Here is a 115,343-nt window from a genome sequence, read left to right as displayed (position 1 = left end):
CAGTGCCGTCCCCAAGACGACCCCCAGGTTTTGCGCAAAGTAGAGCATGTTAAAGATGTAGCGTCCGTCGCGGCTATGGATCGTCGTTCCCAGCGAATTGACCATGGTCAGCGTCCAGCCCGATGCCAGCCCCAAAAAGATCAACGAGATGGGAAACGCCGGCCAGCCGTGATGCCAGATCAAGCTCCCCAACGTCACCAGTGAGGTCGTGACCCCACCCACCGTCAGGTAAAAGGGATTGTAGCGGTCAAACAACCGACCGCCGATGACGCTGCCCACCACGTTGGCCGAAGAGTACAACAGGAGAATGATCCCGACTTCGGTCAGCGAGGCCCCCAATCGGTTATGCATGTAAATCGTGGTCAAGGGCCAAATAAAACTCATGCCGATACTACTGAACAAGGCGCCCAACAGTAACCAGCGGAGTCGAATTTCGCGCATAAGCCGCCTTCTCTCTATGATTAGAATTCAATTAGATTCAGCTTACCATATTTCCCTAGGCCAGCACTACCCCGGCGGCGAGTTAATTGCTTTTTTGTGGGGGAATCCGTACACTAAGTGCGAAAGGAGCCCTACCCATGACCATTTTATTTATCAATGGCAGTCCCCGGCAGCACGGCAATACCGCGACGCTGGGCGAACGCTTTTTACATAACCTGCCCCACACCACCATCCAGCTGGCCGCCCACGATTTACACTTCGTTCAGGACCACCGTGACACCGACTTGCCTCAACAGGACCTCACAGACGACTACGAACAGGTGATGGCCAGCTTCGCCCAGGCGGACGACATCGTCTTGGGCACCCCGGTCTACTGGTACGGCATGACCGGCCAGCTCAAGGTCTTCATGGACCGCTGGTTTGATAGTTACACCAACGGCTTTGCTTTCGCGGGCAAACGCGTCTATTTGCTGGTCGTCGGTGCCGATGCGCCCCAGACCAAGGCTTTGGGCATCACCCAAGCCGTTCAGCACTCGTGTGAATGGCTGAAAATGACCTTCCAAGGTACGGCCACGGTCACGGCGGACGGTCCGAACGACGTCGCAGCCATGACCGACCTGCCGGCCAGCTACTGGCAGCTCGGTGCCAAGCTGCACGCCCAAAATTAAGCTGTTTCACGTGAAAGAGTTTGGGAAAAACTCCCAACTCACATAAAAAGGGACCATCCCAGAAATTGTCTAATTTCTGGGATGGTCCTTTCGTGTTCAGTTTAATTGACCGAAACGTGGCCATTAGGTGGCCGGTTGCGCCCACTTTTTAAACGGTATAATCTTCATCCATGATCAGCACGGGTTTGATGACTTCCCCACTGGTGGAAGCTCGGTCCGCCTCGTTGATGTCGGCGAACTTGAAGGTCTTTTCGAGCTTATCGAATGGGTAAAGTCCCTTTTGCCAGAAAGAGATCAACTTCTTGATTTCAATTTGGGGTACCGCGTTGCCCATTAGGACACCCACCACGGATTTTTGCGTGGCGACCAGGTCATTGAATGGCACCAGGTCCAGTTCCTTTTGGGAAACGGCCAGCGGTGCGAAGACCCCGTTAATGCCCATGGCATCGACCGCTTGTTTCATCACGGCAGATAATCCGGTCGTATCAACTGCGTAGTCAACCCCTTTGCCCCCGGTGAGTTCCTTGATGGCCGCAACGGCATCGACTTCCTTGGAGTTAACGGTCGCCGTGGCGCCAATTTCCTTGGACATGGCCAGGCGTTCGGGTACAATATCGACGGAAATAATTTGCGCACAGCCGGAAATCTTAGCGGCCATTAAGGCGGCGGAACCGACCGCACCGGTACCGAAGATGGCCATCGTGGAGTTCGGTTCTGGCTTCAAGGTGTTGAAGACCGTGCCGGACCCGGTGACGAAACCGCAGCCCAGTGGCCCGACCTTCCGCAAGTCAACGTCTTTGCCCACGACCGTGACGTTGCTTTCTTGAACCAACGTGGTCGTACTGAAGGACGCCTGGTTGAACATGCTGCCCAGGCCCTGGGTGGTATCATCCTTGTCCGTGAAGACGGGTTGGCCATTCGGTCGCTTGCCACTGCCCATGTTCAACGGCACCCACTGTTCACACGAGGCTGGCTGCCCGGCCAAACAGTTATCACAGGTACCATCGTAGGCGTAGGACAGAACCACGTGATCGCCCACGGCCACGCCACTCACGGCTGAACCGACCTTTTCCACGATACCGGCCCCTTCATGGCCCAATACGATGGGTAACGGTAAGTCGCCGGCATCGCCGACCCGAACGGCTTCATCACTATGACAAATTCCGCTCGCAACAATGTGCACCAAAACCTCCTTCGGCCCTGGTTGGTCGTCTACCAACACATTTTTCACAACGAATGGATCGTTTCGTCTCTCAACAACTGCTGCTTGCACTTCTTTTGCCATTTGTTCGCCACTCCTTTTTACTTTTGGTAACGCTTACATCATAACGGATTTTGTGAACAAACGTCAAGCATTATTTTTTACATATGTCCAAATGAGGCCACAAAAAAAACCACCGCTCGGGGAAAGCGATGGTCATCGGAGTAGGGGTAACGTCATTATATAAGAATGACGTTAACTATTTTTTCATTATTCCAGGGGAGGAGGAGTACATGAAAAAAGATTGTTAATCTTTGGTAGAAGCAACCGATTGGTTAACTTCTATGCTTCATATACTAATGGGAAAATATGATGAAACTGTGAACTTTCTGGCACACTCTTATGAATTTTGAATATGTTTATTATTGAATTCGTTATATCCTTAGTGGCCCAAGGGTTTTGGCCCGCAATCAATTTCTCATGACCCACCCATTTTTTCTAAAATCAGACACTAATTTTGACGTTTATACAGCCGAAAGCGGTTTATTCAAAATTTTATACAAAAAAGCCTGGACCAAATTTGTCCAAGCTCTGATGCAGCCATTTTGACTGGCCAAGATATGTGCTATTGTCCCGGTGTATAGGCCACCGAGGAGAACTTGTTAAACGACTTCACAAATAGCAATTTGACCGTTCCCCGCGGACCCGACCGGTTTTTCTCAATAATGACTTCGACTTCCCCGACGTCTTGATCGCCCTCTTCGCGCGGATCACTGTCGTTGTCGCCGCCACCATCTTCGTCGCCTTCGCGCTCGTAGTAGTCATCCCGATACAGGAAGGACACGATATCAGCATCTTGTTCGATCGATCCGGATTCTCGAATATCGGACAGGACTGGCCGCTTGTCTTGCCGCTGTTCCACGCCCCGTGAGAGCTGGGACAACGCAATGACCGGCACGTGCAATTCCTTGGCCAACTTCTTTAATTGCCGCGAAATATCGGACACTTCTTGTTGCCGACTTTCGTGGTTGGTCCCTTCGATCAGCTGCAGGTAATCGATCACGATCAGCCCGAGGTTACCTTTTTCCTTGGCTAACCGCCGACATTTGGCCCGAATCTCGGTAATCTTGTTACCGGCCGTGTCATCGATGTAAATGCTGGCCTTGGCCAGGCTCCCCATCGCCACGATCAGGTTTTGCCATTCTTCTTCCGACAACTGCCCGGTTCGCAGGTGATTGGCATCGATGGAGCCCTCCGCACACAGCATCCGGTTGACCAACGACTCGGCACTCATTTCCAAACTAAAAATAGCCACGGTCTTGTCCGTCTTGGTGCCCACATTTTGGGCAATGTTTAAGGCAAAGGCGGTCTTCCCGACAGCTGGCCGGGCGGCTAAAATCATCAGCTCGTCATCGTGCAGCCCGGTCGTCATCTTGTCGAGTTCCGCGTACCCGGTCGATAACCCGGTAATCACGTCGCCCTGTTCCGACAATTTATTAATTTCTTCAAAGGAACTGTTCAAGACGTCACGGATGGGTTTGAACCCCGACTGGTTACGGGTCTCCGCTACCCCCATGATGTCGCGTTCCGCGTTGTCCAGGAGGTCCGCCACGTCGCCATCTTGTTCGTAACCCTGCGTGGCAATGTTGGTGGCCGTTTGGATCAGTCGCCGCAAAATGGCCTTCTCCTGCACGATCTTGGCGTAGTAGGTCGCGTTGGCCGCCGTGGGCACGGACCCCGCCAGTTCGGCAATATAGGTGACCCCACCGACGTCATCCAACTCGTTTTTCGACGTCAAGCGATCGGTGATGGTGACCACATCGATGGCCTCATCCCGATCGTTTAAATCAATCATCGCTTGGAAAATAATCTGGTGTTCCCGGCGGTAAAAGTCCTCTGGGGCCAGGTATTCCAGCGCATCCACCAACGCGTCGGTACTCAAAAAGATCGCCCCTAAGACGGCCTTTTCGGCGCTGAGGCTCTGTGGTGGTGTGTGATCTGTTAGAACGTTATTATCCATGCTGTTTGATTACCTCTTTAGAAAAATCACCGACAGAAACTAGACTTCCATTTTACCATGGAATGGGGTCATGAGCGAATCTGAGGCTCGGCTTTTTTGTCCAACTGTGAGGGCCCAGCTGTTTCGCCCCTGGCGCGAACTGGTTGACACGAAGGCCTCCGAGCAGTCAGCTGAAGGTTGAAAGTGAAAATCAGCTGGAATTACTGTTAACATACGGTTCATGGTGTCAAAAATAGTCGTTTACAGCCACATAAGACGAACTGGCCGCCTACCGTTCGCCAAATATGGGTTGGAACGCTGGGGCGGACGGGTCGAGCCAAAAAGCGGTCTCGACGCCTCGCTTTGAGCCGCAGAACACGTCTCAAAGACGCCAGTTCCCTAAGCGACATGAACCACGTCACTAAGGGAACTCCCACGGCTGAACCCATATTTGGCGAACTCTCGGCTACGGTAGTGCTTGCCAGTAACAATCGTCTTAACCCTAGATAGTAGTTACATTGATGACTGTTTTTTCATTAACACAATGTCACTGATAGCCGTCACCCTTGCCGGAGACAGCCAGGATGGCCTCATCTGGATCGGTGGTGTTGGCTGAGGTCTTGTCTCAGCCTACAGCGCGGGACGACTTGAGAGACTGGCGGGTTTTTCCAGGCTTTCAAGCGAACCGGAAGCCCGCTTTTCAAGCTGAAGGTGTTCCCCAGAGCAGGCCCCACCCTAGCCTGATGCAGGCGCCTGGTTTTACCAATTTTAGATGTCGGAACACCGTCGTTACAGCAATCAGCGCGTTAATTTTAGGTTCAACCTTCAGCAGTCAGTTCCACTCATGCAAAAAGGCCGCCCCAGCGGACGACCTTTCCTAACTTTATTTTTGTTTAGCGACCACGTGGACGCGAATCTTAGCGGTCACGTCGCTGTGTAGCTTGACCGGTACGTTGGTGAAGCCCAGCGTCCGGATTGGTTCAGGGAGTTCAACCTTGCGCTTATCAATCTTTAAATCGAATTGCTTTTGTAAGGCTTGAACGATTTGCTTGCTCGGAATTGACCCAAACAACCGGTCGTCTTCCCCAGCCTTAGCCACGATTTCAACCACCGTCTTGTCGGCTTCCAAATGCTTTTGTAATTCCTTAGCTTCAGCCAATTCTTCAGCTTCGCGGCGTTGTTCCGCTTTACGTTCGGCATTCAACTGACTCATGGCGGATTGGTTGGCTTCCTTAGCCAAGCCCCGCTTGATCAGGAAATTTTGGGCGTAGCCATCGGGAACATTCTTGATTTCTCCGCGCTTACCCTTACCGCGAACGTCTTTCACAAAAATAACTTTCACGTCGTTCACTCCTCACTTATTCCATATCTAATCTTATCCTACGCCACCTCACGCCCAGAAGCAATTAACTATGTGGTCGCCGGCTCAGGCTCAGCCGTGTGGTTGAGGATATCCAATAATGCTTGTTTGACCTCAGCGACTGTCTTGTCACTGATCTGCGTGGCCGCATTGGAGAGGTGCCCGCCGCCGCCCATGGCTTCCATGGTCAGCTGCACGTTGATCTCACCCAACGACCGCGCGGAAATGCCGACCCGACCGTCCGCCCGTCGCGTAATCACAAACGAGGCGTCCACGCCTGACATGTTCAAGAGGTCATCGGCCGCCTGGGCCGCGGTGACAGGATCGTAGGTCTGGTCCTCTTCACCCGTGATCAGGGCCATGTCTTCGTTGACAAACTCAACCATTTCAATCAAATGATTGCGTTGCAAATAACTGTCGACGTTTTCCTTCATATACTGCTGCATCTCAACGGCATCGGCCCCGGCTGACCGCAAATAACTGGCGGCGTCAAAGGTCCGCGTCCCGGTCCGCAACGAGAAGTGTTTGGTATCCACGAAGATCCCGGTCAACATCGCCGTGGCTTCCAGCTTGTTGATGGGTTCGCCCTCTTGGGACTGGTACTCAAACATTTCGGTGATCAGCTCACACGTCGAGCTGGCGTACGGTTCAATGTAGACCAGCAGCGGATTTTCAGGGAACTCTTCGCCGCGCCGGTGGTGGTCAATGATCATCACCCGATTTTCCAGGCGTTGATAGAGTTCGGCCGAAATTGAAATGGACGGCTTCGAGTGGTCGACCATCAAGAGCATGCTCTGGTCGGTCGCCTTTTCCAAGGCCTCGGCTGGCGAAATGATGGCTGCATCCACGTCGGGATAGGCCTTCAAATTATCCAATAACCGTTGCACATCGGAATGGACGGTCTCCTTGTCGAGCACGATCCAGCAAGTCTTGTTGTTCATCTTGGCGATCCGGCGAATCCCCAGGCAGGCACCCAGCGAATCCATATCCGGTTGGGTATGCCCCTGCACGAAGATCTGGTCGGATTCGCTCATCAGCTCTTGGAGGGCTTGGGAAATCATCCGCGCCCGGACCCGCGTCCGTTTCTCCATCGGGTTGGTCTTCCCGCCGTAGTAGCGGGCCTCTTGGTCGGCCGCCTTAACGACGACTTGGTCGCCGCCCCGACCCAGAGCCAGATCCAGGTTACTCTGCGCTTGGTCGGCCAGCTTATTCAGGTTCGCATCGCCGTACGCGATTCCCATACTGAGCGTCAAAGGGAAGTTTTGCTTCGACGTGCTCTCCCGAATCGTGTCGAGAATCTTGAACTTATCCGCCTCGATGGCCGCCAACGACTTGGCGTAGGCCAACACGAAGTAGTGGTCATCATCCAGCTGCTTTAGGTACATATCAAATTGCTGAACCCAAGCAGACAGCTCGTTGGTCACATAATTGCGCAGGTTCGAAATATCTTGGTCGGTCATCGACTGCGTAATTTCATCGTAGTTATCCAAGAAAATTTGGCCAATCGCAATCTTTTCGTCGTCATACTGTTCTTGAATCAGCTGGTAATGGGTGATGTCATACAGGTAAACCGCGTGGAAATCCGGCTGGACGTACAGGGTGAAGCGGTAGTCGCGCCAGCTCACGGTCGTCATGGTCTGCGGTTTGGTCGTGGCCACCAATTTGGCCAGGTCCGCGTCCACGTCACTGAGCGACCGATTCAACACGTCGGTATCACCGAAGTAGTGCTGCAAATACGGGTTGACCCACTCAATCTGATCGGTATCGCCCAAGATCATGACACCAGGCGGCATGCGAATCAACGCCTCCTGCTCACCTTGTTGGATGCGAAACGACAGGTCGGAAATGTACTGCGTGGTGTCGGCCCCAATCTCGGCCATGGTATTAAAGACCAGTAACATTGAGATGCCGACTAGCACCAAAATGACGAGTCCAAAGATCCAGTTCAATAGAAACGACAGCACGATACCTAGAATTGCCAGCAGTGCCATGAGCACCGCAATTCCCCGCAGCCGCCGATTCTGTAAGAACTCGGGTACATTGGCTCGTGAAAATATTTTATTCATACTTGCTCCTCATCTGTTTCATCAAAAAAGTTATGGTTACCCGGGCACTTGCCGTCGGGTCAGAAAGTTACAAATAATACCTATATTTTAGCACACTTCGGGGTCAGGACAAAACGTTGGTCCCGGTTAAAAACCGCGTCACGACGGGCCTGCCGTGAAATTTCGGGTCACCCTAATTTTACGCGAACAGCCCTTGACCTTGACGCTACGACAACCCTTATAGTAGGTTGTAAGCAAGACAGGAGGTGGTCACCTTGACCTACAGCATTCAAGCACTCGCTAAGCTCGCCGGCGTGAGTCCGCGGACGCTGCGTTACTACGACCAGATTGGACTACTGCCGGCCGACCGGGATCCGCATAACGGTTACCGGATGTATCCGGCCGCAGCCGTGGATCGCCTGCAGCTGATTCGCTACTTTCAGCTGTTCGGCTTCACCCTGACTCAGATTCACTCACTGCTGGCCCAATCGCCGGCAGCCCAAACGGCCGCGCTCCAGGAACAGCGCACCCATTTGGTTAAGCAACGTGACCAACTCACGGCCTTGCTGACGACTTTAGACCGCACCCTAGCGGCCAGAAATGGAGGTCACCCCATGACCGATTCAGAAAAATTTGCCGCATTCAAACAAGACCAGCTCACGGCCAACGCCCAAAAATTTGGTGCGGAGGTCCGGCAACGCTACGGTGACACAACCTTTACTGCCAGTCAGGCAAAATTTGCCAACTTAAGTGAGGCAGACTACCAGCGCATGCAAGCCACCGAGCAGCAGCTCTTTGACGCCCTAAGAGACGTGTGCCACAGTGGCGACCTCACCAGTCCGGTAGCCCAACACATCTATGCCTTGCATCGTGACTGGCTATGTTTCACGTGGAACAATTATTCAATTGCTGCTCATCGTGGCTTAGCTCAGTTATATCAAAGCGATGCCCGCTTTGCCCAATATTACAATGACCGTGTTGGCTCTCCGCAAGCCACTTCATTCCTGGTTGCGGCCATCTTACAAGCAACTGAAGGTTGAAAGGCGGAAATCAACTGAAACCATTGTGATCATGCGACTTATGACATCAAAAATAGTCATTTACAGCCTCACAATCCGAACTGGCCACCTACCGTTCGCCGTGGCACGCCCCTGGTCTCCGAAAACCACTGTACCTGATCCCCCGTTAAAATTTGTCATTGACATTCTGAAAATTCCTGCTAAACTAGCAATCATTAACAATTGATTAGAAAATTAAAAAGTAATGACGAAGACCAGTAACGTTGTCGGTCATTGTTAGCGAGCCCGGTTAAGTGCAAGCGGGTCAAGGCTAACAACGCGAACTCCCTTCCGAACTGTCAGCTGAACGCCAGTAAGCCCGACCGGTCGCACCCGTTATCTGTGCAGTGAATCGCACCCGACTGAGCAGTTGGACCTAGCCAACGCCCCTCAGTCTCTAGGAGGGATTGCCGTTCACATTCGAGTTAAAAACAAGGTGGTACCGTGCGACAGCACCCTTACGGAAACGATTTCCGTAAGGGTGCTTTTTTGTTTTTCCCACCCGTCTAATCAATTGCCACTAGGAGGTTGTTTCACATGAAACATTTTATGCGTTTGGTTCCCCTATCACTACTCATGCTCGTCACCCTCAGCGCCTGCGGGACTGCCGCGGGAAAGTCGCAGCACAATCGGACTTTAAATGTCACCTTAGCTGATGAACCTGCGACGGTCGATCCCAATAAAGACACCGATACCAACAGCGCGAGTGTCATTTTTCAAACGATGGAAGGACTCTACACCTACAGCAAATCGCACAAGATTGTCGCGGGCGTGGCCACCAAGGTCGTCCAGCCCACCAATCACGGTAAAACCTACACGTTCACCCTCAAGGCCAACGCCAAATGGGCCAACGGTCAAGCCGTTACGGCCCAAGACTTTGTCACCTCACTACGGCGAATGGCCGATCCGCGAACGAAGGCCCAGTACGCCAGTGTACTTGCTGCGGTCAAAAACTACAGTGCCATTCAACACAGCCGCTTAGCTCCCAGCAAGCTGGGGGTCACGGCTCTGAGCAAGACTAAGCTTCGCATCAACTTAACACGGGCAGTGCCCTACTTTAACGACCTGTTGCCAGCAAATATTACCCGCTCAATACCGCTGCCGTCAAAAAATACGGTAGTCGCTACGGGACCAGCGCCGCTACGGCAGTTGCCAACGGCCCGTACAAACTCGTTGGCTGGACTGGCAGCAACGCCACTTGGCATTACGTCAAGAATCGCCACTACTGGAATGCTGATAAGGTCAACATCAACCGCATCAAGGTCGCCGTCACGAAGGATCAATCGACTGCCGTCAATTTGTTTAAGGCGGGGAAGATTCAAGAAACGACCGTCAGTGGCGAATACGTCCGGGCCAATCGCAATGACTCGCAGCTCAAGACCCACCTCTTGGGACGCATGAACTTTCTTTACTTTAATCACCAAAAGCAAGTCACCGACTCTGAAAATCTCCGTCAAGCCGTTTCCTTTGTCATCGACCGTCAGCAATTGACCAGTCAGGTCCTTCAGGATGGCTCAAAACCCGCCCTCAGTGCCATTCCTCGCGGAGACCAAACCAATCCGCAGACTGGTGGCGACATGGCCCAAGAAACTGGCAACCTGTTGCCCCACAATATCGCCAAGGCCAAACGCTACTGGCAAAAATATCTGCGTGAAACTGGCCAGCAAGCCGTCACTCTGGATATTTTGACCGACGATAGTGATGACGATAAAAAGATTGGGACCTATCTGCAATCCGTGATGGAAAAATACTTTAAGGGACTGACCGTTAAGACCACCGCATTACCCCACGCCCAACACGTGGCCCGTGACTTTTCCGGTGATTTTGAAATCAATCTGATCGGCTGGTCGACCAATTGGCTGGACGCATCGGACTATCTCGACCTGGCTGCCAAGAATAATTCCGTTAACTTCACCCATTGGAACGACCCCACGTACAACCGCCTATTGACTCAGGCCGAAGCGCAAACCGGACAAACCCGCTATAACGGCTTGGTTCGTGCCAACAAATACCTGATGGCCGTCAAAGGCTACGTCCCACTTTACCAGCCAGCCGAAGCCAAGCTGATCAGCAAGCAAGTCGGCGGTCTGACTTACGACTTGCTAAATGATGCCCAATACCAATACGCCTACTGGAAATAGGCGGCACACATTTAAAGGGGGTGACCCGTTTTTCCGTAATTAATCACACGACCAAAATCCATCAAGGAGGAACTTGCTTATGACGAAAAAAACATTCTTTAATTGCACCCTATTTGACGGGGCGACGGACCACAACGAACCAAACGCTTGGTTCACCGTTGACACGACCACTGGTAAATTGACTGCACGGGGCACCGGCCAACCGGACCCGGCTGACCAACAGATCGACTTACACGGACAGTATGTCATGCCCGGCTTCATCAATGTCCATACCCACATCACCAGCAATCCCGAATCCTTTAGCGGTAGCTTTGGTGCCTCAGAATCAGAATCGGCCGTCTTTGGCTACGAGAACTTGCAAAAATTGCTTCGCTCCGGGGTGACTTACATCCGTCAATGTGGGTCAACTTACGATGTCGATATCAAGCTCAAGCGCCTACAACGGGCCGGTCGCCTGCCTAAAACACCGCACATCATGGCGTCCGGTCGGGCATTTTCCATGACTGGTGGCCACGGTGACGGCCGCAATTCGGCCTACTTGGTCGACTCGCCTGACGAAATGCGGAAAGGCGTCCGTCAAGCGTTCAAAGCCGGCGCTGAATGTATCAAGGTCATGGCAACCGGTGGCGTCATGACGCCCAATGATTTCATGGAAGACCCCCAACTCTCCGTGCCAGAGATGCGCGTGGCCGTTGAGGAAGCTCACCATAAGCGGCGCATTGTTGCGGCCCACGCAGAAGGTAACCCAGGAATTCAAAATGCCCTGGACGCCGGCGTTGATTCGATTGAACACGGGTTCTACGTCAATGAAGCGGAAGCCCAACAGATGATTGCGCAACGGACCTATCTGACCCCCACGCTCATCGCCGAATGGGTCATCCCTGAAAAGGGTGTCGGCGTGCTTCCTGACTGGGAAGTCAAAAAGGCCGCGGATGCGATCGATGACACCTACCGTAACCTCAAGCGGGCCTTTGAACTAGGCGTGAAATTCACGTGTGGGACGGATGCCGGAACCCCCTTTAACGGTTTCGACCGCACCCCCGACGAGTTTGGCCTCCTCACCAAGATTGGGATGACCCCGGCTCAAGCCTACCAGTGCTCTAGCATCAACTCTGCCCAACTTTTAGGCATCGCCGATAGCTACGGTACCCTAGAGATTGGCAAGCACGCCGATTTTCAAGTCCTAACAGCTGACCCCTTAGCCGATACTCAGGCCGTCAAACAATCAGACAAACACGTTTACATCGACGGTCAGCAGCAATTTTAAAAATCAAGCCAATTTAAGTGCAAAAAGAGACCAACCACATTCCTGTAGTTGGTCTCTCTTTAGTTGAAGGACTAGCCTTCATCACTGACGAAAGGCATTAAGCCCATAATCCGTGAACGCTTGATAGCGATAGTTAACTTACGTTGGTTCTTGGCACTAGTACCAGTCACCCGGCGAGGTAAGATCTTACCCCGTTCGGAGATGAACCGACGCAATAAGTCAGTATCTTTGTAATCAATGTATTCGATGTGGTTGGCTGCAATAAAGTCAACCTTACGACGGCGACGGCCGCCACGACGTTGTCCTGCCATAGGAAATTCCCTCCTCGTATTTAGAAATTAGAACGGTAAATCATCATCGGAAATGTCAATGGAATCACCGGAATTGGCAAACGGATCGGCTGCGTTATTGTTCCCAGCGTTCCCCTGATTGTTGTTTCCAGGATTTGGCGTCGTATTTTGAGCTGGACCAGACTGAGCTGGATTCCCACTCGTGTACGGGTTGGCATTTTGATTCTGATTCTGCTGAGGAGCATTATTATTCATGGAACCGCCATTGTAGTTACCCCCGGCGTTGTTGTTCGCGTTGCGAGAACGCGGTTCAAGGAACGAAAAGTCCTCGACAACAACTTCGGTAACGTAAACACGTTGGCCTTGTTGATTTTCGTAATTCCGGGTCTGGATGCGCCCTTCAATTCCGACAAGGGACCCCTTGTGGAAAAAGTTAGCAAAGTTTTCCGCAGATTTGCGCCAAATGACACAACTTACGAAATCAGCTTCCCGTTCACCAGATTTGTTGGTGAACCGCCGATCAACGGCCAGCGTGAAGGTGGCAACAGCAGCACCGCCTTGGGTGTAGCGTAAGTCAACATCCCGTGTCAGTCGGCCAGTAAGTACTACTCGGTTGATCATTGCTGAATAACTCCTCTCAAAAATTAAAGTTTAAATTAGTCTTCGCGCTTAACGATCATGTGACGTAAGATGCTGTCATTGATCTTGGATAAACGGTCGAATTCGTTTAAGGCTTCGTCATTAGTTGCGTTTAACGTGATAACGTGGTAGATACCTTCGTTAAAGCCACCAATTTCGTATGCGAACCGACGCTTTGACCAGTCTTTCGAGTTGATCAATTCTGCACCGTTGTCAGTCAGTAACTTGTCGAAGCGTTCAACCAAAGCGGTCTTAGCGGCATCGTCAAGGTCTGGACGAATGATGTAGGTGATTTCGTATTTAGTAGTTTCCATGAATGTTACACCTCCTTATGGACTTCAGGCCCCCGCTGCAATGCGGAAGCAAGGAGAGACACTAGCGTAAGCCAGATACTCACAAGCTAGTAGTATAGCATAGATTTAATTCTGAAGCAAATCGGGGCCGACCGATGGGTTGCTTACTTACGTTACACCCATCAACTCCGTAAAAAATCGCCAAATATTTTTGAATCTCGCAACTTCTTTAAAATTTTTCGGGCTGATCGGCAAGATGAAAGAATGCCGCCCGTTCCGGTTGCGTCATTTTCAACGCCAGCGCAAGCAAGAGATAACAATCCGGCAAGAGATAGGTCGTCTGGTGCTGCACATCCCAGGCGATGGCCTCGCGTAACAAGGTAATCGCTGCTTGCGGCCGGTTTAAGTTCAGCTGTGCTTGGGCATATTGGTAAAAAACCAACGTCAAATTTTCCGGCGCATCTCTTACCCGGCCCTCCCGGATGACCGTCACCGCCCGGTCAAAACCCGACAGATCCGGTTCGGGCGTTGTGAGGTCCCTAACGCTATTTTCCGCCGCCAGTAACAAGAGGTCTAGCGAGCGGTAGACTTGCGGGGATTGGGGGGTCATAAACATCAGGCCCGCGCGTAAATGTAACTGGGCGGCCTCCACATCCCCGATTGCCGCCAGCGAGCGGCCATAGTAATACAGGATGGCCTGGCGATCCGTGTCAGTGGTCAACTGGCGCAGCACGTCACCAGCGGCCACATTGGCCACCAGTTGACCGTATGCCTGCTTTTGCCACCAAGATTGCAGTCGCCGGTCAAACACGGGGAGACGCCGAATGGGATAGCTCTGCGGCAAGGGCCGGTTGCGTACGATTCCCAGTTGTTGGTACAGTTGGGTCAACTGGGCCACGCTGGGGGAGCGCTGCCCCTGTTCAATTGCCGCCAAAACGTCCAGTGGACACACGCGCGTTGCTAAGGCAGTCAACGCCACCCCTCGTTGTTGGCGGCACTGCTGCAAATAACGACCGACCGATTCTCCCGTCATCGTCCCTTCTCCCCTCTGATTGAGTTGTTACTGCTAAGATACCAAATCGGTGCAATAAAGTAAACAGATTAAATCATATACAATTATTTAAATATTTTAAATAATTTTGATTATAACAAGCTTAGTTAGCCGCCATCAGCTTCAAATAAATTGCTCACTTCAGTATCTAATCCGGCAAAACAATTAGTAGTTGTATAAATCACACCTATGATTACCGCTTACGCCACCAACACCAACCCAATCCGCCTAACAATAGACTTCCCCAAATCAGCGCTACCCGGGACAACTGCTCCCCCGTCGCGGGTAATTGTTGGTTGGCTGGTTGCGCGGCAGCCGGTGATTGTCTTGACTGCATTGACTGTTTTGCTGGCTGTTGTCCCCGCTGGCGTTGCGCTGACCGTGACTCAGCTGGCCGGTTTTCTGGCATAATCAGATCACCAGAATTTCCCGTCTGTACCGGCTGGTCGGGTTGCGGGGTGACTTGGTCGGCCGCATCCCCAGATTCAATGGGCTGGACTGGTTGCGGTTGCGGCGTGGGGGCCGGTGTTAATCCTGGATTCGGCGTTGGTGTTGGATTTGGGCTTGGGTTGGGGCCTGGGTTCGGGTCTGGCGCCGGATCAGGGTTCGGTTCAGGGTTGGGATTCGGCTCAGGCGTCGGCTCTGGATTGGGATTTGGATTAGGATTGGGCTCCGGACTGGGCCCTGGATCAGGCGTCGGATTTGGGTCTGGCGTCGGTTCCGGGTTGGGTTCCGGGTTGGGTTCCGGGTTGGGTTCCGGGTTGGGCTCCGGATCAGGATCGGGGTCTGGCGTTGGTTCCGGATTGGGTTCCGGGTCTGGCTTAGGATCAGGATCTGGGTCCGGATCAGGTCCCGGGTCCGGCTTCACTGCCATCCGGCGATAGTACAGCTGGACCGCCACCGGATCTTCCATAAAGTCACCGAACAGACTATCGGTACTACTCCGGACAAATTCATAGCCCGGAATCAGCAAAGGCGTCAGCGTATACATTGACCCCAGAAGCCCCTGTTGAGTTTGCGACGGCGCCAGTTTCTGATGCGTGTCAATATCCTGGTAGTCGATTCGCAGGTCACGCAACTTGGGGACCCGTACGTAGGTATCGGCCATCGCCGACGTGTAGTGGTGCTCCAGTTCAGCAACGCTCAGCAACTGGCCCTGCGGATGCGCCACCGTTCCTGTCCCCACGGCCTGCCATTGACTATCTTTTTGCTCGTCCATGTTCGTCAGTCCCAGACCGACCGTGTAGCCGTGCGCATCCAGCAGCAAGTTCTTCGGTCCCAGCCGCACCGTCTTCAATGCCGGCATATACGCCAGCATGTCCTCGACGCGCCCATCCGTCCAAAAGACATCATTGGGGCGATAGTCCAAATGGGTCATGTCAAATCCCGACAGGTCCAAATTTTTCACGAGCGCATAAATAAACATCTTTTGCATACTGGCCGCCCGTGCCGTTTGCCAGCCACTCACATCGAGCGTCTTTATCCGCGCCCGGCCAAACATTTGCTCGAAATTTTCCACGTGGCGGACGTCCCAGTGAGCCAGGTCTAACGCCGGCACCCCCACGTCACGAAACATCTGCGTCATCGACGTCACGTGACTGACATCCCAGTCCGAAACCGCCAGCGTGGTGGCCGGAACGCCCTGAAACATCCGGTCCATATTCGTGACTCGTCCCGTTTGCCAGCCGGCGACGTCCAGGTGAGTCAACCGCTCACAGAGCCGAAACATCTCGTCCATGTCCGTCACGTGGCTGACGTCCCAGTGATGCAGATCCAGCCACCGCACCCCACTGTCGATAAACATATCGTCCATGCGAGTCACCTGATGCGTGTCCCACTCCTGGATATCCGGACCGCTTAACCGGGGCGTTTCCGCAAACATCCACCCCATGTTGGTCACCTGGCCCGTTTGCCAATCATCGATAGCCAAGTACTGCAGGTACGGCATCTCATCAAACATCGAGCCCATATCGGTAACGTGGCTCACGTCCCAATCATCGAGGTCCAGGCCACTCAGCGCCGTCTTGGCAAACATTCCATTCATGTTCGTTAAACTCGGTGTCCGCCAGCCCGTGAGTTTGAGTGTGCTGAGGCTATCGTCATCCCAAAACATCATCCACATCGACGTCACGTGGCTCACGTCCCAGTGACTCAAATCCAGCGTCCTTAACAGTTCGACATTTTGAAACATCCGCGCCATATTGGTGACCCGACTGGTATCCAACTGTGTGAAACCACTGACTTGCTGGAGCTGCGTGAAATCCGCAAATAGGCCGGCACTATTGGCGGGTAATTGTACCGGTCCTAGGACTTGGATCTCTTGCACCTCGCTGGCGTACTGCTGCCACGTTGGATTCCGCGCCAATTGGCCGGCTTCCAGGCGCAACACCCCATTGTGCAGCGTCCACTTAGACGTCCCCGACTGGCCAGAGGCCGTGGTCCCCCACGCGCTTCTGGTGGTCGCTACGACGCGGTTCGCTGCGGCTGGGACCGGTTGGAAGCTACGCCACTCCCAGCCACCCAACGCCACACTGACAACGACCCCTACCTTCAAGATAAAGTTGACTTCATGGACTTGTGTCCGCCAATTGCTTGTCATCATGTCCTCCTCCACATCCCCAAGGGACGCAATTTTCTAAAATTAACAGTTTTCATTCCTTTTGCCGGATTAGCAGTTAAGCCCCTTAATCCCGCAATCCCCATTTGGCTCAATCGGTTCACTTCAAATCGTCGCCAGCCTCAACCCCCTGGTGGTCGACGCCAACTGTCGTTTTCATGGTCTAGACCGAGTATAGTCACTTCCCCGAAAAATTGCCAGTAGAAACGTTTATTATTTAAACTATAGCCGATGGGCACAATTAAATTGTCCATCAGCTAACCGGGCTCGCCCCAGCAAAAAGAGCCTAGGATAAAACCTTCCTAGGCTCTTTCGCATTCCCTTATCTAGCTGAAGCGTGCGTCCAAAGGCAGCCAGTTTCACTCTCTTTTCTGGTCCTTAATGGCTGCCGAGATAAACCTTCCGATCCAATTTTGGTGCTTGAACCGGCGTCCCCGCTGCCGTCATATCCTTGATGTAATTGACAAAAGTATCCGTATCCGTCCCCACTGACGCCACGATCTTGGTGTCCTTAAAGGCCGCGAAGTTATCGCCACCACCATGCAAGAAATCATTGATGACGACGTTGTAGGTCGCATTCATCTCCAATGGATCGCCGTTGGCCTTGGTGATATCAGCCACCTGGTAAGGCGTGTCGACGCCACCAGCCGGATTGTCTGTGTAGGTGTAATGCAGCCCGGCAATCTGCAGGTAGTAGGCCTGTTTCTCATCATACTGCTGGTTCAACGCATCTTTGATCTGCTGACCCGTCATCTCGACGACTTGCAGGATGTTGCCAAATGGCTGAACGGCCGTGGCCGCGCCCCAGGTGATCGACTTGTCCGGTTTGACTGCCAGATCAGCCCGCACACCGCCATTGTTGGTCATCGCAAAGTCGGCCTTAGTGCCTAATTTATTGGCTTCATACAACTGCCCGTCGACGACCAGTTCCCCAGCCGCATTTTCCATGGTCTTAGAGTTGTTGAGACGCCCCGTAATTGTGGTGGCGGTAGCGGCTTGACCGATCACCGCATTGACCTGCGGAGCGACCCGCTTGTTGGCATCCGCCACGATGGCCGATACCTTAGCATTGTCCTTGACCTTCGGCGCCTGACTCTTCGGCAGAACCGGATAGACGTGTGACACTAAGCGCATGAATTTCCCAGTCTTAGGACTGATGTACCCTTGGGTGTTGTTGTAGGCCTTCCCCGTGTACACCGCCTGCACGACGCGCGTCTTCCCCACCGTCGCGTTGGCGTATTGATGGGAATGGCCGGCCACGTACAGGCCCACGTTATTCTTAGGATCCGTTTGGTTGACCTTCTTTAAAATGTCGACGGCCGACCCACTGGTTTGCTTACCGTAAGTCGAGACCCCGGTATGGGCCAGGACGACGACTGCCTTGACGCCCTTCTTGTTTAAAATGCGGTCATACTTCTTAATAGTCTGCGCTTCATCCAAGATTTGATAATCCTGGTAGTTTTGCAGGAGCGTCAAACTAGGCAGATCAGTCGTTTCAATCCCGATGAAGCCCACCTTTGCCTTTTTACCGTGGGCCTTGACCGTTTTGATGACGTAAGGCTGGTAGCCGTAAGGGCGCTTATGATTGCTCTTCTTGACCACGTTGGCAACCACGAGTTTGATCTTCGAATTTTGATGCGGATACTTTTGAATCAGCGAAGATGCCGTGGTGGCTGGCTTTTTCCCGGTCAGGATTCGGTTGAACTCGCCCAGGCCGTGATCGAATTCGTGATTTCCCAGCGTCCCCACCTGAAATTTCATGGCTGTTAACGCGTGCATCGTGGATTCATGCGCCAGCAGCGTTGAATTCGCCGGTGAGGCCCCGACCATATCGCCCGCCTCTACCCGAAAGGTATTCTTAGAGTGTTGGACTTTTTTAAAGTGGTTTTGGGCTTGATCCAAGCCAGCCGCTAGCCGCGTGACCGTCCCGACCCCCTCGTAGGTCTTCGTCCCGATATTGACGGAGCCCGTAGTCTCCAGCCCCCCATGCAGGTCATTGATACCTAAAATTTGAATGGGAATGGACCGCTTGTATTTCTTCGGCACCGTCTTGTACCCCGGTTGTGCGGTCGGTGCAGCGTAGCGGTCCGTCTTGGTCGTGACCTTTACAGTCTTGGCATTCGCCGTGATCGTCGAGAACTCACCACTCCCCGCGATCAATGCTGGAACCAAGAGTGTGCCCATTAAGACATGTTGCCAATGATGTTTACCCATAACAAAACCCTCCCTGAAAAATAATGGCTTGCAAATAGCCGTGTCTCCAGCGTATCAATGAAAATTCTTACAAACAATTCCTTTTTAAATTAAAATCAGGTGGTGACTTTAAGCTGGCAACGCGTGGGGTTGGTTGTTATGAAACACCAATCGGCCTATGAGAAAACATAAGCTACGAATGGCTACTATTCAGGCTTTCAGCCAGTTCGAGTTCCATTGGGTTAATCGTTTTACTTTCAGTGTTTACGTCTACAAGTAGACTTGTGGACAAAAGATTCCTCCCCGCAACCATCCGGTAGGAATTTTGATGCTACGCAAAAAAAATCAGCGCCGTACCCAATCGTCTAACGACTCAAAGGTACCACGCTGATTTTTATGACTATATTGATCTTTTAATTAAGCTTCCGGCGCATCCGAATCCGGCGTCGTTGCGGCGTTGTCTGGTGCAGCAGCCGGTGCCGTCTCACTAGCGGCACTGTTGTCTGCATCGGCATCATCGTCAGCGCTGTCGTCTTCTTTGTCGACCTTGGCCATGGTAGCGACCGTGGTGTCGTCTGCCAAACGAATCAGGTGTACCCCTAAGGTAGCCCGACCCGTTTCGGAAACGTCACTGCCGCTAAAGCGGATCATGACCCCTTTATCGGTGACCAACATGATATCTTCGTCACCGTCTAAGGTAGTCAGCCCGGCCAACGGTCCGTTCTTGGTCGTCACGTTGACCGTCTTGATTCCTTTACCACCACGTCCCTTGATTGGGTATTCACTGGCGGCCGTTTGCTTCCCATAACCCTTTTCGGAAATGACAAACACGCGACTGTCGGGCTTCAAGACGCTGGCGCCAATCACGTAGTCGTGGTCACGCAGGCGAATCCCGCGCACACCAGTGGCCGAGCGACCCATCGAGCGCACGTCTTGGGCCGCAAAGCTCACGGCGTACCCCAAGTGGGTCCCGATGATCATGTTGGCGTCGGCATTGATGATGGCAACATCGATCAGTTCGTCGTCTTCCTTCAGGTTGATGGCTTTCAGACCATTGCTGCGGATATTGGCAAACTCATCGACTGGCGTCCGCTTGACCGTGCCTTGGACCGTGGTGAAGAACAGATCACGCTGTTCGTTTTCACCCGGATTAGCAACGTTGATGACGGCTTGCACGTGCTCGTTGTTGTTGATCCCCAGCAGGTTGATCACGGGGATTCCCTTGGCGGTCCGGCCGTATTCAGGGATTTCGTAGCCCTTCATGCGGTAGACCTTCCCAGTGTTGGTGAAGAACAACAACATGTCGTGCGTGGAGGTCGCCACGAGGTGTTCGATGAAGTCATCATCGTGCACGCCCATGCCTTGAACCCCTTTACCACCGCGGTTTTGTGCCTTGAATTCAGACGTTGGCAAGCGCTTGATGTAGCCGTTGTGCGTCAAGGAAACCACGACGTCTTCTTCGGCGATCAAGTCTTCGTCTTCCAAGCTGAGGACTTCGCCGACCATCAATTCGGTCCGCCGGGCATCCCCAAACTTGTTTTGAATGTCTAACAATTCTTGGTAAATGATGTCTTGTTGGCGGTCCTTGGAGGCCAAGATTTCCTTGTAGTCCTTGATGTTCGCCATGACATCGTTGTATTCCTTTTCGACCTTTTCGCGTTCCAAACCGGTCAGGCGAACCAACCGCATGTCCAAAATGGCTTGCGATTGCTTGTCTGACAGGCTGTAGCGTGTCATCAATTCATTTTTAGCGACTTCCGCCGTTTGCGACTGGCGAATGATCGTGATGATGGCATCGATGTGGTCTAAGGCGATTCGCAACCCTTCCAGGATGTGGGCCCGCGCTTCAGCCTTGCGCAATTCGAAGGCCGTCCGGCGCTTGATGACCTGCAGCTGGAATTCCAGGTAGTACTGTAAGATGGCCTTTAAGCCCAGTACTTTCGGGGCTCCGTTGACGATAGCCAGCATGTTGATCCCAAATGAGGTCTGCATCAAGGTCATCTTGTACAGGTTGTTTAAAATGACTTCGGCACTGGCATCGCGGCGGACATCGATGACGATCCGCATCCCGGTCCGGTCGGTTTCATCGTTGACATCGGTAATGCCTTCGATCCGCTTGTCCCGGGCCAATTCAGCGATCCGTTCGATCAGCTTGGCCTTGTTGACCATGTACGGAATTTCCGTGGCCACGATCCGTTGCTTGCCGTTCTTTTCTTCTTCGATATCGACCTTAGCCCGCAAGGTAATGGTACCCTTCCCGGTCTCGTAAGCCCGGCGAATGGCGGCCTTCCCCATGACGATCCCACCGGTTGGGAAGTCGGGCCCTGGTAAGGCCTCCATTAACTCAGCCAGACTGGCATCGGGGTTTTTCATCAAGATGTGCAGTGCACTGATCACTTCCGTCAAGTTGTGCGGCGGAATGTTGGTGGCCATCCCCACGGCGATCCCGGAAGCCCCGTTGACTAACAGGTTCGGGAACCGTGATGGCAAGACGACGGGTTCGCGTTCGGACCCATCATAGTTGTCTTGAAAATCGATCGTATCCTTGTTGATGTCCCGCAGCATTTCCATGGCAATCTTACTCAACCGCGCTTCGGTATACCGCATGGCGGCGGCCCCGTCACCATCGACGGACCCGAAGTTCCCGTGACCGTCGACTAACATGTAACGGTACGAGAAGTCTTGGGCCATCCGCACCATGGATTCGTACACGGCGGAATCCCCATGTGGGTGATATTTCCCGAGGACATCCCCGACCATCCGGGCTGATTTCCGGAATGGCTTATCGGGGGTAATCCCCAGTTCATGCATATCGTACAAGATCCGGCGGTGGACTGGCTTCAAGCCATCCCGCACGTCCGGTAACGCCCGTTGAACAATCACACTCATTGCGTAATCCAAGAAGGATGAGCGCATCGTTTGTGACAGGTCAACGTCGGTAATCCGACTTAAATAATTTTGATCATCAGCCAAATTTTTACCCTCCGTTCTTCCCTAACACTCACTAAACATCCAACTCGGCAAAGGTGGCATTGTCCTCGATGAATTCGCGCCGGGGAGCCACTTTATCGCCCATCAACATGCTAAACACTTGGTCGGCATTGATGGCGTCATCCGCATCGACCCGCAATAAGCGCCGGTTTTCCGGATTCATGGTGGTGTCCCAGAGCTGTTCGGCATCCATTTCCCCTAACCCTTTGTATCGTTGGATCTGTGGCTTAGGTGCTGGTGGCAATTGGCCGAGTAAGTCTTTCAATTCGTCGTCGCTGTCTAAGTACCGTTGCATCTTGCCTTGACGCACCCGATACAGCGGTGGACAAGCGATGTACACGTACCCAGCATCCAACAACGGCCGCATGTAGCGGTAGACCAACGTTAACAACAGGGTCCGAATGTGGGCGCCATCGACATCGGCATCGGTCATGATGATGAGCTTGTGGTAGTTGGCCTTGGCCACGTCAAAATCGTTACCAAAGCCCGTGCCCATGGCGGTAAACAGCGAACGAATTTCTTCGTTGGCCAAGATCCGGTCCATGGAGGCCTTTTCGACGTTCAAAATCTTCCCCCGAATTGGCAGGATGGCTTGCGTCAACCGCGAACGGCCCTGCTTGGCAGAGCCACCGGCGGAGTCCCCTTCGACGATGAACAGTTCGGAAATCTCGGGATCCTTGGACGTGTTATCGGCCAATTTACCAGGCAGGTTAGAAATTTCTAGCCCACTCTTCTTCCGGGTGACTTCCCGGGCCCGTTTAGCGGCAACCCGCGCCTTAGACGCCAGGTTCCCCTTGTCGACAATCTTCTTGGCCACATCCGGATGTTCCATCAAGAAGCGCATGAAGTGGTCGGCAAACGTATGATCCACGGCGGTCCGGGCATCCGAGTTACCTAACTTGGTCTTAGTCTGCCCTTCGAATTGGGGATCCGGGTGCTTGACGGACACGACGGCCGTTAACCCTTCGCGGACGTCATCCCCGGTCAGGTTAGCCTCGTTATCCTTCATCAGCTTGTTTTGACGCGCGTAGTCGTTCACGACCCGCGTCAAGGCCCGCTTGAACCCTTCTTCGTGGGTCCCCCCTTCGTAGGTGTGAATGTTGTTGGTAAACGTCAACAGGTTGTTGTGGTAGTCGTCAGTGTACTGTAAGGCCACTTCCACCGTAATGCCGTTTTCCTGCCCTTCCACGTAAATTGGGGGTTCGAACAGGGTTTCTTTGTTTTCGTTTAAATAATCAACGTAGTGGCGAATCCCGCCTTCGTAGAGGAAATCGTCTTCCGTTGGTGTTTCTGGGCGTTCGTCACGGATCGTGATCCGCAAGCCCTTGTTTAAGAAGGCCAGTTCCCGGATCCGGGTGGTCAACGTCTTGATGTCAAACGTCGTCGTGTCCCGGAAAATGTCTGGGTCCGGCAAGAAGTGCACGATGGTGCCGTGTTGGTCTTCGGGCAAGCCCTCTTCAACTACACGCATCGGTGTGACCACGTGACCACGGTTAAAGGTGATCCCGTACTTTTTGCCACCCCGGATGACTTGGGCGTCCAGTTCGGTCGACAGCGCGTTGACCACGGACGCACCAACCCCGTGCAGCCCACCAGAGACCTTGTAGCCGCCACCGCCGAATTTACCCCCGGCGTGCAGGATGGTGAAGACCGTTTCCAAAGCGGGTTTCCCCGTCTTCTTTTGGATATCGATTGGGATCCCCCGCCCGTTATCTGTCACGGTTACACTGTTGTCCTTATTGACGGTCACGTGAATCTCGTCGGCAAAGCCCGCCAAGGCTTCGTCGATCCCGTTATCCACAATTTCCCAGACCAAGTGGTGCAGGCCTTGGGCACTCGTCGAGCCAATGTACATCCCGGGCCGTTTCCGGACCGCTTCCAAGCCCTCTAAGACTTGAATCTGGCTGGCATCGTATTCCCGTGCCTGTTCTGCTTTGGTTTCGTGTTCGTAATCAGCCACTGCCTAATCCTCCTTTGTTGCTGCGTCGTTTGCCGACGCGTCAGCCACCACGGTGCCCGCTGCCACGTGAAAAATGGTCGGGTCCTTGATCAGCTGGCGGGTGATCCCGCTCAAGCTGGTGGTGGTAATAAACGTTTGGACTTTATCCTGAATTGCCGTCAGCAGATGGGTCTGCCGGGCATCATCGAGTTCGGAGAGCACGTCGTCTAGCAATAAGACGGGGTACTCGCCGGTCTCTTCTTTCATCAAATCAATCTCGGCCAACTTTACGCTGAGCGCCGTGGTCCGTTGCTGGCCCTGCGACCCGAACGTCTGCACGTTTTTGCCGTTGACCTGAAAATGCAGGTCGTCGCGATGGGGGCCCACCAGCGTCGTGCCCTGGTAGAGCTCCTTATCGCGCTGCTTGGCGTACAGTGCCGTTAACGCCGCACAGATGGTCTTGGCGTCCGTTAACTGGTCGTCAGGGACCTGGGTGGCGTAATGAAACGTCAATTCCTCGCGTTGTTGCGAGATCTCGGCGTGAATTGCCTGGGCCCAGTGCTCCAGCTTCTTGAGCATGTTCAACCGTTGCGCAATGATCTCCGCCCCGTATGCCGCCAGTTGATCGGATAACACCGACAAAAAAAGGAGGTCCTTTTTTTGCTTGTGCTGGAGATCCTTCAAGTAGCGGTTGCGTTGCTTCAACAGCGTGCGGTACTGGCTCAAGTTGTAGAGGTAGCGCGGATTCATCTGGCCAAACTCCATGTCCATGAACCGCCGCCGCACGGACGGGGCCCCTTTGACGATGGCAAGATCTTCTGGCGCAAATAAAATCACGTTGAGCTGCCCCACGTACTGTGACAGCCGCGCCTGTTCCAGGTGATTGACCTTGGCGCGTTTGCCCTGACGCGAAAATGTCAGCTCTAACGGCACGGTCCCGGCACTCTTGACCACCTTGCCACTGATCTTAGCCGTTTTGGCCTCCCAATTGACCAGGTCATGGTCGTTTGCCGTCCGGTGACTGCGCGTTAACGCCAACACGTAAATGGCCTCTAATAGATTGGTTTTCCCCTGCGCATTTTCGCCTAATAAGACGTTGATGCCCTTACCCAGCTGCAGATCAGCGGCCGGATAATTGCGAAAATGCTGCAGCTGCAACTCCTGCAAATACATTATTCACCCTGCTTTGAGCGTATAAAAAATAATCCTACCTCAGGTACGGCGACCGTATCTCCAGGATACAACTTGCGGCCGCGCCGATTATCCGGCTCGTCATTGACATCCACGGTGTTTTCCCGCAAATACCACTTGGCTTGACCGCCCGTACTGATGACGGATTCTTCTTTAAGTAACTGGCCTAAAGTGATGTAGGGCGTTTCAATGAAAACTTCTTTTTTCACAATTTCACCCCTTATTTTTCTTCTCTTATATTATACCGCTTTTTACAGCAAAGGTACAGTTGAACTACCTTATTTTTCGCCTCTCAGCCGATTTATGCCGTTCTTGATATTTTTGCCAAAAAGCCAGTAAATTTGCTCAGAACCAAAAATAGCCCGGTTACGGCGGAAATCGTCAAAATTTAGCTGGATTTTTGATAAAAATTGTTATATTAGCCGCTCTTGCCCCTAACAGCAGGTCATTAACGCCCCCAATCACCGTGAATTGGCGGGAAACTAACCGCCACAGCCTGTGGTCACATCCCCATTTGGCCGGCTACGTTTCAGATTCGGAGGGGAACACTGAGCTGGGCGCGATGAGTCACGGGTTGGCCTTGACGTTCCCTTCGCTAACCGCCAACCTGCCGAAAAGTGTGCCACCAGGCAACTGGGTCCGCTTAACGGTGCTAGTTAAGCGCCTGTTGGCCCACTCTCAATAAAAAAAGCACCACCCGCTGATGCGTGGCAGTGCTTGTGAATTCGCTTGTGAAATGACTTGTGAAATTTTCTAGAACGTCCGTACCGGCGTGATCAGTTGAATGAAGTTGCTGGTGTCTTCGGTCGGAACCAGGGTGAATGGCCGCAACGCTGAGGTAAAGGCCACCCGGATCGTGCTTTGGCCGAAGGAACGGAGCGCATCCTTCATGTAATCTGGGTTAAACGAGATCTCGAGGTCTTCGCCATCCAGTTCCTTGGGGGCCAAGTCTTCTTCAACGTTCCCGACGTCTGGGGAGTTACTGAAGATGGTGACTTGGTTTTCGGCCGGCGTTAAGGTCAGCTTGACCACGTTGTTCCGCGATTCATGGGACAACAGTGAGGCCCGTTCGACGGCAGCCAACAGTTCTGGCGCTTCGAATTCGACCGTGGTCGAGGCTTCCTTAGGGATCAACCGCGACGTGTCGGGGTAGTTGCCTTCCAGCAGCCGGGAGTAAAACGACGTATCACCCAAGAGGAACAACACTTGGTTTTCGGAGAATTGCATCTTCACGTCAGCATCGTCATCCCCGATCATCCGGGACAATTCCGTCAGACTCTTCCCGGGGATAATAACGTCAAACGTTGCGTCACTAGGTGTTGGCAATTCAATTTGCCGTTGGCTCAGCCGGTGACTATCCGTGGCGACCGCCAAGAATTGGTTGTTGGACAAGACAAAATGAACCCCGGTCAAGATCGGCCGGCTTTCCTGGTTGGAGACCGCAATGACGGTTTGGCCAATCAGTTCTTTGAAAACCGCACCAGATAAGACGACGGAATCGGCCGCGTCGATCTCTGGTAAATGCGGATAGTTGTTGGCGTCTTGGCCGTTGATGTTAAAGGCCGCCGCACCGGAAGTGATTTCGGTTTGGAACCCGTCTTTAACGGTGACGGTCATTTCCTTTTCTGGCAAGCGTTTAACGATTTCGCTGAAGAACCGCGCCGTTAAGACGATGGCTCCCGGTTCGTCAATGGACAAGCCCAGGTCGGGATCATCGGCGCGAATCAAAGTTTCAATAGAAATATCGGCGTTGGACCCGGTTAAGAGTAACCCAGCGTCACTGGCCACGATTTTTAATCCCGTCAAAATGGGAATCGTCGTCTTTGAAGAGATGGCCCGGGAGACGTTGTTCAGTTCCTTGACGAACGCGGCCCGGTTGATGGTGAATTTCATAAACTGACACTCCTTTTCATGGTGCGGGTGGTTTAACTTAATTAAAAGATAAAAAACAGTAGCCGTAGTAGAGCGGTGTATTCTGTGGATAACTTTGAGAAACAGCCGGTTACATGCCGTTTTCCACCTGTGGATAACTTGTGGAAAACTTTAGGTGTTTGTCAATTTTATCCACACGCGCTGTGGTCACCTGCTTCTATCATACCGCAAGTGGTCACAAAAAGACCGCCGCGAGTCCGCCGATGACTGGTGACCAGCGACGATCAGGTTAACGCTGCTCAAGCACTAACGCGTTGGTAAACGCACGGCAACCAGTGCGCCGCGGTTTACCGCCTTAATTCATCTTTCAAGCTGTCGATGTCCTTTTGTAGCTGGGCATCGGTCTTTAAAATCTCGGTGATCTTATCATAGGCGTGAATCACCGTAGTATGGTCTTTCCCGCCGAATTCGTTGCCGATGCGCGGCAGTGAGGCTTCGGTGAGTTCACGCGACAGGTACATGGCAATCTGGCGCGGCATGACGATCGCCTTTTTGCGTTTCTTCCCCTTCAGATCCTTGAGTGACACGTTGAAGTAGTTGGCCACCCGGTCTTGGATCACGGGAATCGTGACGGCATCGCTGGCGTTGGCCAGGTTGAGGCTCTTCAAGGCTTCGGCGGCCAGGTCCGTGGTGATCGGTTGGTGCATCAGCTGCGAGTAAGCTTGTACCCGCGCTAAGGCGCCCTCCAATTCCCGGACGTTGGAGTCGATCTGCCCGGCGATGTAGCTGAGCGTGTCGTCGGGGATGTCGATCTGATCAGCATCGGCCTTGTTGCGCAAGATGGCGATCCGCGTTTCGAGGTCCGGGGGCGTAATGTCCACAGATAATCCCCAGGCAAACCGCGAGACTAAGCGGTCTTGGAGCTTGGGAATTTCGTTAGGCAGCCGGTCGGACGTCAAGACGATTTGCTTGCCGTCGTCGTAGAGGGCATTAAAGGTATGGAAGAACTCTTCTTGCGTTCCTTCCTTATTAGCGAAGAACTGAATATCATCAACTAGCAGTAAGTCAACGTTGCGGTACTCCTGACGAAACTGCTCCTGCGTACGGGTTTGAATCGCATTGATAAAGTCATTCGTGAAGGCCTCGCTGGTCACGTATTTGACCTTGGTGTCTGGGCGATCTTCTAGCATTTTATTGCCAATCGCGTGCATCAAGTGGGTCTTGCCCAACCCCACGCCACCGTAAAAGAACAGCGGATTGTACATCACGCCGGGTTCTTCAGAGACGACCAAGGCCGCTGCGTGGGCCATTTGGTTGCCTTTACCGATGACGAAAGTGTCAAACGTATAGCGAGAATTAAGCGCCGTTTCCTTCATAAAGGTCGGCGTCGGTTCAGTCGTCACCTTTTCTCCGGGGGTGGCCGTCTTGGCCTTGAGCGTCGCTTGTTGCTGGCGTTCCCCCTCTAAGATGAGCACGGGCTGAATATCTTCGTGAGCGGCTTGGTATGCGTATTCTACCAATTGCTGGTCCAGATGTTGATGGGTCCAGTAATCACGATGCAGGGGTGATGGGAGTTCCAACGTTAATTTGTTGCCATTCAAGGCAATCGGCTTGGCGGTTTCGATCCAAGTCGCGTAGGCTGTCTTCGAGTTGTTTTCCTCAAACAACGCTTTGATATCAGTCCACAAAGTTAACATATCTGGCACTGAGGTATCCCCCTATTTTAGTTTAGAAAGCTCATTGAACTTTTGGACGGACTCCGCCCAAAAGAAAACGTAAGTCCAGTGTAGCATGAAGAAAAAAAGTTTTCCACAGGGTATTTGGAGCTGTGCATAATTGTTTCACAGGAAGTGGATTGAGTTATCCACAGGGGTGTGAGAATCTGTGAATAACTTTTTGACGAAATGGTTATGCACAGGATCGTGTGAACTACAAAAGTGATAGTATCAAGTGTTTCACAAGTTATCCACAGAAATCACAATTCCTAAATTTAAAAAATAAACAGGCTGTGGAATGGTGGATAACTCGGTTGGCAACTCCCGGATAACTTTTTCTGAAATAGCAACTTATCCACAAGCAAAGTGCATGAAACAAATTTTTGTCCCCACAATTTTTTCGTGAAATCCGCAAGTTTAGGTTTCATTCTTGGGATTTTTATGCTAATATGTTCAGGAAATGCATTTAGTATTTGTCTGGGTTTCCAGATAAAAAATAAATAGTCATAGTTAAGAGAGGAGATTTTACGATGAAGCGCACTTTCCAACCAAAGAAACGTCACCGTTCACGTGTCCACGGCTTCCGCAAGCGGATGAGCACTAGCAATGGCCGTCAAGTATTAGCACGTCGCCGTCAAAAGGGACGTAAAGTATTGTCTGCATAGGCCGCTGAAGGTTCAGTGGTCTTTTTATTTTATCTGCGGGGAGACTGGATCACCAATCCCGCGCGGACTGCAAAATCGAGAACTTTGGAGATGCACATGCGAAAATCTTACCGCATTAAGAAAGAAGCGGAATTTCAGCAGGTCTTTGAAACCAGGAATTCGGTTGCAAACCGGCAATTCGTGGTCTACTCAATGGCTAAGCCTGACCAGAAACACTTCCGGGTCGGCATTTCCGTCGGTAAAAAGATTGGTAACGCCGTTCACCGCAATTGGGTGAAGCGCCGGATCCGTCAGAGCCTTCTTGAGTTGAAGCCATACCTGAAACAAGATGTGGATTTCCTCGTGATTGCTCGGCCCCGCGCTGACGGCATTAGCATGGCCGATGCGAAAAGCAGTATGGTCCACGTGTTGAAGTTAGCGAAACTGTTGGATTCCAATTATAGCGAGGAATAAACGTGAAAAACGTGAAAAAGTACAAACGTACCCTACTCATGCTGGGCATTGTCAGTCTGGTGTTTATCCTCTCCGCTTGTAGCAACAAACCAATCACCAATCAAAGTACCGGGATTTGGGACGGCCTGATCGTCTTAAACTTCTCGCGGGCGATTATCTGGTTGGCCAACTTGTTCGGCGGCAGTTACGGTGTCGGTATCATCGTGTTCACCATTATCATTCGGGTGATCTTGATGCCACTGATGATCTTCCAAACGCGCAGCATGCGGAAGACCCAAGAGGTCCAACCCCAACTCAAGGCTCTGCAAAAGAAATATTCGTCTAAAGACCGCGAAACGATGGCCAAGCTGCAATCCGAGCAGCAAAAGCTGTATTCGGAAGCCGGCATCAACCCATTAATGGGCTGTTTACCAGCGTTGGTCCAACTGCCAATCATCTGGGCTTTGTACCAAGCCATTTGGCGGACGGCCGTTCTGCGGTCCGGGAACTTCTTGTGGTTACAATTGGGCCACAAGGACCCGTACTTTGTGTTACCGATCTTAGCCGCCTTGGCCACGTTCGCTAGTTCGTGGTTAACGACTAAGTCAGCACCGGAAACCAACTCCATGAACACGATGATGGTTGTCGGGATGCCAGTGGTGGTCTTCTTTACCGCCCTAAACGTCCCATCATCCCTGTCGTTGTACTGGACGATTTCCTACATTTTCCAAGTGGGACAAACCCTGCTCATTCAAAATCCGTGGAAGATCCAAGCGGAACGCGATGAGAAACAAAAGGAAAAGGCCAAGCACGACCGCGCCGTTAGAAAAGCTATTCGGCGGGCCAAGCAAAGCAAACGCAAGTAATATCTGAAAATGCATTTCTCAAGTCGTCCGGCCAGGTGCCAGGCGGCTTTTTTTAGCCCCAAAGACGAGTGCTAAGAGAGTAGGCAGAAAACGGATGTTGCTGGGTGACTGGATGAGTTGCGGGACTCACCTCCTTTCAGGTGGCGCTATACTATTACTAACGAAATGAAACCGATTTTTGTTACCCGTCGACACCGGAACTTAAGGCTTTCTTAGTCTTTGGCGGGAGGTAACACGAACTTGTGGCCTGCCAAGGCGGTGGGGTTAGGAACGGTGGCATTGCGTAAATTAGCTAACTGGGGATGCTAGTGCGATGGGATTAGAAACGTTGGCGTTGCGCCAATAACTAATTTGGGGATACCTCCGCCGGGAGTGTTCTTGGCTGATTTCGGCAAGAGGCTATTTGCCGGCAAGCTGGGTAGGCTGAATTCGACGGACAGGATGAGGATTGCCGAGAACTAAAGCGATTGTCGCCAACAACCACCACCGCAGCCGAGAGTTCGGCCAATATGGGCTCAGCCGTGGGAGTTCCCTTAGCAGCTTGCTGGTTAGGGAACTGGCGTCTTTGAGACGTGTTTTTCGGCTCAAAGCGAGGGCGAGACCGCACTTTGGCTCGACCGGTCCGCCCACCGCGTTCCAGTCCCATATTGGCCGAACGGTAGGCGACCAGCGCTCACCTTGAAGCTGTGAACGACAAACGCACTGGAAAATCTCGCCGCTGGGGGGAAAGCGCAACTGGTCGGTGGTCACGTATGGTATACTAAATTTTAGCGAAAAAGACATGGAGGAATGGACGATGACGATCTACACGGGGAAAACGGAAGCAGCAGCGATTGCTGCAGGCGTGGCGGCGTTAAACACCAGCCGCGACCAAGTGATAACAAAGGTGGTTGCGACCCCGCGTAAGGGCTTTTTAGGCATTGGTAAACGCGATGCGATGGTCGACGTCACGCTCAAACCGGTGGCCAAGGCCATGAAGCAGGCCAAAAAGGCCCAACCCCAACCTAAGCCACAGGTTCAACCGACCCCGGCCCCTAAGGCCGCAGTAAAAGCGCCAGTGGCTCATCTTCAGCCGGCGGCCCCACAACCGACCGTGGACCCGGCCAAACGCCGTCAGCAACGTCAAGCGGCCATTGACGGCGTTCAGGACTACTTGGCCACAATCGTCGAGCAACTGGGCATTGACGCCACGTTAGACGTCGAAAACACGGCCCACCGACAGATTCACCTGGCCTTTACCACCGACAAGGAAGGCCTGTTGATCGGCAAGCACGGGCGGACCATCAACGCCCTACAAAGTCTGGCCCAGTTGTATTTAAACCATCATGGCGCCGCACACGTGGACGTGGTGCTGGACGTCGCCGGGTACCGGGAACGGCGGACGGCGACTCTGACACGGCTGGCGGAAAGTACGGCCCGCGAGGTCGTGGCGACCGGCAAGCCAATTTATTTGGATCCGATGCCGTCATTTGAGCGCAAGCAGATTCACGCGGTCCTGGCCAAGAACCGCTACGTCAGCACTTATTCGGCCGGCAAAGAGCCGCACCGCGCGGTTGTAATCGAACCAGCATAGTTTAGGTTTGACAAATGCGCCGTTAGCCCTTATAGTGAAGACAATCATTCTTATCAAGTTTACGATAAAGTAGTGAAAGTACTTTATCCACGCAGAGTTAGGTGGCGTGGAGTAGGTGCTTTTTTTTATGGCGTTAAATGATACGCCCGGTTCGTTTGCCCACAAGAAAGGGGCATTCAGCCGCGTAGACGACGATAAACGACAAAAAGGAGGATGGCTCATGGCAGTCACGACCACAGAATTTGATACCATTGCGGCAATTTCGACCCCACCTGGTGAGGGGGGCATTGCCATTATTCGGTTGAGCGGCGAAGAAGTCTTTGCCGTTGCCGGAAAGTTGTTCAAGGGGGCTGACTTAACGAAGGTGGCCAGTCACACGATTCATTACGGCCACATCGTCGACCCGGAAACCAACGAAGAGGTGGATGAGGTCATGGTGACCGTCATGCGGGCGCCTAAGACCTACACCAAAGAAGACATCATCGAGATCAATTGTCACGGGGGCATCGTGGCCACCAACCGCATCTTACAGCTGTGCTTGAGCTACGGCGCGCGGTTGGCCGAACCCGGGGAATACACCAAGCGAGCCTTCTTGAACGGCCGGATCGATTTGACCCAAGCGGAATCCGTGATGGACCTGATTCGGGCCAAAACGGACAAGTCCATGAAGGTAGCTTTAGACCAATTAGATGGTGACTTGTCTAAGTTGATTCGAAATTTGCGTCAAGACATCCTGGATGCCCTGGCCCAAGTCGAGGTCAATATCGACTATCCCGAATACGATGACGTGGAAACGATGACCACCAAGATGTTGCTGGAAAAGGCCCAAGAGGTCCAAAAGCAAATCAAGGTCTTACTGGCCACCGCCAAGCAAGGCAAGGTCTTGCGCGAAGGCTTGGCCACGGCCATTGTCGGCCGCCCCAACGTGGGGAAGAGTAGCCTGTTGAACCATTTGTTGCACGAAGACAAGGCCATCGTGACCGACGTGGCCGGGACCACGCGTGACGTGATCGAGGAATACGTGAACGTCAAGGGCGTTCCGTTGAAGTTGATCGACACGGCGGGGATTCGTGACACCCAAGATAAGGTCGAAAAGATTGGGGTGGAACGTTCGCGCAAGGCCATCAACACGGCCGATTTGGTCATGCTGGTCTTAAACGCCAGTGAACCTCTGACCGACGAGGACCGTGAGCTGTTACAGGCGACGCAGGATACCCAACGGATTCTTATTTTAAACAAGACCGATTTACCAAATCAACTAGACATGGCAGCGGTCAAGGCTGAGGCGAAGGACAGCCCGATTATTGAGACGTCCATCTTGCAAAGTACCGGGATGGACCAGTTGGAATCAACGATTGCGCACCTATTCTTTGATGAGGGTATCGAGTCCAGTCAAAACACGGTGATGGTCACCAACGCCCGGCACATCGGGTTGCTGCACCAAGCCAGTGACGCCTTGACGGATGTGCAAAGCGGCATTGCGGCGGGGATGCCCGTCGACTTGGTCCAAATCGACATGACCCGCGCCTGGGACCTTTTGGGCGAGATCACCGGTGACAGCTACCAAGACGAGCTGCTCGACCAACTGTTCAGCCAATTCTGCTTGGGTAAATAACCCAAGGCAACAGCGGTGTGAGCTGGTCGCCTGTCGTGGCGCGCCAGTTGCCTGCGGCTGCCAGGAATTCTGCCTGCTATGGGGACCGATTCCAGCCAAAGGGCGGGCTTCCATCTCGCTTTGAAGCCCCGCAAATCACGGGTCTTCAAAGTCGTCCCACGCTGTAGACTGCCCCAAAACGGCAGTCAACACCGTTGTTACAGCTGGCGCCATTCCTGGCAGCCTCCGGCGACGATGGTGGCGTGAGCGCGGTTATGTGGCCTGACACTGGTCGATTCTAGTCAGTGTCAGTGACAGCGCTGTTAGTAGCCGAGAGTGAAGGCCAATATGGGCTCAGCCGTGGGAGTTCCCTTAGCAGCTTGCTGGTTAGGGAACTGGCGTCTTTGAGACGTGTTTCTCGGCTCAAAGCGAGGGTGAGACCGCCCTTTGGCTCGACCGGTCCGCCCACCGCGTTCCAGCCCATATTGGGCGAACGGTAGGCGACCAGCACGGCACAATGTAATTGAAACAAACTTAGAAACGTAAAAAGAGATCGTTTAACCGTTTAACGGCTAGACTTGGAGGGAAAGAACCATGACTGAAGTAATTGCATACCCCGGCCAGGACTACGACGTCATCGTCGTGGGGGCCGGTCATGCCGGCAGCGAAGCCGCCTTGGCCGCTGCACGGATGGGCAACAAGACCCTGTTAATGACGATCAACTTGGATATGGTGGCGTTTATGCCATGTAATCCATCCGTCGGGGGCCCTGCCAAAGGAATCGTTGTCCGCGAAATTGACGCATTGGGTGGCGAAATGGGCCGCAACATTGATAAGACCTACGTCCAAATGCGGATGCTCAACACCGGGAAAGGCCCGGCCGTCCGCGCATTGCGGGCCCAGGCCGATAAGCACGCCTACCACGCCGAAATGAAACACACTATCGAACGCGAACCTAACTTGACCCTGCGTCAAGGCATCGTGGACGATCTGATCGTGGAAGATGGCGTCTGCAAGGGCGTCATCACCAATACGGGGGCGCACTACAGCGCCAAGTCCGTGGTCATCGCGGCCGGCACCGCTGCTCGGGGCAAGATCATCATCGGGGAACTGATGTATTCTTCGGGTCCCAACAACTCCCAACCAGCCACCAAGTTGACGGCCAATTTACCCAAGTACGGCTTTGATTTGGAACGGTTCAAGACTGGGACGCCACCACGGGTTGACGGCAACACGATCCACTACGATGAGACCGAAGAACAGCCGGGGGATGTGGAACCGAACCACTTTAGTTTCACCACGCCCGACAGTGCTTACCTCGAATTAAAGAATCAGTTGTCGTGCTGGTTGACCTACACCAACCAAAAGACCCACGAGATCATCAAGGCCAATTTAGACCGCGCTCCGATGTTCACGGGGGTCATTGAAGGGGTCGGCCCCCGGTATTGTCCATCCATTGAGGACAAGATCGTGCGGTTTGCCGACAAGCCTCGGCACCAACTCTTCTTAGAGCCAGAAGGCCGCAACACCGATGAATGGTACGTTCAAGGCTTGTCCACGTCCATGCCTGAAGAAGTGCAACAAAAGATCTTGCACTCCATCAAGGGTCTCGAAGACGCGCAAATGATGCGGCCCGGTTATGCCATTGAATATGACGTGGTCGCCCCTTACCAATTGCGCCCAACGTTAGAGACCAAGCCGCTGAAGAACCTCTTCACGGCGGGGCAAACGAACGGGACGTCGGGGTACGAAGAAGCCGCTGGCCAAGGTCTCTTAGCCGGAATCAATGCCGGTCTACGGGCCCAAGGCAAGCCAGGCTTTACCTTGAAGCGTTCCGACGCCTACATTGGGGTCATGGTCGATGACCTGGTCACCAAGGGCACCAAGGAACCTTACCGCTTGTTGACCAGCCGGGCCGAATACCGGTTGATTTTGCGGCACGACAACGCCGACTTACGGTTAACGGCCAAGGGACATGAGCTGGGCCTGATCAGTGACGAGCGTTACGCCGCCTTCTTAGCTAAAAAGGCCGCCCTTAAGGACGAAATCGACCGGTTGAACAGCATTCGGATTAAGCCAAGTGCCGAGATCAATGCGTTTATCGAAAGCCACGGAGACAAGCCGCTGCAGGATGGTGTCTTGGCTGCCGTCTTCTTACGCCGGCCTTACGTGGACTACCAAACGTTATTGCGGTTCATTCCGGCCCCCGCCCAACCGTTGGACCGACACATCGTCGAGGAAATTGAGATCTCCTTGAAGTACGCCGGCTACATCAAGAAGGCCGAGGATAACGTCGCCAAGCTGAAGCGCATGGAGGCCAAGGCCATTCCAGCCAAGATCGACTACGATGCCATCGACGGTCTGGCCACGGAAGCCCACCAAAAGCTAAAGAAGATTCAACCCGAAACCCTAGCCCAAGCTAGCCGAATCAGTGGGGTCAACCCCGCCGACATCGCAATCTTGAGTGTGTACATTGAACAAGGAAAGATTGCTAAAGTAGATTAACCTGTCACCGAAAAAAGACCTGTCTCCATAGCGGCTGAGCCGTGGTGGAGAAAGGTCTTTTTGTTATTAATAATTAATCAATAACTATTATTAGTAATATCGGTGATTATACAAAACTTTTACGGGTTCTTTGCACAAATGAAACATAAGTCCGGTAGACTTAGCGAAGTCGGGCGTTGCTGACGGCATTGATTAGGGGAGGCGCCAGCATTACTGGCGAACACCGCAATGCCGGCAGCAGCCCAATTGAGAACAGATTAGAGGGGGAGTTTAATTGAAACACTATACGCCGCTAGCCGCCCAGCAGGATCTGGAATTGATCCTGGCTGCCGTTCACCGCTTGCAAGAGACCGTGGTGATCACACCGACCGACGGCGACGACGCCCAGGCCGCGGTCATCATGCCCAAGAGCGAATGGGAGGCCTTGACGCAGCTGGCCTTTTTAGAACAACCGTTGCCGCCCCATTTGGCCCCAACGCCGCGTCGCTTTGAGCGAACGGACATGGACCGCATGGAGTGGGGTTAGGCCAGCAGTAACCGCGCCAGGTCGCTAAAGTCGTGAGCCTCATAGGTCGGCACGACCGCGCTAGTATTGGTCAGATGTTGCGGGTTGTACCAAACGTTGTCCAACCCCGCATTGCGCGCACCCAAAATGTCGGAGCGCAGGCTATCGCCAATCATCAAGGCGTTGTCACGGGTGAGCTGCGGATAGGCCGTGAAGATGGGCGCAAAGAAACGTTGATCGGGCTTATCATAGCCCAGGTCTTCGGAAATAAAGATCTGATCGAAGTACGGCGTGATGCCCGCCCCGGCCAGTCGGCTTTCCTGAACGGACTTGGTGCCGTTGGTGGCCACGATGATGGTCAGCCCCGCTTGTTTCAGGTGGGTCAAGAGGTCACTGGCGCCGGGGAGCGTGTAGTAGTTGTGGGCCAGCATGGCCTTATACTCACGTTCCAGGGCAATGCTGTCCACAGACAGTCCCACCGTCGCAAATGTCCGGGCAAACCGGGTATCTAGCAGCGGACCGCGGTCGGCGCCTTGTTCGATCTGATGCCAGATCTCATGGTTGATGGTCAGATAGGTCTGCATTAAGGAATCGATGTCAGTGACCCCGTTTTCTTGGAAGATCTGCGTGATGCCTTCCGTTTCACCCCGGCTAAAGTCCAGGAGGGTATCGTCTAAGTCAAAGATTGCGTATTTTTTCATGCGGGTCACCTTTCAGAAATGTTTTACTGAGTTTAGCATACAATGGGAGCCACAAGCAAAACGAAAAAGCCCCAACGCAGCCAGGCACACAGGTGCTGGGTTGCGTTGGGGCTTTTTTACGTCGCGTTAAGCGTGACCACCAATGATGAAGGCTTTAGCGACCGAGGCCACGAGATAAATGACCTGAATGGCAAGGTCGATACGGTTGAGTGGATTCGTGTCCGCACTGCTTTCGAAGACGTTGAAATGGATCATCGCTGTGATCAGCGAGCTAAAACATAGAAAGGCCACGACCACGGGGTTGGGTACCAGCAACATGGCCAGTAACATGACCACGGTTAGAATCGTGACGCCGATCTTGAGCGGGGTTGTAGGGTAACGTACTTGAGTCATCCGGTTCACCTCATTTCATCTGACAATCGTCTGAGAAGGATTATAAATTAATTATATTTTATCAGATATTCTCATAAAATGAAATGATAAATGTCCGTGATCGTTACTTTAACTTGATTTACGGTCTAATAGTTTGCTCATGAACCAGCCACACAGACACCCTATCAGTGCGGGGACGACCCAACTGAAGCCCTGAGCGGCCAGCGGGAGTCGGGCATTGACGGTCAAGATGGCCTGGGCCCAACCAGCGTGTTGCCAAGTTGCGGGCAAGGCGGCGACAGCGGAAAAAATCGCCGGAATCAGCGTGAAGAGCATCCCCAGGCCATACAACCAGCGGCTGGTCCCCAACAGCGGGGAGAGGACCGCTAAGGCAATCAAAACGATGGCCAGCGGGTACAGGAACATTAAGACTGGCGTTGAGTAGCTGATCAGCTTAGTCAGCCCAACGTTGGCAAACAAACACGGCAGGACGCTAGCTGACGCAATCAGCCAGGCGTAGGAAATCCGCGGGAACATGCCGTGGAGCGTGTCACCGAAGGCCGAGATCAGGCCAATCGCCGTTTTCAAGCAGGCCACAATCACCAGCAGGGCCAATAAGAGATTGCCGAAGGTCCCGAAGTAGTGGTTGGCGATCTGCGCCAGGGTGATGCCGCCGTTTTCGGCCAGACTGAATTTGCCCAGACTCATGGTCCCCATCAAGGCCAGCAGCGTGTAGATCACCCCCATCAAGGCCACGCAGATGATGCCAGCCTTGATCACGTCTTTGGCGATTTGACCAGGTTCGGTCACACCGAGTGCGCGAATGCTATCGATGACCACGATGCCAAAGGCCAGTGAGGCCAAGGCATCCAGAGTGTTGTAGCCCTCCGTGAACCCGGTCGCCACCGGACTGGCCACGTAAGCGCCGCGAGCCGCAAAGCCGAAGCCGCCCATTGGTTTGAGGAAGGCCGCGAGCATCAGTAGGCCCAGCAAAATCAGGAACAACGGCGTTAGCCATTTACCAATGTAAGTCATCAGCTTGCCGGGGTTACGGGCCAGCCACCAGGCTAACGCGAAAAACGCAATGGAAAAGCCGGCCAGGACCCAGCCTTGTTGGGCGGTGGGCACGAACGGTGCCAGCCCGATTTGAAAGGACGTGGTCGCCAGCCGTGGCAGGGCAAAGAACGGGCCCACGGTGAGATAGAGCAGAATCGTGAAGGCGTAGGCAAAGGGCCGATTAACCTTTGTTGCCAGGTCAAAGACGCCTTCACTGCGCGTCATACCGATTCCGGCGACCCCTAGCAGGGGCAACCCGATCCCCGTCAACAGGAGCCCGACGACCGCCGCGCCGACATGGTGACCGGCTTGTTGGCCCAGGTAGACGGGAAAAATCAGGTTGCCGGCCCCAAAGAACAGGCCAAAGAGCATCATGCCAATGAAGAGCATCTGACGCCAAGTTAATTTCGTTTTCAAAGTCATCGCAACTTTCTATATTAAGTTTTTCTGGTGACTAGCATACCAAAAAATGCCGCGCGATGATACGGTGGCATGGTAGAAGCTGGCCGTCTACGGTTCGCCAAATTGGGGTGGCGCTACCCACTGGTTGACCCCGTTTTTTCAGCGGTGTCACCCAAGCCAACCGGGTTAGTCAAGACAAGCCGGGGACAAAGCCTCCCAGGCTCGTTCGCGTCACTTTTACCTAGCTGAAACGTGGGCCAACCGGCAGCCGATTGGCCCACTCTCTACAGACACTATTTGTCAGCGACAGTAAAGCGCGTCTGGTGGTGTTGCGGGCGTTCCAGTTCGTCGAGTAAGGTCACGGCCATGGTGCCGGCGCTGGTACCGGATTGCTTGGCGGCGTTGACCAACAGGTCGTTGGTGCCCAAGAGTGCGGGAACCGCTTCGCCGGGGTGGAAATCCGCGGCCGGTGAGACGCCAAACCAGTTGACGTTGTCGACGTCCCGCAGGAAATTCAGTTCCTTGAGCTGGTTTTGCGGGACCTGAATGAAGTCGGCGGCGTGGGGGTCCTTTTCCAGGTCACGGACGAACAGGTGATGGTCTGCCCCCGTAAACAGGCTGCCGGCGCCTAAGATGAAGGCGACCCGCGGCGTTGTGGTGTCGCGCAATTGCGCCACCAGGTGGGCGGCCAGGTCAACGTGTAAATAGGCCTTGGCAGGCGCGGTCGCAAAGGCGTCGACCACGGCATCGACCGCCGTGAGATCCGCTGCCGTGAGCGCAAAGGCGTCGGTGACCTGGGTCGTGAGGTTGGCGTTAGTGCCCAAAGTGGCTAATTTGGCCGTCGACCGAGCGACCGCCACGACTTGGTGTCCCCGTCGTAAAGCTTCCGCAACAACTGCAGAGCCGGCCATCCCGGTGGCCCCAATTACCATAATTTTCATAGCATATGTCCTCCTTTAAAAGCTGGGTTCAGTATAGGCTAGATGGTGGTGGCCGCCAACTATTTTGGCTTGGCGCGGACCTGTGGTAGAGTGGGAACAAACACACAGGGGGTCAGGACGATGAAAGACGTGGTTCAGGGAAATTTGGTCCATTTAACGGAAATGCGCGACGGGGATGCCGAATGGCTCCAGGATACACAATGGGAGGACGGCCTCTTGCGAAATTTGTCGGCGGATGCCTTTCACCCGTGGACGGCGGCGGAATACAGCGAGCTAGCGGCCGAGCCCGACAACAATGAGCGGTTTTTCTTCATGATTCGGGCCAACGCCGATGACGGCCTGCTGGGGTGGGTCGTGCTCGATGACGTGTACTTTAAAAATCGCCGCGCCACGCTGGGCATTGCCCTGCCCGTCGTCAGTGACCGGGGACAAGGCTTTGGCGAGGACGCGTTGAACACGATTCTGTCGTTTGCCTTTAACGAATTAGGCCTGCACAAGGTCACGCTCGAGGTCAACGCCAATAATCTAGCCGCCATTCACGCCTACGAGGCGGTCGGCTTCGTGCGTGAAGGCGTCAACCGCGAGGGCGTGTTTCAGGATGGCCGCTGGCTGGACCTCTACAGCTACGGTATCTTGGACCGCGAGTGGCAGAGCGCCCAGGTGCTGGATTAAACAGGGGCTGGTAACACAGGTTGACTGAGGGTTGAGAGACGAAAACCAACTGGAACTATTGTTATCCTGCGATGGCGTTAAGATTGTTTGTTGACAGCTTCGTAGTGGGAACTGGCCGCCTACCGTTCGACAAATATGGGTTGAAACGCTGGGGACGGGTCGAGCCAAAGGTCGGTCTCGACGCCTCGCTTTGAGCCGAAGTTCACGTCTCAAAGTGGCCTCATGGCCGAAACGTGCGCCAACAGGCAACTGGTTCCGCTTAACAATGCTAGGCAGTTAACCGCCTGTCGTCACACTCTTATTCAACGGCTGAACCCATATTTGGCGAACTCTCGGCTACGGTAGTGTGGGTTAGTAACTATCTTCTTAGCCCCACCAAGCAGTAGCTACATTAACGATAGGTCTTTCATTTACACAGTGTTACTGATAGTCGTCAACCTTGCCGGAGGCAGCCAGGGTGGAGCCAGCTGTGTCGGCGGTGTTGGCTGAGGTTCTTTCTCAGCCTACAGCGCGGGACGACTTGAGAGACTGACGGGCTTTGTCAGGCTTTCAAGCGAGCCGGAAGACCGCTTCTCAGGCTGGAGGCGCTCCTCATAGCAGGTGGAACCCTGGCTGACGCAGGCGTCTGGTTTCGCCAATTTTAGGTTCACCTTCAGCAGATTGAACAAAACTAGCGCGGTGCCAGGCAAGGTCCTGGTACCGCGCTAGTTGTCGTTTAAACTCGTGATGTTTCACATGAAACAATTACATCGGCCACGGTGAAGAGACCGTGACGTGGGCGTTTAGACCGCGTTGTTCGATGCGGCGTTCCTTACGTTGGGCAGTTCGTTTGGCATAGCCGGCGCAGATGTAACGCTGCTCGGCGGTGACGGGGAGCATGTCTGGCAACGGGTCACTTGCCGTGGGGTCCTCGATCACGTAGGTAATAAAGCAGGTGTAGCCAACGAAGCGTTCGCCGGTCGTCAGGTTTTCGCCGATGATCTTCACGAAGACCTCCAGCGACCGTGTGCCAGTCCCCGTGACGTAGGCTTCCAGGAACATGGAGTCGTCCAGGTGAAAGGGCCGCAGAAAGCTAACGTGGTCAAAAGAGGCCGTGACCACGGTCTTGTGGGTCAACCGCACGGCGGCCACGGAGGCGCTGTCATCGACCAACGAGAGAATCTTACCACCGAAGACGGAGTCATGTTCATTTAAATCGGGCTGAAATACCCGGTGGCTGGTCACGATAAGCGTGGCGTTACAGGAGACGGGTGCTGCTTGATTTGCCAAAAAGGTCACCTCATTCATTTTTTCTGATCCCATTCTAACAGAGTCACCCGCAAACGGCGACCCCAACGAAAAGTTACGGGTTGATTAATTTTTTGCAATATCTGAGTAAAATGCTGCGGCCCGTCCCGGCAACTTTGCTATACTGTGGGTAAAATTAGCAAGGAGGGGTGTTAGCATGATCTATCATGGCGAACCGTTGGACTTGATGCCAACGCTAGATTTGGCGGAAACGTATCCGTTACTCGAGTGTACACTGAGTTTGACGCACCCCATTGACGTGGCCCGGTTGAAGACCGCGATTGCCACGACGCAAACGGTGGTCCCGCAGGTGTTGGGTCGCTACAATTTACGCTGGAACCGATTCGAAGTCGAGGCCAGCGCCTTAGATCAGGTGATCGAAGAATTTACGGCCGCCCATGATCCCGGCCGCGCCGCTCTCGACGTCTTGGCGGGGCCACAACTGAAGGTCCAGGTGCTCCACCATCCCGATTACGATGCGTTGCGGATTTCCATGAGCCGCCTGTTAACGGACGGCGAGGGTTTCAAACACTACCTGTACCTGCTAGCCGCCGCCTATGACGGGCAAGACCTGGCCAACTTTACCAATGAGCGCAGCGTGCGAAAAATTTTAAACCACCTGCGCCATCCCCATCGGGCCTTGCCCAGCCTCAACGGCAACTCCGATGAGACTTTCCCGCGTCTTCGGGGCGACGTGCACCATCACCGCGGTGAAGCCACAATTCCGCGCGTGGTCAGTCGGCGGTTACGCCAGCGAACCCAGTCAGAAAATGTGACCATGAACGCCGTGCTGTTGTCGGCCTATGCCTTGGCGCTCTTTGCGTTGACCGGCGAGAGTCGCTTGGTGATCCCGTATCAAGTGGATCTGCGTCTGCACGGGCCCGTCGCGGCGACCAACGTGGTCCAAGTGGCCAACCTGACCAGTGAAATGCCGATTCCCATTACCGTCCAAACGGGCGATCAACTGGCCGACGTGGTTCAGCGCACGCAAGCGACCATCACCCAACTCCGAGATGAGCTGGCCTATTTGCCACCATTGGTTGAGTTAAACCGCATGAGCCGCGCACTGCCACCCCAACTGGTGCGCCGGTTGGCGGGGAAGCACCGGCCCCAAGCGGCCATCTCCTTTGCCAATTTCGGGCACATTGACCACACGCGCCTGCGTTTTGGTGAGACCAGCGTCAGCCAGATCTACTTTGCGGGCGCCTACCGCACAATGCCGCATTTCCAACTGACCGTTAGCGTGTACCACGATGCGTGGACTTTGGCCTTTCGCATGCTGGGGTCAGAACCGGATTACCAGCTGGGCATCAAGATCTTGAAAAACGTGGTGGCCCAGCTGACCCAGTGGGGCCGCGGCCATTAAAGTTGCGACACAGAGATGGTGGTTTCTGGCAACACAGTCCGTGCTGGTCGCCTTACCGTTTGCTAGAGATGAGTTGGAACGCTGAGGGCGTCGGGTCAAGCCAAAGAGCGGTCTTGACCCTCAACTTGGAGCCGATGGTACGCGTCTCCAAGTTGCCAGTTCCCTAAGTGCCGTAAACCGCGCCACTAAGGGAACTCCCACAGCTGAACTCATCTCTAGCGAACTCTCGGCTATGGTGGTGGTTGTCAGCGACGACTAGCGTAAATTTATTGGTCGTCACCAACACATGCGGGATTGAACCAGTTACCGCTAGCACCTGCTACGTAGCCGAGAGTGAAGTGAAATCTAGGCTCAGCCGGGGAATTTGACAGCGCTCTTGGCTGGCAAATTGGTGACTTTGAGACGTGCTTTTCGGCTCAAATCAAGGGCCAAGACCGGGTCTGGGGCTTGGACCGGTCCTTCCCCAGCGTTCCAGCCTAGAATTTCACGTAACGGTAAGGCGACCAGCGCGGTAGATATTGACAGGCCACTTTGATGAATAACAGAAAAAACGTCCGAACACCTAGGCTGGTGTTGCGGACGTTTTTAAGTTTAAGCTGATAAGTTTACCGCGCCGTGGGGGGAGTGCTAAGAAGGAGGCGGTATCCTTAACGTTGTCTGTACGTGTAGTGTAGCATGGTTTTCCCACGCTGTGTGGTTTGACGCTTGAAAAGTCGCCCAGTCGCAGCGAAGTGGCTAAAAAGGTCCGTGGTTAAGCGGATTAACTTAACCAACGACACCGAATTAGGTGCTTAGGCGTGACGGGTGTGGGCTTGGAAGCGGACCAGGCCCAACGCCCCGACGTTGCAGACCAACAACATGGTCGCCATGGCCGCGTACGAGCTGCCGGACAGTCCGACCAGCGGAGAAGCCAGCCCACCGCAGGCATTTTGCGCTAACCCGATGACGGCCGATGCGCCCCCGGCATTGCTGGTGGCTTGGTCCATGATGATGGTGACCGTCAGCGTGAGCAGCGCGCCAATCAGGATGACCAGCGCTAAGACCAAGACGCTGACGACCCAAACGTTGGCCGGGAAGAGCAAAGTCGCTAGCAAGACGGCACTCACCACGGCCGCGAGGGTCAAGAGGCTGGTGACTTGTTGGCGGTTAGAGAAGCGTTTGGCCAGCTGCCCGGGCAGGTTACTGCCGACGACGATGCCCAGCCCGTTGAAGGCGTACAGGAGGCTAAAGGTTTGCGGTGCCAGGCCAAAGCCCGTTTGGAACACAAAGGTCGAGGCGGAAATGTAACTGAAGAGGCCGCCGTAAACCAGACCCGTGGCCAGAATCAACGGCCAAAAGGCGGGTTGGACGACCAATTTGCCCATGGCCGTCAGTGAAGTGGCAAAGCCCCCAGTTTGGCGTTTGGCAACGGGCAGAGACTCGTGTAGGCCCAAAGCTACGGCGAGGGCGATGGCCCAACCAATCAGCGCCAGCAGGATGAAGATGGCTTCCCAATCGACGTAGTGGATCATAAAGCCCCCAATGATGGGCGCGATGATGGGAAAGACCCCATTGACGGTGTTGAGCAGCGCATAGAACCGCGTGAGCTTTTTGCCGGAGAAGAGGTCGCGGGCCACCGCTCGGGCGAGGACCTGCCCCGTGGCGCCGGCCAGTCCCTGGATAAAACGCAAGATGATCAACAACGTGATTGAATGAATGAAGGCCATGGCTAAAGAGACCAGTCCGAAGATCACAAAGCCCGTGATCAGCGGCTTGCGGCGGCCGTATTGGTCGGACAATGGCCCGGCAATCAGTTGGCCCAAAGCTAGCCCAATCAAACAGGCGGTGATGCTCAGTTGCATCAGTGAGGCGTTGGTCGCAAATTGGACCTTCATTTGGGGCAAGGCTGGCAGATACAGATCAATGGCCAGCGGACCGGTCGCACTCACGGTCCCGAGTAACAGCGTCAGCCAAATTTGGCGGCGACGAGAAAGCGTAGGATTCAAAAGCAGTCAGCCTTTCATATAAAATTGTGAATATTGTGGTGGTGCGGGCAGGCGAAACTGCCGCAGAATCAAAACGCGAACGCAGAGGGATAGTTAAGTGAAAGTGTTAGCCATCTGCGGGAATTCGCTTAATTTTCTTATTATTGCTGGAAATGGCTAAATTTGCAAGGGCTGGTGCGGTCGTCATCAAAAAGTAATATTGATTAGTCAAGGAGTTGACACCCCGGCAGACTGGGAAATGACCCCGGTTAGCGAGTGGCAGATATTTCAGCTGGATTAAATTCAGCGAAAACGTAGGCGTTTCAGTCAGTAAATGGTAAGATTATACTCGACCCCTGCGCTACGGAAAAGTTTTCCTCCGGCTGGTGGGGGTGTATGATAACACTATATGAATATCTGAATATTAAGGAGCTGCAACATGAAAGCATTAAAGGAAGTTATGAGTTGGATCATTCCCGTGATTATCGGGCTGGCCATTGCCTTTGCGATTAAGTCCTTCGTCTTTACCCGGGTGCGGGTCGACGGGCCATCGATGGAACCGAACCTGCAAAACAACGAAAAGGTCTTTGCCTGGAAACAAGCCAAGGTCAAGCACTTGAGCGTCATTGTCTTTGATGCCCACGGCGAAGATCCATCCGCCAAGGTCAACACCAACTACGTCAAGCGGGTCATTGGTCTGCCAGGGGACACCGTGACGAGCAAGAACGGGTACATCTACGTTAACCACAAGAAGATCAACCAAAGCTTCATTTCCAAGAGCGAGCGGACTTCGGGGACGGGTAACTGGACGTTAGCCAGTCTGCAGAAAACGCAGAAGTGGAACGACGGCAAGGCCATCACTAAGGTCGTCCCTAAAGGGAAATACTTCGTGTTAGGTGACCACCGGAGCGTTTCCAACGATAGCCGTTACTGGGGCTTCGTCGACAAGGACAAGGTCTTAGGCGTGGTCAAGGTGCCATTCTGGGCCTCCAACAAGACGCGCCGTGCAAACGTTAATTCGTTGGCTTACTAAATTTCATGAAGGACTGTGGCAGGGGCTGCGGTCCTTTTTGTTTTGGCGCACGTTTCAGCTGGGTAAAGTAAGCGGACTGGCTGTCCACCGGAGATAAGTTGGCGCACTGCAGGGTGGTTTCAGCTGGCCAGTGAATTGGCGCCGCTAGCCCTGGCTAGTCCGTGCTACATTGCTTGACAACCCCAGCGATTTAGTATATGCTTGCGCACGTAATTTTAGGAGAGAAGGGTGCCTATGGTCACCAGTAGTAATGATCCCGACATTTTAAAATGGCTGTCGATCGCCAATCGCTATACTCGGATCGCGTTGGACCGGCGTTTACAGCCCTATCGGCTCAACGCCAGCATGTACTACTACATCTTGCGGATTCACGAGCAGCCGCGGTTGACGCAAGACCGCTTGATTGCCTTGACGTATCTGAATCCCAGCAACGTGACCCGCGCGGTCAATCAGCTGGTGAACCTGGGTTACGTCCGCAAACGCCAGTCCAAGGCCGATAAGCGGGTCTATGAGCTGTCGCTGACCAAACGTGGTGAGGCCCTGTACCCAGAAATCGTGAAGTTGCGCCAAGAGGTTGCCGACCAATTGCTGGTTGATGTGCCGGTCGAAGACCACGATGCGCTGGTCGCCCAAGTTCGCCAATTGGCTTTGCGCGCCGTGGCTAACGAGACACCGGGAGCGAGCGCACCGGAAAAGCAATAACGAAGTGAGCAGTCACTGGCTCGTAACAGAGCTGCAGCGATCCCCGCTGCCTATGGGCACACGGGTTGGCTAGCTGAAGGTGACGCGGAAGAGCCCGGGAAGTATTTCCCAGGCTTATTTTTCGTGTGAAAATACTTAGGGTTAACCCGGGTTATAAAGGGGCGGTGACGGTCCTGGATTTGCGCGTTTATCAACCGGCGGTGGCCGATAATGCAAGCGCTAACAAATAAGCGTTGACATTCTTAGTTGCGCGCTTTATGATTAAAATAGAAATGAGTGAGTATCCACTCACCATTGTGAAGGAGGGTTTCTCATGCGTACCAATACCATTGAAGTCACGGATGTGGCCAAGTCCTTTGGCGACAATCCGGTGTTGAAGCAAATCAGTTTACGGTTACCCGTGGGCCAGATTATGGGGTTGATCGGGCCATCCGGGGCGGGGAAGACCACGCTGGTGAAGGCCATTTTGGGGATGGAGAAGGTCGATGCCGGCACGACGACGGTACTGGGCACGACCATGCCCAATCGCCAGATCATGCAGCGTATCGGCTACATGGCCCAAAGCGACGCCCTTTACGAAGACCTGACGGCGCGCGAAAACATTCGGTTCTTTGCGGAGCTGATGAGTGTGCCCAAGGCCAAATTGACGGCGGCCATCGACCACGCGGCGACGGTCGTGAATTTGACCGATGCCCTGGATCGCCGGGTGTCGGCGTATTCCGGCGGGATGAAACGGCGCTTGTCGCTAGCCATCGCGCTGGTCCAAGACCCCGACCTCTTGATCTTAGATGAGCCAACGGTGGGGATCGACCCCGAGTTGCGCCAACAGATCTGGGCGGAGCTCAACCAGTTGCGGGATGCCGGAAAGTCGATCCTGGTGACGACTCACGTCATGGACGAAGCCGAGCGGTGCGATTACCTGATGCTGATTCGGGAGGGGATTGCGCTGGCGCAGGGCACCCCGGGGGCCTTAGAACAGGAATATGCGGTACCAACGATCGAACAAGTCTTTTTGAAAGCGGGGCGACTACAAGATGAGAGTCATCGCGATATTTAAACGGGTTATTCGCCAGATGCTACGGGATAAACGAACGTTAGCATTGATGTTTGTGGCACCATTATTTATTTTATCTTTGATGTATTTTTTGTTTAACACCAATTCGGACAGCGTGGCGCAGATCGGCGTCAGCAATGTCGACACGAGCCTGGTCAAGGCCGTGAAAAACAAGCACGTCAAGCTGCACCACTACGCAAAAACCACGACGGCCAAGACGGCGGTGCGCGAGGACAATTTGGCCGCCTTCATCCAGCAAAAATCGGGCAAGCTGACGGTGACCTACCAAAACAGCCAGCCCAGCGATTCGGCACTGGTCCGTCAGGCCTTGCAGGGCGGGTTGACCAAGTTGCGGGTACAGGCCTTGGTAGCCGCAACGAAGGCCCAAAAACAGGCATTAACGGCGCAGGCTAAGGCCTTAAAGACGGTCATGGCCCAGCAAAAGCAGGTCATGGCGGCGCAGGGCCAACGCGCCACTAGCACTACCAGCACCACCACGACCAGTTCAACGGCTAAACTGAAGGCGCCCAAGACCTACACGGTGACCAGTCATTATCTGTATGGCAGTGCGGATTCGACCTTCTTTGACACGTTCCTGCCGATTTTGTTAGGCTTCTTCGTGTTCTTCTTTGTCTTCCTGATCTCTGGGATCTCGTTGCTCAACGAACGGACCACCGGGACCCTGACGCGACTCCTGGCGACACCGATTCGCCGCGGTGAGATCATCAGTGGCTACCTATTGGGCTACGGCCTGTTTGCCCTGGTCCAAACGCTGATTACGGTCACGTTTGCACTGACGGTCTTCAAGATTCACATGCTGGGGAGCGTCTGGTTGATTTTACTGATCAACTTCTTGTTGGCCCTGGTGGCGCTGTCGATGGGGATCTTCGTGTCGACCTTTGCCAACTCGGAATTTCAAATGATGCAGTTCATCCCGATCCTCATCGTGCCGCAGGTCTTCTTCTCGGGGCTCATCCCGGTTGACCAGATGGCCACGTGGCTGCAGTGGATCGCCCACATCTTCCCGTTGTACTACGGCGGCAATGCGTTGATGAACGTGGCCACTCGGGGCGTGACGCTCAGTGGAGTCGCCGGGGAGCTGGGGATTTTACTGGGCTTCACGGTCCTATTTACGATTTTAAATATTGTCGGGATGAAACGTTATCGGAGGGTTTAATATGGCTACAGAAATGTCGATTCAAGCCGCTTTTCAAGAAGTGATGGCGGCCAGCGGAGAGATTCCGCCCAAGCAACAACAGGTACTAACGGCCAGTCTGGCGCTGTTTGCCGAACAAGGCTTTGCCAATACCACGACCAAGCAGATCGCCGAGCGTGCCGGCGTCGCGGAGGGAACGGTCTACCGGCGTTACAAGACCAAAGACGAATTGCTGGCGGCGGTGCTCGCACCGTTTACCACGGAGGTACTGCCGAAATTGGTCAAGGAGTTTGCGGCCAAAGTCGTGCGGCAAAAGTACACCACGCGCCACGCGTTGATCACGGCGGTCATCACGGACCGGTTGGCCTTCTTGCAGGACAACAGCCAGGTCATGCGGGTGCTGGTGACCGAATTGCTGGTGCGCACGGACCTGCGTGAACAGTTCTTAGCCCGCGCGGTGCCCATGGTTCAGGCCAATCTCTATCCGATTTTAGATCAGCTTAAGGCTGTTCAGGAACTGCCGGATTGGCCCAACGACCGCATCGCGCAGTTCATGATTGGGACTATGGTCAGCCAGTTCATCCGCAGCAGTTTCACGGCCGAACCCGTCGCTACTGTGGGACCACTGATGATCCAGTTTTTGGAACAGGGCCTGGCCCCAGAACCGACGGCGTAAATCACACTCAGCCAATTTAGCCGGAGAATCTATGCTATACTGAGGTTATCTGAAGACTGGGAGTGGTTGTTGTGAAAAAACAAATGAAACGGTGGCTAATGTTAGGAGTCGTCTCCCTGACGGTGCTGGTAGGGCTCAACTGGGGTGGTCAAACGGCCAATGCCAAGATGAAGACCTATCGCGCGGTACCAACGGCCTTGCGCGGCAGCTGGTACACGACCCATTGGGGCAAGCCCAGCTACCTGAAGCTGACCAAGTATACGGAAACACAGACGGGCAGTACGCTGTCAATGAAGACAAAGAATGCGGATTACCGGTTTTGTGTGAAGGGTAAAACGAAGGCCGGCTACTACATGCTGGGCCTGGCATCTGGTGACATGCCCCAACGGTTAAAGCCAGTTAAGCACCATGGGAAAAAAGCGTTGAAGACCTATGCGTTTGACCCAATTAAAAATAAGAATATTCACTTTTACTACTACAAAAGGTAGGCAAGTTGGCGTCTGAATAAAAGGACAAGTAACTTGCTTAACGACTCCGGCTGCGTGCGGGGGTCGTTTTTTTCTGGCCACAGTTTGGTAAGCTAAAACAGGCATTGCCTTTAACCAACGAAAGCGCTAGAATGAAATCAACTAATTTATGAGATTACAATGAGAATTCTCATGAGGGTACCGGAAAGGAGTTCGTTTTATGCCAGAAACAAAATTAGATCATGAACTAACCACTACCGAGATTGCGGCGTTACAGGCCGATTTACAGGCCCAGCCAGCGCACCAAGTCATCAGTCGGGCAACCATTAAAAATGGGGTGCTAGCGGCGTCTGAGGACCCACAAGCCGCCGTGCGGTTGAACCGGACCTTCTCCGTGGAATTGCCAACTGGCAAGGTCGCGAACCAAAAGCATTCCGGCCGTTGCTGGCTCTTCGCCACGCTGAACGTGATTCGTCATCAGTTCGCGGCCAAGTACCACGTCAAGGACTTTGAGCTGTCGCAAAACTACCTGTTTTTCTGGGACCGCGTCGAACGGGCCAACATCTTCTACGACCGGATCTTACGGACGGCCGACCGTCCCTTGGATGACCGGGAAGTCGCCGATATTTTAGAGAGTCCGGACGATGACGGCGGGCAATGGGCCATGGGCGCCGCGCTGGTCCAAAAGTACGGCGTCGTCCCCACCAGTGCCATGCCAGAATCCTTTAACAGCAACGATACCACCGGCATTGGTGCGGCATTGAATTTGAAATTACGCAAGGATGCGCTGGCGTTACGGCAATTGGTGGCCGACGGCGCCGATGAAGCCAAAATTGCGACAACGCGGGCTCAAGCCTTGAAGGAGGTTTACCGCATGGCGGCCTACGCGTTTGGTGAACCGCCCGCAACGTTTGACCTGGAATTCAAGGATGACGATCACAAGCTCCACCGGGCCGCGGGTTTGACGCCGCAGGGCTTCTTCCACGATTACTTTGACGTGGATCTGGACGATTACGTGGTCGTGTCTAACTCGCCAGACAAGGCCTTTGACCGGCAATACCGCCTGGCTAGCGAGGAAAATATCGTGGGTGGCAAGCACATTACCTTCCTAAACCTGCCGCTGGCCGACATGAAACGCGCCGCCGTGGCCCAACTGCAAAGTGGTGAAGCGGTCTGGTTCGGTAACGACGTGCTCCAACAGATGAGCCGCGAACGGGGCTTCTTGGACAGCCACTTGTTCCAGGTCAGCGACCTCTTTGGCGTCGACCTGAGCCTCACCAAGGCCCAACGCCTGGCCACGGGTGAAGCCAGCGTGTCACACGCGATGACATTGACCGGCGTCAACTTAGTCGATGATCAACCGAACCGCTGGAAGGTCGAAAACAGCTGGGGCGAAAAGAACGGCGACAAGGGCTACTTCGTCATGACCGACGAGTGGCTCGATGATTTCGTCTACGAGATCGTCGTCCACAAGCGCTTCTTAACGCCGGCACAACGCGAACTCTTAAACACGGAACCACACGAACTGGCACCGTGGGATTCATTGTCTTAGGTGTAAACGCCGCCGGCTGTCTGGTGGCTAGTTAACACTGGGCACAACAAAATTGGTGAAACCAGGCGCCTACGTCAGCCAGGGTTCCACCTGCTCTGGGGAACACCTCCAGCCTGAGAAGCGGTCTTCCGGTTCGCTTGAAAGCCTGGCCAAGACCGCCAGTCTCTCAAGTCGTCCCGCGCTGTAGGCTGAGAAAAACCCTCAGCCAACACCGCCGACACAGCTGGCTCCACCCTGGCTGCCTCCGGCAGGGGTGACGGCTATCAGTAACACTGTGTTAATGAAAGACTAGTCGTCAATGCAGCGACTACCTGGGGTTAAGGCGCCTGTTACTGGCAAGCACTAATTTGGGGAACGGTAGGCGGCCAGCTCTCATTATGAGGCTGAAAATGACTATTTTTGACGTCACGAGTCACATGCTAACAGTAGTTTCAGCTGATTGCCGTATTTCAACCTTCAGTAAACAAAGATATGATCGGGTCGGGGAGCTTCCCCGGCCTTTTTTGACCAATGTTTCATGTGAAACATCGCGGCGGAAATTTTCGAAAATAAGCGTTAGGGCTGGTAATCACCGCAGTAGTACGCGTAAAATTGGATCAGACGCTGACAAGACAAATTGATGAGGTGATTGGATGCACAACTTTTTATTCGATTTTGATAGTACCCTCGCGGATACCCGCGACGTTGCCGTTTTGGCTACCCAGAAGGCCTATGAGGTCAAGGGGTTGACGGTGCCTAGCCGCGAGGCTGTGGTGAGCTACATGGGCGTGCCGATTGAGGTCTCCTTTGCCAAGATGGCCCGCGAGTCGTTAAGCGAGGCGGAACTCGCCGATCTGTATACGACGTTTCGGGCCCAGTACCACGAGGCAGAAAAGTTGGGTATCACCTTATTTGACGGCATGGGACCGACCCTGGCCACGTTGAAAGACCAGGGCGCCCGCTTATTCGTGGTCTCCAGTAAGCACTCGGTCCCCTTGCAGCGAAACTTGGACCAAATCGGACTGGGGCACACGTTTGAGGCCATCAGTGGTTCGGACACCGTGGCCCACTACAAGCCGGCACCGGATGGTATTTTAAACTTGTTGGCGCGCTTTGAATTGGACGCCCAGCAAAGCGTGATGATCGGGGATGCCAAGTACGATATGCAGATGGGCAATAACGCCGGCATCGCCACGGCCGCCGCAATGTGGGGCGCTGCCGACCCTGCGTCAGTCAAGGCTGAACAACCGACGTACTTGTTAAAGACGCCGCGCGAGTTGTTATCGATTTTTAAATAGGTAAACGAAAGCTGAACCGGCTGCCTGTTGGCGCACGTTTCAGCTAGGTAAAGATGACGCGAACAGGGTCTGGGAGATTTCCCCCAGGCTCTATTTGTTGTGTCCAGCGGTACAAAACGAGTGGGTGCACAAAAAAAGCCGTCCCTGGTTAGAGGACGGCGGCGACTCGCTTGGTTAGGGCAAGCCGTTCATTTTATTTGGTGAATAAAATGAAAAAAGGTTGGTTAATAGGTTTTTATTGGTATGCTTGTATCCTAGCTGGCAAATGTGAAGAAATTGTGAAGAATATTTATTTAATAATAATGACTATCATTAGAAATGGCTAAACGATTGGTTGTTTTCGATGATTTCGGGAATCAAAAGGGGGTTGGATTACTTTTTTCTAATCGTTTAGGGTACATCTTCATGTAAATTCTGGGATAGTAAGCAATTAATCTCGGAGAAAACATCAATTTCTAATAGTATTAATAACTTATTATGTATGAATACAAATATTAAGATTTTATTAAGAAAATGGATCGAGCACCTCAGCGCCCGGTCCATTGACCAAATTTCAATAGCTGTTAAGCATCGTGATGCTGGTGACCGTGGCCATGATGCGGGCCGGCCAACAGTTGTGGTTTACCGCCGTGGTGGCAGTGGCCGCCATGCCCGTGGCCATGGTGACAGCCGCCGAGCTGGCGTTGCTTGGTATGTTCGCGTTCAATCAGGAGTTGCTTCTTCAGCTGGCGGTTCTTCCAGAAGCCGTGGATCATGACAGTGACGGGAATGATTTCCAACGAAACGGTGGCCGGTATCAGCCAGGGATATTCGGCGATCAACGCGGAAAAGCGGTCGCGGTGTTCCTGCATCTCTTCGGCCGACACTTGTGGGACTGCGAATTTGTCTTTAAACATCTGAATCACGCTCCTTTGGCCCTATCATACCCCAAAGCGAAAGCGCTGTCATTAACCAGCTGTCTAGCGGCGGTTGCGCCACAGGCTCCAGAGATGACCGAGCCCCAGAATCACAGCGATCCCCAGTAAGCCGGTCTCCAGCAGGATGATGCCGCTGAGATGCCGGTAGTGTTGGTAGAGCAAGACGCCACCAACCACCAGCAAGCCGCCCAGTTCCGGCAGGTATTTTTTAAACATGGGGTCCTCCTAAAGAAAACGAGCCTGGGATCAAACCTCCCAGACTCGTTTGCCTTCGCCTTTTACATAGCTGAAACGTGCGCCAAAAGGCAGCTGGTTCCGCTTAAAATTGCTAACCAAACAATCCAAGACCAGGATTATTCGGTTAGCAGCCTTAATGCTCGCCAGCTAATCGCCTTTTGGCCCACTCTCTTAGTGATCGTTTATTCAGCGACCTTGATCATGACGGCTTTTGTCACATCATCGTCAACGTCACGGCTGATGTGGTAACCGGCCACCTTTAATTTGGCGGCGTTATTTTTACCCGTCAACGTCTGTTTGACCGTAAACTTTTGCGTCATCGGAATGTCAGACAGCTTACCCTTGAAGTTGATGACGGTGTCGTCACCCTTGGTCTTGAACGTGGTGGTTAACGTCCCGACCTTGCTTAAAGCGTTGTCCTTCTTGGCAGCGCTGTAAGACTTGTAGAGCTTGTTGACGTTGTAGACCGTGACCTTGCCGTTGTTGTTGAAACGGTAGGCTTCCAGGCCAGAGTTGCTCTTGGCATTCACGGAACCCGTGACGTACCAGAGTTGCTTAGAACTAGTTAACGTGGACTTCACGTCTGACTTTTTCGTCGTTTTGTTTTTAAAACTAGCTTGTTGATTGCTCCCCGACTGACTACTCGAGCTGCAACCGGCTAAGCCCACAGCCAGGACGGCTACTAGGCTCAGAGCGGCGGCAAAAATTCGGGATTTCTTCATATCTCAATCACCTCATCCAAAATAATAACAGTTTTGTGTGCGACACACAAACCGCCTACTTCTATCTATCGTTAGTATAGCATGTGACCGCGCAGAAAACGGCCTGCTGCCAGTTAAAAAAGTGTTAAGTTGTGATGACAGCTGGCAATAATCAATATTAGTTATTAAAAATAAATTATTAATAACTAATAAATGCAGACAAACGTATGTTCTTTTGGTAAACTAGACTCAACGACTTTAGAGATGAGAGGAAGAGGAAAATGAGTAAACGTTATCGGGGCCGGCGCCGGGGGAAAGTGTCCATCTATACGGCCATTGCGGTGACCTTGATTGGGGCCGTGGGGGCACTGAGTAGCCAGGGCAATCCGACCGCCCGCAAGATCACCAACCTGGCGACCAGCCTAGTGGGCAGTTCCAGCAGCCAACAATCTGGGTCCACCACGACGACGCCCAAGCAGTCCGTAGCGACCAAGGCCTTGGCCAATCAGAAGTACACCGGGACGCAAATCGTGGCGGTCAACCACAACAAGCCGACCTTTACCAAAGCCGAGCTGTCGACCAAGAAGGGGGCCTGGGCAACCTATGGCGATCTGGATAGTTTGAACCGGGTCACGACGGCTAACGCCCTGTTGAGTAAGAGCACCATGCCCACGGCCAAGCGCCAGCCACTGTATGTCAGTCCGACCGGTTGGAAGAACAAGGCCTACACCGTCAACGGCAAGAAGGGCTACCTGTACAACCGGAGTCACTTGATTGGCTACCAGCTGACGGGGCAAAACAATAATTTGAAAAACCTGATGACCGGGACCCGTTCGCTCAATGATCCGGGCATGACGGCCTATGAAAATCCGGTGGCCAGCTACCTGAAGAGCCATCCCAGTGACTACGTGCGCTACCAGGTCCAGCCGGTCTTTCGCGGCAATGAGCTAGTCGCCCGCGGGGTCCACATGCAGGCCAAATCCGTGAAAAACACGGGAATCTCGTACAACGTTTATATCTTCAATATCCAAGCCGGCGTCAAGATTAACTACAGCACCGGGACCAGCCAGTATGGGGATCCGGCTAGTAGCTTTTAGCGGTTCAGCCGGTAACCATTTTTTAAATGAATAGCCAAGCAGTCAGTCGAAGCCCGGCTGGCTTTTTTTGACTTAAAAACTAAAGGTTGAAAGGCGAAAATCAGCTGAAACTACTGTTAGCATGCGATTCATGGCGTTAAAAATAGTCGTTTACAGCTACATGATGCGAACTGGTCGCCTACCGTTCGCCAAATATGGGTTGGAACGCTGGGGCGGACGGGTCGAGCCAAAAAACGGTCTCGACACCTCGCTTTGAGCCGGAAAACACGTCTCAAAGACGCCAGTTGCCTAAGCGGCATGAACTGCGCCGCTAAGGCAACTCCCACGGCTGAACCCATATTTGGCGAACTCTCGGCTACGGTAGTGCGTGTTAGTAACTATCGTCTTAACCCCAGATGGTCGCTGCATTGACGACGTGTCTATCATTAACACAGTGTTATTGATAGGCATCAACCTTGCCGGAGGCAGCCAGGGTGGAGCCAGCTGTGTCGGCGGTGTTGGCTGAGGTTTTGTCTCAGCCTACAGCGCGGGGCGACTTTGAAGACTTACGGGTTTTGTAAGGCTTCAAAGCGAACCGGAAGCCCGCTTCTCCGGCTGGAGGTGTCCCCCATAGCAGGCGGAACCCTGGCTGACGCAGGCGTCTGGGTTCGCCAATTTTGGGAATCGGAACACCGTCGTTACAGCAATCAGCGCGTTAATTTTACTTGCAACCTTCAGGTAAAAACCAGCCGTAGTCAGCGCTAGCGACAGTATATGTTAAATAATGACAGGTAATGATGTAAATATTGAATTTCATACATAATCAGTATAATTCTGAAGAAAAATCATGGTACTATGAAGACGTATGTGACCGGTGAAATGATGAACTCTGAGGAGGGGTGGAACCATGTATAAACAACACTGGTGGGTATTGATAGTCGGAATCGTGGCGCTACTACTGAGTGGTTGTCAGGGAAAGTCCGCCACCATGACGCCACCGACGACCGCCCCGACGACGCTTATTCAGTCACCAACACTGCATACTGCGACGGATCAACGCAATCAACGCCGATTGGCGCGGTTCATCAAGACTAAAATGCAGAGTAAACAGGGAATCTATACCAATTACGTGGATACCCGGACCCGCCAGCGTGGGGTGGCCACGGGGCATGAGCTGTTGAGTGAATCAGCGGGAATGTGGCTACAATACTTGGCACAGAGTCACCAGGATGCGGCGTTTCGAACGTTTTATCGTGCCACGGTCAAGACCTTTGGGGACCATGGGCAATTCAGCTATCGCTATGATCCTCGCAGTCACCAACGGTTTGCCGTTAACGCCACTTTGGATGACTTGCGGATTATTCGGGCGCTGAATTTGTATGATGCTCAGACGCACACGCAACGTTACCGGCAAGCGGCGGCCAATCATTTCGCTGCTCTCAAGTCTGGTGCGCTTAAGGATGGCAAGCTCTATGACTATTATGACCCGCAGTCTAAACGAACGGCGAAGACCAGTAGCTTGGCGTATTTTGATTTTAAGACATTGCGGTATTACGAACAGGGAACCCGGGCTGGTCGCCGGGCCTATAACGAGCAACTGAAAGTCGTGCGTGGTGGTTATTTGGGCAACGTCTTTCCACTATATGCAACGAGCTTTAGCTGGGATACGCTGACGTATTCACCTAAGGATCTGAACACATCGGAGGCTCTGGAAGTTCTTTTGCATTTAGCCGAGGTCGGGCAGTTAAAAGCGACCAGCCGGACTTGGCTAGCACAGCAGGTCAAGGCTAAAAAGCTGTACAACGGTTATTCGACCGCTGGCAGCATCACCAATCGTGGCCAATCGACGGCGAATTATGCGTTAGCGGCGATGATCTTCGCCGCTGCCAAGGATCAAGCTAATTACCGTATAGCCATGCAGTTGGTGTGGGCCGGGCAAGTAACGGGGCGGTCACCAATCAGCGGCGGTATCGGGGATGCGAAGAGCCACCAGAGCTATTCCTACAGTAATTTGACGGCGTTAAATGCGGCATCTGATTGAATGAACAGAAAGGAAGAGCAGTGTGACCATCGATGGACTCAAACTAAAATGGCGCAATTTTTGGGGTTGGTGGGCACGACACTGTTCGCCGGCCTTACTGGCAACCCTACTGGCGGCAGTCATTGCGGGGGTCTTACTGTTTGTACCGCCGTTTCACGGATTGGCTGACAATGGGGATTTTTACCGTGCCCAATTTGTCAACGGTCTGTATCATTTGAAGGGCTACAGCATGTTGGACTATGTGACGCCTAAACTAGGAATCATGCAGTATTACAACGATACGACTGCCGCGGTGTTTTCTTCCCAGCCGCTCTTTGTTAAATTAGCCATCATGCTCAACAAGGCGGTCTATAGCAAGACCATCTTTGACTTGCGTTTCATGGGTCTGGTCTACTATGTGCCTTACCTAGGGAGTATTTATTTAGTGACCATGGCGATGACCGCACCGTATCGCAAGTTGCGCAGTTATCTGATTGCGTTGCTGATTGTCTTTGTCTTTGCGGATTCTTCATTCACCTTATACTTCAATTCGTTTTTTGCAGAACCAGGCATGCTGATTTTGATGCTATATGCCTTTGCAGCACTGATGCTGGTCGCCCGCCGACCGGACTGGCATCCCCGCATTTTGACCGTGGTCTATTTCGTCAGCATCATGTTGCTGATTGCCAATAAGCAGCAAAATGCCCCATTGGCCCTAAGCTATGCCGTCACCAGCATTGGGTTATTCTTTATCTTTAAAAAACGTGCGCAATGGCTCTGGATTCTGGGTGGTATTGCCGGTATCTTGGTGACGGGAGTCCTCACCTACACCCTCATCACCCAACAATTTAATGATATTAATCAGTATCAGGCATTTACACATGGGGTGTTGTTACATACGGATGATCCCAGCAAAAAAATTGCTCAACGCGGAGTAGACGAGCAATACGCGTTGATGCGGAATCAAGACTATTACCCGAAAAACTTTGCAGCCATCAATCCCAGTGCTTCGTCGGTCAAACGTGGTCTCAATGAGCGAACGGGCTTTGGTTGGATCATGGGGTACTATCTCCATCATTATCCGCAGTTTCACACACTGTTAGATGTTGCGGCCGGCGACATGATGATTACGCAGGTCAAGGCGGTGGGAGATTATCAGCAGGCTAGTGGCAAGCCAGCTGGGGCTCAGGTGACCTATTTCACCGGCTTCAGTAACTTGGCCGGAGCCTTCTTCCCACAAAAATTTTCCTTTGATATTCTATTGACCATCGCGTTGTTGGTCGTCTTTGGAATCGGCGCCTACAACGATCTGGTTCATAAACGTGTCGCTAACGTGGTCCGGTTCTTCTTGGTCATGGGATTGTTGACCGTTTTCATCTTTGTCCCCATTATTTCCATTATCGGGGATGGGGATGCTGATTTAGCGAAGCACTTATTTATGGTGCCGGTCAGTCTGGACTTGATCTTAGTCATGTTTGTCGCCGACCTATTGAATCACCGGTTGTGGCATTCAGACGGAAATATTGAGGAGGACGAAGCGTGAAAAAACGACTATTCCTAATCATGGTGCTATTACTGAGCGGGCTGCTGCTGGGTGCCCAACCGACCACGGCTCAAGGCGCGAGTAGGCGAGTTCTGATCGTCTATGATGCGTTGAATCCAACGGTTGCGGGGCAGCAGAAGCTAGCGGGACTCCAGCAATTGTTGGCTAGCGCGGGAATGGCAACGCAGACCGAAAAATTAAGTGACTATTATGCGGGGCAACTTACGGCCAAGAAATATTCGGGCGTGGTCACCTTGGTTAATTGGCCCCAAGGAAACTTGCACAATGCCGCCTTTACCCGGGATCGCCAGGCCTTTTCCGGTCAGAAGTTACATATCGGCCAGCAATTAAGTCGCGCAGAGGCCCGCCAGTTACACGCCGTTCGGCACAATGTGTATCACCAACAGCTAACGGTAACGGCGGGCGACCAGCGGCAATTGCTGCCATTTAGCGAAGACATCACGTTGTTGCGTTTGAAAAAAGGAGCCCGTCATTTTGGTCAGTTGCAACCACAGAACCAAGGCATTGGTCGTTATCCCTATGGCACAGTGGTCGGCCATGCTGGCTACTTGCCTTACTTTGAGTCTAGTGGGTTCAGCCAGGTCTTAGCGGGTCAAACGATTGCCCAACTCTTTGGACGGGTTCAGCGGCAACGCCCTCTATTGACCGTGACGGGGGTGACCCCCTATAGTAATCTGACGCGGCTGACCAAATTAGCCAGCAAACTCAATGCAGCGGGCATCCCCTTTGCTGTGAGCACCACGTCGGTTGCCGACAATACGTCCTTAAGGGCTTTTTCACGATTTACCAAGGCGTTGCGCGTCGTGGAAAACAATCAGGGTGTCATCTTCTTACAGGTGCCCATCGTTGGTGCCGCTAATCGTCAAAGTGGCCCATTATTAGAGCGAACCATGGTCGAAGAACTCAATCAGTTGGGGCAACGTCAAGTTATCCCGGTGGGGATCAGTGCGCCCATCTACTGGAATCAAGACAAACTCTTTCGGCGTCACGGCTTAGCGCGGTCTAGCAACGTGTTGCTATTGCCTAATCCAGCGACCACGACCTTTGCCAATCAAGATAATCGCGGCGCCACGTATCCTCAGACCTGGACGGGGCTCAGTCTTCATAGCTTGTTGACGGTCAAAAATGGGCGGCAGATTGCGGTCAATCGCTTAAAGTTTCCCGTCAAGACAGCGTTGACAGTGTCGTTGCCAACTAGTCAAAAACGGTTGACTGCTCTGCTGAAACAGGTCACCAGGCTAGATGTTGATTGGTATCAGCCGCAGGCACAGTTGCGGGCTAAAATTACCAGTGGCTCGGCCACGTTTGGTTACCACGATGGCGTCTATTATTTGAACGGTAGTCCGGTCACGGTGGGTGCCGAGGCAACTGGTGTGCCGAACTATCATTTTTCCCAAACCCGGCACGTGGCGCTTGATCGCTACTTCAAGGTCCAAGGGAATATTCTCTTCGTCTTCTTTACAATCACGACGATGGTGTTGGTGGTCTTCTTGTTTCTGGGACGACGGATCTATCGCCAGATGTTCCGGCGCTGAAAAAGAGTGGGCCAATAGGCGGTTAACTGGCGAGCAGTGTTCAGCGGAACCAGTTGCCTGTTGGCGTATGTTTCGGCTATGAGGCCACTTTGAGCCGAAGTTCACGTCTCAAAGACGCCAGTTGTCTAATAGCTTGACGACTGGTCTTTCACTAACACAGTGTCACTGATAGACGTAGGCGCCTGTTTTCACCAATTTTAGGTTAAACCTTCAGGAACCAATATGAAGTCTTAGGTGTTTAGAAAAGAGGGTGTGTCATGAGTGTTTTAGATTACTTTGTCTTTGCGGCCATTTTAATCATCTGGGGTATCTTGGTGGTGAACTTGATTTTGACGATGGCCGGGTACACGCAGTATTTACAGGATGCGCGTACGCCCGCGCCGCAGTTGCCCGCCCAGGTACCGTTTGTGACGGTGATGGTCCCGGCGCATAATGAGGGGATTGTTATTGTGAAGACCGTGTTATCACTGTTGAACTTTGACTATCCCCATGACCGTTACGAGATTATTGTGATCAATGACAATTCCAGCGATAACTCGGCAGCTCTGCTCAAACAGATACAAACCACCTACCCGCAACGTAATTTAGAAGTCATTAATACGGACAAGGTCACGGGAGGCAAGGGCAAATCCAACGCCTTGAATATTGCGTTGAAACAAGCCAAGGGCAGTATTATCTCAGTTTATGACGCGGACAATACGCCGGAACGACCGGCGCTACGGTATCTGGTGGCTGAGCTGATGCAAGATGATACGTACGGGGCGGTTATTGGTAAATTTCGGACGCGTAACAAGAATGCTTCATTACTGACGCGGTTCATCAACGTTGAGACGCTCTCGTTTCAGTGGATGGCGCAAGCAGGCCGCCTGCGCCTCTTTAAACTCTGTACGATTCCGGGGACCAATTATGTGATTCGGCGGTCACTGTTAGACAAAATCGGTGGGTGGGATACCAAGGCTTTGGCGGAAGATACCGAAATCAGTTTTCGGGTGTATCGTTTGGGTTATCGAATCTATTTCCAACCCAAGGCTGTGACCTGGGAACAGGAACCACAAACACTGGATGTATGGTTTCATCAGCGAACGCGCTGGGTCAAGGGAAATATTTACGTGATTTTGAAGAACCTTCCCTTGATCTTTCGCAAGAGTGGTCGCCGAATACGGTTTGATCTGTTGTATTTTTTATCCGTCTACTTTCTCTTGATGACGTCGTTAATTCTGTCTGATTCGGTATTTGTGCTTTCAGTTGCAGGGGTCGCGCACTCCAATCTTTTGGGGTTTAACAACTTTTTGTGGGCCTTCGCAATTGTCCTGTTCGTCATCAGTACCTTTGTAACGATTACCACTGAAAAAGGGGAAATGACGCTGGGCAATCTACTTATTATTATTTTCATGTATGTCGTTTATAGTCAAATGTGGCTCGCGGTAGCTGCTTATGGAATGGTGGGGTATATTCGTGAACAAGTCTTTCATCAACAAGCAAAATGGTATAAGACCAAACGCTATCAATAGGGCGATTTTAGCTAGCCTACTCCTTATTCTGAGTGTCTGGGGACTGTTGGGCATAACGACGACTGCCAGTGCCAAAACAGCGCTGAAGACCTACACGCAGCCGTTTCAAAACAATACCACCAGTCTATCTGGTCAGTCCGTTGAAATGAGTACTTACTTTATCAAGATGGACTATTGGGACGTGAAAAGAGCGACGCTGAATCTGAATTATCAGGTGTCTCAGCTTTCCAGCAGGCAATTATCGGACATTACGGTTTCTCTGGGTGGCGTAAAATTCGCCTCATTTCGACCGAAAAAACAAACGGGACTGCAGACCAAGTCGATTCGCATCCCATTACGGCTCTTGGCTGGTCAAAATGAATTGAAAATTAGTGGTCAGGTACTGAATCGTGCCGGCAAACAGGACTATCGGCTGACGCAGACGCCGGCCAACTGGCTGACCGTGGATAATCGATCAGATGTCAATTTCCAGTACGCCTTGAAAGCGCCGACGCGTAACATTGATTCCTTCTATGATCATTTCTCGGGGCCAGATACCATTGTGAACCGTAACGCTTACATCACAGTGCCCAATGCTGCGAACAATGCCGAATTGGCCGCGAGTATGTACGCGTTAACAGGGGAGTCGCGGGTCATCACCACGGAAAATCAGCAGATTCCGGTGGTTCAGTTCAACAATGCCGACGGGCAAAAGGCGGATTACCAACTGGTGATGGCCGAATATCAGCATTTGCCGGCGCGGTTTCAGAAACTATTTCGGCGCGCTGATCTGAAAAATGCGGCGCAGATCAAGCGGGCTGACACGAAACACAAGCACTACTTAGTGGTAACGGCGACGACAGGCGCGCTGCTAGAAAAGGCCGCGCGGTTCGTGGCGAATTCCGAGTTGATGAAGGAGTCAAAGCATCCCACCGAGCGGATTACCCTTGCCACGCAGACTTTCACGTCAACGCTCAACTATGACGGCAAGTATCAGTTGACCACCAGTGCGGATAAAATCATCGGCGCAGATCATCAGGAGCGTCAGTATTTTGTCAGTCTGCCGGTCGACCGCAACAACGCCGACGGGTCCACCATCAGCATTCACCTGCGCTATGCCCGCAACCTGGATTTCAGGAGTTCACTGGCCACGGTATATGTGAACGATACGGCCATAGGGAGTCAGCGCTTGAGCGCCGCGCGAGCGGATAACGATACCCTGACGGTGACGTTGCCTAAGGGCATGGCCCTGGGTAATAGCTTCACGGTTCGGGTGGCCTTGGACCTGCCGCTAAAGGGTTCGGCCGCCACACAAAATAATCACCAGACACCTTGGGCCAGCATCGAACCTGACTCAGTTGCCCGCATCAAATCGGCGCCGGGCAACGACCTACTCTTTAGCAACTATCCGAATTTGTTTTTGAAGAATTCAACCTATGATAATCTGGCGGTCGTCCGGCCGCAGACAATGTCGGCCACGGACTACCAAACCCTGACCAACATTTTCAATCTGATTGGTAATTATGCGGAGAACAACCGCGGCAAAATCACCTTTTATCGGCAGTCGCCCAGCAAGACGGTCATAGCGGATGCCAACGTGATTGCCTTTGGTACGCCACGGCAAAATGCGCTGATTCATCGGTTGAACCGACGGCTGTATTTCAAATACAATGCAGCCGAGACTGGTTTTTTGTCGAATGAAAAGCTGAGCATTGAGCAGAAATATGGCCAGACGATTGGCAGTGCCCAACTGTTACGATCGCCATATAATGCGCAGAAGGGGTTGCTGGTTGTGACGGGCGCCACCGCTACGGGGACGTATTTGGCCTCAACACAAATCAATTATCAGCGGAATATCGCCCAGTACACGGGCGATGCCATCATTGTCGACCCTGACAACAACCACAACGGTTATCGGTTCAAGAAGAACAAACTGATCAATACCGCATTGAATACGAAGCAGACCATTAGCCGGCATTCGCAGCAGTTGTTGTACTTGGGACTGGGCCTCATCATGATTGCGGTAGTAACGATTGCGCTATTGCTCCTGCTGTGGAAGCACGGCAGTTTGCATCGCCGGAAGAAGGGGGCGCGACATGACTAATCGTGCGAAAAACTCTAATCGGGAAACGTGGCTCACGGATATCTATCTGATTGCTTTTTTGATGATGGTTAGTGGCCTGGCACTGGGGATGGCCGCCACGCAGACCCACTATTTGCTGATCAACGTGACCTTTCTGGCCGTGACCATCTGCCTGATTTTATTCACGTACTTTTGGGGGATTATCACGGGCTTGTTGTTGAACCTGGCGTTTATGTTCGCCCAGATTTTAATTGTCATCTACGTCAGTCAGACGCACGCCGACACGGTGGCGTGGGGCTTGCTGTTCTGGATGATTTTGCCCCTGCTCCTGTCAATTTCCTTTTATGGAATGACAGCGCATTTGCGCAAGCTTCAAGCGGATAACGTGAAATTACGGCAAGACCTGATTGAACGCGGGGCGTTTGACGAGTCGACGAACCTGCGTACGACGGTCTCGTTCATTGAAGATACCGCCGTTTTTACCGAAACCAACCGCCGTTTTAATCTACCGGTAACGACGATGATCATCCGGATTCGTTATTTCCAAGAGATGCGCAGTATGATCAGTGACAGTCAGTTAAGCGAGCTCTTACAGCTGGTTTCGGAGACCATCAAAGATGCCATGCGTACCAATGATATTACCTATTTGTTGGACCGGACGAACCCGACTTGGGGCGTTTTACTCTTCACCAATGCGGATGGTGCTGGCATTGCTGGTAAACGGATCAAGGATAAATTTGATAAGGCCTTACTTGATTCCGATAACTTAGCGACCTTGGAGGTCCGGTTAATGGTCGGGGTAGCCAGTTGGGATGCGGAGAAGATGAAGAACCCGTATGACCTAATGAACGCTGGGATTAAGGAAACGGAATACGACGTTTAAGGCCTGATAGCAGGAAAAATGCGCCAAAAGGTGATTGGCCGGTGAACATTAGGGCTGATCCCCGAATAATCCCGGGCTGGGATTGTTTGGGGATCGGCCTTAAGCGCCGGGCGCCTTTTGACGCATGTTTTGGTTACTTAGAGGAAACAAAACGGCCTGGGGTGGTTTGGCGCCAGACGCATTTTGATTGACGCGAGTTACCGCCGATTCATATACCGGTAAAGGCTATACAAAATAATACCCGCCAGCACGATGATGCCCACGGCTGGGTTATCGCGAAACAGCCAGTGGACGACCCGGATGGGACTGGTACCATGTAAGCCACCAATTAAGGTGGTGAGGTGAGAGAACATAATGAGGCCTCCTGTGAAATTAATTGCGAAAATATCTGAAAAAATTAAGGAAAAGTAAAGACATTTTGGTGATTTAGCGTATGATGTAAACCACAGAGACCTAGAGGAGGGTATACACGTGAACGTGAATTACATGCTCATCCTGGAAATCATTGTGGTGGTCAACGCGGCATTGGCCTTCGTGACGGTCTTCCGGGAAAAACGCGATATTGCAGCGACCTGGGCTTGGATGCTGGTGTTAGTGCTTCTGCCAGTGGTCGGGTTTATCGCCTACGCCTTTATCGGCCGAAAATTGCCGAAGGGCCGGATGTTTCGCCTGCAGCGGCAGGTCGCCGTACAACTAGAGGAACGCTTGAATCAACAGCGTGAAGAAATTGGCGATGAAATTGTGCCGTCTGACCAAATTAGCCACTCGGTCATCAATATGGTGAATATGTTTATGGAAACGGACCACGCCTTTCTCGCACGCAAGAACCGGGTGCGGGTGATTACGGATGGCCACGACCTCTTCCATCTGATGTTGGAGGACATCGAGCGAGCGCATTCTAGCATTCATATTGAATTTTACACCTTTTACAATGATCAGATTGGTAATGACGTCTTGGATTTGTTAATTAAAAAGGCCCAGGCTGGCGTCGAGGTGCGGGTCATCTATGATCCGTGGGGGTCGATGGGGACCTGGAAGAGCTTTTTTAAGCCGTTGATCGACGCTGGGGGCCACGTGGAGGCCTTCCTGGGCACGCGTTCGGCCGTGATCGACTTTCGGCTGAACTTCCGGGATCACCGTAAAATTGTGACCATTGACGGACAGATTGGCTACGTTGGGGGCTTTAACATCGGCGACCAGTATCTTGGGCGTAAGGAAAAATTTGGCTACTGGCGCGACACGCATTTGCGCATCGTGGGTTCCGGGGTCTTCTCCCTGCAGGCCCGTTTCATGCTAGATTGGAATGCCACTGACCGCGATCACCCCTTCAAGGATGACCGCATCGAGCACAAATACTTCCCGCTGACCAAGGTCAAGGGGGAGACCAGCCTCCAGATTGTGTCGAGTGGACCGGATTCTGACCTGCAACAGATCAAGATGGGCTACATGCGGCTGATCCAAACGGCCGAGAAGCGGTTATGGATTCAAACACCGTACCTGATTCCCGACGACAGTGTCTTGGACTCCCTGCGGATTGCGGCCATGGCGGGCGTCGACGTACGGATCATGATTCCGGACAAGCCAGATCACGCCTTCGTGTACCGGGCCACGCAGTACTATGCGCGACAACTGGCCGATGACGGCGTCAAGATTTACTTCTACCACAACGGGTTCATCCACGCCAAGACCATGGTCGTCGATGGCCGAATTGCCTCGGTAGGGTCGGCGAACATGGATTATCGCAGTTTCAAGTTGAATTTCGAAATCAACGCCTTCATTTATGATCCGCAGGTGGCCACGCAGCTAGAGGAAATCTACGAGGCCGACATGCGCTACAGTGAGCTGATTACGCCGGAGAAATTCAAGGCGCAATCGACGTATTTGAAATTCAAGCAGACGGCGTCGCGGTTATTATCCCCGATTCTGTAACGCCTGTCCTGATTGGCGCATGGTATTATTGGGGTTAGGAGTCACGTTGGGGCGCAACTAAGCAGATTGGTTGGCCTGGTGACGTGACAGATGTTATGATGAAGCCGCTAAAGTGGTCGGCACTGCTGGCCCGGATTGAGGCCAGGCTTGCTGGTCGGGCCGGCAGTGTTGCCCTTTAGTGCCGCAAAAAAATTGAGTTGATGGAGTCTGGGACTAAGCGCCTGGGCTCCTTTTTGGGTTAACTGGAGGTTAAAAGTTGGATTAATGGGTTGGTTTCTGATTGGCTTAAAAGCCTGGCTAAGACCGTAGTCTCTCAAGTTGCCCTGCGCTTTAAACTGAGACAAGACCGCAATCGATACCTTCGTCACAGTGGCGGTCACCCAGGCTGACACCGGTAAGTTGATGTCTGTCAGAAACGATGTGTTGATCAGGCGTTAGTTGCTATCGGGGGTTAAGCCGATGCTTGTTGGCAAGCGCTTTTGTAGCCGAGAGTTCGCCAAATATGGGTTCAGCCGTGGGAGTTGTCTTAGCGGCACGGTTCAAGCCGCTTAGACAACTGGCGTCTTTGAGACGTGTTCTTCGGCTCAAAGCGAGGCGTCGAGACCGTTCTTTGGCTCGACCCGTCCCCAGCGTTCCAACCCATATTTGGCGAACGGTAGGCGGCCAGCTCTCACTATGAAACGGTCAACAACTAATCCTATATTGTGCCGTTCAGCTGTTAGCGACGAAAATACCCCAGCGAGCGCGTCGTTGGGGCAGTGGCAAATGCTTGGTTAAATGAATCTTGCTGGATTGCACTGATTAGTTAGGGGTGCCAATCACAATCCACAGATGAGACCGCACGACCAGCCCCATCTACAGTCCTTATCATAACTGAGCAAGCGGGCGAACACAATCAAAGGGCTTAACAATCGAGTTAGTGAGCGATTGGTTAAGTGGCTTGCTCAGTAAACGGGTAAGTCGTTTGAGTCAGTTTTGCAATTTTGTAAAGAAAGTTTGTCCGTTCACTGTATGCCAAACAAATGCCCCGCAATCACGATGACTGCGGGGCATTTTAATGAATTATTTCGTAAAATCAATGGCCAGACTCAAGAAGTAGACCACGATCCCGCCAACCACCATGCTGACGAGTTCGCCCCAGCCGATGGACAGCCAGTTGGCCCAAAAGGTTGGCCAGAAGGCGGCGTTGCCCACTATGGCGATCTCCCAGGCAATCATGCACATGAAGAAGACGGCGACCACCGTGTTGACCGCCATTTGGGCGATACGGTTGTGGACGACCTTGCTGAGCCAGTACATGACCAGTAGGGCCAGCAGCGTTTGGACGGTCCCGGTTATGATGTCCAGAAAGCCAAACGGCGAGGCAATGATATTTGAGATGAAGACCCCCAGCGTGACCGCGGCAATGTAGCGCTTGTTAAAGACGACCAAGTGGTTAAACATTTCCGACAGGCGCACCTGAAAAGGGCCGAAGCTCAGGGCTGACAAGACCGTTGTTAAAACAACGTAGAGTGCAGCTACCAGGGCAGCGAGGACCATACTACGGGTGTCGTCGATGCCCAGAAAACTTTTCTTAGAATTCACGAGAAATTCCTTCCTTTGCTAGTTATTCAGTTTGTGACGCATACATAAGGGTACCGCAAACCACGGGATTTGGCAAAATGTTCCATGTGAAACATTACAATCCGGTATTGTCTGGGGCGAAGCATTGACAGGGGCCGGGGTGGTTGTGTAGATTAAAACTAACTTAACTGAAATCAGACAAAAATAATTGGAGGAGTCATCATGAAAATCGCACACCGCCAGTGGCCACTGTGGGGGCTGTACACCTTGGCGTTTACGGTGATTGCCGCATTGGGATTTGGCGTGTTTGGCCTGGCGAACCGCACCATGATTTGGTACATGGATGGGGTGACCCAGCACTATCCGCTCATCTTAGAACTCCACCGCTTATTGACAAAGGAAGGCCTAGGTGGTCTGGCCGGGTGGTCGTGGACGCTGGGGTTAGGGGCCGATAAACTCACAACGCTGGCCTATTACGTGTTGGGCGACCCGTTTGCTTACCTGGTGGCACTACTGCCCACGCGGTTGCTCGAGGTCGGCTACGGCTGGGACATCGTGTTACGGCTGTACGCCAGTGGCCTGGCCTTTTTAGCATTGGCTAAACGCTATGACTTTCGGCCCGGCAGTCAGCTGTTAGGGGCGGTGACCTACGCCTTTACCGGCTACTCGCTCATGGTCGGTGTGCATCATCCGTTTTTCTTATTGCCCATGATCTGGTTGCCGCTGTTATTCGTGGGTATCGACCGGGTCTTGCGGGGTCGCGGTTGGGGAGTATTAGCCCTGATGACCGGGATCACGATCCTGAGTAATTTTTACTTTGCCTACATTCTGGGACTGGGGAGCCTGATCTATGCGGTGATCCACTACCTGCACGTGCATCAGCAGGGTCGCGTTGCCGTTAAAGGCCGCGTGGTGCTGGGGCGTTTCTTGGCCGCCGCGGTGACCGGGATTCTGATTGCCGGCGTCTTTTTGGTGCCATCCCTACTGATGATGTTAAAATCCACGCGGACCGGCGCCATCTTTGCCAACGGCTTGCTCACCTATCCGCTGAGCTACTACCTGACGCTGGGCAATGCCATTTTGACGACTGGGAATACCTTGAATTACTGGGCGGTGCTGGGGATGAGTGGCATCACCTTTCTGGGCTGCGTCTATACGCTGGTCCACTGGCGGCAACACCGCTGGCTGGCCGGCACCTTAGTCGCTATCGTACTGGGACTGGGGATTCCCGCCGTGGCCGCTGCCTTTAACGTCTTCACCACGCCGTCCAATCGTTGGATCTTACTGGCCGCGGTGCCGTTTGGCTTGGCGACCATGGTCCTCGGCGACCAGCTGACGCATCTCACCGCCCGGGACCGCTGGTGGCTGGCCGGAAGCGTGGCGGGACTGCTCGCTGTGGTCTACCTCAGCAACGGTCTCATCTTCAGTAATGCCGCGCGGGACCTGATCACCTATGGCCTGCTGCTGGCACTGCTGGCGGTCTTAATGATCACTGCCCCCGCGCGGATCACCTGGAGCTTGGTGAGTGTGCTGGTCGGGTTAAATTTGGTCAACAACGCCTGGGGGTATTACGACCCCAATGCTGGGGTGCAGGCTACCCAGGAGTTGCGGCGCGGGGATGCGACTCGTTACATTCAAGACTATTTTGACGGTGCGCAGACCGTGGCTCAAGATGAGCAGACCTTTAGCCGCGTCGACGCCACCCGCAATTTTAATTTATTTCGGACGGTCGGCAATAACATGACCATGACGCACGGGTTGCACGGGGTCATGTCGTATTTTTCCGTGCAAAACGGCTACGTGGGGCAGTTCAGCCGCGACTTGCAAAATTCTGAGTACGCCATGAACGCCCCGATTGGCCAAGGCGACAGCCGGACCACACTGAATCAACTGCTGGGCGTCAAGACGCTGTTTGCCCGTGCAGACCAGGTGGCCACGCACCAGGCCTTGCCGTACGGCTATCGTGCTGCGGGTAAGGTGTTCCCCGAAAAGCCGGTGTACGCGCTGTCTAACGGCGTCGGCACCCAGGCGTTGACCACCAACCTGGCCTTTCCACTGGTCTACACCCAGCCGCAAGCCTTGACCACGACGGCTTGGCGGCAGTTGTCGGGGGTGGATCGCGAACGCAGCTTAACGCAAGCGGCGGTCACGACCAAGCCGGTGGCCGGAGTGACGGCGGCGACCTACCAGTCTCCCAAGCGCCAGCTGGCCTATACGGTGACCCCCGATACGGTGCCGGTGATCGACAGTACCAATAAGGTGATTCAATACCGGTTAAAACAGGCCTTGGCCGGTCAAAGAAAGGGACTCAACGACAAGCAAACGGCGACGTACGGGGCGACGCTGAAGGCACCGCAACTGACCGTCGATGCTGACGGTCTGATCAGTCGCCGCGACGTTTTGCAATACGGGCCTATGGTGGGCTTGCAGCGGCATCGTCAGGCCCTTCAACGCGTCTTGGCGCAGAACCAAACGATCGTGAAACGCACCACTCAGGCCAATGCCCACGGCTTGCGCCAGCTGACTAGTGACGCACAGGGCCAGCCGCTCAGCTACACGTTGACCCTCAAGCACCCACAACGCGCGCGGGGGACGGAGTTATATTTGGAGCTTACCGGCATCACGTCGGATCGCTTGACCACCCGTGGCCAGCTCCAAGCCCAGGACAATACCAGCGTGCTGGGGGCCACACCGCGCTCGGCACTGACCAAGTTGAATGCCTGGCGGACGGCGACGCGCAACCCGGATCTGGGGGACTACTGGGTCACGGCCAAGACGCGTAATGCGGCCAAGACCTTTTCCCAATTTGGCGTCGACAACCTGTCGGACTACGAGCCCAAGCAACACGTCTTGCTCAACCTGGGCTATTCCAAGCAGTTGCGCAAAACGGTGGACGTGACCTTTAACGCCACGCAGCAGATCAATTTCAAATCCGCCCGGTTGATTGCCGTGCCATTTGGAAAAGCCTACAACCAACAGGTCCACCGCGTGCAGCGTCGCGGCCTGCAGCACGAACGGGTCACCAACAACCGGGTGACCGGCGACCTAACGACGGCCCGAACCAGCGTGCTGACCACGTCGATTCCGTACTCCACCGGTTGGCGGCTGACGGTCGATGGGCGGTCAACGCCCACGCAGGTGGTCAACGACGGCTTCGTGGGCGCGCGTCTGACCCGTGGTACCCACCACATCCAGTTGACTTACCAGACGCCGGGACTGAAACTCGGCTGGGCACTGACCGTGGTCGGCACCCTGATTTTAGTGGGTGAAATCGGCTGGCGGTATTGGCGGTGACCTTAATCTTAAAAAAATGGCGACTCTCGAGACTTGAGAGCCGCCATTTTGCGTCTGATTTGGTACACTGAAGAGGCAGTAAAACTTTTAGGGGAGTGATTGAAATGTCACGATGGTTAACGTGGCCCGTGTTCTACGAATTGACGGAGATCTACACGGCGCCACTCAATGTGATGTGGTTCATCTTGGGGGCAGCGATTGCCCAATACTATGCGGGAACGGTGAATTGGGTAAACGTCGGCTTGTGTCTGCTGGTCGTCTTCATCTTCGATTTGGCCGTCAATGTGGCGGATAATTATTATGATTATCGCCACGCCCACGATCGGACGGGGTACGCGCAACAGACCAATCCAATCGGCCGGCTTGCGTTGCCAGAAAGCGGGGTCGCGCGACTGGCGTGGGGATTGTATGCCTTGGCTGCCGTGCCGGGCGTCGTTTTGGTCTTACGGACCGGCTGGCCGGTGGCGGTGTTTGGTGCCGTCGGCTATCTGATTGGCATCTTTTACACGGCGGGGCCGCGACCCATCAACGCGACGCCGGTTTCAGCTATTGTGGTCGCCCTAGCGATTGCTTTTTTGATCCAGTTGACCTGTGTCTACGTGTCCATTTACGGAGAACGGCCGCTGACTTGGTCGATAGTGGGGGTGACCTTTTTGTTGTGCCTACCACTCACGCTGATTTTCTTTACGCTCCAGCTGGCCAATGATACGGCCGACCGGGCAGAAGACATTGCAAATCACCGCTACACGTTGGCGTACTACCTGGGCCAACCGGGTGCCGTGCGGCTGATTCAAGTGGTCGTGGTGGCGGGGAGTCTGTGGCCCTTGGTCAACGTGGCGCTGGGGATTGCGCCGGTTTGGACGGCGTTAGCAGTGCTGTTATTGCCCGTGATGTGGCGGGGGATGCAGCCCTTCTTTGCCGTGCAAGACAAGCGTCGGACCTTTATGACGATGGTCAAGAGTGCCGCGCTATTTTTCGTGGCCTACCCGCTGTTGTTTGCGCTGGGGACCTGGTTGTAGTGGGCGGGTTAACCCGGGTTATTTTTGAAATCAACTGATAGGTAATGTTCAGGGCGTAAATCGATACACTGACATCAATGCTAAATTTCCTCCTTTGCAAGCGTAGAAAAATACGGTATCTTAGGAGTGTGCCTGGTGGCGGTGAATCTTGAGCAAACGACTATGCCTGCAAAAAAGATAATCAATATTTCGCCGTTAGGTAGCAACAGTTTGTAACAGTTAGGAAAATAACCTGGGTTAACCCGGGTTATAAAATGTGGTCTACGGTATTTCCAGGGGAGGAAATCAAGTGACAAAACATGTACGGGATTACTTGCTGCAACAATTCAATGATGGGCTGATCTTGCTAGTCTTCTGCAACAGTGTGACGCTGGGGCAACTGCGACTAGGTGCGTGGTACTATCAGTGGGGGTCGTCGCTACTGTTTTTCGGCTATCTACTCGTGATATTGGGGTTGTTGGTCGTGGGATTTTGGCGTCCGCGACCAGATGTCCGTGAGTTTACCTGGGCGCAGGCGGACCACTGGCTGTATCTAGCCAATGAACCACAAGGTGATTTTAGAGGCCTGAATTGGACGAAGGGAATCTGGTGTGGCGCCATCATTTTTAATTTGTTGGTCTTTCAATTCGGCGCGACACTGGGCTGGTCGACCGGCCAACAGCTAGTCGTGAAGCTAACGGTGGTCGTCGCCGTTGGGGGACTCGTGCTGGGAATCATTGGCCTTTGGGCGGTGCGTTGGTGGCAGCATCACGCACGATTGCGAGGTGGTCAGGCATGACCAAGCAACAACACGATTACTGGCAGTTATTTTTCGGCGACATCTTTCAGCTCGTCATCACGGGACAACTGGCCCTGTCATTGTTGGACTGGGATGACCTTTGGCCGTGGCGGATCACAGTTCTGGGGACGTTATTCGTCGTGCTGGTCGGTTTAGTGCTCAGCAGCGCCTGGTATCGCTACCGGGGCAGTGCGCACAGTCAGCCGATTGCGACGACCACGCATTGGCTGTATTTGTTAAATGAACGTGACGCTAATCCGACCCGTAACTGGTTGACCTGGTCGCGGGGCGTGCTATTGGGATTGGTGGTGTTGATGGCTGGTGTGAGTCTACTAAATGGCGTCGTCGCGCTACCGCCCACGGCAGTGCTCTTTTTAGGGCTGGACAGCCTGGTATTTATCGGCGGAATTCTGGCATTCAATGTCTTGCACTGGGGGCTTCACCGCCGGCAGTAATTTCGGGGGAGGTGGCAATATGCCCAAACGCGGCTGGGTACTGACGACTGGACTAGTGGGCAATCTAGCAGCGATTTTTACGGCCTTGACGTTGGCCGGACCGTGGTGGCTGCGCTTTACATACTTGGGCATCTTCTTGCTGCTAGTTAACGCCAGTTTGATTTTTTGGACCCATCACCGTCGCGAGTTATGGCACGGTCATCTCCGTTCCGGCAGAGAATTGGCCTACGTGATCGTTCTAGATCTGGTTTATCTGTTCTGGGATGTCGAGCCCGCCGTCCATGGTGGGTTGGCCGTCTTGTGGCAGGTGGCCAATGTTGTGAATTATCTGACGCTGGCCTTGGCTGGACTGATGATCGGGCAATGGTTGACGGGAATCCGGCACAGTCGCCGACTTCCTCATTAAAAAATCGCGTGACCCATTGTGACAGGTCACGCGATTTTTTAATGAGGTGGACAAAGTTCCTAGCTGAAAAATCAGTTCGTTTGGTTGGGGGGGTAAAGCCATCGGTAATCGCCTTGGTTCTTAAGTAACGTGCAAAAAACCCGTCATTCAGGCTAGACGCCCCAATGACGGGTTTGGTTTAATCAGCGTTTAAGATCCATAGGAACAAGACGAAGACGACGGCTAACCCGTACATCATGGCGCCGACTTCCTTACCACGCTTGGCCGCAATCATGGTCAGTGGGTAGGTGATGAAGCCCAGCGCGATTCCGTCGGAGATGCTGTAAGTCAACGGCATGCCCAAGACGATCAGGAAGGCTGGCGCGGCCACTTCGAATTTTTCCCAATGAATGTTCTTCAGGGATTGGGCCATCAGCACACCCACGATAATCAAGGCTGGGGCGGTGACTTGGTTGGTCACGACCGCGAGCAGTGGGGAGAAGAAGGCCCCGAAGATGAAGAGAATCCCGGTGACGATGGCGGTAAACCCGCTCCGGCCACCAACGGCGATTCCGGCGGAAGATTCCACGAAGGCACCCATCGGCGACGTCCCTAACAGGGAACCGACCACCATGGTACTGGAGTCAGCCATCAGGGCCTTACCAATCCGGGGTAGCTTGTTGTTCTTGACTAATCCGGCTTGTTCGGCCAGGCCAACCAAGGTCCCGGTGGTGTCAAAGAAGGTAACCAGTAAGAAGGTCAAGACGACCACGACCAGCTGTAAGGAGTTGATGCTCGACACGTGGGTCAACCCGACCATAAAGGTGGAGCTGATGCTTGGGACACCGGAAATCAATTGCTTGGGCATGGCGATCAGCCCCGTCGCAAGTCCCAAAATGGAGTTGGCGACCATCCCGATGAAGATGGCTCCGGGAACGCGGGCACTCATCAAGACTAACGTCACGATCAGGCCGAAGATGGTCAGCCACGTGCTACCGACCTGCAGGGAGCCCAGCGTCACGACTGTGGACTTGTCGGCGACGATTAAGCCACCTTGACTCAACCCAATAAAGGCGATGAACAGGCCGATCCCGGCACTGATGGCCATTTTCAGATCACGCGGGATGGCGTCGACCACCTTTTCCCGCAGCTTGAAGGCCGTCAAGATCATGAACAGGATGGACGCCACGAAGACGCCAGCCAGCGCCGTTTCCCACGGCACCTTCATCCCAATGACCACGGAGTAGGCGAAGAAGGCGTTGATTCCTAGACTCGCGGAGATGGCGATCGGGTAGTTGGCGAGGATCCCCATCAGCATGCACCCGAAGGCCGAGGCAAAGGCCGTCGCGGTAAACACGGCGCCCTGGCTGATGCCAGAAGCCCCCAGCACTTGCGGGTTTACGAACAAGATGTAGGCCATGGAAACGAAGGTCGTTAAGCCGGCCAGCGTTTCTTTCTTGTAGTTCGTGCCCAGTTCTTCAAAATGAAAAAAGTCAGCGATTCTTTGCATGAATGATTGCTCCTTTAGGCAAATTTATGTAAAATCCGAACGTTTAGCAGTATCGTTCGTGTTTTTGTTCTTAATCAATCCTTATAGAGCTTATCATGTTCCTGATTGAAATGCAATCACGAATTATAAATTATTTTATAATCGGTTAGTTCGTGGACTGCTGGCGCACAAAAAAGAGCCGGGGAGAATTCCCAGACTCTTGGGTGATGAACAGTTAGCTAGTTGAAACGGGTGTCCGCAGGCAGTCGGCCTTAATGCTCGCCGACTAAGCGCCTGCGGTCTCCCTCTTGGAACTTAATCCGGATCCGCCAGGGACTTGCCACTGGTGATGGTCTTGAAGCCAGAAAAGGCCGTGTCGATCGTTTGATATTCCGCGTCGCTGAGGGTCACGTCCAAAGCTTGGGCGTTGGCCTCGACTTGAGCGGCACGCTTGGCACCGGGGATGACGACACTGACCAGTGGATCTTGCATGTACCAGGCCAAGACGGTTTGGGCCACCGTGGCTTGGTGCGCGTCGGCAATCGGCCGAATGGCGTCGATGGCCTTGAGGGCCTGGCTGTAACGGGGTTCTTGGAAATCGCTGATTTGGCTGCGAATATCGTCAGCCGGGAAGGTGACGTCTTGGTCGTATTTCCCGGTCAACAGGCCAGAAGCCAGTGGGAAGTACGGCACAAAGCTGATTTGATGGTCCTTGAGGTACGGCATCAGGTCGGCTTCATGGTCGCGGTGCAGCAGGCTAAATTCGTCTTCGACCACGTCCACGTATCCGTCGGCGTTGGCTTCCTTGACCTGGTCTAGGCTGAAGTTGGACAGGCCAATTGCACGGATCTTGCCTTGTTCGCGCAAGCGTTGTAGGGCACCGACCGCTTCGGCCTTGGGCGTTTGCTTGTCAGGGAAGTGAATGTAGTAGATGTCCAAGTAGTCCGTGTTGAGGCGTTTCAGACTGGCTTCGACTTGGGCGGTCAAAAATTTCGGATCGTTATTGATGACCTGTTCGCCGCTCGAAAAGTCCTGGGCGCCCTTGGTTGCCAGCGCAAAGCTGTGGCGGTCAAAGTCGTGCATGGCTTGGCCGACCAATTCTTCGGAGTGGCCCAGGCCGTAAACGTAGGCGGTATCGAGTAATTTGATACCATTGTTCAGCCCGGCCTTGACCAGGTTCAAGCCGTCTTCATCTTTTAAATTGGGGAAGAGGTTGTAGCCGCCGACCGCGTTAGTCCCGAGACCGAGTGGCGTGGCCTGCACATCAGTTTTACCAATCGTAACTTGTTTGTGTGTCATACAGTGACCCTCCTAATGAAGTTGTGAAACCGGATTCAAATACATTTCCTATTATAACGGATTTTTCCAGGCGTGAAAAATAACTTGGTCCGGTGTTAGCCAGCGCCACTTTCTGGTACACTGGAAGGCAAGGAAAAGGAGCGGTGAAAATGACAACTTACTTAATCGTGGGCGCAACGACCCTCGGGCAACTGGTCGCCCAACAATTGGCCAGCCAGACCGACGCCACAGTGCGGGTGCTGTGTGGCCCTAAAGACACGGTGGCGCCTGCATTGGCCCAGCAGGTCACGGTGTTGAACGGTGATTTGACCCAGGAGGCCACTTACGGCCCGGCCTTGCAGGACCAACCTGTGGTCTTCTCGGCGTTGAGCGGCATGGACGTGGACCTGGCATTTGAGGCACTGTTTGACGCCCAATACCACCAGCGTCTGACGTTGACGCGTTTTGTCATGTTGAGTACGGCGGGCGTCGACCAAGAGGTGACCGGCGACCTGGTCTACCCAGGAATCACCGACGTCAAGGAGTACCTGAATCAGCAGCGTTATGCCGCCAAATTGGTGGACGAGACGGAATTTCCGTACACCATCTTGCGGCCGGTGACGTTAAGCGATGAGGCAAACCGGGCGCCGCAGATCATCAAGGAAGGCGCGGCCGTCCCCGCGGGTACTGTTCCACGTGAAACAGTGGCCCAGGTTGCCGTTAAGCTGATGACGGTTGGCGGCGCGGACTACCAGTCGCTAGCCATTTGCTAAAACAAATTAAGTTTGCCAAAAAACTGGTAAATTCTATCGTGGCCTGCGAGAATGTTTGTTAAAATAAGGACAGTGGGGTGAAAGCAGTGGCAATTAATATTGATCAAGACCAATTAGAAGCGATTCGTGCGCGCATGGACGAAGCTAATCAGCGCGCCCACTTCGTTATTTTTAAGTCCGTGGAACGGGCGACTGGTAAAGTCCTGCGCCTCATCACGGACATTGAAAGTTTCCGAACGATTCAAGAACAGCATCAAGATGATTCCGACATGACCATCGTGCAAGACATCGTGCCCATCACGCCCACGTTAGCGCGCTGGGCAGTCGCTGAAAACCTGGCGGCCCAACAGCAAGGCGATAGCGCGACCATCTTGGCTGACCTGGAGCATTACACGAATGCGGTGCTACAAGAAAATCATCAAACCATTAATCCTCCCGAGGATGACGAAGACGACTAGCGCGAGTTGGTCGCCTTTTTGTTAGGAACCTGGGACAGGACTGCCCAGACTCTTCGCGTCACCTTTACATAGCTGAAACGTGTGCTAAGAGGTAGCCGGTTTCACTCTCTTTTGTTAGGGAGTGGGCCATGGCGGTTATGTTACCAGTGGTTTGACCAATTCGCTCACGAAAGATTAATGGCACACAGCATTTAAGCAGGCGATTAAAACGGTAATAAAGTCAGCAAGTGTCGGTTACCAAACTAACCGGCACCTTTTTTGTGACATTTTGGTATCAACGCCCTACGCCCCGGGCAAAACTGGTAAGATAGAGGTAAATAAGAGAGAAACAATCTTTTTTTGGAGGAGGGAGATCATGAACAGGTATTGTCAATTGCTTTTGGGGACAGTTTTCGCTGCACTAGCACTGGGCTGGGGATCCGCGCCAGTCGTGGCCCCAGCAAAGGCAAAACCCACCACGACGATCAAAATGGTGACGTATGGTCAGATGACCAAACACAATACCCATCGGCTGGCGGCCGTCCGTGAGGCGGCGCGCCAAGCCATTTTACAGACCACTAAGGCCAAGAGTAGCCGCGTGCCGGCTGTCTATCAGGTAAAATTGCCCACACATATGACCAAGAAGGCGGGCTTGGCAAAGCAGGGGCTGCGGATGCCACTGCTGAAGAATAGCTTTAAGCTGACCCACGTGACGGTGCCCTACAGCGCGTTAACGGGCAAGATCGTCAATCAGTACTTACCGAAGGCCAATCGGACCCAGAAGGTGAATACCAAGAAGATGGTGGCTTTGACCTTTGACGATGGTCCGGACAAGACCCTGACGCCGCGCCTGTTGAAAACGTTGAAGAAAGCACACGTGCACGCCACGTTCTTTGAGGTGGGGCAGAGTGTCAAACGCTATCCGAAGATTGCCCGCGCCGTTTTGGCAAATGGCAATGAGTTAGCGAACCATTCCTGGAATCACCCGAATTTTGGCAGCATTGGGACCAAGAAGACGGCCCAACAGGTCATGCGGACCAACCAGGCCATTTATCAGGCCACGAAGACCTTGCCACAATACGTTCGGCCGCCATACGGCAGCATTACCGCCGCGGAAGGTCGCAAGATCCAGCAACCGATCATTCGGTGGTCGGTGGATTCACGTGACTGGGCTTACCTGAACGCTCAAGCGGATATTAAGGAAGTCATGAAAGACACGCGCGGGGGCGACATCATTTTGATGCATGATGTTCATAAGCAATCCGTCGCCGCGGTACCAACCATTATCAAACGACTGAAGGCCAAAGGCTACAAATTGGTCACGGTCAGCGAATTACTGAACAATCAGGCGTTGCCCGGGTTGCAGTACTTTGGCGCGCACGATTCGCGCATTGTCGGTAAATAAAAAAACGATTAGTTTCACGTGGAACATTTTCCCGTGAGACTAATCGTTTTTTATTCAGCTAGCTTAAGCCAGCAGTTGCTTGACCAGCTGTTCATAAACGTGTTGGACGTGGTGGAACTCGTCCAGGTCAACAGATTCGTTGAGTGAGTGGGCGTCGTACCATTTGCCGGCCCCGTAAACGATGACGGGGAAGGCGTTGGCGGACTTGGTGAATTCCGATGCGTCGGTGGCGCCATGGATCACTTGCAGGTCGATGGGGTGGCCGAATTCGGCGTCAGCGATGGCTTTGGTGGCCTTGACGAGTGGTGAATCCTGTGCGCTGATGATGGGTTTGAAACTGTAGTCCACGTGTAGCGTCAGGTCCACACCGTCTTCTTGGTTGAGACGATCGACAGTCTCGTTGAGTCGCTGAATGACCGCGGCGTTGTCGAATTCCGGAATCGGCCGGATGTTGCCTTGGAGTTCGGCCTTGGCGGGGATGCTGTTGACCTGTTCGCCACCGTTGAAGACCGTCACGCTGTGGACCAGCGGCCCGAGTTCGGGGCTGACCGGTGCGTCGTCAAATTCGGTGGCTTCGGCGGTCACGTATTTAATTAAATTCGTAATGGCGTTGACGCCTTTTTCGGGCATGGAGCTGTGGGCGCCAACCCCGCGTGAATAAACGTGGTAGTTCAGTGAGCCGTTGTGCGCGTAGACCAGGTTGCCGCCGGTCGGTTCACCGATGACCATGCCGGACAGATCATCAGCATAGCCTTGTTCGGTCAACATCCGGGAGCCCATGGCGCCGTTTTCTTCGCCGACGGTCCCGATGAAGCGCAGGCGGCCGTTGAGCTTAACGTGGGCATCGGCCAGGTCGATGAAGGTGATCAGCATGCCGGCGAGCCCGCTCTTCATGTCCGCCGCACCCCGACCGTACAGGGTATTGTCGGCGATGTGGGCGCTAAACGGGTCGAACTGCCAGTCGGCCAAATCGCCGGTGGCCACGGTGTCCAAGTGACCGGCCAACGCAAAGACGTTGTCGCTGGTGGGGTCCCCGATTTCAGCCACCACGTTGCTACGGCCCGGTGCGTACGGAATCAGCTTGGCGGAAATGCCGTGTTCGGCAAAGAGCTGCTGAATATAGGTTGCGACGGCTTCCTCGTTGCCGTTGACGGAATTAATGCTGACTAAGTCTTGTAAAATCTGCACTGCTGCACTATCTTTCATAAACTACCCACTCGCTTTCTCACCATTTTTTAATATTATAATTCAGTGTAGCACGCTTTCAGAAAAATGGCCCGTAAAGTTGTCCATTATCACGAAATTTATGGCAAACATTTGTTCGCTTTTACTGCTGGATATGCTAGAATATAATCAACTAAGACGACTACGAAATTGGAGGATGGCTGATGAGTTTACAATTTATTTTGGGCAGCGCCGGACAGGATCACCGGACGCCCATGGTCACGGCCCTTGCGCAACAGGTGAGCGACCAGCCCGCGAATCAGGGCTACTATTTGGTGCCGAACCATATCAAGTTTGAAACAGAAGTCGACGTCTTGGCCGCGTTAAAGGCCCAGTTGGCGCCGGACCAGCCGCTGTTTGCTCAGACGCAGGTCCAGGTCTTTTCATTTACCCGGTTAGCCTGGTTTTTCATGAAAAATGAACCGGTCTATCAGTTGCCCCGAGTCTCCACGGCGGGGCTCAACATGTTGATCTATCAGATCATCCAAAGCCATGCCGACGAGCTGACCATTTTCCGGGGGGAAGTGGACCGGCCCGGCTTTGTCAGTCAGTTGACGACCCAGCTGGCCGAATTCAAGGTCGGCCAAGTCACGGCCGCGGATCTGATGAGTGCCATCGATCAGCTGCCCAGCACCAACGCCGATCTGCAGGCCAAGCTGCACGATCTGATGATCATCTATGACGCCTTTGAAGCCCAGATGGCGGACAAATACATTGAAAACACCGACCTGCTGAATCAGCTGGCCGATTATTTGACCCAACGCGTCGACCTCAGCCACGCGCATTTTTACTTAGAGGGCTTCTCCCAGTTGAGTGCCCAGGAACGCCAGCTGGTTGCCGTTTTGATTCAACAGGCGGCTAGCGTGACGGTGGCCTTGAACCTGGATAAGGCCTACCCGCAAGACTTGCCCGATCCGACCAACTTGTTCTTTCAATCGGCCAAGACCTACCACCAATTGTACGCGGTGGCGCAGGCCAACCACGTGCGGGTATTGGTCGACGGTCGGGCTAAATCCGCGCGGGTGTCGGCGGACCTCCAGGCACTCGATGACTACTGGCAAGCCAGCAACACGCTGACGCCCTTGCCGGCCCACGCCGCCACAACGCCGCAAAATATTCAGATTGTCCAGGCCGACAACCGCTACGTCGAGGTCTCGCGCGTGGCGACGCAGATTCGTCAGCTAGTGGCGACCGGCAAGTACCGGTACCAAGACTTCTTAGTGTTGGCCCGGCATTTGGACGCTTATCAAACCGTGATCGCGCCTATTTTTCAGGCGCAGGCCATCCCGTATTTTGATGACGCCGATGTGCAAATGGCTGATCACCCCTTTGTTGAGTTGCTCAACGCCCTGTTTGACGTGCAGCGTAAAAATTACCGCTACGCCGACGTCTTTCGGGTCTTGAAATCCGAGCTGCTCCTGCCCAAACAAGCAAACGGCCAACCGATGGCGCTACCAGCCTATCGGCAAGCCTTGGCGTTGACCGAAAACCTGGTCTTAAAGAATGGCTACGAAGGCCAACACCGCTGGACGCAAGAAGCCGACTGGGTCTTCAACCGCTTTGCCAATGGGGATGGCGGGGTACAGACCACCAAGGACCAGCAAACGACCGCACAGATCAACGTGATCCGGCATTTTGTCAAACAGACCCTGCCACCATTTTTTGCCCACCTCAAGCAGGCCAAGACCTATACCGAGGCCGTCGCCGTGCTTTACCAATTCTTGGCCAATGCCGGTGTTGCCGACCGCTTGATGGCTTGGCGGGACCAAGCCATTGATGCCGGAGACCTGGTCAAAGCGGGGCAGCCCGAACAGACCTGGGGGACCTTCTGCCAAATCTTAGACGAGTTCCACACGATCTTAGGGGATACGCCCTTCGACCAGGCCGACTTTCAGGCGCTCCTGCAGGCCGGTTTTGCGGGTGCCAAGTTCAACCAGATTCCTTCGACATTGGATCAGGTCACGATTTCTGAAAGTGGGATCGTGCAGGCCAATAACCGCAAGATCACCTTCCTGATGGGGGCCACGGCCGATGCTATGCCGGATGATCAGGTCCCGACCACGCTACTAGCGGACAATGACCGCCAGGACCTGAGCGAACAGCTCCAGCAGGTCGATGAAAATAGCTACCTGCGCGACGATGCCGCCACCCAATTGGCCGGTGAACCCTACTTGAACTACCTGGCCTTTTTGAGTGGCAGCGAGCAGCTGATCTTCAGTTACCCGGTCACCAGCGATGCGGACCACAACGGCCTGCAGATCTCGCCGTACGTGGCGCGGATTCGGGACTATTTCCAGCTACCGACCCAGATTGCGGCGGCCACACCGCAGGCCGAAGACGACGACATTCTGCCGTTCATCGGTACGCGGCGGACGACCCTGCGCCACTTGGTCCAGGCTGGTCACGACAGCCAGTTACGCGAAAAGCCGCTGTCGAATGCCTGGTTGTACGTGTTGCATCTGTTGCGCGCGGACCCCAATTACGGGGAGCTAACGACCAAGTTACTGGGTAGTCTCAGCTACCGCAACGTGCCGACGCCGCTGACGCCAGACATTGTGACTCAGCTGTACGGCAATAAGATCAACACTTCCATTTCTAAGCTGGAGGAATACTACGCCAACCCGTACGCCTATTATCTCAAATACGGCTTGAAACTGCAGGAACGCGACGTGTTTGAGCTGTCCCCGGCCAGCACCGGGGAGTTCTTCCACGCGACCTTAGACGGGCTGATGAAGCTGGTGAACCGCCAGCATCTCGATTTAGCCGAGATGGATGACCAGCAACTGCGCGAAATGACGGACGAGGTGATTGCCAAGATTCTTGACACGACGGCCAATCCGCAGTTTGCCATCCTGGAGAGCTCGCACCGGATGACCTACATTCGGGAGCAATTGATCAAGACCATGCGGCGAATGGCGTCGACCCTACAGGAACAAAGCAAGCGCACCAAGTTTCGGCCCAAGCGTACCGAGGTCCAATTTGGGCTGGGCGATGAACACGGCTTGGCGGCGCTGTCCTTTGATGTGGGCAACCAACGCCAGGTCACGGTCCGCGGACGGATCGACCGACTGGATGCCATGCAGGTCAACGACAAGACCTACCTGGGTATCGTGGATTACAAGAGTTCGGAGCACAAGTTCAGCTACCAAGACGCTTACTACGGCCAAGCTATGCAAATGCTGACGTACCTGGATGCCGTGCAAAAAAACATGCCGGAACTCTTGGACAACGTGACAGCCAAAGATGCCGAACTGGCGGGGGCCGTCTACCTACATTTACAAAATCCAATTTTAAAGGCGGCCGACGTGTTGGGCACGGACCTGGGGGATGCCTTACTGAAGGCCGAACAGTATCAAGGCCTCTTGTTGGATGACCCGGATCTGTTGACGAACTTGGATACGCTGTTTGCCGACCCGGACTTCACCGGTAGTTCCTTGCTGTTCCGCGGCTTGCGGAAGACCAAGAAGGGCATCAGTTCATACGGCAAGTTGCTGGTGAACCCCGCCGAGTTGAAATTACTACTGGCGCACACGGAACGGTTGATCAAGCGCGCGGCCACGGAAATTTTCGACGGTCACGTGGACCTGGCGCCGTACCGCCAACAGAGTCGCACGGCCCTGCAATACTCGCCGTACAAGTCGATCATGCAGTTTGACCCGTTACTCAAGGAAAATAACTACCGCGATCTCGCGTCGTTGAAGAAGGCCGACGTCATGGCCAAAATCAAGGCAGAACAAGGACAGGAGGGCCCCGATGAGCACGAAATTTAACTATACCAAAAGCCAACACCAAGCCATTTTCCAGACGGGCAACAACCTGTTGGTCTCCGCTTCGGCCGGTTCCGGGAAGACCCGGGTGCTGGTCCAACGGGTGATCGAACACCTCAAGGCGGGGATGGGGATCGACCACATTCTGATCGTAACCTTCACCAAGGCCGCCGCAGCGGAAATGCGCGACCGTATTCAAACCGAGATGCGCAAGGAATTGGCGGCCAATCAAGGCAACAGCGAGCAGCAACAATTTTATCTCCGGCAACTCAACCAGCTGCCGGTCGCTGATATCAGTACGCTAGATGCCTTTTGTCTGCGCATTCTGCAGCATTACTATTACGTCATCGACCAGGATCCGGTCTTTCGGTTGTTGGCGGACGAAACGGAAAATGCGCTGCTGCGTGACGAGGTCTGGGCCGACCTGCGTGAACAACTCTATGCCGATGATGACTCGGGGCTATTTGCGCGGCTGACTGAAAACTTCTCGGGAGACCGGAACGATCAGGGGTTGGCCGACTTGGTCCAACAGACCTATACGTTTGCCAACGCAACACCGGATCCCGCGGCCTGGCTGGCGGCCTTGCCCCAACCTTACCAGTTGGACAGCGACCACCTGACCGGCACGACCTTTTATCGGCAACGGATCAAGCCGCTATTTACCGAGCAACTGCAACAGGTCAAAGCCGACCTGACCAGTGCCCGCCAGCTCGCCGTTCAGGCCAACCTGACCAAACAACAGGACCACTTGGACCCGCTGCTCGGCCAGTTGCAAGAGATTCAAGACCTGGTCGATGGCGATAGCTGGAACGCGTTGCGCGCGGCGATTCAAAACTTTGCCTGGGGACGGATGCCGGCCATTCGCAAGAATAATGAAGATTATCCCGTTTATAACGAGCTCAAGACCACGTACTATGACCCGGCCCGTAAGCAGTTAGCGGCATTACAGACGTCTTACTTGCTGCAAACGGAAGAGCAGGCCCTAACGACCATCGCCAAGTCCGGGGAACTGGTCGGCGAATTGGCCCGGGTCGTGACGGCCTTTCGAGACGCCTACCGCCAGGAAAAGCAGCGACGGCACGTCTTGGATTTTGCCGACATTGAACACGCAGCGCTGGAGATCTTGACCAGTGACACTGACCAATCCTGGCAGGTGGCGGCGCAGTTGCGCGACCAATATCAAGAGATCATGGTCGATGAGTACCAGGATACCAACGGCTTACAAGAGGCCATCTTAACGGCCATTGCCCGGCCGGCGCCCCACGGGAACCTGTTTATGGTGGGCGACGTCAAGCAGTCGATCTATCGTTTCCGGCAGGCCGACCCAACCTTGTTCATGGACAAGACCGACCGTTACGCCACGGACAGTGACGATGGGCAGCTGATCGTCTTGGCCGAGAATTTCCGTTCGATGCGCAACGTGGATGACTTTACCAATTTGATTTTCAAACAGCTGATGGACCGGGAATTGGGTGAGATCGCCTATACCGGGTCGGCCCAGTTGAAATATGGCGCCACCTACTACGATGACCAGGCACCTGATGTGACCAGTACGGCCGAGTTGTTGGTCTATTTGACCGAGGGGGATGAGGCCGCAGCCACGGATGGCGAGCCGGTCGACGCCACTTTTCAGGTGGACAACAAGCATCAAGGCGAAGTCCTATTGGTGGGGAAGAAGATTCAGGAATTGGTGGGCGCCAAGACGCCATTTTATGACCGCGATGAAAAAAAGGTGCGGCCAATCTCGTACGGTGACATCACCCTGTTGACGCCGACGCGAACCAATAACCTGATCATCACCGATGAGTTGCGACGGCTGGGGATTCCGGTCGTGGTCAACGATGCGCAAAACTACTTCAAGACCACCGAGATCCAAATCATGATGGCGCTGTTAAAGATCATCGACAACCCGTATCAGGATATCCCGTTGGCGGCGGTCCTGCGCTCGCCCATCGTCGGCCTGAATGAAAATGAGCTCGCCCAATTGCGGATCAATCAGAAGACCGGCGACTACTACCAGGCCCTGTTGCACTATCAGCGGACCTTTACGGCCACGACAGCCAGTGATTTTCAGCTGAATGTGTACAACAAGATCAGCCACTTCTTGGAACAGCTCCAGACCTTCCGCGACGTGGCCCAACAAAATGAACTCGTGACGTTGATCTGGCGAATCTACCAGGACACGGGCTTCTTGGACTACGTCGGGGGGATGCCAGCCGGCGAACAGCGTCAGGCCAACCTGCACGCACTGTATGAACGGGCGCAGAGCTACGAAAAGAGCAGCTTCAAGGGCCTCTTCCAATTCGTGCGCTTCGTCGAACGACTCCAGGAACGCGAAGCTGACTTGGCTGGAGCACCCGTCCAATCGGCAACGGATGCCGTGTCGGTCATGACGATCCACGGCAGTAAGGGGTTGGAATTCCCCGTCGTCTTCATCATGGATGCCTCACGCGAATTCAACAAGCAAGACCAACAGGGCAATTACGTCATGAGTGGTCGCCGTGGTATCGGCATTGACTACCTGGATCCCGACAGTCGGGTCAAAACGCCGAGCCTGCAGAAGCTGGTCACCGCCCAAGCCATTTCGCGGGCCAGTCTCGCCGAAGAAATGCGGAAGCTGTACGTGGCCTTGACCCGGGCCGAATCGCGCCTGTACATCGTGGGGTCCCATAAGACGCAAGCCGAGGCCATCACCGCCTGGGAACAGGCCTATCAGAGTCCCGACTTGGTCTTAAATGCCACCTTGCGGGAAAAGAGCAAGGTCGCCAATTACTTAGATTGGATTGGCATGTGTCTGGTCAGAGACGGCAAATTCCCCGACGACCTGCGACAGGGAACGGCGACGTTCTCCGGCTTGGCCGGCGACCCCGCTAACTTTAAGGTGACCTTTGCGACGGCTAGCGAGCTGGCCCCGGCTGCGGACGTGAACGCGGCCGCCGTCGACTGGTTGAAGACTAACAGTGAATCCGCCGCGCAGGTCTCGCCGGGCGCGGTCAACGGCGAGCAGTTGCAGCACATCATGGACTTTCGCTATCCGCACCAGGCGGCGACTGTGACCACGGCCTACCAATCCGTCTCGGAGGCCAAGCGCCTGTTTGAAGACCCCGACAACGCCACGATTGGCGAGTACCAAGCCAGCGCCGCGGGGCAAACGGGCCATCGGTTTGTGACGCATGACTTTGCCCGCCCGGAATTTCTCCAGACGGTGCGCGAACCGTTGCCTACCGAAATTGGAAGCGCCACGCATTTGGTCTTACAAAAACTCGACGTGAGCGTCGCGCCAACTGCGGCAAGTGTTCAAGCCGTGATTGACCAATTGGTGGCCGATCAGGTGCTGACCACAGAAGTCGCGCAACGCATCCAACCGGAAGCCATTCTGCGATTCTATGCCAGTGAGTTGGGTCAGCAGATCTTGGCGGCACCGGACGAGTTACACCGGGAAGTACCATTTTCACTGTTGATGCCGGCGCGCAGCCTGTTCCGTGATTTTAAGGAAGCCGATTCGCAGGTACTGGTCCACGGGATCGTGGATGGGTATTTGGAAACACCGACCGGGGTGATCTTGTTTGACTACAAGACCGACCACGTCAACCTGGCGGCCAAGGCACAAAGCGCAGCCAAGTTGCTCGACCGGTATGGCGGTCAGGTGAATTTGTACGCCGCGGCCTTGACCCAGATGACGGGCAAGCCGATCATCGGCCAGTATCTCTACTTGTTAGCGAGTGGGGACCTGCTGGCAGTACCAAAAAAGCAGATTCAAAATTTACCAGAGTAACGCAAAAACGAGGACGAATCGCCGCCATGACGATTCGTCCTCGTTTTTAGATTATTGATGAATTAAGAAAAGCGAAACTAAGATAAAGACCTGAACGACCATGACGGCTAATACCCCGGTAAAGTAGCGGGTGTAGTGGCGGTCACGGTGGAACAGCCAGCCGATGATGCTGGCGAGGACGATTAGGCCGACGACCAACATGAGGATTAGTTTTAACTTAACATCGAAGTCTGTGGTTAACATCGCGTGCGCCCCTTATCGTGAAGTGTTATCGCTATTATACCAGAAATGTGGGGGACGCCACGCCTAATCACGTTCGATGGTCAGGGCAATGCCCATACCGCCGCCGATACACATGGCAGCCAGTCCCCGGTGCAAATCGGTGCGCAGCAGTTCGTGAAGCAAGGTGACCACGATGCGGGTGCCCGATGCGCCCAGGGGATGGCCCAGGGCGATGCTGCCACCGTTGACGTTGAGCTTGTTGGCGGGGATGGCGAGGTCGCGGGCGATGGCGACGGACTGCGCGGCGAAGGCTTCATTGATCTCGAAACGGTCAATGTCGTTCACCGTTAGCCCGGCTTGCCCCAAGGCGCCTTGAATGGCCGTGACCGGCGCATAACCCATCACGGCGGGGTCGATGCCCACTTCTTGGTAGCTACGCAATGTGGCCAGGTAAGGGATGTGGGCCGCTTGAGCTGCCGACTTGCGCATGAGGACCATGGCGGCCGCCCCGTCGTTTAGCCCCGCCGCGTTACCGGCCGTGACCGTGCCGTTGGCCTTGAATGCCGGCTTTAATTTGGCCAATTGGTCTAGTGAGGTGGTTGACCGCACGGCTTCATCGGCCGTCACAGTGGTCTCGCCGACGGTCACGGGGACAATTTCTGCCGCAAACCGGTCCGTTGCTTGGGCGTGGGTGGCGTTTTGTTGGGAACGCAGGGCAAAGGCGTCCTGTTCGGCGCGCGACACGTGGTATTTGGCGGCCACGTTTTCCGCAGTGATGCCCATGGCCTCGCCGCCAAAGGCATCGGTCAGTCCATCGTTGGCCAAACTATCGACCAGCGTGGTGTGTCCCAATTTTTGCCCCCAGCGAATATCGTTGTTTAAGAAGGGGGCGTTGCTCATGCTCTCGGTGCCGCCCACCAGCACGGCGTCGGCATCGCCCATGAGAATGGCGCTTTGGCCCAGGCGGATGGCCTTGAGGCTCGACCCGCAGACCTGATTGATGGTCATCGCGGTGCTGGTGACCGGAAGCCCGGCGTTGAGCTCGATTTGGCGCGCCACGTTTTGGCCCAATCCAGCTTGTAAGACCGTGCCAAAAATTGTTTGTTGAATCGCGGTTGGCTCAAGGCCACTCCGCTTTACGGCAGCCTGGGCTGCGATGGTGCCCAGTTCAACGGCCGATAACCCGCGCAAACTCCGCCCGAATTTGCCAATGGGGGTCCGCACCGCACTTACAATTACAACTTCATCTGCCATGGTGATACTCCTTTTCGATAGTCTCCGAACCTCAAATATAACCGACTTTGTCGGATTTGTCTTGAATTTTAGACTGAAATTGGGCGGATTTGCTTTTTCTTAAGGAATTTTGGCCAATAAAAGAGACCAGCGCGGGTGAGGTGCTGGTCTCAGAGCTGTCAGTTAAAGATTGGCTAAATCGTAGTTGGCACGTGGCCCACCGACGTACTTGGGCCGTGATCGTAGTGCGGTGACGTGGGCGCCTCCCAGTTCGGTGTAGGTTGGCCGAACGGGAACCTGGACGAATTTGACGTGCATCCCGATGGCTGTGTCACCGATGTCTAAGCCAGCCGCAGCCGTCACGTGCTCGACTTCAACGGGATCATCGAACTGCTTGAAGGCGGCGATAGAGCAGGCGCCACCGGCGTGTAGGGCGGGCACCACGGTGACGATTTCTAAATCACGTTGCTGGGCCACCGCGCGTTCGACGACCAGGCTGCGGTTGATGTGCTCACATCCCTGTACGGCCAGGTTGATGCCGAGAGGGTCGAGCTGGTGCTTCAGCGTTTTAATGACCAGTTCGCCCACGGTCAAATCGGAGTTCTTGCCGATGTGGCCGCCAACGATTTCGCTGGTGGAGCACCCCAAAACGAAGAGGTCACCGCGGTGGAGCTGGGCGGTCGTGAGAATATTTTGAATATCTGTAGTCAATTCTTTGGTAAATTCAACAGTGTCAATGGATAGCATAATGAGCGTCCTTTCTTAAGTTAAATGTGGTACGAGTTTGCGCAGGCTGCTGACCATCGCGGTCGTGACCGCCATGCCAAAGCCGACCTGCAGGCAATTGCCAAACACGGAGGCCAGGCCAGCAGGCCAGCCAAAGAGTAAAGCGGTCGCCAGAAAATAGCCAGCCACCATGATGGCGCTTCCAATTAGGAGCGGGCCCAAATAGGTTTTGAGTGTCGGTCGTTGTTGCGAGGCGAGTAGGCCCACGACCAGTCCTTGGGTGCCATGAATCAAGAGCGAGAATAGGCACCAAACGGGATACCCCGTGATGATGTCAATCAGAAAGCCACTCCCCCCGCCAACGATGGCACCCACTTTGGGACCCAATAAGATGGCGCTGGTGTAGATGCCGACCTCACATAAGGTCACGAACCCATTGGTAGCGGGAACGGGGATGACAACAAGGATGGATAAGGCGACGGTCATCGCGGTCAAAATGGCGGCGAGAATGTCTTGCTTGAGGTGGGTGTGCGTCATGAGTGAGCCTCCTTTTGGCGATAGGCGCCTTGCCAAACGCTACCGAGTTGTGAACTGATGGGAACCCCAGCTTGGATACCCAAGTAGACAAATCGCGTGGCCAATTGGACGGCATCAACCAGCGAATAGTCGCGCGCTAGCAAAGCAGTAATAGCAGCAGAAAACGTACAGCCGGCACCATCGGTCGTGGTGACCGCCAGCTTCGGGGTGTCAAACCAATACGCGTCAGACTCGGTCAACAGGTAATTGTAAGCCGTGTCGCCAGGGAAGCGACTGCCACATTTGATGACGACGTTGGGGCAGCCGAGGGCTTGGATTTTTTGGGCGGCTTGTTGGACGTCAGTAGTGCTACTAATGGAGGTTACACCACTTAGGATACAAGCCTCTGCTAAATTAGGCGTCGTGAGAAAACCGAGGGGAAGTAAACGTTCTTTTAGTGACGTAACATAATCGCGATTAGTAGTTGTGTTAGCTTCTTTGAATGATAATACAGGATCAATGACTAACTTAGTTCTATAATCAGATAGCTGCTCGACAGTAGCATACAGGTTAGCAGAATTGCCCAGAAGGCCGGTTTTGATAAAATCAATAGAAATAGTTGTTAGGACTGATTTTAATTGTTCAGTAACTAGATCAGCAGATAAGTTGTGTTGATTAAACTGTGTTTGAGTGACATTTACAATACTGGTTAGGACACTGAGACCAAAGACATCGAGTTCTTCGAAAGTCTTAAGATCTGCTTGAATACCACCACCGGCAAGACTGTCAGAACCAGCTACTGTAAGAACGTTTTGCAATAGAGACACCTCCTTATAGAAAGCAAAAGTATCTTTAATTAATATTGATTATTCATTGATAATTGTTGCTTAAATGTGTTCATAGTGAGTGAATCTTGAAACGCGCCATCGACATTATACCAGATGATTAAGCTGTTTCAGGATAAATTTTGACGGAGGATCTACTTAGAAAAGATACTTGATAGTGTAGATATTTATCCCAAAATGGATGAGTAGGTGGGTAAAAAAGTAGAGTCTAACAGGGTTAATCGGCAATTAACAGTCGTAGACCATTGAGCAGAATTAGTAAAAATGGATGAATAAAAAGTTTTTTAGACTTGCAATTTGAAATTGTTCATGATAGAGTGTAGCCAACATCAAAAAACGAATAAGAAATCTTTCAAACGAAGTAGTAGCTCATCTGGGTGTACAGAGAATTGGCGGTTGGTGCAAGCCATGCAGGGTGAGTTTAACGAAATACGGAAGTTGTTTCTTCGGGGTATCTCCACGTTATTGGAGATTAAAGTGTAGAGGCTAATGGTCTCTGAAGCTGGGTGGTACCGCGCGATAGGCGTCCCTTCTATTTTTGTATAGAAAGGACGCCTTTTTTGGTGTTAAAAAAATATTTGGAGGTATTTGGATGATGAAAAACAGTAATGCAGGATTATTAGATAGCCGGTTACACTGCCCGAAGTGTGGAGACATTGTATTTAAGAAGTTGCCGGGGTCAACACGAGTTGAATGTACGAATTGTGGCCACCAAATGGCGAAAGTTGAAAAGTAAAGGTTAAACTCAAAAAAGCGAGGAGATAATTTTATGAAAAATGAAAACTTAGGCCTAACTGATGATCGGTTGCATTGCGCAGAGTGTGGAGATATTGTCTTTAAAAAGGTTCCAGGTGAAGCGGTATTGGAGTGCGTAAACTGTGGGCATCGTGTGGATGAATTACAGAAGCTAATTCATTAAGAAAATAATGTGTCTAGTCGGTTAAAAATCATAAGAATACGAGGAGGAATGGGTATGCAGGAAGCAGAACAAACAGAAGCATTCGAAGAAAAACATCCAATGCATGCGAAATTAATTAGCTTGATAGTATCGCTAGTATTCTTATCGCCATTAGTACTAGTCTTAGTGAAAAATAATTGGGGGCCAATGGGTATTGTACCATTAGCGATCATTGTGCTTTCAATTTTGGCTAGTATTGCTGGTGTTTGGCGAATCAGTTGTCAATTAGTGACGGTTATTAGAGAGGGTGGGGATAGTGACTTCCGTGAAAGATAGCGATTATAATTATATAATGCGAAATTTGACGTCATGTGGCACAATTCCATATGGCGTTTTTGTTTGGTATTAATTAAACTTAGCAGTAGGTTGATATTGTACATAAATGTATATTGGCCAAATTTATACATCCTAGGAGGAATAGAGAATGATTGATTTGAGAGACAGAGATATTATGTCTTCGTTGGAAGCGGCTAAAAGGTGGATGAAGGCAAACGATTATGTTCGTCAGGTTTATCGAAAAACACCTGAAAAATTTCCGGCGGGGACCATTCGTAAATTTGGAAAACAGTTAGTGGTAACTCGGAAAGGAATGGAGGTAGTGACAGGCGAAACGGAAATCGAAGCAAAACAATTTGCAAATATTCGAAATAATCCGAATACACGTGACCTCTAATGAGATAAATATTTTTAGGAGTCCGCCAATATAATTTATTTTGTAGTGAACGCACCTATGCGGACTTGACAACGCTTTCACGGTTAGCTATCTTTTGGTTGTTTAAGTGTGATTGGTTTTTGGACCTTCACGCGCCAAAAATTTTAGGTACTTTGTGAAAGGGGAACAAGCTAATGAATATCATTGATGAGTTAACTTGGCGTGGTGCAATCAATCAGCAAACAGATGCTGAAGGGTTGAAAAAATTGACTACGGATAAGAAAATTTCGCTGTACTGCGGGGTTGATCCTACTGGAGACAGTATGCATATCGGCCATTTGATTCCGTTCATGATGATGAAGCGGTTTGAATTGGCAGGTCATCATCCATATATTTTAATTGGTGGTGCGACGGGTAGTATCGGGGATCCAAGTGGCCGGAAGACTGAGCGGCAATTGCAAACGATGGACAAAGTTCGGCATAACGTCAAAGCTTTATCCAAGCAGATGCAACGGTTGTTTGGCGGTGATTCAAACGTTACCATGGTCAATAATTATGACTGGTTATCTAAAATCTCTTTGCTAGATTTCTTGAGAGATTACGGTAAGCTGGTAAATATCAATTCGATGTTGGCTAAAGATATTGTGGCCAGTCGGTTGGATACAGGGATTTCATTTACAGAATTCACGTATCAAATTCTACAGTCAGTTGACTTCTTGACACTACACAATCAGCACAACATCCAGTTGCAGATTGGTGGGGCTGATCAGTGGGGCAACATTACTGCCGGAATTGACTTGATTCACAAGATCAAAGGTTCTGACGAAGAGGTTTATGGACTGACAATTCCTTTGATGCTGAAGGCCGATGGCACAAAGTTTGGTAAGACTGCCGGTGGCGCCATCTGGCTCGATGCAGAAAAGACTTCGCCATATGAGTTCTACCAATTCTGGCTTAATCAGGATGATCGCGATGTTATTCGCTACCTGAAATTCTTCACGTTCTTGGGTAAGGATGAAATCCATAGCTTAGAGGAAAGTGTTGCCAATGAACCAGGAAAACGGTTGGCTCAACGCCGATTAGCTGAGGAAGTTACCCGTTTTGTTCATGGGGAAGAGGCATTGGAATCAGCTCAACATATTTCAGAAATCCTGTTTGCTGGTGATATTCAGAAGCTTACGTTGACTGAAGTTCAGGAAGCTTTTGAAAAGGTGCCTAACGTTTCAATTAGCGCCAAGCCAGAAAACATCGTTACTTTGTTGGCAGATACAACGGATATTGAGCCTTCGCGCCGTCAAGCACGTGAAGATGTTGAGAATGGTGCGATTACTGTCAACGGCAAACGGATTACAGATACCAAGATAGATTTGAATCCTAAGGATAATTTCTCAGGCAAGTTCATGGTCATTCGTCGTGGCAAGAAGAACTACTTCTTAGCCAAAGTGGAAAATTAGAAGTAAATTAATTTTTTATAATGAAATACCCGATAGCGGGTCCAATAATATATATTGGACCCGCTTTTTGTTTCTGAGCATCTGCTAATAAACCGTTATCGGGAGTCTACTTGTTCTAATTTTAACAAAAGACCCTTTACAGGGTATTTGTGAAAGCGTATTCTTTTGGGTGAACAAAGATAAGTAAATCTGTAGGAGGTAAGTGACATGGAAAAATCAACAAACTCACTTAAGGATTTAGATTTAAATGCATTATTTATTGGCGACAAAGCTGAGAATGGGCAATTATACAAAGATATTCTAAATAATTTAGTTGACGAACATTTAGGTTGGCGGAAAAATTACATTCCATCCGACCCGAACATGATTAGTCCAGAAGATCAATCTTCACCAGAATTTGAAAAGACCGTCAATCACATGAAGACAGTGTTGAATCAACTTTCTGAACGTATTCGGACGGAATCAGTTCCTTGGCATTCAGCTGGTCGCTACTGGGGCCACATGAACTCCGAAACCTTGATGCCTGCCTTGCTAGCTTACAACTACGCAATGCTGTGGAACGGGAACAACGTTGCGTACGAATCATCACCAGCTACTTCGCAGATGGAAGAAGAAGTTGGTCAAGAATTCGCACGGTTGATGGGTTATGACTACGGCTGGGGCCATATCGTAGCTGATGGTTCATTAGCTAACTTAGAAGGTCTCTGGTATGCCCGTAACATTAAGTCATTACCATTTGCCATGAAGGAAGTTAACCCAGAATTGGTTGCTGGCAAGTCTGATTGGGAAATGCTCAACATGCCAACCAAGCAAATTATGGACTTACTCGAAAATGCGGGTACTGAAATTGATGAAGTCAAGAAGCGTTCAGCTCGTAGCGGTAAGAACTTACAGAAGTTAGGCAAGTGGTTAGTTCCTCAAACCAAGCATTATTCTTGGATGAAAGCTGCCGATATTATCGGAATTGGGTTAGATCAAGTCGTTCCTGTTCCAATTGATAGCAACTACCGGATGGATATTACCGCTTTGGAAGACATCATTCGTAAGTTTGCTGCTGAAAAGACGCCAATTCTCGGGGTTGTTGGGGTTGCTGGTTCAACTGAAGAAGGTGCTGTAGATGGCATTGATAAGATTGTTGAACTGCGGAAGAAGCTGTACAAAGAAGAAGGCATTTACTTCTATCTTCACGTTGACGCTGCATATGGTGGTTATGCTCGGGCACTGTTCTTGGATGAAAACGATAAGTTCATTCCATACAAAGATTTACAACGGGTTCATGCCGAAAACCATGTCTTCACAGAAGATAAAGAATTAATCAAACCTGAAGTTTATGCTGCGTATAAGGCCTTTGACGAAGCAGAATCCATTACTATCGATCCACATAAGATGGGTTATGTACCATACTCAGCCGGTGGGATTGTAATCCAAGATATTCGGATGAGAGATACGATTTCCTACTTCGCAACCTATGTTTTTGAAAAGGGTGCTGACATTCCTGCATTGTTAGGTGCATACATCCTCGAAGGCTCAAAAGCGGGTGCCACTGCTGCCTCAGTATGGGCCGCACATCACACATTACCACTGAACGTAACTGGTTATGGTAAGTTGGAAGGTGCCTCTGTTGAAGGTGCTCACCGCTACTATGACTTCCTGAAAGACTTGAAGTTTGAAGTTGCAGGAAGAAAGATTTCCGTACACCCACTAGTATCACCAGACTTCAACATGGTTGACTACGTCTTGAAAGAAGACGGAAACGACAACTTGGTTGAAATGAACCAATTAAACCACGCATTTTACGAACAAGCTTCATATGTTAAGGGCTCACTCTATGGTAAGGAATACATTGTATCTCACACTGACTTTGCAATTCCTGACTACGGAGACAGTCCATTGGAATTTGTTAAGAGCTTAGGCTTCAGTGAAGCTGAATGGCGTCGTGCTGAAAAGGTTACGATCATTCGTGCCTCAGTTATGACTCCATACATGAACAAGAAAGAGAACTTCGACTACTTCGCACCAGAGATCAAGAAGGCTATTCAAGCCGACCTGGAAAAGGTGTATGAATCAGCTAAGCAACGGGAAAACGCTTAGTGCATAAATGCATATTATTGTAGGTCATTAGGGGTAATGACCTACTGCTATTATTAACGTTTATATTTATTTTTTGAAGGGAAGCGCGAACATGGATAATCAGGCTAAAAAACTTAGTCTTGGCACATTTATTGGGATGACCATGGCCCTATGTGCTACTGTACGTTCAATTCCTTCAGTTGCTGCGACTGGGTGGACACAGATTACCTATATGGTATTTGCCGTTGTATTCTTCGCTCTGCCAGTTGCCTTGATTTCCGGTGAATTGGGAACCATGATGCAAGCTGAAGGTGGTCCGCAACTATGGGTTAAGTCGGCATTAGGTGAAAAGTGGGGATTCGTAACCGCTTGGCTACTTTGGGTTCAAATATTCCCAGGGATGGTAATGGTTGCTTCGACCATTGGCCCACTGTGGGGAAATGTCTTTGGTAACGTAGCCTTGGGGAACAACCACTGGTTTATTTTGGCTAATATTTTAGGCTTCTATTGGATCATTACGGTCCTGAATTTACGATTCGATATGGCTAAAGTTGGGGGCAACATCGGGGTTTGGCTCGGTGTTTACATTCCAATTGTCATTATGCTAATCATGGGGATTGCTGCAATGATTAAGACAGGGATTAACCCCAACGGGTACTTAGGGACCTTTACCTGGAGTAAGTTAATGCCAAGTCTAGATAATTTGCAAACGTTACAGTACTTTGCAGCCATTTCCTTTGTTTACACCGGTTTGGAAATGTCATCAGTCTTTATTCCACGGCTACATGATGCCAAGAAGACGTACACGCGTGGGATCTTCGTTGCCTTGATTGGGTTGGTTCTGATGAACCTGATTAACTCAGTTCTTGTTGCCAACGTTGTGCCAGATGGCAAGATTCAATTATCAAACATCACGCAACCAATCGTTCTTTGGTGCCAAATCTTAGGTTGGCCACCAATCATTGCTAACATCTTTAGTTTCATGGTGGTTATTGGTGTGTTAATTCAATTGTCAGCTTGGGTTACTGGCCCATCCAAGACAATGACGCAAGTAGCTCGTGCAGGTCAATTACCTGCCAGCTTCGGATTCCACAAGACGAACAAGTTCGGGGTTTCCCGGAATGTTGTTTTGACCCAGAGTACTTGTATTTCACTCTTCGCCCTGTTGTATGGGGTTATGAAGAACGTTAATGGTGTGTTCTTAACCTTAACGAACGCAACGACTGTTATTTATGCTTTGGTTTACGTTTTGATTGCGATTGCGATTATCCGTTTACGTCAAACGCAGCCGGATGTAGAACGTCCTTATCGTTTAGGTAAAACGGGTAATGGTTTAGCCTACTTTGTGGCGTTCCTGTTGTTCTTCGGAATCTTCGTTATCATTGCTGCAACACTGATTGCAAGTAACTTGATGCAAGCAATCTTTGTTGTCATCATTACAGCGGTTCTATTCATCATCCCGTTGGTAATTGATAAAAATAAAAATGCCGAATGGATTCAACAAGTTAACACGGATTTAGCACTCGACAAATAAAAACTTTGACTTGGTGAGAAGGGCTTACTTGTTGGTAAGTCCTTTTTACTTTAAGGGGTGTGACTACTATGGAAGAAAAAAAGAAACCGGAAATACATTTCTCGTTGATTGAGTCGATGATCATCATGGTAATTATGTTCGTGATTTTAGGAACTATGATTATCGGAATGAGGATGTCGCCCCAAATTCCAATTTTATTTGTTTTTACCTTGTTAATGTTCTATGGGCATTTCAGAAAGGTCTCATGGGAAGACATCTTCAATGGGATTACAGAAGGAATCACTCCTGGGATAATTCCCGTTTTAATCTTTCTGATGATTGGCTTGTTGGTATCTAGTTGGTTAGCCTCCGGAACAATTGCAACAATTATGGTCATTGGTTTCAAGATACTTTCAGTTAAGTTTTTTCTGCCAACTGTTTTCATTATTTGTGGAATTGTTGGTATCACAGTAGGGAGTTCTTTTACGACGGTATCTACCATGGGGATTGCTTTCATGGGGATTGGTCACATTTTGGGATTTTCAAACGCTTTAACGGCAGGGGCAATTGTTTCCGGTGCTCTGCTGGGTAACAATCTTTCCCCATTATCAGATACGTCTAACCTTACGACAGGACTAACCAAAGTTAACCTGTATAAGCATCTATTTAATATGGCACGAACGATTGCACCATCTGCCATAATTGCTTTAGCGCTTTACTTCGTTATGGGCAATGCCTCCCATACAGCTGACCTTAGTCGGATTAATGAAATTTCAAATAGTCTGGAACACTCCTTTGCCGTTTCAGGCTGGTCGTTACTGCCGATTTTGGTTTTGCTGTTACTGGCTTGGCGACAAGTTCCGGCGATTCCATCACTGTTATTGGGAACTATTACGGCATTGATTTTAGTCATTGTTCGTGATCCTGCGTATGGTGTTACTCGTATCAGCGCACTGCTGATGAACGGTAATATTGCTAAGACGCCTTCACATACCGTCAATGAATTGATGACGGGTGGTGGAATTACCAATATGTTAGGTTCTGTTTCGTTAATTATTGTTGCACTGGCATTAGGCGGTTTATTGATAAAGTTTGGCGTCGTGCACACGTTGATTGACAGTATTAAGCCATACGTAAATAGTCCAGGAAAGCTGATTTTGTTCACGGAAATGAGTGGTGCAGGCGTTAACTTAATGGTAGGAGAACAGTACCTATCCATTATCTTGCCAGGAACCACCTTTAAGTCTTCCTATGATCGCTTGGGATTAGATCGTAAGTATCTGTCGCGAACACTGGCTACTGGTGGAGCGGATATTAATGCGTTGGTTCCCTGGGGAGTGAGTGGGATATTCTTCTCGGGTACACTGAATGTAGATGCTCTTCAGTACATTCCAATGGCATTCTACACCTACATTAATCCGATTATGACGGTTCTTGCAGGGTTTACGTTTGTGACTTGGCGTTATAGAAAAAATTTAGCGAAAGCGGGTAGTGTTCAAGCTTTAATCCAAGATTCAGGTGAGATGGATGAGGAGGATAAGGCTAAAGCGTTAAAGGCTTTACCAATTAAGTAACTTAATAAAGGAGAATCTGTAGTTTGGTGAATACTACGGGTTCTCCTTTTTTTGCGTAGGAACGGATGGGTAAAGGCGCTTGTGAATGAGTAATCAATCTACTTCACGGATGATTGAATGAATGCAGAAAATACAGTAAAAATCGTAAAAAACACTGACGTACCGGGATGGTGATCCTTTGTTTCGTGAAAATCTATAGTAAAGCTAGAATCGGTTGTGAATTATTTAAAATCGCGTTCTATCAGCCCTACGCCCCCAACCAATGAAACATGTTTCACCAAATGAAACGAGAAACACCCCAGGAACGCGGGTGTCAGGATCCTTGAAAACGCTTCCCAAACCTGCATATTTCTTTTATGCTAAGCACGTAATCAATTGATACGAACTACACAAATAAACTTATAGAGGGGTAATTGACATGACTAAACGTGATTTTATCGATACCAACACTTACACGAAGGACGAAATCCAATACATGATCGAATTGGGGATCAAGATTAAGGAATCCATCAAGAATGGGTATTACCCACCACTGTTGAAGAACAAGACCTTGGGCATGATCTTCGAACAATCCTCCACGCGGACCCGGACCTCTGCTGAAGCAGCCATGACTGAATTAGGTGGCCACGCACAATACTTGGCTCCCGGTCAAATTCAATTAGGTGGTCACGAATCCATCGAAGATACCTCACAAGTTCTCGGCCGGATCTTAGACATTATCGGTGCCCGGGTTGAACGCCACCACACCGTCGCTGAAGTTGGGAAATTTGCCAAGGTGCCAGTGGTTAACTTCATGAGTGACTACAACCACCCAACGCAAGAACTTGGGGACATCATTACCATGACGGAACACTTACCAAAGGGCAAAAAGCTCAGCGATTGCAAGATTGTCTTCGTCGGTGACGCCACGCAAGTTTGTGTCTCAACCATGTTCATGGCTACCAAGATGGGGATGGACTTCGTACAATTTGGCCCTAAAGGCTTCCAAATCAAGCCTGAAACTCTGGCTATTGGTAAGAAGAATGCTGAAGTCTCCGGTGGGTCTGTCTTAGTTACCGAAGATGCTGACGAAGCCTTGAAGGATGCCGACTTTATCTACACCGACGTTTGGTACGGTTTGTACGAAGCCGAATTATCCAAGGATGACCGGATGAAGATCTTCTACCCGAAGTACCAAGTCAATGCTGACTTAGTTGCCAAGGCCTCCGATCACGTGAAGTTCATGCACTGCTTGCCAGCTACCCGGGGCGAAGAAGTCACCGACGAAGTCATCGACTCCGATTACTCCATCGTTTGGGATGAAGCTGAAAACCGCAAGACGGCGATGCGGGCGATCTTCGTTTACCTGTTGAACCCAGAATTAAAGTACGCATCTAAGGCCGTTGCTGACAAGTACGATGCTGAATTTGAACTGATGCTGCGGAACGCCGTTGACGAACGGAATGCGAAATAACCCGTTTTTCAGCTTAAGATCCGCCCGGCACCAAACGATCGCGGACTAGAGGAGATAGGATCATGGACACTAACAAGAAAAAATTTAAATTATTCGATGCCGTCCTGATGGCGGTCGTCGTGGTAATGGTCGTCGAGTCAGTTGCGCCCGCAGCTGCTATTGGACCCTCCCAGTTCTTCTGGTGGTTCTTCTTACTGATTTTGTTCTTTATCCCATACGGTTTGATTTCTTCCGAATTGGGAACGACTTACACCGGTGATGGGGGCCTGTATGACTGGGTCAAACAAGCCTTTGGTCCCCGCTGGGGCGGCCGGTTAGCCTGGTTGTACTGGATCAACTACCCGTTATGGATGGCCAGTTTGGCGGTGTTATTCGTTCAAATTGCCGAACAGATCTTTAAGTTCAAAATGAACACCTGGGGCTCGATCCTCATTCAACTCGCCTTCGTTTGGTTTGTCGTGTTAGTTGGGAATAAACCAGTTTCTGAGAGTAAATGGATCATGAACCTGGCGGCATTTGCCAAAATCGTGACGATCCTGGCCCTAGGTGGCCTAGGTATTTACGTGGCTGCGACGCGTGGGGTGGCGAACAGCTTCACCGTCCACAGTCTCTTGCCACAAATGAATCTCTCAGGTTTAAGCAATTTATCTGTCATCATCTTCAACTTCCTCGGGTTTGAAGTCGTTGCGACAATGGCTGACGACATGGACAACCCTAAGAAACAGATTCCCCAAGCCATCATCATTGGTGGTATCCTGATTGCCGTTTCCTACCTGTTAGGGGCTTTCGGGATGGGGGCCGCCATTCCAACGGACAAATTGTCCGCTTCCAGCGGCTTGATTGACAGCTTTGTCCTGTTGATTGGTCACATGAACTGGTTTGTCGTTTTGATTGGGATCTTCTTCCTGTACATCTTAGTTTCTGAAATGATTTCCTGGGCACTGGGTGTTAACTACGTGGCAGATTACGCCGGTAAGGATCACGTTTTGCCGAAAATCTTTGGTAAAGAAGATGCCAAGGGGATGCCAGTCGGTACCGGCTACCTGAACGGGGTTGTCGCTTCCATTCTGGTCATTGCCAGTCCATTTATTCCGAACCAAGATATTTTCTGGGCGTTCTTCTCGCTAAACGTGGTAGCATTATTACTGTCTTACACTATGATGTTCCCCGCATTCTGGGAATTACGGCGCAAAAATCCTGATGCTGATCGGCCATTTAAGATTCCTGGTGGCAAGGTCATGGTCAACCTAATGACCTGGGTTCCCGAAGTCTTACTGATTTTGACGATCATCTTCTCGGTCTTCCCAATGAATTCATCCGCCGCAGAAGTTTCGGCTAAGATGCCCGTTTTGATTGGGACCATCTTAACGCTGGTGATTGGCGAAATCGTGGTGCGGTATGCAGAACACCACGCCCCTCAAGCGACAAATAGTGAATCTAGTGAATCGATTAAAGCACATAACTAATTTTAAATAAGGAGCTGAACCTATTATGAAGACTTTAGATAGTACCCCTAAACAAGATGGTTACCGGATGCCCGGTGAATTTGAACCGCACAAGGGTGTTTACATCCTGTGGCCTCAACGTCCAGACAACTGGCGTAACGGTGGGAAGCCAGCCCAAAAGACCTTCGTTGAAGTGGCCAAAGCCATTTCGCAATTCGAACACGTGACGGTTGGTGTGAATGACGATCAATTTGCCAACGCCCGCAACATGTTGCCTGACGATGTGGAAGTCGTAGAAATGTCTAACGACGACTCCTGGATCCGTGACTGTGGCGCAACCTTTGTCAAGAACGACAAGGGTGGCCTGCGGGGCGTCGACTGGACGTTCAATTCATGGGGTGGTTTGGTCGATGGCCTCTACTTCCCTTGGGACAAGGACGACCGGGTCGCTCAAAAGATGACGGAACTGGAACACGTCGATCGGTACCGGTTAGATGATTTCATTTTGGAAGGCGGTTCCATTCACGTCGATGGTGAAGGGACGCTGATCACCACCGAAGAATGCCTCTTATCCGATGGCCGGAATTCACAACTGTCCAAGGAACAGATCGAAGAGGTTCTGAAGGAACACCTGAACTTAAAGAAGGTTATCTGGTTGAAGCGCGGGATCTACCTGGACGAAACCAACGGCCACGTGGACAACATCGCCAACTTCGTCAAGCCAGGGGTCGTTGCCTTGGCTTGGACCGATGACAAAAATGATCCGCAATACGAAATCTCCAAGGAAAACTTGGATATCTTGGAAAACGCTACGGATGCTAAGGGCCGGAAACTCAAGGTTGTTAAGCTCTACTTGCCAAAGCCAATCACCATTACCAAGGAAGAAAGCGAAGGCGTTGACGCCGTTGATGGCACGTTGCCACGGACCGAAGGCGAACGCTTAGCTGCTAGCTACGTGAACTACTACACGGCTAATGGTGGAATCGTCTTCCCACTGTTCGGTGACCCAGCCGACGAAAAGGCCAAAGCAACGCTGGAAGAACTTTACCCAGACCGCAAAGTTGTGGGCGTTCCCGCTCGTGAAGTCTTACTCGGTGGCGGTAATATCCACTGCATTACGCAACAAGTTCCTGAAGCTTAATCGGGAATGGAAAAGTGAGCGAAACCAGCTGCTCTTTGGCACACGTTTCGACTATTTAAAGGTGACACGCGAGGGCCTGGGATGTTTGTCCCGGACCCTTTGCTGTTAAAAAATAGGGAGTGAATTCATCATGACAAAACGTAAAATTGTAGTTGCTTTAGGCGGAAACGCCATCCTAGCTGACGATGCTTCGGCCGCTGCCCAACAGGCGGCTTTGGCTGACACCGCTAAGTCACTGGTTCAATTCGTGAAGCAGGGGGATCAACTGATCATTTCCCACGGCAACGGGCCGCAAGTCGGCAACCTCTTGTTGCAACAGGCGGCTGGGAGTACCGCGAAGAACCCAGCCATGCCATTGGATACGGCCGTGGCCATGACGCAAGGTAGCATCGGCTATTGGCTCGAAAACGCCATGGATAAGGCCTTGGCGGACGAAGGGTTGACTAAGGACGTGGCCACTGTGGTCACCCAGGTTGAAGTGGCCCCCGATGACCCAGCCTTCACGGATCCCAGCAAGCCAATCGGACCGTTCTACACGGAAGCAGAAGTGGCTGCCGAAAAGCAAGCCCATCCCGACAATGTCTACGTGGAAGATGCTGGCCGGGGCTACCGCCGCGTAGTCGCTTCACCGAAACCCATCAACGTGAAGGAAGCGGCAGTCGTGAATGCCTTGGTTGATGCCGACGTCATTCCAGTCTCCGTTGGGGGTGGCGGCGTGCCGGTCGTTCGGGAAGGCCACCAATTAGTCGGCCGTGAAGCCGTTATCGACAAGGACTTTGCTTCTGAAAAACTGGCCGAACTGGTTCACGCCGATCTCTTGATTATTTTGACGGCGGTTGATCACGTTTTCGTGAACTTCAACCAACCCGATCAAAAGCAATTGACGGACGTGACGTCTGCAGAACTGAACCAGTACATTCAAGAAAACCAATTTGCGAAGGGCAGCATGCTGCCGAAGATCCAAGCGGCCTTAGACTTCGTCAACAACCGGCCGGATGGCAAGGTTGTGATTACGTCGTTGGCAAACGTGGGTGATTTCCTGGAGAACGGTTCAGGTACGATCATTCGCAAGTAAATGGCTTCAGAGAGAGTGAGACCAAAGGCGATTAGCCAGCGAGCATTAAGGCTGCTAACCGAATAATCCTGGGCTTGGATTGTTTGGTTAGCAGTTTTAAGCAGAACCGGCTGCCTGTTGGCGCACGTTTCAGCTGTATAAAAGTGATGCGAACGAGCCTGGGAGTTTTTGTCCCAGGCTCGGTTGTACATAGGAAAAATAACGGGTATGATCGGTTAGACTAGTGTCGGATGACGGGAGTCACTGAGTGGCAAATACGGCCTGATTTCTGGGGATGCCTACAACATAAATTATAAAATAAGCGGAGTGAGTCGAATGAGATTAGCACAAACGCCGGCAGCGGATGGCTTTCGAATGCCGGGAGAATTTGAAGATCAAGCAGCGAGTTACATGATTTGGCCGGAGCGACCGGATAATTGGCGTGAAGGGGGAAAACCAGCTCAGAAGGCCTTTGCTCGGTTGGCCGAAACGATTGCGCGCTTTGAACCCGTGACCATGCTGGTGAATCAGGACCAATACGCCCATGCCCGTGCCCAACTGTCACCGGCAGTCCGCGTGGTGGAGATGAGTAGTAATGATTCCTGGATGAAGGATTGCGGCCCCTTCTACGTGGTTAATGATGCCGGTGAGATCCGTGCGGTGGACTTTCAGTTCAATGCCTGGGGTGGCCTGTTGGACGGCTTGTATTTCCCTTGGGACAAGGACAATCAAATCGCTCAGAAAGTCGCCGACCTGCAGGGATTCCCAGTCTATCAAGTTGACAAGGTCTTAGAAGGTTGTGCCATTCACGTTGATGGCCAAGGTACCTTGATTGCGACCGAAAGCGTGGTGCTGTCGGAAGGCCGGAATCCGGGGGGATTGACCAAGGCCGATGCCGAGCAGATTTTTCACGACTACCTGGGCGTGACCAAGACGATTTGGCTGCCGGAGGGGTATTTCATGGATGAAACCAATGGTGACATTGATAATATGGTGAACTTTGTGGCCCCGGGTGAGTTGGTGTTGACCTGGACGGATGATGAGACCGACCCGCAACACGAAATCAGCGCGCAAGCTTACGACATCTTGGCCGCAGCCACGGATGCCCGGGGACGGCACTTCAAGATTCACAAGCTCCAGACGCCGCGTATCTTAAAACTAACAGCAGAAGAAGCCAATGGTGTGGATCCCATCAACGGCATGTTGCCGCGAATCGCTGGCCAGCGGTTAACGGCCAGTTACGTCAGCTACATCACGACCAATCAGGCCATCTTGATGCCGACCTTTGATGATCCGCAAGATGCGGTGGCCCAACAGCAATTAGCAAAATTATACCCAGACCGGCAAATCGTCCCCGTGCCCGCCACGGAAATCTTGACGGGTGGTGGCAATATTCACACGATTGCGGCCGGTGTTCCGGGACGACAAGGGGGCAACTAGCGATGAACTTTTTTGAAATCGTCAATGCACACCTGAGTGAGCTGACCGCCAATGAGCAGAAGCTATTTGACTACGTCGTCAAGAATATGGATCAAATCAAGAATCAAAGCATTCGCGAGGTGGCGTCGGCGACTTACGTATCGACGGCCACGTTCTTGCGATTTGTGAAGAAACTGGGTTTCTCAGGGTTCAGTGAGTTCACCACGGTGATCAAGTTTACGTTGATCAACCGTCAGGAATCCGAACAGCAAACGCCATTTGTCGTGAAGCAAACGGATTACCGGGAAGAATACCTGAAAAATATCAGTGAGTCGGTCCGGGTCATGCAGCCAGATCGCTTGCATCAGGTGGTGGAGCGGTTAGCGACTCACCCGGACGTCTTCTTCTTTGCCAAGGGCGTCAGTAAGCATGCGGTTGAATACATCGACTACCTATACAGCATGGCTGGCTTTAGAACCCACTATCCCAAGGATCACGACTTTCGCCGCCAGGCTCTAAGTCAGGTCGATGGGGAGTCGCTAGTCTTCATCTTGACCTATGAAGGCTCCGACGGTGAGATGCTCGATATCATGAGTCGACTGGTTGACCAACAGCCTAAGCCACTGTTGGTCTCAGTCACCGAACCCGATAACAACACGATTCAAAATTTGAGCGATGTTAACTTTTACATCTTCACGGACGGCGTCACAGTCAATGGCACCGACATTAGTTCACGGATTTCGACGATTTCGGTGATGGAACTAATTCTGTATCAATATGTTGAGGACTACGGTGGCCGGGATTTTCATTTTCAGCGGCGTGAAGAGTAGCTTTACAACTGAAAGTTGAAGGTGAAATTAGCACGCTGATTACCGTAATGATGGTGTTCTGATACCTAAAATTGATGAAATCAGGTCCCTGCGTCAGCCAGGGTTCCACCTGCTCTGGGGAATAGCAGGCGGCCGTGTCATTTTCAGTAGCCGGACCGCCAGGATTTGCTTTTTTCAGCAGAATTTCTCTATAATAGACGATGAACACTTCAAGATAGGGGAATGAAAGTAATGGAACAATCAGATTCAACTGCCCAATCGTTGACGCCGGCAGAATTCCTGACGCCGCAACGATTGGCTTCATTATCGGCTAATCAGCAGAAATACGCTGCCGACATTTTGGCGGACGTTTTGCACGTTCGGGAAACGGTCAATATGGCTCAGGGAGATTGGACGCCGCAACAGGTGGCCGCGACCTTGGCCGCCTTGCCAACGATGGTTGATCAGCCGCACCTGTATTTTGTGGCGGTTGTTCCGGTGCTGACGGCCTATTTCAAGGCCCAGCAGCTCCCTAACCTCGCCGCGTTGACGGCTGCGTTGAAGACGGCGCGGCCGACGCTGGTCGAAAAACACGCGGATGCGGCCAGCGAACAAACGGCCTATGAGGGCGTCGTTGCCCAGGTTGAGCAGTGGGTCCAAGCCATGACCGACCAAGCTGACGTGGCCAATTTGTCGCAACAAGATTTGCAAAACTTTGTGACCATCGTGCACACGACCGCGGAGCTCATGATCACTGGCAAGGGCAAGCAGCCCCAGGACTGGGATGTGGCCACGTTGAGCGAAATCATGTTTGGACCGTTCACCCACTTGCTGGATGAGGCCGACCGAGTGCCGGCGTTGTTTAATTTGGTCCCCTTTGCCCTGACCACCTTGTTCGAATACCTGGACACGCAACGAGCCTTGCCAGCGGCCGCCGACCTGGAGAAGTGGGTCAGTGAACACCACACCGCGTTGGTCACCATGTACGACCCCAAGTTGGAGAGCTTTTTCGAAGACTTGACCAAGGCCATGCAAGCGGAAAACATCGACACCACCGATACCAAGGCCGTCGATACCTTCACGCAAGCCTACCTGCGGGCGCACCCCACGACCAGTCGGGAACTCTTCACGACCGACCGACAGCTCACGCACAAAAAGCACATCAAACAGATCAAGTACAGCCAAAAGAAGCGGCGGAAACGGCGCCGGAAATAGGCTAGAACCATTGTCACTCTGCGGCTCATGATATTAGGATTAGTTGCTGACCGCGTCATAACGGGAACTGGCCGCCTACCGTTTACCAAAAAAGAGATTGACCCTCTTCCATCACTGGAAGCAGGTCAATCTCTTTTTTTATGACTTATTTTTCATCCGCCAAACCAGCAATCACGTCTTCGGCCACGACTGGGTCGGAGGCGTAGGGGGTGTCGACCCCGTTGATCTTCTGGTAGGCGTCTTCACCCTTGCCGGCGAGGACGACCAGGTCGTCGTTCGTGGCAGTGGTGATGGCGTGGCGAATGGCATCTTCGCGTTTGGGAATGATGGTCGTGGTGACCTTATCGTGGTCAATGTGACTGTCGATTTCCTGGGCGATGGCGATGGGGTCCTCGTGACCCGGATCGTCCGTCGTGAGAAACGCGGTGTCCGCAAATTGGTTGAGCGCCTTGGCAAAGCCTTCACGCCGGTCTTCGCCCTTATCACCGGTACTGCCGAGGACGGCGGTCACGTGGTGGTCGGGAAATTGAGTGTGCAAGAAGCTGAGTAGCGCGTTCATGCTGCCCCAATCGTGGGCGTAGTCGATGTAGATCGTGCCGTGATGCTTGGTGGTGATCGATTCCATCCGTCCAGGGATCGTGGTGTTGGCTAAACCGTACTGCATGTCGGCCACCTGAGCGCCGGCCAAGCGACTGGCCAAGATGGCCGCCGTGGCATTGCTTTGGTTGAAGTCACCAGGCACGGCCACGTGGTAGTGCGCCGCTAAGTCCTGCAGCGCCGGATTGGTGGCGTGAACCGTCAAATCAAATTCACTGTCCGTCAACGTGGCGGTGCTATTTCCAATCGACAGGGTCGCGTTGGGGTTAACCCCGTACGTGAAGATGTGTTCGGGGTCGGTCGAGACCTTGGCCGCGGCGTAGACCTCATCGAAGTGGTCCATGTCAGCGTCAATGATACAATTGCGCGAATTGATCATCAGCTGCATTTTGCAGAAGAGGTAGTTCGCGAAATTCGGGTGTTCGTTGACCCCAATGTGGTCGGGCGAAATGTTGAGGAAGAGACCCACGTCAAACGTCAACCCGTACACGCGGTCCAGCAGGTAGGCCTGTGAGGCGACTTCCATGACCAGCACCTTGGCGCCGTTATCGACGGCCTGGCGCATCTCGTGGAAGATATCAAAGGATTCCGCCGTTGTCAGATGGGCCTTGAACTGATCCTGGGGCTTCGGGCCGATGATGTGGTTGATCGTCGAGAACATGGCGACCTGTTTGGGAAAGGCGTGGGCCAAGATATTCGTGGTCAAATACGTCGAGGTCGTTTTCCCCTTGGTTCCGGTGTAGCCAATGACGAAGAGGTCATTTTGTGGGAAACCAAAGTAGAGTTGTGCGGCCAATGACAAGGCCTTGCGCACATCCTTGACCAAGATGACGGGCGTGTCCACGTGGTAATCCTGTTCAGCCAGGTAGCAGGTGGCGCCGTTTTGAATCGCTGACGTCAAATAGTCGACTGAGAAATTAAAGCCTTTGCAGACGAAGAGACCGTTGGCGCTGACCTGACGGGAATCGTAGGCCAAAGACGCGAAATCCGTGTCGTCTGATGGTAGCGTCGTGCTGCGAAACAAGTCGTGCTCCTGCAGTAACGCGATCAACTGATTTGCTTTCATTTCGTTGCCTCTTTTCGTGCTTAGTCGTTCGGTCGCATGGTTGGGAATAGCATGACGTCACGGATGGAAGCGGCGTCGGTTAAGAGCATCGTCATCCGATCGATCCCGATACCCAGACCACCAGTAGGCGGCATCCCGTATTCCATGGCTTCGACGTAATCTGTATCGATCCCGTGAGCTTCTTCGTTACCCGCTTCACGTTCAGCGTCTTGGGCTTCGAACCGTTGCTTTTGATCGATTGGGTCGTTTAATTCCGTAAAGGCGTTCCCGTATTCGTTGCCGTCGATGTATAGTTCGAACCGGTCAGTGAACCGAGGATCCTTCGGGTTCTTCTTGGCCAGTGGTGAAATTTCAACCGGGTGACCGTAAATGAAGGTTGGGTTAACCAACGTGTCTTGAACCTTTTCTTCGAAGAAGGCGTTGATGATGTGACCGACCTTCCAGTAAGGTTCCACGTGGATGCCGTTGTCGGCGGCTAATTTCTTCGCGTCGTCGTCAGACATTGGTTGCCAGAAATCGATCCCGGTAACTTCCTTGACGGCGTCGACCATGTGTACTCGCTTGAATTCAGAGTCCAAGTCGATGTCCTTGCCTTGGTAAGTCACTTGGCCAGAACCGTTGACCTTGTTGGCCACGAACCGGAAGATATTTTCCGTCAGATCCATGACGTCGGTGTAGTCTGCGTAAGCCGTGTAGACTTCGACCATGTTGAATTCAGGGTTGTGCCGTAAGTCGGTCCCTTCGTTCCGGAAGTCCTTGCCCAATTCGTAGACCTTTTCCATGCCCCCCACGATCAGACGCTTTAAGTAAAGTTCCGTCGCGATCCGCAGGTACAAAGGAATGTCAAAGGCGTTGGAGTGAGTCACGAATGGCCGCGCTTCAGCACCACCGGCTTCCGTTTGCAATACAGGGGTGTCGACTTCCAGGTAGCCTTGGTTATCCAGGTATTCGCGGATAGCCTTCTTGACTTGTGTGACCTTGAGGAAGCGATCAAAGCTGTCGCGGTTAGCAATTAAGTCCAGGTAACGTTGACGGTAGATCGTTTCGGGGTTGGTCAACCCGTGGTATTTGTCAGGTAATGGCCGTAAAGCCTTAGATAAGAATTCGAAATCAGTGAAACGCAGGGTGAGGGCACCGGTGTTGGTCTTGATGACGTAGCCCTTAGCACCGATGAAGTCCCCTAAGTCGAGGGTCTTGTATAAGGCGTACTTGTCTTCGCCCAGTTCGTCTTGGCGGGCGTACCCCTGGACGACACCAGTTCTGTCGAGCAAATCGATAAAGCCGGCCTTGCCGCTGCCGCGCTTACCGGTAATCCGACCCGCAACAGCAACATAATGTTTGTCTTCCATCAGCTCTTCTTTATCGTACTTATCGTATTTCTCGACAAGTGACTTACTGTTGTCAGTTCGATCGAAGCGGTGACCGAAAGGCGCGATGCCCTGTTCTTGTAAACTATTCATTTTATCCCGACGGACCTGCATCTGATCGTTCAGATCGGCCGGCGTGGCATTATTATTTTTGCTGTTACCCATGTTGTGTCCTCCTATTAAGTATTGATTCAAAGTGACAATGAATCCAGACCTCCCTTAAATTTAGTTGATTTCGACCGAATAAGCAAGCCATAAAGCGGAAACAGCCGAATGAAGGCGTTTTCAACAAAGATCACCAGTTAGTTAGCCCAACAAAATCCAAAATTTGTCCAACTTGTTTTTGAAATTCCCTTTCGACACCCCCGGTAAGCATGATAGACTTAGCACAATATCTGCAGAAAAGGGGGCAGCAACGTCATGGTACAACTCATCCGAAAAATGTGGCCATTACTGGTGCTGGGATTCTTGGTGAATACGGCCTACAGCGTGATGTGGCCGCTAACCACCATTTATTTACATGGTGACTTACATCTGGACCTAGTCCAAAGTGGCCTGATCCTGGCGGCCTATTCCGGGTGCAACGTGTTGGGTGGCTACCTGGGTGGCGTCTTGACCGACCGGTACTCAGCTCGGCGAGTCGGGGTTGGCATGTTAGTCGGCCTGATTTTAGACGCGGGCGCTGGGTTCTTTTGGAACGGCCTGATCGGGTATCCCATTGTGTTGGTGATCTTCGGGTTACTGACCGGGGGCATGCTGACGCTGATCACGGCGATGACCGCTCAGCTAAGTCACTTGGATGGCCGGCTGTTTAATCTACTCTATATCTTCATTAATGTGGGCCTGGTCGTGGGGACCGCCAGCATCGGGGTCTTGTATCATGGCAGCTTACGACCGATTTTTACGTTACTACTGGGCTGCTACGTGCTCGCCGCTGTCTTATGGGCGGGGCACGCCCGTCACTTTGAGCAACAAGTCAGCCACCAAACGGTGTACGAAACGGCGGCCAAGCCATCAGTAGCATCAGCAACGCCGAAGCGTTTGTCGCGCCTCCAACTGGTGGTCATTCTCCTGAGCCTGGTCTTCATGTGGGTGACGTACGCCCAATGGATGAGCAACGTGTCGGTCTACATTCAAAATGAAGGGTTGGGAATCAAACTCTACAGTACCCTGTGGGTCTACAATGGTGTGCTGCTGATTGTCGTGCAAGCGTTGATGGCCAAGTTCGGTCGCAGCAAGGGTCTCCCTTGGCAAATCTTGGTCGGTTTAGTCGCCATCGGTAGCTCGTTTCTTCTATTAACTAACCACTCAGGTGTCGTCATCTTATTTGTGGCGATGACGCTATTGACGATTGGCGAGGCCATCTACGTCCCGGGGGTCCCGGCCCTGATCAATTTGTATACGGTCGGCAACGAGGGTAAGTATCAGGGACTCGTCAATGCCTTTTCTTCCTTAGGTAAAGCCTTGGGCCCAGTCATTGGCGGGGTAGTCATCGCGCAATTCAGTTCATTTCCGATGCTATTTTGGTTATGTGCCGTGGTCGACGGGCTGATTGCCGCTGGTTTTCTGGTGGGCGTCATCGCCGGATTACAAAAAGAATAATATATGATGCGAACCATCTCCAGGCGTGTCCTGGCAAAACGGCCGGTTAACTCGGCCGTTTTTTGTATTTTCACGGCGACCATTCGGCTTTGAAAATAATTTTCATTTTCTGCTATTTTTAGTTGACGGTCGGGGTTGTGGTTGGTATAGTTATATATGTTGTCACGGCGATTCACCAACTAGACCAATTCGATGAGTTGAAAATAGTTGTTGACAAAGATGATGACAAAATGTTATATTAATTAAGTTGTCGCTTCTTGATAACGCATCAACGAGAAACGTTGTTAAATCAAACTTCTTGTTGACATCATATCGGTTAAATGATATGATGATTAAGTTGTCTGTTAGAGCAGATGACTTGGTAGACCTTTGAAAACTGAACATTGTTTCGACAAACCAAATATGTGTAGGGCGGTTTGATACTTGATATCAAACCCAAACAATATTTGCGAAGTCAATTCGCTTTTAAAAATGTAACAACAATCGATGAGCTATTCAAGCACATCATCTTTAAGATGAGAGTTTGATCCTGGCTCAGGACGAACG

At 52.5% G+C, this 115,343-nt stretch carries 91 protein-coding genes and 2 pseudogenes (1 of these 93 running past the window's edge); 55 read left to right on the top strand and 38 right to left on the bottom strand.

Translation table 11 applies throughout. The annotated features are described in order from the left end of the window. Positions 1-441 carry the 5' portion of an MDR family MFS transporter gene (locus tag EGT51_RS05805; RefSeq protein WP_135367816.1) on the bottom strand. Its footprint begins 735 nt before the window's first position, so 441 of the gene's 1,176 nt are visible here — the first part of the coding sequence; its start codon is at positions 439-441; the stop codon falls past the left edge of the window. 137 nt (positions 442-578) lie between these two features. Here EGT51_RS05805 and EGT51_RS05800 point away from each other — a divergent pair, with 137 nt between their 5' ends. Then, a complete protein-coding gene (locus tag EGT51_RS05800) occupies positions 579-1,109 on the top strand; it encodes a flavodoxin family protein (RefSeq protein ID WP_135367815.1) in 531 nt (176 codons plus the stop codon). 148 nt (positions 1,110-1,257) lie between these two features. On the opposite strand, the gene EGT51_RS05795 is transcribed toward EGT51_RS05800, so the two are convergent. The 4 genes from EGT51_RS05795 to EGT51_RS05780 form a co-directional block, all read right to left on the bottom strand. Next, positions 1,258-2,394, bottom strand: coding sequence for an NAD(P)-dependent alcohol dehydrogenase (locus EGT51_RS05795; RefSeq protein WP_135367814.1), 1,137 nt, complete (start codon positions 2,392-2,394; stop codon positions 1,258-1,260). A gap of 541 nt (positions 2,395-2,935) precedes the next feature. After that, positions 2,936-4,330, bottom strand: coding sequence for a replicative DNA helicase (gene dnaB, locus EGT51_RS05790; RefSeq protein WP_135367813.1), 1,395 nt, complete (start codon positions 4,328-4,330; stop codon positions 2,936-2,938). A gap of 862 nt (positions 4,331-5,192) precedes the next feature. Then, positions 5,193-5,651: a 50S ribosomal protein L9 gene (rplI, locus tag EGT51_RS05785; protein ID WP_125574696.1), complete on the bottom strand. Its 459-nt coding sequence runs from the start codon at positions 5,649-5,651 to the stop codon at positions 5,193-5,195. 68 nt (positions 5,652-5,719) lie between these two features. Further along, the gene (locus EGT51_RS05780; protein ID WP_135367812.1) at positions 5,720-7,735 is read right to left on the bottom strand and encodes a DHH family phosphoesterase; all 2,016 of its coding nucleotides are present in this window, start codon (positions 7,733-7,735) and stop codon (positions 5,720-5,722) included. Positions 7,736-7,989: 254 nt separating this feature from the next. On the opposite strand from EGT51_RS05780, the gene EGT51_RS05775 reads away from it, so the two are divergent. The 4 genes and pseudogenes from EGT51_RS05775 (at position 7,990) to EGT51_RS05765 (ending at position 12,180) form a co-directional block, all read left to right on the top strand. Then, entirely contained in the window at positions 7,990-8,754 is a 765-nt protein-coding gene (locus EGT51_RS05775) for a MerR family transcriptional regulator (protein WP_167850151.1), read from the top strand. A gap of 555 nt (positions 8,755-9,309) precedes the next feature. Then, positions 9,310-9,801 (top strand): annotated as a pseudogene (locus tag EGT51_RS13150) (ABC transporter substrate-binding protein); the annotation flags it as partial. A 131-nt stretch (positions 9,802-9,932) separates the two neighbouring features. Continuing rightward, positions 9,933-10,913 (top strand): annotated as a pseudogene (locus EGT51_RS13145) (peptide ABC transporter substrate-binding protein); the annotation flags it as partial. A 79-nt stretch (positions 10,914-10,992) separates the two neighbouring features. After that, entirely contained in the window at positions 10,993-12,180 is a 1,188-nt protein-coding gene (locus tag EGT51_RS05765) for a metal-dependent hydrolase family protein (protein WP_135367810.1), read from the top strand. A 71-nt stretch (positions 12,181-12,251) separates the two neighbouring features. On the opposite strand, the gene rpsR is transcribed toward EGT51_RS05765, so the two are convergent. From rpsR to dnaA, 12 genes are all read right to left on the bottom strand, one after another. Then, a complete protein-coding gene (rpsR, locus tag EGT51_RS05760) occupies positions 12,252-12,491 on the bottom strand; it encodes a 30S ribosomal protein S18 (protein ID WP_129032222.1) in 240 nt (79 codons plus the stop codon). A 27-nt stretch (positions 12,492-12,518) separates the two neighbouring features. Then, on the bottom strand, positions 12,519-13,091 hold the full coding sequence (ssb, locus tag EGT51_RS05755; protein ID WP_135367809.1) for a single-stranded DNA-binding protein: 573 nt from the start codon (positions 13,089-13,091) through the stop codon (positions 12,519-12,521). 35 nt (positions 13,092-13,126) lie between these two features. After that, positions 13,127-13,423 (bottom strand): 30S ribosomal protein S6, encoded by a 297-nt coding sequence (gene rpsF, locus EGT51_RS05750; RefSeq protein ID WP_125574700.1) that lies wholly within the window; start codon positions 13,421-13,423, stop codon positions 13,127-13,129. Positions 13,424-13,631: 208 nt separating this feature from the next. Next, positions 13,632-14,435 carry a helix-turn-helix domain-containing protein gene (locus EGT51_RS05745; protein WP_135367808.1) on the bottom strand — a complete coding sequence of 268 codons (804 nt, stop codon included), beginning with the start codon at positions 14,433-14,435 and terminating at the stop codon, positions 13,632-13,634. A gap of 211 nt (positions 14,436-14,646) precedes the next feature. Further along, positions 14,647-17,052 carry a BspA family leucine-rich repeat surface protein gene (locus EGT51_RS05740; RefSeq protein WP_167850150.1) on the bottom strand — a complete coding sequence of 802 codons (2,406 nt, stop codon included), beginning with the start codon at positions 17,050-17,052 and terminating at the stop codon, positions 14,647-14,649. A 396-nt stretch (positions 17,053-17,448) separates the two neighbouring features. Continuing rightward, a complete protein-coding gene (locus EGT51_RS05735; protein WP_135367806.1) occupies positions 17,449-19,284 on the bottom strand; it encodes a bifunctional metallophosphatase/5'-nucleotidase in 1,836 nt (611 codons plus the stop codon). Between the two features lie 396 nt (positions 19,285-19,680). Further along, complete coding sequence (gene gyrA / locus EGT51_RS05730; RefSeq protein WP_135367825.1) at positions 19,681-22,179, bottom strand: DNA gyrase subunit A; 2,499 nt, start codon at positions 22,177-22,179, stop codon at positions 19,681-19,683. Positions 22,180-22,267: 88 nt separating this feature from the next. Then, on the bottom strand, positions 22,268-24,214 hold the full coding sequence (gyrB, locus tag EGT51_RS05725; protein ID WP_135367805.1) for a DNA topoisomerase (ATP-hydrolyzing) subunit B: 1,947 nt from the start codon (positions 24,212-24,214) through the stop codon (positions 22,268-22,270). A gap of 3 nt (positions 24,215-24,217) precedes the next feature. After that, positions 24,218-25,366 (bottom strand): DNA replication/repair protein RecF, encoded by a 1,149-nt coding sequence (gene recF, locus EGT51_RS05720; RefSeq protein WP_135367804.1) that lies wholly within the window; start codon positions 25,364-25,366, stop codon positions 24,218-24,220. After that, positions 25,366-25,593, bottom strand: a complete 228-nt coding sequence (gene yaaA / locus EGT51_RS05715) for a S4 domain-containing protein YaaA (protein WP_135367803.1) — start codon at positions 25,591-25,593, stop codon at positions 25,366-25,368. The genes recF and yaaA overlap by 1 nt, the downstream gene beginning before the upstream one ends. 544 nt (positions 25,594-26,137) lie before the next feature. After that, complete coding sequence (dnaN, locus tag EGT51_RS05710; protein WP_135367802.1) at positions 26,138-27,277, bottom strand: DNA polymerase III subunit beta; 1,140 nt, start codon at positions 27,275-27,277, stop codon at positions 26,138-26,140. 326 nt (positions 27,278-27,603) lie between these two features. Then, positions 27,604-28,962, bottom strand: a complete 1,359-nt coding sequence (dnaA, locus tag EGT51_RS05705) for a chromosomal replication initiator protein DnaA (RefSeq protein WP_135367801.1) — start codon at positions 28,960-28,962, stop codon at positions 27,604-27,606. A 539-nt stretch (positions 28,963-29,501) separates the two neighbouring features. Between dnaA and rpmH the strand changes: the two genes are divergently transcribed. The 7 genes from rpmH to EGT51_RS05670 all read left to right on the top strand — a co-directional run bounded on the left by rpmH (position 29,502) and on the right by EGT51_RS05670 (position 37,132). Then, positions 29,502-29,636 carry a 50S ribosomal protein L34 gene (rpmH, locus tag EGT51_RS05700; RefSeq protein WP_081624573.1) on the top strand — a complete coding sequence of 45 codons (135 nt, stop codon included), beginning with the start codon at positions 29,502-29,504 and terminating at the stop codon, positions 29,634-29,636. Between the two features lie 96 nt (positions 29,637-29,732). After that, positions 29,733-30,089 carry a ribonuclease P protein component gene (rnpA, locus tag EGT51_RS05695; RefSeq protein ID WP_135367800.1) on the top strand — a complete coding sequence of 119 codons (357 nt, stop codon included), beginning with the start codon at positions 29,733-29,735 and terminating at the stop codon, positions 30,087-30,089. Positions 30,090-30,100: 11 nt separating this feature from the next. Then, positions 30,101-30,934, top strand: coding sequence for a membrane protein insertase YidC (gene yidC / locus EGT51_RS05690; RefSeq protein WP_225428687.1), 834 nt, complete (start codon positions 30,101-30,103; stop codon positions 30,932-30,934). Between the two features lie 796 nt (positions 30,935-31,730). Further along, positions 31,731-32,507, top strand: coding sequence for an RNA-binding cell elongation regulator Jag/EloR (gene jag / locus EGT51_RS05685; RefSeq protein ID WP_135367799.1), 777 nt, complete (start codon positions 31,731-31,733; stop codon positions 32,505-32,507). Positions 32,508-32,727: 220 nt separating this feature from the next. Then, positions 32,728-34,122, top strand: a complete 1,395-nt coding sequence (mnmE, locus tag EGT51_RS05680) for a tRNA uridine-5-carboxymethylaminomethyl(34) synthesis GTPase MnmE (protein WP_135367798.1) — start codon at positions 32,728-32,730, stop codon at positions 34,120-34,122. Positions 34,123-34,695: 573 nt separating this feature from the next. Further along, positions 34,696-36,606, top strand: coding sequence for a tRNA uridine-5-carboxymethylaminomethyl(34) synthesis enzyme MnmG (mnmG, locus tag EGT51_RS05675; RefSeq protein ID WP_135367797.1), 1,911 nt, complete (start codon positions 34,696-34,698; stop codon positions 36,604-36,606). A 274-nt stretch (positions 36,607-36,880) separates the two neighbouring features. Continuing rightward, positions 36,881-37,132, top strand: coding sequence for a type II toxin-antitoxin system Phd/YefM family antitoxin (locus EGT51_RS05670; RefSeq protein ID WP_179951133.1), 252 nt, complete (start codon positions 36,881-36,883; stop codon positions 37,130-37,132). Here the strand turns inward: EGT51_RS05670 and EGT51_RS05665 are convergent. The 4 genes from EGT51_RS05665 to EGT51_RS05650 form a co-directional block, all read right to left on the bottom strand. Further along, on the bottom strand, positions 37,129-37,812 hold the full coding sequence (locus tag EGT51_RS05665) for a YjjG family noncanonical pyrimidine nucleotidase (protein WP_135367796.1): 684 nt from the start codon (positions 37,810-37,812) through the stop codon (positions 37,129-37,131). The two genes, EGT51_RS05670 and EGT51_RS05665, sit on opposite strands and share 4 nt — an antisense overlap. A gap of 126 nt (positions 37,813-37,938) precedes the next feature. Then, the gene (locus EGT51_RS05660) at positions 37,939-38,205 is read right to left on the bottom strand and encodes a hypothetical protein (protein WP_135367795.1); all 267 of its coding nucleotides are present in this window, start codon (positions 38,203-38,205) and stop codon (positions 37,939-37,941) included. A gap of 108 nt (positions 38,206-38,313) precedes the next feature. After that, positions 38,314-39,657: a branched-chain amino acid transport system II carrier protein gene (gene brnQ, locus EGT51_RS05655; protein ID WP_179951132.1), complete on the bottom strand. Its 1,344-nt coding sequence runs from the start codon at positions 39,655-39,657 to the stop codon at positions 38,314-38,316. A gap of 278 nt (positions 39,658-39,935) precedes the next feature. Next, positions 39,936-40,583: an NAD(P)-dependent oxidoreductase gene (locus EGT51_RS05650; protein ID WP_135367793.1), complete on the bottom strand. Its 648-nt coding sequence runs from the start codon at positions 40,581-40,583 to the stop codon at positions 39,936-39,938. A 120-nt stretch (positions 40,584-40,703) separates the two neighbouring features. On the opposite strand from EGT51_RS05650, the gene EGT51_RS05645 reads away from it, so the two are divergent. Continuing rightward, on the top strand, positions 40,704-41,255 hold the full coding sequence (locus EGT51_RS05645) for a GNAT family N-acetyltransferase (protein ID WP_135367792.1): 552 nt from the start codon (positions 40,704-40,706) through the stop codon (positions 41,253-41,255). 744 nt (positions 41,256-41,999) lie between these two features. On the opposite strand, the gene EGT51_RS05640 is transcribed toward EGT51_RS05645, so the two are convergent. Beyond that, complete coding sequence (locus tag EGT51_RS05640) at positions 42,000-42,524, bottom strand: acyl-CoA thioesterase (RefSeq protein ID WP_225428685.1); 525 nt, start codon at positions 42,522-42,524, stop codon at positions 42,000-42,002. Between the two features lie 175 nt (positions 42,525-42,699). Here EGT51_RS05640 and EGT51_RS05635 point away from each other — a divergent pair, with 175 nt between their 5' ends. Beyond that, entirely contained in the window at positions 42,700-43,908 is a 1,209-nt protein-coding gene (locus EGT51_RS05635) for a condensation domain-containing protein (protein ID WP_135367791.1), read from the top strand. Between the two features lie 791 nt (positions 43,909-44,699). Here the strand turns inward: EGT51_RS05635 and EGT51_RS05630 are convergent. Further along, positions 44,700-45,893 carry a multidrug effflux MFS transporter gene (locus EGT51_RS05630; protein WP_404819919.1) on the bottom strand — a complete coding sequence of 398 codons (1,194 nt, stop codon included), beginning with the start codon at positions 45,891-45,893 and terminating at the stop codon, positions 44,700-44,702. A 418-nt stretch (positions 45,894-46,311) separates the two neighbouring features. Here EGT51_RS05630 and lepB point away from each other — a divergent pair, with 418 nt between their 5' ends. The 8 genes from lepB (at position 46,312) to EGT51_RS05590 (ending at position 53,789) form a co-directional block, all read left to right on the top strand. Beyond that, the gene (gene lepB, locus EGT51_RS05625; RefSeq protein WP_135367789.1) at positions 46,312-46,905 is read left to right on the top strand and encodes a signal peptidase I; all 594 of its coding nucleotides are present in this window, start codon (positions 46,312-46,314) and stop codon (positions 46,903-46,905) included. A 234-nt stretch (positions 46,906-47,139) separates the two neighbouring features. After that, positions 47,140-47,607: a MarR family winged helix-turn-helix transcriptional regulator gene (locus tag EGT51_RS05620; RefSeq protein WP_135367788.1), complete on the top strand. Its 468-nt coding sequence runs from the start codon at positions 47,140-47,142 to the stop codon at positions 47,605-47,607. A gap of 313 nt (positions 47,608-47,920) precedes the next feature. Beyond that, a complete protein-coding gene (locus EGT51_RS05615) occupies positions 47,921-48,664 on the top strand; it encodes an ABC transporter ATP-binding protein (protein WP_135367787.1) in 744 nt (247 codons plus the stop codon). Then, positions 48,642-49,838 carry an ABC transporter permease gene (locus tag EGT51_RS05610; protein ID WP_135367786.1) on the top strand — a complete coding sequence of 399 codons (1,197 nt, stop codon included), beginning with the start codon at positions 48,642-48,644 and terminating at the stop codon, positions 49,836-49,838. The genes EGT51_RS05615 and EGT51_RS05610 overlap by 23 nt, the downstream gene beginning before the upstream one ends. Before the next feature lies 1 nt (position 49,839). Further along, positions 49,840-50,493, top strand: a complete 654-nt coding sequence (locus EGT51_RS05605) for a TetR/AcrR family transcriptional regulator (protein ID WP_135367785.1) — start codon at positions 49,840-49,842, stop codon at positions 50,491-50,493. A gap of 71 nt (positions 50,494-50,564) precedes the next feature. Further along, positions 50,565-50,981 (top strand): hypothetical protein, encoded by a 417-nt coding sequence (locus tag EGT51_RS05600; RefSeq protein ID WP_135367784.1) that lies wholly within the window; start codon positions 50,565-50,567, stop codon positions 50,979-50,981. A gap of 199 nt (positions 50,982-51,180) precedes the next feature. Next, positions 51,181-52,512 (top strand): C1 family peptidase, encoded by a 1,332-nt coding sequence (locus EGT51_RS05595; RefSeq protein WP_135367783.1) that lies wholly within the window; start codon positions 51,181-51,183, stop codon positions 52,510-52,512. 632 nt (positions 52,513-53,144) lie between these two features. Continuing rightward, complete coding sequence (locus EGT51_RS05590; RefSeq protein ID WP_135367782.1) at positions 53,145-53,789, top strand: HAD family hydrolase; 645 nt, start codon at positions 53,145-53,147, stop codon at positions 53,787-53,789. 563 nt (positions 53,790-54,352) lie between these two features. On the opposite strand, the gene EGT51_RS05585 is transcribed toward EGT51_RS05590, so the two are convergent. From EGT51_RS05585 to EGT51_RS05580, 3 genes are all read right to left on the bottom strand, one after another. Beyond that, the gene (locus EGT51_RS05585) at positions 54,353-54,685 is read right to left on the bottom strand and encodes a transposase (RefSeq protein WP_135367781.1); all 333 of its coding nucleotides are present in this window, start codon (positions 54,683-54,685) and stop codon (positions 54,353-54,355) included. Positions 54,686-54,748: 63 nt separating this feature from the next. Next, positions 54,749-54,922, bottom strand: coding sequence for a hypothetical protein (locus EGT51_RS12930; protein WP_167850149.1), 174 nt, complete (start codon positions 54,920-54,922; stop codon positions 54,749-54,751). Positions 54,923-55,125: 203 nt separating this feature from the next. Continuing rightward, entirely contained in the window at positions 55,126-55,665 is a 540-nt protein-coding gene (locus EGT51_RS05580; protein ID WP_135367780.1) for a hypothetical protein, read from the bottom strand. A 260-nt stretch (positions 55,666-55,925) separates the two neighbouring features. On the opposite strand from EGT51_RS05580, the gene EGT51_RS05575 reads away from it, so the two are divergent. The 7 genes from EGT51_RS05575 to EGT51_RS05545 all read left to right on the top strand — a co-directional run bounded on the left by EGT51_RS05575 (position 55,926) and on the right by EGT51_RS05545 (position 66,295). Beyond that, positions 55,926-56,741, top strand: coding sequence for a DNA/RNA non-specific endonuclease (locus EGT51_RS05575; RefSeq protein ID WP_135367779.1), 816 nt, complete (start codon positions 55,926-55,928; stop codon positions 56,739-56,741). Positions 56,742-57,627: 886 nt separating this feature from the next. Further along, complete coding sequence (locus tag EGT51_RS05570; protein WP_167850148.1) at positions 57,628-58,761, top strand: glycosyl hydrolase family 8; 1,134 nt, start codon at positions 57,628-57,630, stop codon at positions 58,759-58,761. Between the two features lie 22 nt (positions 58,762-58,783). Continuing rightward, positions 58,784-60,283 carry a glycan biosynthesis hexose transferase WsfD gene (gene wsfD / locus EGT51_RS05565; protein WP_135367778.1) on the top strand — a complete coding sequence of 500 codons (1,500 nt, stop codon included), beginning with the start codon at positions 58,784-58,786 and terminating at the stop codon, positions 60,281-60,283. Beyond that, the gene (locus tag EGT51_RS05560; RefSeq protein ID WP_135367777.1) at positions 60,280-61,839 is read left to right on the top strand and encodes a hypothetical protein; all 1,560 of its coding nucleotides are present in this window, start codon (positions 60,280-60,282) and stop codon (positions 61,837-61,839) included. Before wsfD ends, EGT51_RS05560 begins: the two co-directional genes overlap by 4 nt. Before the next feature lie 257 nt (positions 61,840-62,096). Continuing rightward, positions 62,097-63,350, top strand: a complete 1,254-nt coding sequence (locus EGT51_RS05555; protein ID WP_135367776.1) for a glycosyltransferase family 2 protein — start codon at positions 62,097-62,099, stop codon at positions 63,348-63,350. Positions 63,351-63,396: 46 nt separating this feature from the next. Beyond that, positions 63,397-65,433 (top strand): cellulose biosynthesis cyclic di-GMP-binding regulatory protein BcsB, encoded by a 2,037-nt coding sequence (locus tag EGT51_RS05550; RefSeq protein ID WP_318531299.1) that lies wholly within the window; start codon positions 63,397-63,399, stop codon positions 65,431-65,433. Beyond that, a complete protein-coding gene (locus tag EGT51_RS05545; protein WP_135367774.1) occupies positions 65,426-66,295 on the top strand; it encodes a GGDEF domain-containing protein in 870 nt (289 codons plus the stop codon). The genes EGT51_RS05550 and EGT51_RS05545 overlap by 8 nt, the downstream gene beginning before the upstream one ends. A gap of 197 nt (positions 66,296-66,492) precedes the next feature. Here EGT51_RS05545 and EGT51_RS12925 read toward each other — a convergent pair whose 3' ends face one another. Then, positions 66,493-66,648 (bottom strand): hypothetical protein, encoded by a 156-nt coding sequence (locus tag EGT51_RS12925; RefSeq protein WP_167850147.1) that lies wholly within the window; start codon positions 66,646-66,648, stop codon positions 66,493-66,495. A gap of 118 nt (positions 66,649-66,766) precedes the next feature. Between EGT51_RS12925 and cls the strand changes: the two genes are divergently transcribed. Continuing rightward, the gene (cls, locus tag EGT51_RS05540) at positions 66,767-68,224 is read left to right on the top strand and encodes a cardiolipin synthase (protein WP_135367773.1); all 1,458 of its coding nucleotides are present in this window, start codon (positions 66,767-66,769) and stop codon (positions 68,222-68,224) included. Positions 68,225-69,286: 1,062 nt separating this feature from the next. Here cls and EGT51_RS05535 read toward each other — a convergent pair. Next, positions 69,287-69,808 (bottom strand): QueT transporter family protein, encoded by a 522-nt coding sequence (locus EGT51_RS05535; RefSeq protein ID WP_135367772.1) that lies wholly within the window; start codon positions 69,806-69,808, stop codon positions 69,287-69,289. Between the two features lie 201 nt (positions 69,809-70,009). Here EGT51_RS05535 and EGT51_RS05530 point away from each other — a divergent pair, with 201 nt between their 5' ends. The 5 genes from EGT51_RS05530 (at position 70,010) to EGT51_RS05510 (ending at position 75,739) form a co-directional block, all read left to right on the top strand. Further along, complete coding sequence (locus tag EGT51_RS05530) at positions 70,010-73,081, top strand: YfhO family protein (RefSeq protein ID WP_135367771.1); 3,072 nt, start codon at positions 70,010-70,012, stop codon at positions 73,079-73,081. A 104-nt stretch (positions 73,082-73,185) separates the two neighbouring features. Next, positions 73,186-74,100: a prenyltransferase gene (locus EGT51_RS05525; RefSeq protein WP_135367770.1), complete on the top strand. Its 915-nt coding sequence runs from the start codon at positions 73,186-73,188 to the stop codon at positions 74,098-74,100. A gap of 289 nt (positions 74,101-74,389) precedes the next feature. After that, a complete protein-coding gene (locus EGT51_RS05520; RefSeq protein WP_135367769.1) occupies positions 74,390-74,878 on the top strand; it encodes a hypothetical protein in 489 nt (162 codons plus the stop codon). Further along, positions 74,875-75,333, top strand: a complete 459-nt coding sequence (locus EGT51_RS05515) for a hypothetical protein (RefSeq protein ID WP_135367768.1) — start codon at positions 74,875-74,877, stop codon at positions 75,331-75,333. Before EGT51_RS05520 ends, EGT51_RS05515 begins: the two co-directional genes overlap by 4 nt. A 19-nt stretch (positions 75,334-75,352) precedes the next feature. Then, positions 75,353-75,739 carry a hypothetical protein gene (locus EGT51_RS05510; protein ID WP_135367767.1) on the top strand — a complete coding sequence of 129 codons (387 nt, stop codon included), beginning with the start codon at positions 75,353-75,355 and terminating at the stop codon, positions 75,737-75,739. Positions 75,740-75,917: 178 nt separating this feature from the next. Here EGT51_RS05510 and EGT51_RS05505 read toward each other — a convergent pair whose 3' ends face one another. Then, complete coding sequence (locus EGT51_RS05505; RefSeq protein ID WP_135367766.1) at positions 75,918-77,228, bottom strand: NCS2 family permease; 1,311 nt, start codon at positions 77,226-77,228, stop codon at positions 75,918-75,920. A 294-nt stretch (positions 77,229-77,522) separates the two neighbouring features. Then, complete coding sequence (locus EGT51_RS05500; protein ID WP_135367765.1) at positions 77,523-78,506, bottom strand: aldo/keto reductase; 984 nt, start codon at positions 78,504-78,506, stop codon at positions 77,523-77,525. A 149-nt stretch (positions 78,507-78,655) separates the two neighbouring features. On the opposite strand from EGT51_RS05500, the gene EGT51_RS05495 reads away from it, so the two are divergent. The 3 genes from EGT51_RS05495 to EGT51_RS05485 all read left to right on the top strand — a co-directional run bounded on the left by EGT51_RS05495 (position 78,656) and on the right by EGT51_RS05485 (position 81,100). Then, positions 78,656-79,258: an NAD(P)-binding oxidoreductase gene (locus EGT51_RS05495; RefSeq protein WP_135367764.1), complete on the top strand. Its 603-nt coding sequence runs from the start codon at positions 78,656-78,658 to the stop codon at positions 79,256-79,258. 86 nt (positions 79,259-79,344) lie between these two features. Further along, complete coding sequence (locus EGT51_RS05490) at positions 79,345-79,716, top strand: hypothetical protein (protein WP_135367763.1); 372 nt, start codon at positions 79,345-79,347, stop codon at positions 79,714-79,716. 355 nt (positions 79,717-80,071) lie between these two features. Further along, a complete protein-coding gene (locus tag EGT51_RS05485) occupies positions 80,072-81,100 on the top strand; it encodes a polysaccharide deacetylase family protein (protein ID WP_135367762.1) in 1,029 nt (342 codons plus the stop codon). A gap of 63 nt (positions 81,101-81,163) precedes the next feature. Here the strand turns inward: EGT51_RS05485 and EGT51_RS05480 are convergent, their stop codons facing one another. Continuing rightward, a complete protein-coding gene (locus EGT51_RS05480) occupies positions 81,164-82,306 on the bottom strand; it encodes an ArgE/DapE family deacylase (protein WP_135367761.1) in 1,143 nt (380 codons plus the stop codon). A 182-nt stretch (positions 82,307-82,488) separates the two neighbouring features. Here EGT51_RS05480 and EGT51_RS05475 point away from each other — a divergent pair, with 182 nt between their 5' ends. Further along, a complete protein-coding gene (locus EGT51_RS05475; RefSeq protein WP_135367760.1) occupies positions 82,489-86,094 on the top strand; it encodes a PD-(D/E)XK nuclease family protein in 3,606 nt (1,201 codons plus the stop codon). Further along, on the top strand, positions 86,078-89,866 hold the full coding sequence (gene addA / locus EGT51_RS05470) for a helicase-exonuclease AddAB subunit AddA (RefSeq protein WP_135367759.1): 3,789 nt from the start codon (positions 86,078-86,080) through the stop codon (positions 89,864-89,866). Before EGT51_RS05475 ends, addA begins: the two co-directional genes overlap by 17 nt. A gap of 51 nt (positions 89,867-89,917) precedes the next feature. Here the strand turns inward: addA and EGT51_RS05465 are convergent, their stop codons facing one another. From EGT51_RS05465 to thiD, 5 genes are all read right to left on the bottom strand, one after another. Continuing rightward, positions 89,918-90,109, bottom strand: a complete 192-nt coding sequence (locus EGT51_RS05465) for a hypothetical protein (protein WP_135367758.1) — start codon at positions 90,107-90,109, stop codon at positions 89,918-89,920. Between the two features lie 63 nt (positions 90,110-90,172). Further along, entirely contained in the window at positions 90,173-91,342 is a 1,170-nt protein-coding gene (locus EGT51_RS05460; protein WP_135367757.1) for a thiolase family protein, read from the bottom strand. A 162-nt stretch (positions 91,343-91,504) separates the two neighbouring features. Beyond that, positions 91,505-92,068 carry a TIGR01440 family protein gene (locus EGT51_RS05455; protein ID WP_135367756.1) on the bottom strand — a complete coding sequence of 188 codons (564 nt, stop codon included), beginning with the start codon at positions 92,066-92,068 and terminating at the stop codon, positions 91,505-91,507. Between the two features lie 15 nt (positions 92,069-92,083). Further along, positions 92,084-92,584, bottom strand: a complete 501-nt coding sequence (locus tag EGT51_RS05450) for an ECF transporter S component (protein WP_135367755.1) — start codon at positions 92,582-92,584, stop codon at positions 92,084-92,086. Continuing rightward, positions 92,581-93,381 carry a bifunctional hydroxymethylpyrimidine kinase/phosphomethylpyrimidine kinase gene (gene thiD, locus EGT51_RS05445; protein WP_135367754.1) on the bottom strand — a complete coding sequence of 267 codons (801 nt, stop codon included), beginning with the start codon at positions 93,379-93,381 and terminating at the stop codon, positions 92,581-92,583. The genes EGT51_RS05450 and thiD overlap by 4 nt, the downstream gene beginning before the upstream one ends. Positions 93,382-94,177: 796 nt before the next feature. On the opposite strand from thiD, the gene EGT51_RS12920 reads away from it, so the two are divergent. The 14 genes from EGT51_RS12920 (at position 94,178) to EGT51_RS05380 (ending at position 110,165) form a co-directional block, all read left to right on the top strand. Continuing rightward, on the top strand, positions 94,178-94,327 hold the full coding sequence (locus EGT51_RS12920) for a hypothetical protein (RefSeq protein ID WP_167850146.1): 150 nt from the start codon (positions 94,178-94,180) through the stop codon (positions 94,325-94,327). Between the two features lie 54 nt (positions 94,328-94,381). Beyond that, entirely contained in the window at positions 94,382-94,642 is a 261-nt protein-coding gene (locus EGT51_RS05440) for a hypothetical protein (protein ID WP_135367753.1), read from the top strand. A gap of 148 nt (positions 94,643-94,790) precedes the next feature. Beyond that, positions 94,791-95,039 carry a helix-turn-helix domain-containing protein gene (locus tag EGT51_RS05435; protein WP_135367752.1) on the top strand — a complete coding sequence of 83 codons (249 nt, stop codon included), beginning with the start codon at positions 94,791-94,793 and terminating at the stop codon, positions 95,037-95,039. 173 nt (positions 95,040-95,212) lie between these two features. After that, a complete protein-coding gene (gene tyrS, locus EGT51_RS05430) occupies positions 95,213-96,472 on the top strand; it encodes a tyrosine--tRNA ligase (protein ID WP_135367751.1) in 1,260 nt (419 codons plus the stop codon). A gap of 207 nt (positions 96,473-96,679) precedes the next feature. Continuing rightward, positions 96,680-98,563: a tyrosine decarboxylase gene (gene tdc / locus EGT51_RS05425; protein ID WP_135367750.1), complete on the top strand. Its 1,884-nt coding sequence runs from the start codon at positions 96,680-96,682 to the stop codon at positions 98,561-98,563. A 91-nt stretch (positions 98,564-98,654) separates the two neighbouring features. Then, positions 98,655-100,076, top strand: coding sequence for a tyrosine-tyramine antiporter (tyrP, locus tag EGT51_RS05420; protein WP_135367749.1), 1,422 nt, complete (start codon positions 98,655-98,657; stop codon positions 100,074-100,076). Positions 100,077-100,144: 68 nt separating this feature from the next. Then, positions 100,145-101,629, top strand: coding sequence for a Na+/H+ antiporter NhaC family protein (locus EGT51_RS05415; RefSeq protein WP_135367748.1), 1,485 nt, complete (start codon positions 100,145-100,147; stop codon positions 101,627-101,629). Positions 101,630-102,047: 418 nt separating this feature from the next. Next, a complete protein-coding gene (ptcA, locus tag EGT51_RS05410) occupies positions 102,048-103,082 on the top strand; it encodes a putrescine carbamoyltransferase (protein WP_125574764.1) in 1,035 nt (344 codons plus the stop codon). Positions 103,083-103,144: 62 nt separating this feature from the next. Continuing rightward, the gene (locus tag EGT51_RS05405; protein WP_135367747.1) at positions 103,145-104,548 is read left to right on the top strand and encodes an APC family permease; all 1,404 of its coding nucleotides are present in this window, start codon (positions 103,145-103,147) and stop codon (positions 104,546-104,548) included. A 25-nt stretch (positions 104,549-104,573) separates the two neighbouring features. Continuing rightward, complete coding sequence (gene aguA, locus EGT51_RS05400; protein ID WP_135367746.1) at positions 104,574-105,668, top strand: agmatine deiminase; 1,095 nt, start codon at positions 104,574-104,576, stop codon at positions 105,666-105,668. A gap of 130 nt (positions 105,669-105,798) precedes the next feature. Then, positions 105,799-106,743, top strand: a complete 945-nt coding sequence (gene arcC, locus EGT51_RS05395; protein WP_135367745.1) for a carbamate kinase — start codon at positions 105,799-105,801, stop codon at positions 106,741-106,743. A gap of 315 nt (positions 106,744-107,058) precedes the next feature. Continuing rightward, positions 107,059-108,162: an agmatine deiminase gene (aguA, locus tag EGT51_RS05390; protein ID WP_135367744.1), complete on the top strand. Its 1,104-nt coding sequence runs from the start codon at positions 107,059-107,061 to the stop codon at positions 108,160-108,162. A gap of 2 nt (positions 108,163-108,164) precedes the next feature. Beyond that, a complete protein-coding gene (locus EGT51_RS05385; RefSeq protein ID WP_135367743.1) occupies positions 108,165-108,971 on the top strand; it encodes a MurR/RpiR family transcriptional regulator in 807 nt (268 codons plus the stop codon). A gap of 231 nt (positions 108,972-109,202) precedes the next feature. Then, the gene (locus tag EGT51_RS05380) at positions 109,203-110,165 is read left to right on the top strand and encodes a hypothetical protein (RefSeq protein WP_135367742.1); all 963 of its coding nucleotides are present in this window, start codon (positions 109,203-109,205) and stop codon (positions 110,163-110,165) included. 145 nt (positions 110,166-110,310) lie between these two features. On the opposite strand, the gene EGT51_RS05375 is transcribed toward EGT51_RS05380, so the two are convergent. Both EGT51_RS05375 and lysS read right to left on the bottom strand, forming a co-directional pair. Next, positions 110,311-111,828 carry a UDP-N-acetylmuramoyl-L-alanyl-D-glutamate--2,6-diaminopimelate ligase gene (locus EGT51_RS05375; protein ID WP_135367741.1) on the bottom strand — a complete coding sequence of 506 codons (1,518 nt, stop codon included), beginning with the start codon at positions 111,826-111,828 and terminating at the stop codon, positions 110,311-110,313. A 20-nt stretch (positions 111,829-111,848) separates the two neighbouring features. Continuing rightward, a complete protein-coding gene (gene lysS, locus EGT51_RS05370) occupies positions 111,849-113,360 on the bottom strand; it encodes a lysine--tRNA ligase (protein WP_135367740.1) in 1,512 nt (503 codons plus the stop codon). A 255-nt stretch (positions 113,361-113,615) separates the two neighbouring features. Between lysS and EGT51_RS05365 the strand changes: the two genes are divergently transcribed. Further along, entirely contained in the window at positions 113,616-114,797 is a 1,182-nt protein-coding gene (locus EGT51_RS05365) for an MFS transporter (RefSeq protein WP_135367739.1), read from the top strand. Positions 114,798-115,343 lie beyond the last annotated feature (546 nt).

Origin of the sequence: Levilactobacillus suantsaiihabitans, assembly GCF_004745505.1 — a bacterium.
In the GTDB taxonomy this organism is placed as follows: Bacteria; Bacillota; Bacilli; order Lactobacillales; family Lactobacillaceae; genus Levilactobacillus; species Levilactobacillus suantsaiihabitans.
This window is presented reverse-complemented; position numbering and strand designations above follow the sequence as displayed.

What these genes read in the sequence shown, in the direction of transcription:
- EGT51_RS05735 (WP_135367806.1), bottom strand. Translation starts at nt 19,284, where the DNA reads ATGGGTAAACATCATTGGCAACATGTCTTAATGGGCACACTCTTGGTT.
- EGT51_RS05450 (WP_135367755.1), bottom strand. Translation starts at nt 92,584, where the DNA reads ATGACGCACACCCACCTCAAGCAAGACATTCTCGCCGCCATTTTGACC.
- EGT51_RS05435 (WP_135367752.1), top strand. Translation starts at nt 94,791, where the DNA reads ATGATTGATTTGAGAGACAGAGATATTATGTCTTCGTTGGAAGCGGCT.
- EGT51_RS05515 (WP_135367768.1), top strand. Translation starts at nt 74,875, where the DNA reads ATGACCAAGCAACAACACGATTACTGGCAGTTATTTTTCGGCGACATC.
- EGT51_RS05415 (WP_135367748.1), top strand. Translation starts at nt 100,145, where the DNA reads ATGGAAGAAAAAAAGAAACCGGAAATACATTTCTCGTTGATTGAGTCG.
- EGT51_RS05620 (WP_135367788.1), top strand. Translation starts at nt 47,140, where the DNA reads ATGGTCACCAGTAGTAATGATCCCGACATTTTAAAATGGCTGTCGATC.
- mnmG (WP_135367797.1), top strand. Translation starts at nt 34,696, where the DNA reads ATGACTGAAGTAATTGCATACCCCGGCCAGGACTACGACGTCATCGTC.
- EGT51_RS05595 (WP_135367783.1), top strand. Translation starts at nt 51,181, where the DNA reads ATGCCAGAAACAAAATTAGATCATGAACTAACCACTACCGAGATTGCG.
- EGT51_RS05500 (WP_135367765.1), bottom strand. Translation starts at nt 78,506, where the DNA reads ATGACACACAAACAAGTTACGATTGGTAAAACTGATGTGCAGGCCACG.
- lepB (WP_135367789.1), top strand. Translation starts at nt 46,312, where the DNA reads ATGAAAGCATTAAAGGAAGTTATGAGTTGGATCATTCCCGTGATTATC.
- rpsR (WP_129032222.1), bottom strand. Translation starts at nt 12,491, where the DNA reads ATGGCAGGACAACGTCGTGGCGGCCGTCGCCGTCGTAAGGTTGACTTT.
- EGT51_RS12925 (WP_167850147.1), bottom strand. Translation starts at nt 66,648, where the DNA reads ATGTTCTCTCACCTCACCACCTTAATTGGTGGCTTACATGGTACCAGT.
- dnaN (WP_135367802.1), bottom strand. Translation starts at nt 27,277, where the DNA reads ATGAAATTCACCATCAACCGGGCCGCGTTCGTCAAGGAACTGAACAAC.
- EGT51_RS05605 (WP_135367785.1), top strand. Translation starts at nt 49,840, where the DNA reads ATGGCTACAGAAATGTCGATTCAAGCCGCTTTTCAAGAAGTGATGGCG.
- EGT51_RS05475 (WP_135367760.1), top strand. Translation starts at nt 82,489, where the DNA reads ATGAGTTTACAATTTATTTTGGGCAGCGCCGGACAGGATCACCGGACG.
- EGT51_RS05505 (WP_135367766.1), bottom strand. Translation starts at nt 77,228, where the DNA reads ATGCAAAGAATCGCTGACTTTTTTCATTTTGAAGAACTGGGCACGAAC.
- rpsF (WP_125574700.1), bottom strand. Translation starts at nt 13,423, where the DNA reads ATGGAAACTACTAAATACGAAATCACCTACATCATTCGTCCAGACCTT.
- EGT51_RS05380 (WP_135367742.1), top strand. Translation starts at nt 109,203, where the DNA reads ATGGAACAATCAGATTCAACTGCCCAATCGTTGACGCCGGCAGAATTC.
- EGT51_RS05665 (WP_135367796.1), bottom strand. Translation starts at nt 37,812, where the DNA reads ATGAAAAAATACGCAATCTTTGACTTAGACGATACCCTCCTGGACTTT.
- EGT51_RS05590 (WP_135367782.1), top strand. Translation starts at nt 53,145, where the DNA reads ATGCACAACTTTTTATTCGATTTTGATAGTACCCTCGCGGATACCCGC.
- lysS (WP_135367740.1), bottom strand. Translation starts at nt 113,360, where the DNA reads ATGGGTAACAGCAAAAATAATAATGCCACGCCGGCCGATCTGAACGAT.
- EGT51_RS05740 (WP_167850150.1), bottom strand. Translation starts at nt 17,052, where the DNA reads ATGACAAGCAATTGGCGGACACAAGTCCATGAAGTCAACTTTATCTTG.
- EGT51_RS05795 (WP_135367814.1), bottom strand. Translation starts at nt 2,394, where the DNA reads ATGGCAAAAGAAGTGCAAGCAGCAGTTGTTGAGAGACGAAACGATCCA.
- mnmE (WP_135367798.1), top strand. Translation starts at nt 32,728, where the DNA reads ATGGCAGTCACGACCACAGAATTTGATACCATTGCGGCAATTTCGACC.
- gyrA (WP_135367825.1), bottom strand. Translation starts at nt 22,179, where the DNA reads ATGCGCTCATCCTTCTTGGATTACGCAATGAGTGTGATTGTTCAACGG.
- EGT51_RS05440 (WP_135367753.1), top strand. Translation starts at nt 94,382, where the DNA reads ATGCAGGAAGCAGAACAAACAGAAGCATTCGAAGAAAAACATCCAATG.
- rpmH (WP_081624573.1), top strand. Translation starts at nt 29,502, where the DNA reads ATGAAGCGCACTTTCCAACCAAAGAAACGTCACCGTTCACGTGTCCAC.
- EGT51_RS05580 (WP_135367780.1), bottom strand. Translation starts at nt 55,665, where the DNA reads ATGAAGAAATCCCGAATTTTTGCCGCCGCTCTGAGCCTAGTAGCCGTC.
- EGT51_RS05555 (WP_135367776.1), top strand. Translation starts at nt 62,097, where the DNA reads ATGAGTGTTTTAGATTACTTTGTCTTTGCGGCCATTTTAATCATCTGG.
- EGT51_RS05385 (WP_135367743.1), top strand. Translation starts at nt 108,165, where the DNA reads ATGAACTTTTTTGAAATCGTCAATGCACACCTGAGTGAGCTGACCGCC.
- EGT51_RS05575 (WP_135367779.1), top strand. Translation starts at nt 55,926, where the DNA reads ATGAGTAAACGTTATCGGGGCCGGCGCCGGGGGAAAGTGTCCATCTAT.
- aguA (WP_135367746.1), top strand. Translation starts at nt 104,574, where the DNA reads ATGAAGACTTTAGATAGTACCCCTAAACAAGATGGTTACCGGATGCCC.
- tdc (WP_135367750.1), top strand. Translation starts at nt 96,680, where the DNA reads ATGGAAAAATCAACAAACTCACTTAAGGATTTAGATTTAAATGCATTA.
- EGT51_RS05650 (WP_135367793.1), bottom strand. Translation starts at nt 40,583, where the DNA reads ATGAAAATTATGGTAATTGGGGCCACCGGGATGGCCGGCTCTGCAGTT.
- EGT51_RS05525 (WP_135367770.1), top strand. Translation starts at nt 73,186, where the DNA reads ATGTCACGATGGTTAACGTGGCCCGTGTTCTACGAATTGACGGAGATC.
- EGT51_RS05745 (WP_135367808.1), bottom strand. Translation starts at nt 14,435, where the DNA reads ATGACGGGAGAATCGGTCGGTCGTTATTTGCAGCAGTGCCGCCAACAA.
- EGT51_RS05465 (WP_135367758.1), bottom strand. Translation starts at nt 90,109, where the DNA reads ATGTTAACCACAGACTTCGATGTTAAGTTAAAACTAATCCTCATGTTG.
- EGT51_RS05615 (WP_135367787.1), top strand. Translation starts at nt 47,921, where the DNA reads ATGCGTACCAATACCATTGAAGTCACGGATGTGGCCAAGTCCTTTGGC.
- addA (WP_135367759.1), top strand. Translation starts at nt 86,078, where the DNA reads ATGAGCACGAAATTTAACTATACCAAAAGCCAACACCAAGCCATTTTC.
- recF (WP_135367804.1), bottom strand. Translation starts at nt 25,366, where the DNA reads ATGTATTTGCAGGAGTTGCAGCTGCAGCATTTTCGCAATTATCCGGCC.
- dnaB (WP_135367813.1), bottom strand. Translation starts at nt 4,330, where the DNA reads ATGGATAATAACGTTCTAACAGATCACACACCACCACAGAGCCTCAGC.
- EGT51_RS05510 (WP_135367767.1), top strand. Translation starts at nt 75,353, where the DNA reads ATGCCCAAACGCGGCTGGGTACTGACGACTGGACTAGTGGGCAATCTA.
- ssb (WP_135367809.1), bottom strand. Translation starts at nt 13,091, where the DNA reads ATGATCAACCGAGTAGTACTTACTGGCCGACTGACACGGGATGTTGAC.
- tyrP (WP_135367749.1), top strand. Translation starts at nt 98,655, where the DNA reads ATGGATAATCAGGCTAAAAAACTTAGTCTTGGCACATTTATTGGGATG.
- EGT51_RS05365 (WP_135367739.1), top strand. Translation starts at nt 113,616, where the DNA reads ATGGTACAACTCATCCGAAAAATGTGGCCATTACTGGTGCTGGGATTC.
- EGT51_RS05545 (WP_135367774.1), top strand. Translation starts at nt 65,426, where the DNA reads ATGACTAATCGTGCGAAAAACTCTAATCGGGAAACGTGGCTCACGGAT.
- jag (WP_135367799.1), top strand. Translation starts at nt 31,731, where the DNA reads ATGACGATCTACACGGGGAAAACGGAAGCAGCAGCGATTGCTGCAGGC.
- EGT51_RS05570 (WP_167850148.1), top strand. Translation starts at nt 57,628, where the DNA reads ATGTATAAACAACACTGGTGGGTATTGATAGTCGGAATCGTGGCGCTA.
- EGT51_RS05800 (WP_135367815.1), top strand. Translation starts at nt 579, where the DNA reads ATGACCATTTTATTTATCAATGGCAGTCCCCGGCAGCACGGCAATACC.
- arcC (WP_135367745.1), top strand. Translation starts at nt 105,799, where the DNA reads ATGACAAAACGTAAAATTGTAGTTGCTTTAGGCGGAAACGCCATCCTA.
- EGT51_RS05375 (WP_135367741.1), bottom strand. Translation starts at nt 111,828, where the DNA reads ATGAAAGCAAATCAGTTGATCGCGTTACTGCAGGAGCACGACTTGTTT.
- EGT51_RS05530 (WP_135367771.1), top strand. Translation starts at nt 70,010, where the DNA reads ATGAAAATCGCACACCGCCAGTGGCCACTGTGGGGGCTGTACACCTTG.
- EGT51_RS05780 (WP_135367812.1), bottom strand. Translation starts at nt 7,735, where the DNA reads ATGAATAAAATATTTTCACGAGCCAATGTACCCGAGTTCTTACAGAAT.
- EGT51_RS05645 (WP_135367792.1), top strand. Translation starts at nt 40,704, where the DNA reads ATGAAAGACGTGGTTCAGGGAAATTTGGTCCATTTAACGGAAATGCGC.
- EGT51_RS05480 (WP_135367761.1), bottom strand. Translation starts at nt 82,306, where the DNA reads ATGAAAGATAGTGCAGCAGTGCAGATTTTACAAGACTTAGTCAGCATT.
- aguA (WP_135367744.1), top strand. Translation starts at nt 107,059, where the DNA reads ATGAGATTAGCACAAACGCCGGCAGCGGATGGCTTTCGAATGCCGGGA.
- EGT51_RS05610 (WP_135367786.1), top strand. Translation starts at nt 48,642, where the DNA reads ATGAGAGTCATCGCGATATTTAAACGGGTTATTCGCCAGATGCTACGG.
- EGT51_RS05585 (WP_135367781.1), bottom strand. Translation starts at nt 54,685, where the DNA reads ATGTTTAAAGACAAATTCGCAGTCCCACAAGTGTCGGCCGAAGAGATG.
- rnpA (WP_135367800.1), top strand. Translation starts at nt 29,733, where the DNA reads ATGCGAAAATCTTACCGCATTAAGAAAGAAGCGGAATTTCAGCAGGTC.
- EGT51_RS05660 (WP_135367795.1), bottom strand. Translation starts at nt 38,205, where the DNA reads ATGACTCAAGTACGTTACCCTACAACCCCGCTCAAGATCGGCGTCACG.
- EGT51_RS05460 (WP_135367757.1), bottom strand. Translation starts at nt 91,342, where the DNA reads ATGGCAGATGAAGTTGTAATTGTAAGTGCGGTGCGGACCCCCATTGGC.
- ptcA (WP_125574764.1), top strand. Translation starts at nt 102,048, where the DNA reads ATGACTAAACGTGATTTTATCGATACCAACACTTACACGAAGGACGAA.
- EGT51_RS05455 (WP_135367756.1), bottom strand. Translation starts at nt 92,068, where the DNA reads ATGCTATCCATTGACACTGTTGAATTTACCAAAGAATTGACTACAGAT.
- EGT51_RS12920 (WP_167850146.1), top strand. Translation starts at nt 94,178, where the DNA reads ATGAAAAATGAAAACTTAGGCCTAACTGATGATCGGTTGCATTGCGCA.
- EGT51_RS05765 (WP_135367810.1), top strand. Translation starts at nt 10,993, where the DNA reads ATGACGAAAAAAACATTCTTTAATTGCACCCTATTTGACGGGGCGACG.
- tyrS (WP_135367751.1), top strand. Translation starts at nt 95,213, where the DNA reads ATGAATATCATTGATGAGTTAACTTGGCGTGGTGCAATCAATCAGCAA.
- EGT51_RS05485 (WP_135367762.1), top strand. Translation starts at nt 80,072, where the DNA reads ATGAACAGGTATTGTCAATTGCTTTTGGGGACAGTTTTCGCTGCACTA.
- EGT51_RS05635 (WP_135367791.1), top strand. Translation starts at nt 42,700, where the DNA reads ATGATCTATCATGGCGAACCGTTGGACTTGATGCCAACGCTAGATTTG.
- EGT51_RS05495 (WP_135367764.1), top strand. Translation starts at nt 78,656, where the DNA reads ATGACAACTTACTTAATCGTGGGCGCAACGACCCTCGGGCAACTGGTC.
- EGT51_RS12930 (WP_167850149.1), bottom strand. Translation starts at nt 54,922, where the DNA reads ATGTTTAAAAAATACCTGCCGGAACTGGGCGGCTTGCTGGTGGTTGGT.
- EGT51_RS05405 (WP_135367747.1), top strand. Translation starts at nt 103,145, where the DNA reads ATGGACACTAACAAGAAAAAATTTAAATTATTCGATGCCGTCCTGATG.